The sequence below is a fragment of the Streptomyces sp. NPDC033165 genome (assembly GCF_055577965.1).
The window spans coordinates 111296-222104 of the sequence record NZ_JBVIPK010000002.1 but is presented as its reverse complement, the minus strand read 5'-3'; the positions used below and the strand labels follow the sequence as shown (position 1 = coordinate 222104).

Genomic DNA, 110809 nt, shown 5'->3' with positions numbered 1-110809 from the left:
TCGGGTACGGGCGGCCGCCGTGGATCTCGCTGGTGCTGGCGTTCTCCTTCGCCACGTACGGGCTGGTCAAGAAGAAGGTGAACATGGGCGGCCTGGAGTCCCTGGCCGCCGAGACCGCCGTGCTGTTCCTGCCCGCGCTCGGCTTCCTGCTCTGGCTCACCGCCACCGGCGCGTCGACGTTCACGGCCGGGGGCGCGGGGCACGGGGCGCTGCTCGCGGCAACGGGCATCGTCACCGCGGTACCGCTGATCTGCTTCGGCGCGTCGGCGGTCCGGGTGCCGCTGTCCACGCTGGGGCTGCTCCAGTATCTGGCCCCGGTCTTCCAGTTCACGCTGGGCGTCCTCTACTTCCACGAGGCGATGCCTCCCGAGCGGTGGGCCGGGTTCGCCCTCGTCTGGCTGGCCCTGTCACTCCTGACCTGGGACGCGTTGCGCACGGCGCGGCGCAATCGGGCGCGGGCGGTGAAGCTGCTGGCCAAGGCGGCCGCCGCACCCGCACCCGCACCTACGACTCCGGGCAGCGCTCCGGCGGCCGTGAGCCCGGACTCCGCACCACAAAAGATTACCTAGTTGCTTTTCTTACTCGGTTACGTTTCCCTGGTCCCCGGATGGACGGAAGCGCGACCGAAGGAGAGGCATGGGCATGACTGACGTACTCATCGTGGGCGCGGGACCCACCGGGCTGGTTCTGGCCTGCGATCTGGCCCGGCGCGGCGCGGCCGTGCGGATCGTGGACCGGTCACCCACCCCGCCCCGCACCTCGCGCGCGAAGGGTCCCAACCCTCGGTCGCTGGAGGTCCTGGACGACCTCGGGGTGGTCGACGCGGTACTCGCGGCCGGTTCAGCGCCACTGCCGATGCTCAAGTACCGCGACCGCCTGCCGGTCACGGAGACCGATCCGTGGGCGGACTCGGCGCCGACGCCGGACGTGCCCTACGACCGGGGGTGGCTGATCGCCCAGTGGCGCCTGGAGGAGATCCTGCGCGAACGGCTGGCCGGGTACGGCGTCCGGGTCGAGCTGGGCCGCGAGGTGGTGGGGCTGGCGCAGGCCAGCGGGGGCTCGGCGGCAGAGGGGGGCGGGGGCTCGGTGTCACCGGGGGACGGTGACACGATCGGGGGCCATGTCACCGTCACGCTCAGGGACGGAACCGAGCGAACGGTCGAACGCGCGCGGTACGTCGTCGGCTGCGACGGCGCCCACAGCTCCGTACGGAAGATGCTCGGGATCGGCTTCGAGGGAACGACCGCCGAGGACCAGGTGATGGTCTGCGGCGATGTATACCTGGGCGACCTGGGCGACCTGGGCGACCTGGCTGAGGGTGCCCCGGACCGCGGCCGCTGGCACCAGTGGTTCGACGAGGACGGCGCGGTCATGCTCTGCCCGATCCCCGGTACGCGCACGGGCTGGTGGTTCCAGGCCGGTCCGGAACGGGACGGGCGGGGTCAGCCGCTCGCGCCCTCCGCCGACGGGTTCCGGCGACTGCTCACCCGCCACACCGGGCTCCCCGGCCACCACCTCACACGGGCCGGTCTGCTGTCGACGTACCGGGTCAATGTGCGGCTGGCGGACCGTTTCCGCGAGGGGCGGGTCTTCCTCGCGGGCGACGCGGCGCATGTGCACCCCATCGCGGGCGGCCTCGGGATGAACACCGGTATCCAGGACGCGTTCAACCTGGGGTGGAAGCTCGGGCTGGTACTCAGTGGCGACGCGGGCGCGGAGTTGCTGGACACCTACGAGAAGGAGCGGCTTCCGGTGGCCGCTCACACCCTGGACCTCGCCTCCGAGCGACTGCGCGCCACCCTTGAGGCGATCCGCACGCCCGGCGGCGGCCTGGACACGGCGATCACCGCCGACACCACCGGTCTGGGCATCGGCTACCGGTGGAGCTCCCTGGCAGCCGGCGCCCCCGAGGGGCACCGCGCGTCCGCCGCCCCGCGCCCCGGGGACCGGGCGCCGGACGCGCCCTGCCGGGACGCCGCGACCGGATCCCGTACGCGGCTGCACCGCGTCTTCGCGGGCCCCCGCACCACGGTCCTCGGCTTCGGCCCCGGGAGCGCGGCGGTCCTGCGCGAGGCGGCCGCCGCGTACGGGGCTGCCGGGGTGCGGACCTGCCGGGTGTACGCGGCGCACGAGGACCATGCCGGGGCGGAGCCGGGAGCGGTGATCGACGAGGCGGGCCACGCTGCGGCCGCGTACGGAACGGCGTATGAAAGGGCTTACGGAGCGGGGTACGGCGCGGCGTACGGAATGGATGCCTCCGGCGGTACGGACGCGGGGACGGTCGTCGTCATCCGGCCCGACCACCACGTGGGCGTGCTCGCTTCGGCGGACGACGCCCGTTCCGTACGGGAGTACCTGCGTCGGCTGCACGAAGCGGGTGGGCGGCGCACCAGCATGGTGGACGCCGTGAGGTAAAGGCTGATTGAGTGCCCGGATGGGGACTGTGCTGGGGGCCATGAGGAACGTGCGGTGGCACGAGCTACAGCACGCGTACGGCTCCGCGTCCCAGGTTCCCGGTGTGCTGTCGCGGATAGCCTGGGGAGACGCGCCGGACTCGGACGAGGCCCTGAGCGATCTGGAACGGTGGATCGGCGCGCCGCCCGTCTTCGACTCGACCGTGGCGACGGTGCCGTTCCTGTGGGAGCTGGCGGCGACGGACACGGTCAGGAACCGGGCGGGCGTGCTGGACCTGCTCGCCACCATTCTGGCCGCCGGGAACGCGGAGCACCCCACGTGGGCCCGCGCCGCCCACGATGCGGTGGTGGCAGGTCGCGCCACGGCCACCCGGCTGGCCGCCGCACCCGAGGAGACACAGCCGACACGGTCGGTACGGGCCGCCGCCGAACGGCTGCTGGCCTCGATCGACGGGCACTCCTGCCCCACGTGCCCCGCCAACCCCGCGCGCGAGGCCTGAGTACCGGGCGCGGCCTGGGTTGGGCGCGACCTGGGCCTTGGGCGGTCAGGTCAGCTCGGCCTCCACCCGGTCCATCGCGTTCTTCCAGTACGTACGCCGCTCCTCGCGCTCCTCGGCGCTCGCCAGACGCTCCTGGTGGAAGCTCAGCACGGTCCGGTCGGCGGAGCTGCCGGGCGTCACGGCGACCTGGACGGTGGAGGTGCCGTACGTGAGCCGCACCCGGTCGCCCGGGCGGTAACTGCGCAGCTCCCCGCCGAGCCCGTCGGCCGTACGGTACGGAGCGCCCTTCTCGGTGGGCAGGGGGCCGTCGATGCCCAGCCAGAGGGCGATGCCCTCGGGCCCGACGATGAACTCCCATACGGCGGTCAGCGGTCGGCGGATGGTCCGGGAGACGCCGATCTCCCAGCCCGCGTCCTGAGTGAGTCCGGTCGGCATGATGAAAGTCCCTTCACTCGTCGGCGGTCACTGGTCGGCGGTCAGTGGTCGGTGGTCGGTGGTCGGCGGTCACTGGCTACTCGTCCGTGGTGGTGAGCCGGGCGCGGTGGGCCCGGACCTTGTGCCGGTTGCCGCAGCGCTCCATCGAGCACCAGCGGCGCTTGCCGGGCCGGGAGGTGTCGACGAACAACAGGCGGCAGTCGTGCGCGGAGCAGGTGCGGACCCGGTGGGCGTACGCCCCGGTGAACAGGTCGATCGCGTCGCGGGCGACGGTGGACAGCAGCCCGGTGCCGGTACTCCCTGGCACCCACTCCCGGCCGCCGGTCCCGTTCAGCCGGGCCGTCAGGGGGAGGTGCGCCGCCGCCTCGTTGACGACTGCGAGGTCCTCCGGCCCGGGCGGCAGCGCGTGCACATGCCCCTCCCCCAGCCGCCAGAGCGCGTCGCGCAGCACCCGCGCGGCAGCCACCTCGTCCTCGCCGACGGCGAGGCCCAGCCCATCGGGAAGCCGGCATTCCGCCGCCCAGCGCACCAGGTCGGCGGGCGCGCGCAGCATCTCGAAGTACGCGAGTGGGCCGGGGCCGCCGGTCGTCAGCAACTCCAGACACAGCGCGCCCGGATCGAACCGGAATGAGCTGCCGTCCGGGTGCCGCAGAAGCAGCCCGGCAGACCCAGCAGCCCCGGAGGTACCGCCAAGCACGCCAGGCCCGGGAGGCATGCCAGAGCCAGCAGGCCCAGCAGCCCCCTGTCGCGCCACCAGCTCGGCTCGCTCCGGCGGCGTCTTCCTCGGTTCCGGCGCGTCATTTGCCCTGCCACTCATGTAACCACTATAAACGGTTTCCATGACGAAGACCCTGTCCTGGAAGCTCGTGATCGACAGCGCCGACCCGCACGCCCAGGCCGGCTTCTGGGCCGCGGCCCTGGGCTACCTCGTCGAGGACAACAGCCCCCTGGTCGAGCAGCTGCTCGCGGCCGGAGCGGTGCCCGAGGCCATCACCACCCACGCCCACGGCCGCCGCGCCTGGCTCGACCTCGCGGCGGCCCGGCACCCGGACGACCCGTACGAGGAGAACAGCGGTACGGGGCTGGGGCGGCGGCTGCTCTTCCAGCGGGTACCGGAGCCGAAGACGGTGAAGAACCGCCTCCACATCGATGTCCACTCCGAGCCGGGGCAGCGCGATGCGGAGGCCGCGCGGCTGGTGGAGCTGGGCGCGCGGGTGCTGCGCACGGTCGACGAGCAGGGCGGGAGCTGGCTCGTACTGGCAGATCCTGAGGGCAACGAGTTCTGCCTGCACTGACGGGAGGCTGGACGTGCGCGGGAGCGCAGGGCCCGAATCCGTACGGGAGCCCTCTACGGGTCTTCCGCGCAGGTGACGGCCGTGCGACGCGGATGCCGTCGCCAGCCCCCGCCCCCATCCCTGCCCCCCCCTCCCTTCATTCCTGGTCCCGTCCGTCCCGCTCGCGCAGCACCTCCTGCCGGACCCGCTCCGCCATCAGGTCCGCGAGCGGGTCCGTCACATCCCAGGAGTGCGCGGCCGGATGCCGGTCGAACAGCACGCACGCATCCCCCTCCGTGACGGACAGCCGACGGATCACGGCGGGGCACGGCAGCAGTTCGGCGAACCGGAACTTCCGGCGCGTACCGGTGTCCGTCCAGAACATCCATAAGTCCCGCACGGCAGGCCTGTCGGCCGACCAGAGCTGGGCCGCGTGCTCGGTCTCCTCGCCGTGCTCGCCGAGTTCACAGAGCAGGAAGTCGTCCAGGAGGGGGACAGGCTTCACGCCCGCCTCCTGACCGGGTCCGCCCTCCAGGGCCATGAGCGCGACCCGCGCGCCCATCTCGGGGAGTTCGGTGACAGCGGTGCACTGCAACATGTCGCGCATCCTTATGGGCAGGGGGAGGGAAGAGGGGTACGGGCGGGAGCCAGGGGGCGCATGACGAGCCCGTACCAGGACGTGTCGTCCCGGGCCACGAACTCGTACGGCAGTCCGTCCGCGAGCCTCAGCAGCGCGTAGTCATGCTCCCGGAAACTGCTTGCCCAGGAACGGAGTTCGGCCGGTACATCAGGCCTGGCCCCGGAGACCGGGTACAGTGCGCGGGCCGGAACCCAGGGGGCGTACGGGTCCGGGTCGAGCGCGTCCGCGAGGCGCCGGGCCTGCCGCCGCAGCCAGCGGAGGGCCAGTCGCCGCGTCGGCGCGACGATGCCGCCGAGCCGGAAGGACCGCGCCGCGTCACCCCCGTGGCTCTCGGCCAGGTACCAATCGGCACGCCCTCGCGCCACGTTCACAGCACCTCACCCCGGCTGCGCGCGTTGAGCCACGCGGTCCTCGCGCGCAGCTGCTCCATGGGGAGCGCGAGGCGGACCAGGCGGGGCTCCGCCTCCCACTCAGCGCCGCCGCCGACGGGCCGGAGCGACCAGTAGGGGCCGGCGACCCCTCGGAACTCCCCCACGCGGCCACCCCGACCGGTGTCGACCACGAGCGTGCCGGGGACCGGGGGGCCGGGAGGCTCCTGTGCATTCGGGCAAGCGTTCTCGCCGTACACCTATCGCTCCTCTCTGTAGCCGTATGACTACCGGGGCGATTCAGCGTGGCCTACCGTTGGAAACCATTCAACTTGCCTATTCGGCATGGAAGATCGGGGGCGAGGTCCGTGAACGTCAAGGAGTTAAACCCGGAGAGCTCCGCGCAGGCGGCCTACGGCGCACGTCTGCGCGGCTTGCGGGAGCAGCGGAGCTGGACACAGGAGGAGCTGGGGGACCGGAACGGCTACTCCAGCACACACATCTCCTCGGTGGAAACTGGTCGCAAACTCGCGACCTTGCGCTTTTCGCGTAGTACGGACCGGGCGCTGGGGCTCACCGGGACCGAGGCGTCCTTCGAGCGCGAGCTGGGCCAGATCAAGCACGGCAGCCTGCTGGAGGGCTTCCCCGAGTTCCTCGGCTACGAGCGCCGGGCGGCGGAGATCCGGCTGTACGAGGTCGGCGTCATCCCGGGCCTGCTCCAGACCCCGGAGTACGCCACGGTCCTGGCGGACAGCGCGGTCAGGCGGCAGGCGATCACCGCGGACCAGGCACAGGAGCGCGTCGCACTGGTCGCGGAACGTCAGGCGGCCCTGGTCCGGGAGAAGCCGCCGCTGGTCTTCGCGTTGCTGGACGAGAGCTGCATCCGCAGGCCGGTCGGCGGACCGGAGGTCATGAAGGCGCAGATGGACCGTCTGATCGAGTTCGCCGAGCAGCCCAACACGGTGTTGCAGGTGGTGCCGTTCACCATGGGTGAGCACCGCCCGTTCAGCCTGCCGATCTACATCCTGACCATGCCCGACCGTTCGCTCATGTCATACGCGGAGTCCGCGCAACAGGGCTACCTGGAGCGCGAAAGTGGCTCGGTGGTGCCGCATCTGACGGCCTACCATCAGATGCAGGCGGTAGCGCCCTCCCAGGCCGCGTCCGTAGACATGTTCAGGCAGTTGCGAAAGGGCACCCCGTGACAACCGAGACCCCCCGTTGGTTCACGTCCTCGTACAGCGAAAACGGCGGCGCGTGCGTCGAGGTCGCCACCAACCTCGCCGCCCCGCACGGCATCGTCCCCGTCCGCGACTCCAAGAACACGAGCGGCCCCGCGCTGACCTTGCAGGCCGACGCGTTCACCACGTTCGTGGCGGGTATCAAGTCCGGAGAGTTGCAGTACCCGTAGCCGCTCCGCCGAAGGGACACCCCGTGACAACCGAGACCCCCCGTTGGTTCACGTCCTCGTACAGCAACAACGGCGGCGCGTGCGTCGAGGTCGCCACCAACCTCGCCACCCCGCACGGCATCGTCCCCGTCCGCGACTCCAAGAACACGAGCGGCCCGGTCCTCAACGTCCCCGCCACCGCGTTCACCAGCTTCGTGGCAGGCGTCCGGGCCGGAGACTTCGGCACCGTCTGAGCCGTCCCAGCAACCGCCCCACCGTGCACGACCGCTACCGAGAGGCCGTGACCGCGTTCCCGGCCCGGTTCGCCTCCGCGCAGGATCGGGACGGGGCGAGGCTGGCGCTGCTCGTCAGGGCAGCGGTCGAGCGGCTCGCGGAGGGCGGGGACGTGTCGCTCGGCCACTACCTGAAGGGCACTGTCTTCCGCTCCCTCGCCCTGGTGACCTGTTCCCCGAACCGCCCCGCCCCCGATCTGCCCTGCCCCGCCCGGCAGGCCCCCTCATGACAGCGGGCCGCTTACCCGGCCCACCCCCTGGCGCGCAAGCGGCCGTCCGGGGCCTTCTAGGCTGGGGCCCATGCCCACGCCCCCCGCCTACGCCCTCGTCGCCACCGACCTGGACGGCACCCTGCTGCGTCCGGACAACACCGTGAGCGCCCGCTCCCGCGCCGCGCTCGGCCTTGCCGCCGCCGCAGGCGCCCGGCATCTGATCGCCACCGGGCGGCCCGTTCCCGGCATACGGACGCTGCTCGCGGACCTGGCGTACACCGGGCCCGTCGTCTGCGGGCAGGGCACCCAGCTGTACGACGCCGACAGCGCGCGCCTGCTGCGGTCCGTCACCCTGGACCGCGAGTCCGCCGACACCGCGCTGGGCAAGATCGAGGCGGAGGTCGGGGCGGTGTTCGCCGCCGTGGACCAGGACGGGGTGGACGGCGTGACCCTGGTCGAGGCCGGGTACCGGATGCCGAACCCGGCGCTTCCCGCCGTACGCGTCGACTCCCGCGACGCCCTGTGGGAGCGGCCGGTCATCAAGGTGCTCGTCCGCCACCCGGAGCTCGGCGACGACGCGCTGGCGGCCGCCGCGCGCGGGGCCGTGGGCGAGCTGGCGACGGTCACCATGGCGGGGCCCGGCACGGTGGAGCTGGCGCCGCGCGGGGTGGACAAGGGCACCGGGCTCGCGCTGGCCGCCGAGCTGCTGGGGGTCGGGGCCAAGGGCACGGTCGCGTTCGGGGACATGCCCAACGACCTCCCGATGTTCGGCGGCTCGGGCCTCCGGGTGGCGATGGGCAACGCCCACCCGCAACTGCGCGCGGCGGCCGACGAGGTCACGCTGTCCAACGCGGAGGACGGCGTCGCTGTGGTCCTGGAGCGGCTGTTCGGCTGAGCGCACCGCCGCGCCCCCGCGTTCGGCGGTGGGCTCAACCGCTCAACCGCGCGTCTCGCCACCCGCCAGTTCCTGTTCGGTCCAGAGCGCCTTGCCGCCCGGACCGTGCCGAGTTCCCACCCGTACGGGCCAGAAGCAGCGCCGCGCCCGGCGGAGCGGATGTGGTCCGGAAGCCCGTAGACGGTCTCGTCGCTCAGGTGCTGGAGGTCCCGGCCGCGCTGCTCGGCCAGGAGGTGCGTGATGCGGCGCCCGGCGGGCTCGTCGGGCAGCAGTTCGGCGGTGCGGAACGCCAGGATGTCGCCTTCGTCGAGGGTGACGGTGCCGGGCGCGAAGGGGGCGGTGTCGTCGGAGAAGAGGCTCGGCCCTTCCGGTACGTCGAGGGGGAGCGCCGTTCCGTCGGGGCCGACGACCAGCGGCGCGGGGTGCCCGGCCCGGGCGACGGTGCAGGTGCGCGGGAACGGGTCGTAGGCCCCGTACACGCGGCTGGCGGTCAGGGGATCGCTGTGGAGGGCGTCGCCGACGGGGCTGACCTCGGGCAACAGCGGAAGCCCGGGTATCAGGGGGTCGGTACCCCGGGCCCACCGACCTCGGCCGTGACCAGCATCGGCGTACGGTCGTCCGCCTCGGCGAGGAGTTCGCCGCCCGGGGCCCAGATCGCGGCCCGGCCGCAGCCGGTCCACGGGCCGGAAGGGCCCACGTGGTTGGCGAGGGCGACGAAGAGGCCGGTCCCCTCGGCCGTGCGGGGGTAGATGGTCGCCCGCTGCGCGACGCCGCCCCCTGTCCCGTACAGCGCGGAGGCCAGATAGACCTGGCAGCCGTCCGCAGCCGCCCGCGCGGACAGCTCGGGGAAGTGGCTGTCGTGTATCTGGCGCGCTCGCGCGGTGGGCGGGCGGTGGCCGTGAAGGTGGCGCGTCAGGAGCTCGCGAGCGACCCGCACTTCCGGGAGCGGTTCCGTGCCGAGGTCGACGCCGCGCGCAGCGTGGGCGGCTTCCACACCGCCCCGGTCGTCGACGCCGGCCCGACGGCGGCCGTGCCCTGGCTGGCTACGGCCTACGTGGACGACGCGTCGGCCGAAGCGGACCTCGCCTTCGTGGCCGTCGGTCGGGACAGCTCGCTCCTCGTCGACGCCGCAGGCGTCACACTCGGCCCGGCAGGCGCGGAGACGCAGTACGGCTGGGCCGAGATCAGCACGGTCACCTACGCGGCCCAGGGCCCCAAGCACCTCGGGGTCACCGTGCACCTGCGCAACGGCACCGCCCACTCGTGCCTGCTCACCGCCCACCGACGGGCCCGGCTCCAGGAGTGGCTGGACGGGCCCGGCTCCAGGAGTGGCTGGCGGACCTGCCGCTGATCCTGGAGTGCTTTCCGTAGGGCCCGAGGGGGCCACCCCCGCCCCGCCCCTCCCCGCTCCGCCCCGCTCCGGGGCCAGGGGCGGGGGCCGGGAGCCGGGGGCCGGTCTCAGTACCCCGGCGCCCCCAGCGCCCGCAGCACGTGGGCCACGAGGGCGGCGATCGTCTCCTCGTCCTGGGCCGGCTTGCGCAGCACATGGCGGTAGTAGAGGGGGCCGTACAGCATCTCCACGGCCAGCGGCAGATCCGCGCCGGGCGGGATCTGGCCCGCCTCCTGGGCGCTGCGCAGTCGGCCCACCGCCTCCTCGACGCGCGGGTCGACCAGCTGTTCCCGCAGGGTCCGCGCGAGGACGTCGTCGTGGTGCAGCTCCGAGAGGATGCCCGCGTAGGCGGGGCCGAACGGCGGGACGGAGAGCAGGTTCACCGCACCCGCCATATGCGTACGCAGATCGGCTCCGATGTCGCCGGTGTCCACGAACGGCGTGGCGTCGACCAGGGCGTCGGTGAACGCCTCCAGCAGGACGGCTCCCTTCGACGGCCACCAGCGGTAGATCGTCTTCTTGCTGACCCCGGCACGGGCCGCGATGGCCTCTATCGTGACGTGCCCGTACCCCCGCTCGGTACAGAGGTCGAGGGCGGCTTGCAGGATCGCGCGACGTGACCGTTCGCTGCGGCGCACACTGCTCGGCGATGTGATCATTCGGTGAGCATAGGGGGGATTCAGCCAATCTCTTGTTGACAGCTCGTCGCCAAGGACCGAACATAACCCAAGCGGAAACGGAACGTACCGTGTCGTGTTGTTCCCTTTCTTAGCACCGTTCGTGCCGTTCGTGCCGCGACGAGCCGATCGGGGGACGGCTCGCCCGGCCGACGGCACGGACGACTCGCCACCGATCCGATCCGGCCAGGGAACCCCGCTCAAGCCCCACCGTTCAGGCAAGCCCTGCCGTTCAGGCCGTGATGTCCTTGGCCGTGAAGCGGGCCCAGGCGGCCGAACCGAACACCGCCACGTACAGCCCCTGCAACTGGAAGTTCTTGACCAGGTCGTCCCAGTGGACCGGTTCGCGCAGGACGTCGGCGAAGGACATCCAGTAGTGCGGGAACAGATAGGCGTGGACCCCGCTCAGCTGCGGGATGCTGTCCAGGATCTGCACCGTGATCAGCAGCCCCACCGTGGCCGCCATCGCCCCGATCCCGCTGCCCGTCAGCGTCGAGACGAACAGCCCGAGCGCCGCGAACCCGGTCAGCGAGAGCGCGACGACGGCCGCTGTCAGCCCGGCCCGCACCAGTCCCTCGCCGAAGCTGATTCTCGTCCCGGAGATCGTGGTCACCTCCCCCACCGGGAACAACAGCGCCCCCACCGCCAGCGCCGAAGCGGCCACGACCAGGGTCGCCACCAGGCAGAACGTCAGGACGGAGGCGTACTTGGCGAGGAGCAGCCGGGTCCGGCCCGCCGGGGCGACCAGCAGGTAGCGCAGGGTGCCGCTGCTCGCCTCGCCCGCGATCGCATCGCCCGCCACGACGCCGACGGCCATCGGGAGGAACACCGGCAGGGTCGCGGCGAGGGAGGCGAAGACCAGGAAGAGGCCGTTGTTGGTGACCTGGGCGAGGAACGCCGGACCCGCCCCTCCCTCCGTTCCGCCCGCCCCTCCACCGCCGCCGCCCGTCTCGATACGGACCGCGATCCCGATGAGGGCGGGGACGGCGGCAAGAACACCCAGCAGGGCGAACGTCCGGTGGCGGCGGAACAGGGTGGTGAGCTCGGACCGGAGGAGGCCCAGGGCCCACAGCGGGTTACGGGGGCGGGTCGGGGTCCACAACGGGTTACGGGGGCGGGTCGGGGCCTCCGGTCGGCCCGCGCTTCCTGTAGCCGTGACCTGCTCAGCCTGCGACATCGAATCCCTCTCCCGTGAGCGCGACGAAGGCGTCCTCCAGCGAGCCCCGCTCGACGCCGAAGAACCGCACCCGCACCCCGCCGCTCACCAGCGCCGCGTTGAGGTCGGCGAGGTCCACGGCAGGGGGCGGCGCGTCGGCGGTCAGGCGATCGCCGTCGGCGCTCAGGCCCGTGAGTCCGTGCGCCTTCAGGATGCGGGCGGCGGCGGCCAGGTCCGGGGTCACGACGGTGAGCCGGCCCCGGGCGGTCGCGGCAAGGTCGGCGACCGGGCCCTGGACGATCAACCGGCCCCGGGCCATCACCGCGGCATGCGTACAGACCTGCTCGATCTCGTCCAGCAGGTGGGAAGAGAGGAAGACCGTGGTGCCCTCGGCCGCCAGCTCCCGTACGAGGGAACGGATCTCGCGCATGCCCTGCGGGTCGAGGCCGTTGGTCGGTTCGTCCAGGACGAGCAGCCTGCGCGGCCGGAGCAGGGCCGCGGCCAGCCCGAGGCGCTGCTTCATGCCGAGGGAGTACACCTTGGCCTTCTTGCCGGAGGCGGCGGCGAGCCCGACCCGTTCCAGGGCGTGGTCGACGCGGGCCCGGCGGGTGCGCGGGTCGGCGGTGGGGTCGGCCCGGTCGTACCGCAGGAGGTTGTCCCGGCCGCTCAGGAACCCGTACAGCGCGGGCCCCTCGATCAACGCGCCGACCTGCGGCAGCACTGTACGGGCGGCCCCCGGCATGGGGCTGCCGAGCACCTCGGCGGTGCCGGACGTCGGGTCGATGAGACCCATCAGCATCCGGATCGTCGTGGTCTTCCCGGAGCCGTTGGGGCCGAGGAAGCCGAAGACGCTGCCGCCGGGCACGGTGAGGTCGAGGCCGTCCACGGCCGGCTGACCGCCGCGATAGCGCTTGGTCAGGCCCCGGGTCCGGATGACGGCGTCGGGGGCGGGAGCGGGGGCGGTGCTGCCGTTCGGGGCCGCCTCGCGCGAGGCGGCTGTCCCTGTCGACGTCATCCGGTCACACCTCTCCCGTCTCCCGCTCTCCGTACGCGGCGCGCCTCCGAGGTCCTGACCGCCTGGCCGTCAGAACCGTCGTGGCCGTCAGGACCTCGGAAGGTCGGCAGGACCCGGAAGGTCGGCAGGCCCTCAGACCCTCCGGTCCTCCCGGCCCTCAGACCCTCCGGCCCTCCGGTCCTCCCGGCGTTCCTACTTCCCGGCGGCGGCCTTACTTCGCGGCGTCGGCGGCGCGCACCAGCGCGTCCTTCGTCACCGCTCCGACATATACCCTGCCGTCGTCCGTCAGCAGGGCGTTGACGAGGCGCGTCTTGAAGACCGTGCCCGAACCGAACTTTCCGGTGACCTTGTCGCCGAGCGCGTCGAGGATGCCCTGCGCCTCGGCCGGGACGTCGCCCGAGCCCGCTGCGGGGAGGCCCTTGCCGCCGGGAACCTTGATCTCGGCGATCGAGGTCCAGCCCTTGCCGATGACGTTGACGCCCTCGAAGCCGTCCAGTTCGGCGAGCTGTCCGGGGAGCGGCTTCTGCGCCAGGCCCCGCTCGTCCTTGCCGGTCTCCAGTTCGTCGGCCTCGGTGACCTTGGCGCCCTTCGGCGGGGTGAAGTCGAACGTGGACGCGGCGGGCCTGGAGAAGTCGACCTTGGTGAACCCGGCGTCGACCACGGCCTTGCCGCCGCTCGCCGCGGACAGGGTGAACTTCAGCGGTACGCCGTTCTCGGCGTCCACGGCGATACGGACCGAGCCGATCGTCGAACCGGACTGCTTCGGCTTGATCAGCAGCTGGTACGCGTCCCGCCCGGCGACCTGCGCCGTGCCGTCGACGGTGACCGAGGTGGTGTCCCCGGCCGCCTTGAGCGCCTGCTCGGCGAAGTCCTTCGGGGTGGCCGGTGCGCCCTTGGGAGCCTCAGGGGCCTCCTTGCCGCCGCCCCGGCCCTCGGGGGCCTCGGCGTGGTAGACCTCGTCGGACTTGCTGTCGTACGCCCAGACCTCACCCTGATTGTGGATGACGCTGTATTCGGACGCGTTTCCGAGGATGGACAGCTTCTGCTTCTCCGGGCCGTCGGCGGCGACCCGCAGCGTGTGCGTGCCGGACGTCAGCTCCATGAGCTTGTCCTGCGGCGCGGCAGCCCCGCCGTCCTTGCCTTCGCCGGAGCCGTCGGCCCCGCCCGGTACGAGCGAGCCCGCGAGGCCGTCGAGGGGCAGGCCCAGGTCGGTGCTGATCTTGAACGTGCCGGAGAGCCGCTCCTCGTCGGAAGCGGCGATCTTCTCGATGAGCTCCTGCGCGGTGATCTTCGGCAGATCGGGGTCGCCGGAGTTCGCGAGGGCCGGGACGAGTCCGATGGTCGCGGCCGCCACCCCCGCGACCGCGACGGGGACGATGTAGCGCGCCGCCTTCCGGCGGCCCACGACAGTGCCCGTGGCCCCGCCGGTGGTCTCTGCGCCGGTGGTCTCTGCGCTGTCGTTCGGTGCCATGTGTGCCCTACCTCCGTGGTCGGCGGCTTCCGTTGGTATCCATCTGACCAAAACGGACGGGCCGAAGCGTCAGCCCGCGGGATCAACTCCGCCTACTGCTCCGGTATGACAACCGGACGGGTCGCCTAAGTCATCCAGTAGGGGTAGGCCGCCGGGTGACACCACGTCAGCCTGCGTCGGTGGTGCACAGCGCGGCCTCAGCCTGCGCCGATGTCGCACAGCACCGGACTCAGCCCGCGCCGACGTCACACAGCACCGGACTCAGCCCGCGCCGACGTCACACAGCACCGGACTCAGCCCGCCCGGTGGACCACCGCGTCGCACAGCTCCTCCAGCGCGGACTTCGCGTACCCCTCGGGCAGCGGCGCCAGCGTGGCGCGCGCCTCCTGGGCGTAACGCACGGTGTCCTTGCGGGCCTGGTCCAGCGCCGGGTGGGCGCGCAGTCGGCGCAGCGCCTCGGCGAGGACGGCGTCGTCGCTCAGGTCGCCGTCGAGCAGCTGGACGAGCTCCAGGTCGTCGGGCTTGCCGTCCTCGGCGGCCTGAGCGCGCAGCCGCAGGACCGGGAGGGTCGGGATGCCCTCGCGCAGGTCGGTTCCGGGGGTCTTGCCGGACTCGTGGGAGTCCGATGCGATGTCGAGGACGTCGTCGGCGAGCTGGAAGGCGATGCCGAGCCGCTCCCCGTACTGCGTGAGGATGTCCACGGTCCGCTCGTCCGCCCCGGACATCATCGCGCCGAACCGGCCGGAGACGGCGACCAGCGAACCGGTCTTGCCGCTGAGGACGTCCAGGTAGTGGTCGACCGGGTCGCGGCCGTCGCGCGGGCCCGCGGTCTCCAGGATCTGGCCGGTGACGAGCCGCTCGAAGGCCTCCGCCTGGATGCGGACCGCCTCGGGGCCGAGGTCGGCCAGGATGTGGGAGGCGCGGGCGAACAGGAAGTCGCCGGTGAGGACGGCCACCGAGTTGCCCCAGCGGGTGTTGGCGCTGGGCACCCCGCGCCGCACGTCCGCCTCGTCCATCACGTCGTCGTGGTACAGCGTGGCCAGGTGCGTCAGCTCGACGACGACGGCCGAGGGCACGACGCCCGGGGCGTCCGGGTCACCGAACTGTGACGCGAGCATGACCAGCAACGGGCGGAAGCGCTTACCCCCCGCCCGCACCAGGTGCTGGGCGGCCTCCGTAATGAAGGGCACATCACTCTTGGTGGCTTCGAGCAGCCCCGCCTCGACAGCGGCCAGGCCCGACTGGACATCGGCCTCAAGAGCCTGGTCCCGCACGTGCAGTCCGAACGGCCCGACGACGGTCACGAGGGCATCTCCTGTCTGCTGACGATCACACGCAATGTCGATGTGTCGCTGTCTTCATTCAACTCAGCGTATCCGGTCCCCTTTGGATCACCGTGGGCGGCTTCCCGCGACCGCCGGTATGTTCGTGATCAGCTCATACGATCGGGAGTGTCCGCCTTGTCCCACACCGCCGCCGGCACCGAGCAGGCCAAGCCGCCACCCGAAGACGATCATGCCTTCTTCGGGCAGCCGCGGGGCCTGATGACGTTGTCCGGCCTGGAGGTCTGGGAGCGGTTCTCGTTCCTCGGCATGCAGGCGATCCTGGTGCTGTTCTTCGCCGACTCGGTGGCGAACGGCGGCATGGACATGAACCCCGGCACCGCCGCCTCCGTGTCGGCCGCGTACGGGACCCTGGTCTATCTGGTCTCGGTCGCGGGCGGCTGGCTGGCCGACCGGATTCTCGGCTCGTACCGGGCCGTCCTGTACGGCGGCGTCCTCATCGCCTGCGGCCACTACTCGATGGCCGTGCCCACCGACGCGATGACCTGGGTGGGCCTCGGCCTGATCAGCGCCGGAACGGGCCTGCTCAAGCCCAATGTCGCCTCCATGGTCGGCAAGCTCTACCGCACCGAGGACGAGCGGCGCGACGCCGGCTTCGCCCTCTACTACATGGGCATCAACGTCGGCGCCTTCGCCGGACCGCTGATCACCGGCTGGCTCGGCGAGAACTGGAGCTGGCACTGGGGCTTCTCGGCCGCCGCGATCGGGATGACCTTCGGCCTGATCCAGTACGTCGCGGGCCGCCGTCACCTGGCCGGGCGTAAGCACGCCGCCGAATTCGCGCTGGCCCCCGACGCGATGCGCCGCGCGGTGCGGATGATCATCGGCGGGGCTGTGGTGGCCGCCGTCCTGGCCACCGCGCTGGCCCTGGCCGGCTGGCTCACGATGGACCGGTTCGTCGACGTCCTCACCGCCATCTCGGTGATCGCGCCGGTCGTCTACTTCGTGGTGATGTTCCGCTCCCCCCGGGTCACCGCCGAGGAGCGCGGCAGACTCCGCCCGTACGTCGTCCTCTTCCTCGGGTCCGTCGTCTTCAACTTCATCCTCTTCCAGGCGTACTCGACGATGATGCTGCTCGCGTCCGCCAACGCCCGGACCGAGATCTTCGGCTTCCACTTCCCCGCCAGCTGGTACGCCTCCGCGCTCGGCGCCTTCGAGGTGGCACTCGCTCCGGTGGTCGCCGCCGTCTGGGTCAGGATGGGCCCCCGCCAGCCGCACGCCTCCAACAAGATCGCGTTCGGCGTGATCCTCGGCGGGCTCTCCTTCCTGCTGATGGTCCTGCCCACCTCCGGCCACGCGGACGACGTGTACCGGATGGCGGCCTGGTGGATCGTCGGCTCGTATCTGCTGCTCGGCCTCGGCGACATCCTGCTGGAGACCTCCGGCATGTCCGCCACCACCAAGCTCGCCCCGAAGGCGTTCGCCAGCCAGACGATGGCGCTGTGGTTCCTCTCCCTCGCCCTGGCCAACGGCATCCAGGCCCAGATCGTGAAGTTGTACGGCCAGGTCTCCAACCCCGCGTACTTCGGCGTCAACGGGGCGATCGCGGTGGCGGCCGGGGTCGCGATGATCGTCGCCGCGCCCTGGCTGAAGCGCACGATGCACCCCGTCCACTGACCCGTACGCCGTCCGAGCACCCGGCCACCGACCCGTACACCGTCCGAGCACCCTCCCACCGACCCGTACACCGTCCGAGCACCCGCCCACCGACCCGTACATCGTCCGAGCACCCCGCCCCACCGACCAGCCCACCGACCGCCCCTCGGCCACTCCTCCGCCCCGCGTCGTCGTACATCGAGGTGACCCATGAACATCACGACCGAGTTCCCGTACGAGACGACCCACGAGGACGTGTACATCCCGCTGTCCGACGGCACCCGGCTCTACGCCCGGATCTGGCGCCCGCTGACCGACGAACCGGTCCCCGCCCTGCTGGAGTACCTGCCCTACCGGCTCAGCGACTGGACCGCCCCCCGCGACTGGCAGCGTCACCCCTGGTACGCGGGCCACGGCTACGCCTCCGTACGGGTCGACGTACGCGGTCACGGCAACAGCGAGGGGCTGCCGGGCGACGAGTACGACGCCCAGGAGCTGGAGGACGGAGTCGCCGTCGTCCACTGGCTGGCCCAGCAGGAGTGGTGCTCCGGCCGGGTCGGGATGTTCGGGATCTCCTGGGGCGGCTTCAACTCGCTCCAGATCGCGGCCCTCGCCCCGGAGCCGCTGAAGGCGATCGTCACCGTCTGCTCGGCCGACGACCGCTACGACAACGACGTCCACTACATGGGCGGCTCCGTCCTGGCCGTGGACATGCACGCCTGGGCCGCCACCATGCTCGCCTTCGTCTGCCGCCCGCCGGACCCGGCGCAGGTCGGAGACGGCTGGAAGGAGATGTGGCTGAAGCGGCTGGAGGCCGTCGACCCCTTCATCCACACCTGGCTGGCCCACCAGAGCCGCGACGACTACTGGAAGCACGGCAGCGTCTGCGAGGACTACGGGGCGATCAAGGCGAAGGTCCTCGCGGTCGGCGGCTGGCACGACCCGTACCGCGACACCGTCCTGCGCCTCGTCCAGCACCTCGCCCCGGAGCGGGTGCGCGGAATCATCGGGCCGTGGTCGCACCAGTACCCCGACCGGGGGCTGCCGCCGGGGCCGGGGATCGGCTTTCTCCAGGAGACCCTGCGCTGGTGGGACCAGCACCTCAAGGGCAAGGAGACCGGGGTGATGGCGGAGCCGCTGCTGCGGTCCTGGATCAGCGGCTCGCACCCGCCCGCCACCGTGTACGAGTCGCTGCCGGGCCGCTGGGTCGGTGACGCCTCCTGGCCGTCGGAGAACGTGACCCCGGTGGCGTACGCCCTCCAGGGCGGCGAGCGGATCGTCGCCTCGCCGCAGCAGACCGGCCTTGACGCGGGCCGCTTCTTCCCGTTCGGCAACGACGCGGACCTGCCACCGGACCAGCGCGACGAGGACGCGAAGTCGGTGTCGTTCGAGTTCCCGGTCGCCGACGCGCCGATCGAGATCCTCGGCCGCCCCCGGGTGAAGCTCCGCATCCGGATGGACGTGCCGCGCGGCCAGGCCATCGCCCGCCTCTGCGACGTGGCCCCCGACGGCTCCTCCACACTCGTCACCCGGGGCGCCCTCAACCTCGCCGCCCGGCACGGCCGCGACCGCGCCGACGACTGGCCGCCGGGAGAGACCGAGGACGTGGTCTTCGACCTCAACGGCATCGGGCACACCTTCCCGCCCGGCCACCGCATCCGGCTCGCGATCTCCTCCTCGTACTGGCCCTGGATCTGGCCGCAGGCCGGCTCGGCGGGGTTCACCCTCGACGCGGACGGCAGCTTCGTCGAACTGCCGGTGCGCCGTCACACCGAGGACCCGGCCATCAGCTTCGGCGAACCGGAACAGTCCGAACCGCTCGGCGTGGTCCACCCCGACACCCTGGAGGAGCCGCGCCCCGAACGCCTCGTCGTCCGCGATGTCGCCAAGGGCGAATGGCGGCTGGAGGTCGACCCCCGCTACGGCGGTACGCGGGTCTACCCCGACGGCCTCGAATTCACCGAGGACGCTCTGGAGGTGTACACGGTCCAGCAGGACGACCCGCTGTCCCCTCGGACCCGGTCCGACTGGACGATCCGGCTGCACCGGCCGGAGACGGCCTGGGACGTGAAGATCGAGACGCGCTCGGAGATCACCGCCGACGACCACGACTTCATCACCTCCAGCGAGGCGGTCTGCAAGGACGGCGACGAGATCGTCTTCCACCGCACCTGGGAGAAGCGGATTCCGCGCACGGCGGGCTGAGCGGGGCCGTGTTTCGTTCCCGGGTCCCCCGGATTTCCGGGGGACCCGGGAACGAAACCCCGGGAACCCTACGAACTTTCCGGGCAATGCACGCAGTTGGGGATAGTCAGGGCACTGCCGCTGGGTAGGAGCACCGACGTAACGTGTCCTCAACGCGACCTGGAAAGCGAGGCAGCACCACATGCCCGAGCAGAGCAGCCCGCTCGATCTGGCCGAGGGCGACCCCTTCGGCCCGCACAACCTTCCGTACGGTGTGTTCTCCACCCCCGACCACCCCGAGGACCGCCGGGTCGGCGTCCGCATCGGCAACCACGTCCTGGACGCCGGGGCCGCCGCCCACGCGCTGGGCTCCCCGTACGCGGGGCTGCTCGCCCAGCCGAGCCTGACACCGCTGCTCGCGGCGGGCCGCACCGCCTGGCGGGACGTACGCCGCGCGCTCACCGCCTGGCTGACGGTCCCCGCCCACCGCGCGGACATCGAACCGCTGCTGCACCCGGTGGACGCGGTGACCCTGCACCTGCCGTACGAGGTCGCGGACTACGTCGACTTCTACGCCAGCGAGCACCACGCCACCAACGTCGGAAAGATCTTCCGGCCGGACGGCGACGCACTCACCCCCAACTGGAAGCACCTGCCGATCGGTTACCACGGCCGCTCCGGCACCGTCGTGGTCTCCGGCACGGACGTGGCGCGCCCCAGCGGCCAGCGCAAGGCCCCCACCGACCCGGCGCCCGTCTTCGGGCCCTCGGTGAAGCTGGACATCGAGGCCGAGGTCGGCTTCGTCGTCGGTGTCCCCTCCGCCCACGGCACTCCCGTCCCGCTCGCCGACTTCCGCGAGCACGTCTTCGGGCTCTTCCTCCTCAACGACTGGTCCGCGCGCGACCTCCAGGCCTGGGAGTACGTGCCGCTCGGCCCGTTCCTCGGCAAGTCCTTCGCCACCTCCGTCTCCGCCTGGGTCACCCCGCTGGAGGCCCTGGACGCGGCCCGCACCGCGCCCCCGGCCCGGGACTTCCCCCTCCTCCCCTACCTCGACGACTCCGCGGACGAGGAGCCGGGCGGCTTCGACATCCGGATCTCCGTGGAGATCAATGGCCAGGTCGTCGCCGAGCCGCCGTTCGCCTCGATGTACTGGACGGCCGCCCAGCAGCTCGCCCATATGACGGTCAACGGCGCGTCGCTGCGCACCGGCGACCTGTACGGCTCCGGCACGGTCAGCGGCCCCGAGCCCACCCAGCGCGGCTCGCTGCTGGAGCTCACCTGGAACGGCCGCGACGCCCTGGAACTCCCCGAGGGCAAGCGGACGTTCCTGGAGGACGGCGACACGGTCACCCTGACGGCCTGGGCTCCCGGCCCGCACGGCACCCGCGTGGGCCTCGGCGACGTGACCGGAAGGATCGTCACCGCGCCATGAGCTCCCCCGCCCCCTCCCCCGCCCTGACACTGCCCGAGGAGATGCTGCTGCTCGCGCTGGACCCCCAGCGCGGCAAGCCGCTCTGCGCCCGCGACTACCTGCGTTACGCCACGGCCGGCGCGGTCTTGGCCGAGCTGGAGCTCCAGGGGCGGATACGCGAGGAGCGCGGCCGGGTCCAGGTGGTCAACCCCCTGGACCCGGCCGACCCGCTGCTCGCCTCCCTGCTGCGCACGCTGGACCCGCCGAGCAAGAGCCGCTTCCGCTCCGGGACCAACGCCAAGCGCTGGGTACGGCAGCACGCGCAGTACGCGGAGGAGAACCACCTGGACGCCCTGGTCCAGCGCGGCCTCCTGAGCCGGGAGACCCACCGCTTCCTCGGCCTGTTCCCCTACCAGCGCTACTTCCCGGTCCACCCGGACCTGCGCGCGGCAACCCTCCGGCGCTTCCAGCACGCCGAGGCCTACGGCTTCCCTGACCAGCGCAGCCGCATCCTGGCAGCGCTGGCCGCCGCGACCGGCCTCGCCACCACCCTGAGCGCCCAGGGCCACGGAAGCCGGGCCACGATGAAGCTCCTGCTCCGCGCCCAGTGGACCGCCCTGGCGGTCTACCGCAACGTCAAGCAGGACCGCTCCAACAGCGGAAGCGGTGACGGCGGGGGCTGGAGCGACGGCGGGGGCGGCGGCGGGTGTGGCGGAGGCGGGGACTGAGGGACCATGCCCGAACCCACGCCGACGGACTCGGCCCACCTGGCCCACCAGGCCTGCCCGGCCTGCCCGGACTGCCCGGCCTGCGGCAACCGCCCGGTGCAGGCCCTGCCCGCGAACCGTCGCCGCCGGTACGAGCTGTGGTGGGAGTGCGCCTCCTGTCCCTGGGTGGGCGTGCGGAACGCCGACGGCGGACCGCTGCGGACCATGCGGCGGCTCCGGGACGACTGGGCGGACTGCGTGTTCTGCGGCGAGGAGGCGGCCAACGTGGTGGGCGAACCGTTCGAGCGGGACGGCGAACGGCTGGACTGGCTGGTGTGCCTGGCCTGCGGCCGCAGCAACACCCGTCGGCTGGGCCCCTCTCAGGGCTGAGGCCGCCGGGGGCACGCCCCTGACCAGCCCGTCACCCGCGCGAGGCCCGCTCGCACGTTCGCGGCACCGGTATCCGGTTCCCGCCGGATACCCTGGTCGGGCCCGCGAGACTCCTCCCCCTGGGAGCAATGATGAGCATCGAGCCCGAGGCCTCCGAGCCGCGGTGGGCGGTCCGGCCCGAGGGCGGCTGGACCGCCGATGACCTGGACCTGACCGCCGTCACGGCCCGCCGCCGGGCGGCGAACCCGGAGTAGGACCCGCCGCCCCCGCCGCCCGGTACGCGACTCACTCGTACTCGGGCGGTTCCTCGTCCCAGGCGAACTCGGGGTCGCTGTACTGCGGGGCCGCGGGCGCCTTCGCACGGACCGGGGTCGCCGGGGTCGCCGGGGTCACCGCCGGACGGGCTGCCGGAGCAGGAGGCGTCGCCGGTCGTGGCGCGGAAGTTCCGACGGCTGCCGAAGCCTCCGCGACCGGCCCCGGAGACGTCTCCGCCAGGACCTCCAGCACTCCCTCCCCGTACGTCGCGAGCTTCTTCTCGCCCAGGCCGCTGATGCCCCCCAGCTCCCCGATCGTCGTGGGGTGGACGGTCGCGATCTCCCGCAGCGTCGCGTCGTGGAAGATCACGTACGCCGGGACGCCCTGCTCCTTCGCCGTCGCCCCGCGCCAGGCGCGCAGCGCCTCGAAGACCGGGACGGCGGACGGCGGGAGGTCGGCGGCCGCCGCCTTGCCCTTGGCCCCCTTGGCCCCACCGGCCGAGGACGACGAACGGGACGTCGGCTTCTTCGGCTCCTTGCGGAGCAGTACTTCCCGCTCCCGGCCCAGGACGCTCGCGCTCTCCTCGGTGAGGACCAGCGTGCCGTACTCCCCCTCGACCGCGAGCAGCCCCTGTGCCAGCAACTGGCGGACCACACCGCGCCACTCCGCCTCGGCCAGCTCCTCGCCGATGCCGAAGACGGAGAGCTGGTCGTGGTCGAACTGGATGACCTTGGCCGTCTTGCGGCCCAGCAGGATGTCGATGATCTGGCCCGCGCCGAACTTCTGGTTCCGTTCGCGCTTCAGCCGGACCACCGTGGAGAGCAGCTTCTGCGAGACGACCGTGCCGTCCCAGGTCTCCGGCGGGCTGAGGCAGGTGTCGCAGTTGCCGCAGGCGGCGGCCGTGGGCTCCTGGCCGAAGTAGGTGAGCAGCTGGACCCGGCGGCACTGGACCGTCTCGCACAGGGCCAGCATCGAGTCCAGGTGCGAGGACGCCCGGCGGCGGAACGCCTCGTCGCCCTCCCCGCCCTGGATCAGCTTGCGCTGCTGGACGACGTCCTGGAGTCCGTACGCCATCCAGGCCGTCGACGGCTCCCCGTCGCGGCCCGCGCGGCCGGTCTCCTGGTAATAGCCCTCGACGGACTTGGGGAGGTCGAGGTGGGCGACGAAACGGACGTCCGGCTTGTCGATCCCCATGCCGAAGGCGATCGTCGCGACGACGACGAGGCCCTCCTCCCGGAGGAACCGCGCCTGGTGGGTCGCGCGCGTCCCGGCGTCCAGGCCCGCGTGATACGGCACGGCCTGGATGCCGTTGCGGCAGAGATACTCCGCGATCTTCTCGGTGGAGTTGCGCGAGAGGCAGTAGACGATGCCCGCGTCCCCGGCGTGCTCCTCCTTGAGGAAGGTGAGCAGCTGCTTCTTCGGGTCGGACTTCGGCACGATCCGGTACTGGATGTTCGGCCGGTCGAAGCTGGCGACGAAGTGCTTCGCGTCCGGCATGCCGAGGCGGCGGGTGATCTCCTCGTGCGTGGCGTTGGTCGCGGTCGCCGTCAGGGCGATGCGCGGGACGTCCGGCCAGCGCTCGCCGAGCACGGACAGGGCCAGGTAGTCGGGGCGGAAGTCGTGGCCCCACTGGGCGACGCAGTGCGCCTCGTCGATCGCGAAGACGGAGATCTCGCCCCGGGCCAGCAGGGAGAGGGTGGCGTCCAGACGCAGCCGCTCGGGCGCCAGGTAGAGCACGTCCAGCTCGCCCGCGAGGAACTGGGCCTCCATCGAGCGGCGCTCGTCGAAGTCCTGCGTGGAGTTCATGAACCCGGCCCGGACGCCGAGCGCCCTCAGGGCATCGACCTGGTCCTGCATGAGCGCGATCAGCGGGGAGACCACGACGCCCGTGCCGCGGCGGACCAGGGACGGGATCTGGTAGCAGAGCGACTTTCCGCCACCGGTCGGCATGAGCACGACGGCATCGCCGCCCGCCACCACATGCTCGATGACCGCACCCTGCTCGCCGCGGAACGACTCGTACCCGAAGACGCGGTGCAGTGTCCGCAGTGCCTCGCTCTCGTCGCCCGCAGGGGTCTCGGTCACCGTCCCGGTCACATCCATGCTCACGCCCAATGCTCTGTCCCCCCGGGGAGCCGCGCATCCGGCCCCGCCCGTCCTGCTCTCGTCCCCGTCCACGATAGGCGGCTCCTACGACAACGCCGGACGGTCTGTGGAAAACGGACCGTCCGGCGTTGTCGTCGTACCTGCTGTGCGTGCCGTGCGCGGGCTACCGCACGAAGACCCCCGCCTGGCTCGCCAGGTCCAGGAAATACTGCGGGGCCAGGCCCAGCACCAGGGTGACGGCGACACCGACCGCGATCGTCGTCATGGTCAGCGGCGACGGGACGGCGACCGTGGGGCCGTCCGCCTTCGGTTCGCTGAAGAACATCAGGACGATCACGCGGATGTAGAAGAACGCCGCGACCGCCGACGAGAGCACACCGACGACGACCAGTCCGCCCGCGCCACCCTCGGCAGCCGCCTTGAACACCGCGAACTTCCCCGAGAACCCGGAGGTCAGCGGAATCCCGGCGAAGGCCAGCAGGAACACCGCGAAGACCGCCGCGACCAGCGGTGAACGGCGTCCGAGCCCGGCCCACTTCGACAGGTGCGTGGCCTCTCCGCCCGCGTCCCGGACCAGCGTGACCACGGCGAACGCGCCCACCGTCACGAAGGAGTACGCCGCGAGGTAGAAGAGCACCGAGGAGATGCCCTCCGGGCTGGCCGCGATGACACCCGCGAGGATGAACCCCGCGTGCGCGATCGAGGAGTAGGCCAGCAGCCGCTTGATGTCGGTCTGAGTGATCGCGACGATCGCGCCGCCCAGCATCGTGACGATCGCCACCGCCCACAGGACGGGACGCAGGTCCCAGGTGAGGCCCGGCAGCGCCACGTACAGCAGGCGCAGCAGGGCGCCGAACGCGGCGACCTTCGTGGCGGCGGCCATGAACCCGGTGACCGGGGTCGGGGCGCCCTGGTAGACGTCGGGGGTCCACATGTGGAACGGGACCGCGCCGACCTTGAAGAGCAGGCCGGTCAGGATCATCGCGCCGCCGATGAGCAGCAGCGCGTCGTTGCCCATGGTGTCGGCGAGGGCCGGGTCGATCTCCAGGACCGAGCCGTCGACGACGTTGGCGATGGTGGCGTACGAGAGGGAGCCCGCGTAGCCGTAGAGGAGGGCGATCCCGAAGAGCAGGAACGCCGAGGAGAACGCGCCGAGCAGGAAGTACTTCACGGCCGCCTCCTGCGACATCAGCCGCTTGCGGCGGGCGACGGCGCACAGGAGGTAGAGCGGGAGCGAGAAGACTTCGAGCGCGATGAACAGCGTCAGCAGGTCGTTGGCGGCCGGGAAGACCAGCAGACCCGCCACCGAGAAGAGGAGGAGCGGGAAGACCTCGGTGGTGGCGAACCCGGCCCGTACGGCGGCCTTCTCGCTGTCGCTGCCCGGCACGGCTCCGGGCTGGGCAGCGAAGGAGTCCACCCGGTTGCCGTGGGTGGTGGGGTCGAGCCGCCGTTCGGCGAAGGTGAAGACCGCCACCATGGCGACCAGGAGAATGGTGCCCTGGAGGAACAGGGTGGGACCGTCGATCGCGATGGCGCCCATGGCTGAGATCTGGGCCTTCGTGGTGCCGTAGCCCCCGGCCGCGAGGCCGACGATCGCGGCGAACGAGGCGGCGATCGCCGTCACCGTCAGGAAGAGCTGGGTGTGGTAGCGGGCCCGGCGCGGCACGAAGGCCTCCACCAGGATGCCGACGACGGCGACGCCCACGATGATCAGGACGGGCATCAGCTGGGTGTACTCGATCTTCGGCGCCGCGAACGAGTCGCCGGGCGCCGCCGAGGTCACCCCGCTCGCCGTCGTCCACAGACTGTGGACAGCTGTTGCGCTCACTTGGCGGCCTCCACCTCGGGCTGGGGGTCCTTCTTCTGTACGTCGGACATGGTGTGCTCCACTGCCGGGTTGACGACCTCGGTGAGCGGCTTCGGGAAGACGCCCAGGAAGATCAGCACGGCGATCAGCGGAACCGCCACCACCAGCTCCCGGGCCTTGAGGTCCGGCATGCCCCGGACCGGTTCCTGCACCGGCCCGGTCATCGTGCGCTGGTAGAGGACCAGGACGTAGAGCGCGGCGAGCACGATGCCGGAGGTGGCGATGATGCCGGCCACCGGATACACGCTGAACGTGCCGACCAGGACCAGGAACTCACTGACGAACGGGGCGAGTCCGGGCAGTGACAGGGTGGCGAGCCCACCGATGAGGAACGTCCCGGCCAGCACGGGGGCGACCTTCTGCACTCCGCCGTAGTCCGCGATGAGCCGCGATCCGCGCCGGGTGATGAGGAATCCGGCGACCAGCAGCAGGGCGGCCGTCGAGATCCCGTGGTTGACCATGTAGAGGGTGGCGCCCGACTGGCCCTGGCTGGTCATCGCGAAGATGCCCATGATGATGAAGCCGAAGTGCGAGATCGAGGCGTAGGCGATGAGCCGCTTGATGTCGCGCTGGCCGACCGCGAGCAGCGCTCCGTACACGATGGAGACCAGCGCCAGGGCGATGATCACCGGCGTCGCCCACTTGCTGGCCTCCGGGAAGAGCCCGAGGCAGAAGCGGAGCATCGCGAAGGTGCCGACCTTGTCGACGATCGCGGTGATCAGCACGGCGACCGGGGCGGTGGCCTCGCCCATCGCGTTGGGCAGCCAGGTGTGCAGCGGCCACAGCGGGGCCTTCACCGCGAACGCGAAGAAGAAGCCGAGGAACAGCCACCGCTCGGTGCTGGTCGCCATCTCCAGGGAGCCGTTGGCGCGGGCCTCGGCGATCTCGGAGAGCGAGAAGCTGCCCGCGACCACATACAGGCCGATGACCGCGGCCAGCATGATCAGACCGCCGGCCAGGTTGTAGAGGAGGAACTTCACCGCCGCGTACGAGCGCTGCGCCGCGGCGTTCTCGTCGGTGCCCGCGTGGGCCCGGTCGCCGAAGCCGCCGATGAGGAAGTACATCGGGATGAGCATGGCTTCGAACAGGATGTAGAAGAGGAAGACGTCGGTAGCGAGGAACGACAGGATCACCATGGCCTCGACCATGAGGATCAGGGCGAAGAAGCCCTGCGTCGGACGCCAGCGCGAGGACTTCGTCTCCAGGGGGTCGGCGTCGTGCCAGCCCGCGGCGATGACGAACGGGATCAGCAGTGCGGTGAGACCGAGGAGGGCCACCCCGATGCCGTCGACGCCCAGTTCGTAGCGGACGCCGAAGTCGGCGATCCAGGCACGGGATTCGGTCAGCTGGTAGCGGTCGCCGCCCGGTTCGAAGCGGGCGAAGACGACGCCCGCCAGGACGAGCGTGCCGAGCGAGAAGAGCAGCGCGAGCCATTTGGCCACGGTGCGCCGCGCGGCGGGGACGGCGGCGGTGGCGATCGCGCCGATCGCCGGGAGCGCCGCCGTCGCGGTCAGGAGGGGAAAGGACATGTGATCAGACCGCCCTCATCAGCAGGGTCGCGGCGATGACGACCGCCGCACCGCCGAACATCGAGACCGCGTAGGTGCGGGCGAAGCCGTTCTGGAGCTTGCGCAGCCGTCCGGAGAGCCCGCCGACCGATGCGGCCGTGCCGTTGACGACGCCGTCGACCAGGGAGTGGTCCACGTACACCAGCGAGCGGGTGAGATGCTCGCCGCCGCGGACCAGGACCACGTGGTTGAAGTCGTCCTGGAGGAGATCGCGCCGGGCGGCCCGGGTGAGGACCGAGCCGCGCGGAGCGACCACCGGGACCGGCTTGCGCCCGTACATCGTCCAGGCGATGGAGACACCGACGACGAGGGCCACCACGGTGGCTCCGGTGACCGTGGCCGCGCTGAGCGGGGAGTGCCCGTGGTCGTAACCGGTCACCGGCTCCAGCCAGTTGACGAACCGGTCACCGATGGCGAAGAACCCGCCGGCGAACACCGAGCCGAAGGCCAGCACGATCATCGGGATCGTCATCGACTTCGGGGACTCGTGCGGATGCGGCTCGCGGCCCTCCGCGTCGGGCTGCCAGCGCTTCTCGCCGAAGAACGTCATCAGCATCACGCGCGTCATGTAGAACGCGGTGATCGCGGCGCCCAGCAGGGCCACCGAGCCGAGGATCCAGCCCTCGGTACCGCCCTTGGCGAAGGCCGCCTCGATGATCTTGTCCTTGGAGAAGAAGCCGGACAGGCCCGGGAAGCCGATGATGGCGAGATAGCCGAGGCCGAAGGTGACGAAGGTGACCGGCATGTACTTCCGCAGGCCGCCGTACTTGCGCATGTCGACCTCGTCGTTCATGCCGTGCATCACGGAGCCCGCGCCGAGGAACAGCCCGGCCTTGAAGAAGCCGTGCGTCACCAGGTGCATGATCGCGAAGATGTAGCCGACGGGGCCGAGGCCCGCGGCCAGGATCATGTACCCGATCTGCGACATCGTGGACCCCGCCAGGGCCTTCTTGATGTCGTCCTTCGCGCAACCGACGATCGCACCGAAGATCAGCGTGACCGCGCCGACGATGACCACGACCAGCTGGGCGTCCGGGGCGGCGTTGAAGATCGCGCCGGAGCGGACGATCAGATAGACACCGGCCGTGACCATGGTCGCGGCGTGGATGAGGGCCGAGACCGGGGTCGGGCCCTCCATCGCGTCACCCAGCCAGGACTGCAACGGCACCTGGGCCGACTTGCCGCAGGCGGCCAGCAGCAGCATCAGGCCGATGGCGGTCAGCTTGCCCTGGCTCGTCTCGCCCGCCGACTCCAGCACCGGCCCGAAGGCGAAGGTGCCGAAGGTGGTGAACATCAGCATGATGGCGATCGACAGGCCCATGTCGCCGACCCGGTTGACCAGGAAGGCCTTCTTGGCGGCGGTGGCCGCGGTGGGCTTGTGCTGCCAGAAGCCGATGAGCAGGAACGACGCCAGACCGACGCCCTCCCACCCGACGTACAGCAGCAGGTAGTTGTCGGCGATGACCAGGATCAGCATCGCCGCGAGGAACAGGTTGAGATAGCCGAAGAAGCGGCGCCTGCGCTCGTCGTGCTCCATGTAGCCGATGGAGTAGATGTGGATCAGCGTGCCCACACCGGTGATGAGCAGGACGAACGTCATCGACAGCTGGTCGAGCTGGAAGGCGATGTCGGCCTGGAAGCCTTCCACCGGAATCCAGCTGAACAGGTGCTGGTGCAGGGCCCGGTCCTCGGCGCCCTTCCCCAGCATGTCGGTGAACAGCACGAGGCCGATGACGAACGAGGCGGCGGCGAGCACCGTACCGAGCCAGTGGCCGGTGCGGTCCAGTCGACGTCCGCCGCAGAGCAGGACCGCCGCTCCGAGCAGGGGCGCCGCGACGAGCAGCGCGATCAGGTTCTCCACGTTTCCGGACCCCTTACAGCTTCATCAGGCTGGCGTCGTCGACCGAGGCCGAGTGGCGGGAACGGAACAACGACACGATGATCGCGAGCCCGACGACGACTTCCGCGGCGGCGACGACCATCGTGAAGAAGGCGACGATCTGCCCGTCGAGGTTGCCGTGCATCCGGGAGAACGCGACGAGCGTCAGGTTGCACGCGTTGAGCATCAGCTCGACGCACATGAACACCACGATCGCGTTCCGCCGGATCAGCACCCCGGAGGCGCCGATCGCGAACAGCATGGCCGCGAGGTAGAGGTAGTTGACCGGGTTCACTTGGCGGCCTCCGAGTTCTCCGCCGCGGAAGCGGGACCGGCCCCGCGCGCCGTGGCGTCCGCGTCGTCGCGTCCGAGCCGCTCGCCGGAGCGCTGCTCCAGAGCCTTGAGATCGGCGAGGGACTCCTGCGAGACGTCACGGATCTGGCCGCGTCGGCGCAGGGTCTGCATGACGGTGAGCTCGGACGGCGTGCCGTCGGGGAGCAGTCCGGCGATGTCCACCGCGTTGTGCCGGGCGTAGACGCCGGGGGCGGGCAGCGGCGGCAGGTGCTTGCCGCGTACGCGCTCCTCGGACATCTCCCGCTGGGTCTTGGCCCGTTCGGTGCGCTCGCGGTGCGTGAGCAACATCGCTCCGACGGACGCGGTGATCAGCAGGGCGCCGGTGATCTCGAAGGCGAAGACGTACTCGGTGAAGATGAGATTGGCGAGCCCCTCGACGTTGCCGCCGTACCGGGCGTTGGCGTCGCCGAGCCCGTTGAACGTGCTCAGCGACGCGTGGCCGATGCCCGCGATCAGCAGGATGGCGAAGCCGAGGGCGCAGCCCAGCGCCAGCCAGCGCTGGCCCTTGAGGGTCTCCTTCAGGGAGTCCGCCGCGGTGACACCGACGAGCATGACGACGAAGAGGAACAGCATCATGATCGCGCCGGTGTAGACGACGACCTGGACGATGCCGAGGAAATACGCCCCGTTGGCGAGGTAGAACACGGCCAGGATGACCATCGTCCCCGCGAGCGACAGGGCACTGTGCACGGCCTTCTTCATCAGGACCGTGGCGAGCGCGCCGATCACGGCGACGGTGCCCAGGATCCAGAACTGGACGGCCTCGCCGGTGGAGGTGGTGGCGGCTGCGGCCAGCGCGTTCACGCGTCCACCTCCTTGTCCTGCCGGGCGTCGGCGGCCCGGGTCGACTCGATCGGGTCCTCGTCCGACTTGCCGTTCTCGCCCTTGGACACGGCCGTCTGCCGGACCGTGCCGGGCGCGGCCTCGGTGACCAGGCCCCGGTAGTAGTCCTGTTCGTCCATGCCGGGGAAGATCGCGTGCGGGCTGTCGACCATGCCTTCGTCCAGGCCCGCGAGCAGCTCGTCCTTGGTGTAGATGAGGCTTTCGCGGGTGGTGTTGGCGAGCTCGAACTCGTTCGTCATCGTCAGCGCCCGGGTGGGGCAGGCCTCGATGCAGAGTCCGCAGAGGATGCAGCGCGCGTAGTTGATCTGGTAGACGCGGCCGTAGCGCTCTCCCGGGGAGTAGCGCTCCTCCTCGGTGTTGTCCGCGCCCTCCACGTAGATGGCGTCCGCCGGACACGCCCAGGCGCACAGCTCGCAGCCGACGCATTTCTCCAGGCCGTCCGGGTGGCGGTTGAGCTGGTGGCGGCCGTGGAAGCGGGGCGCCGTGACCTTCGGCGTCTCCGGATACTGCTCGGTGAGCCGCTTCTTGAACATGGCCTTGAAGGTCACGCCGAAGCCGGCCACGGGGTTCTGGAACTTCTCCCCCGCTCCCTGTTCGCCCGAGGACCCAGCGGATCCCGATGAGCCCGTGAGCTCTGGTTTCTCAGACACCGCCGGCCTCCTTTCCGTCACTCGCGTTTCCGTCACTCTGAGTATCGGGCCCACCACTGACAACGAGCTCCCGCTCCCGCCGTGGCCTGCGCCTGGGCACCGGTGGCAGGGTCTGTCCGGGCAGTGGTGGCACCGGATACCCGCCCGCCATCGGGTCGAATGCGGGCTCCGGACCGGCCGCTTCCGCCTCGGCCCTGGACCTGCGGTCGCGGAACATGTCGACAACGAAGGAGATCAGCAGGATCGCGATCACGCCCGCGGCGACATACAGCACGATCCGGGAGAAGTCGTATCCCTCGTTCCGCAGGGCGCGGACGGTGGCCACGAGCATCAGCCAGACCACTGAGACCGGGATGAGGACCTTCCAGCCGAGCTTCATCAGCTGGTCGTAGCGGACCCGTGGCAGGGTGCCGCGCAGCCAGATGAAGAAGAAGATCAGCGCCTGGAGCTTGAGGAAGAACCAGAGCATCGGCCACCAGCCCTGGTTCGCCCCCTCCCAGAACGCGGACACGGGGTACGGGGCCCGCCAGCCGCCGAGGAACAGCGTCACCGCGATCATCGACACGGTCACCATGTGGATGTACTCGGCGAGCATGAACATCGCGAACTTGATGGAGCTGTACTCGGTGTTGAAGCCGCCGACGAGGTCGCCCTCGGACTCCGGCATGTCGAACGGTGCCCGGCTGGCCTCACCGACCATGGTCACCATGTAGATGAGGAAGGAGACCGGGAGCAGGATGATGTACCAGCGGTCCGCCTGCGCCTCCACGATCGTCGAGGTCGACATCGACCCGGAGTAGAGGAAGACCGAGGCGAAGGCGGCGCCCATCGCGATCTCGTAGCTGATCATCTGGGCACAGCTGCGGATCCCGCCGAGCAGCGGGTACGTCGAGCCCGACGACCAGCCGCCGAGGACGAATCCGTACACGCCGACCGCGCCGACCGCGAGGATGTACAGGGCGGCGATCGGCAGGTCGGTCAGCTGCATCGTGGTGCGCGTGCCGAAGATCGAGACCTCGTTGCCCGCCGGGCCGAAGGGGATCACCGCGATCGCCATGAAGGCGGGGATCGCCGCGAGGATCGGCGCGAGGACGTAGACCGCCTTGTCCGCGCCCTTGACGACCACGTCCTCCTTCAGCATCAGCTTGACGCCGTCGGCGAGGGACTGGAGCAGCCCCCAGGGGCCGTGCCGGTTGGGGCCGATGCGCAGCTGCATCCAGGCCACGACCTTGCGCTCCCACACGATCGAGAAGAGCACGACCAGCATCAGGAACGCGAAGCAGAAGACCGCCTTGAGGAGCACCAGCCACCAGGGGTCGGTGCCGAACATCGAGAGATCCTCGGCGGCGAGGACGGCACGCTCGGGCGCCGTCGTGAGTGCGGTGAGGCCAGTCACGCTCGTACCTCCGATGGTTCGACGGGTGCACCTGGCGCGGCGGCGGGGCCGATCCGCACCAGGCCGCCGGGGTTCGCACCGGTGTCGGCGGGGATGCCGCCTCCCACCGAGTTCAGCGGCACCCAGACCACCCGGTCCGGCATGTCGGTGACGGCCAGGGGCAGTTCGACGGTGCCGGCGGGTCCGGTGACGGCGAGCAGGTCGCCGTCCTTGACGCCGGTCTCGGCCGCGGTGGTGGCCGAGAGGCGGGCGACGGCCGCATGCCGGGTCCCGGCGAGCGCGGTGTCGCCCTCCTGGAGCCGGCCGAGGTCGAGCAGCATCCGGTGGCCCGCGAGGACCGCCTCACCGTCGCCGGGCCGGGGAAGCGGCTGCGCCGACTCGTGCGGGTCGTCCGCGTGGCCGCCCTCCCAGCCGCCGAGCCGGTCGAGCTCGCGGCGGGCGGCGGCCAGGTCCGGCAGCGCGAAGTGCACGTCCATGGCGTCGGCCAGCATGTGCAGCACGCGCGAGTCTGTCGGCGAGAGCGTCCGGGACATCTGCTCGGGCTTCAGTGCGGCCTGGAACATCCGGACCCGGCCCTCCCAGTTGAGGAAGGTGCCGGACTTCTCCGCGACGGCGGCGACCGGGAAGACCACGTCGGCCCGGTCGGTGACCGCGCTCGGCCGCAGCTCCAGGGAGACCAGGAAGCCGACCCCGTCCAGTGCCTCGATCGCGCGGGCCGGGTCGGGCAGGTCCTCGACGCCGACGCCGGCGACGAGGAGCGCGCCCAGTTCGCCGGTGGCCGCGGCCTCGACGATCTGGCCGGTGTCGCGCCCGTAGCGGGAGGGCAGTTCGGCGACGCGCCACAGGGACGCCACCTCGTCCCGGGCCCGCGGGTCGGTGGCCGGGCGGCCGCCGGGCAGCAGCGAGGGGAGTGCGCCCGCCTCGACCGCGCCCCGGTCGCCCGCCCGGCGCGGAATCCACACCAGGCGTGCGCCGGTGGCCGTTGCGATGCGCACGGCGGCGGACAGTGCGCCGGATACCCCGGCGAGCCTCTCGCCGACGATGATCAGGGAGTTCTCCGCGCGCAACGCCTCCGCGGCCGCGGCCCCTTCGCCCTCCAGGCCGACGCCGCCCGCGAGCGCGTCCAGCCACTCGGTCTCGGTGCCGGGGGCGGCGGGCAGCAGCGTGCCGCCCGCCTTCACCAGGCCTCGCGTGGCGTGCGAGGCGAGCGCGAAGGTCCGCTGGCCGCTCTTGCGGTGGGCCTTGCGCAGCCTGAGGAAGACGCCGGGGGCCTCCTCCTCGGACTCGAACCCGGCGAGCAGGACCGCGGGGGCCTTCTCCAGCGCGGTGTACGTGACCCCCTCGCCGTCCAGGTCCCGGCCGCGTCCGGCGACCCGGGCGGCCAGGAAGTCGGCCTCCTCGCTGCTGTGGACCCGGGAGCGGAAGTCGATGTCGTTGGTGTCGAGGGCGACCCGGGCGAACTTGCTGTACGCGTAGGCGTCCTCCACGGTCAGCCTGCCGCCGGTCAGTACGCCGGTACGGCCGCGGGCGGCGAGCAGACCGGTGGCCGCGGCCTCCAGCGCCTCGGGCCAGCTCGCCGGTTCCAGGACGCCTTCGGCGTTGCGGACCAGCGGGGTGGTGAGCCGGTCACGCTGCTGGGCGTAACGGAAGCCGAACCTCCCCTTGTCGCAGATCCACTCCTCGTTGACCTCGGGCTCGTTGGCCGCGAGGCGCCGCATGACCTTGCCGCGCCGGTGGTCGGTCCGCGTGGAACAGCCGCCGGAGCACTGCTCGCACACCGAGGGGGTGGAGACCAGGTCGAAGGGGCGGGAGCGGAATCGGTACGCCGCCGAGGTCAGCGCGCCGACCGGGCAGATCTGGATGGTGTTGCCGGAGAAGTACGACTCGAAGGGGTCGCCCTCGCCGGTGCCGACCTGCTGGAGGGCGCCGCGCTCGATCAGCTCGATCATCGGGTCGCCCGCCACCTGGTTGGAGAACCGGGTGCAGCGCGCGCAGAGCACGCACCGCTCGCGGTCCAGCAGCACCTGGGTGGAGATCGGGACGGGCTTCTCGAAGGTCCGCTTCCTGCCCTCGAAGCGGGAGTCGGCTCCGCCGTGCGACATCGCCTGGTTCTGGAGGGGGCACTCGCCGCCCTTGTCGCAGACGGGGCAGTCCAGCGGATGGTTGATCAGCAGCAGCTCCATCACGCCCTTCTGCGCCTTCTCGGCCACAGGAGAGGTGATCTGCGACTTGACGACCATGCCGTCGGTGCAGGTGATGGTGCAGGAGGCCATCGGCTTGCGCTGGCCCTCGACCTCGACGATGCACTGACGGCAGGCGCCTGCCGGGTCGAGGAGCGGGTGGTCGCAGAACCGCGGGATCTCGATGCCGAGGAGTTCCGCGGCCCGGATGACCAGGGTCCCCTTGGGGACGCTGATCTCGATGCCGTCGATGGTCAGCGTGACCAGGTCCTCGGGCGGTACGGCCGCCTCGCCGCCCCCGGAGGGCGCACTCGTGGTGACTGTCATGCGTTCACCCCCCGGTGAGCGTTCTTGCCTTCGGCGTTCTTGTCGTCGGCCCATGCCGTGGACCGGGCGGGATCGAAGGGGCAGCCCTTGCCCGTGATGTGCTGCTCGTACTCCTCGCGGAAGTACTTGAGGGAGGAGAAGATCGGCGAGGCCGCGCCGTCGCCCAGCGCGCAGAACGACTTGCCGTTGATGTTGTCGGCGATGTCGTTCAGCTTGTCGAGGTCCGACATCTGGCCCTTGCCCGCCTCGATGTCGCGGAGCAACTGGACCAGCCAGTAGGTCCCTTCGCGGCAGGGCGTGCACTTGCCGCAGGACTCGTGGGCGTAGAACTCGGTCCAGCGGGTGACCGCCCGCACGACGCAGGTCGTCTCGTCGAAGCACTGGAGCGCCTTGGTGCCGAGCATGGACCCGGCGGCGCCGACGCCCTCGTAGTCGAGGGGCACGTCGAGGTGTTCGTCGGTGAACATCGGGGTGGAGGAGCCGCCCGGGGTCCAGAACTTCAGCCGGTGGCCCGCCCGCATGCCGCCGCTCATGTCGAGGAGTTGACGCAGCGTGATGCCGAGCGGTGCCTCGTACTGGCCGGGGCTGGTGACATGGCCACTGAGCGAGTAGAGCGTGAAGCCCGGGGACTTCTCGCTGCCCATCGACTTGAACCAGTCTTTGCCCTTGTTCAGGATCGCGGGAACCGAGGCGATGGACTCGACGTTGTTCACCACAGTGGGGCAGGCGTACAGACCGGCGACCGCAGGGAAGGGGGGTCGCAGCCGGGGCTGGCCACGCCGTCCTTCGAGAGAGTCGAGCAGCGCGGTTTCCTCACCACAGATGTACGCACCCGCACCCGCGTGCACCGTGAGTTCCAGATCGAGTCCTGAACCCAGGATGTTCGTCCCCAGATATCCCGCCTCGTACGCCTCTCGTACGGCCTCGTGCAGTCGTCGCAGCACGGGTACGACCTCACCGCGCAGATAGATGAACGCGTGCGACGAACGGATCGCGTAACAGGCGATCACGATGCCCTCGATGAGGCTGTGCGGGTTCGCGAAGAGGAGCGGGATGTCCTTGCAGGTCCCCGGCTCCGACTCGTCGGCGTTGACAACTAGATAGTGCGGTTTGCCGTCCCCCTGCGGGATGAACTGCCACTTCATCCCGGTGGGGAAGCCCGCGCCGCCGCGTCCGCGCAGACCGGAGTCCTTGACGTACGCGATGAGGTCGTCGGGCGACATGGCGAGCGCCTTGCGCAGGCCCTCGTAGCCCTCGTGGCGGCGGTAGGTGTCCAGGGTCCAGGAATCGGGCTGGTCCCAGAAGGAGGAGAGGACGGGCGCGAGCAGCTTCTCGGGGCTCGTCCCGTTGCGGTCGATCTCGGCGGCCAAGGTCATCACTCCCCCTCCTCGGCTGCGGGCCCGGCCGGGTGCTCCGGGTCGGAGGCCGAGGTCTGCTGCGGTGCGTCGTGCGAGCTGAGGTGCTCGGACGGCGAAGGGTCGTGCGGCTGCGCGCCGTGCGGGCGCTCACCGCGCGGGGAGACGACGCGTGCCTGGGGCAGCGCCTCGCCCTTGGCCAGCTTCAGCCCCACGAGGGAGGCGGGGCCCGCCCCGCCGGTGGCCTCGACGGCACCGGGGCGCTCGTCGGGGAACCCGGCCAGGATGCGGGCGGTCTCCTTGTACGAGCAGAGCGGTGCGCCCCGGGTGGGCTCGACGGTCCGCCCCGCGATCAGGTCGTCGACGAGCCGCGTGGCGCTCTCGGGCGTCTGGTTGTCGAAGAACTCCCAGTTGACCATCACGACGGGCGCGAAGTCGCAGGCGGCGTTGCACTCGATGTGTTCGAGGGTGACCTTGCCGTCGTCGGTGGTCTCGTTGTTGCCGACCCCGAGGTGCTCCTTGAGCGTGTCGAAGATGGCGTCGCCGCCCATGACCGCGCACAGGGTGTTGGTGCAGACGCCGACCTGGTAGTCACCGCCCGCCCTGCGCCGGTACATGGAGTAGAAGGTGGCGACGGCGGTGACCTCGGCGGTGGTGAGGTCGAGCGTCTCGGCGCAGAAGGCGATGCCCGTACGGGAGACGTATCCCTCCTCCGACTGCACGAGGTGCAGCAGCGGCAGGAGGGCGGAGCGGCTGCTGGGATAGCGGGCGACCACCTCCTTCGCGTCCGCGTCGAGCCGGGCGCGTACCTCGGCCGGGTAGGGGGTGGCGGGGAGCTGCGGCATCCCCAGACTGACGTCTTGGCGTGATGCGGTCACCGGTCGACGCCTCCCATCACGGGGTCGATGGACGCGACGGCGACGATGACGTCGGCGACCTGGCCGCCTTCGCACATCGCCGCCATGGCCTGCAGGTTGGTGAAGGACGGGTCGCGGAAGTGGACCCGGTAGGGGCGGGTGCCGCCGTCGGAGACGACGTGCACGCCGAGTTCGCCCTTGGGGGACTCGACGGCGGTGTACACCTGCCCGACCGGGACCCGGAAGCCCTCGGTCACCAGCTTGAAGTGGTGGATCAGGGCCTCCATGGAGGTGCCCATGATGTTCCTGATGTGGTCGAGCGAGTTGCCGAGGCCGTCGGCGCCCAGGGCGAGCTGGGCGGGCCAGGCGATCTTCTTGTCGGCGACCATGACCGGCCCCGGCTCCAGGCGGTCGATGCACTGCTCGATGATGCGCAGCGACTGGCGCATCTCCTCCAGCCGCACGAGGAAGCGGCCGTAGGAGTCACAGGTGTCGGCGGTGGGGACCTCGAAGTCGTAGGTCTCGTAGCCGCAGTACGGGTCGCTCTTGCGCAGGTCGTGCGGGAGTCCGGCGGAGCGCAGCACCGGGCCGGTGGCGCCGAGCGCCATGCAGCCGGTGAGGTCGAGGTAGCCGATGTCCTGCATGCGGGCCTTGAAGATGGGGTTGCCGGTGGCGAGCTTGTCGTATTCCGGCAGGTTCTTCTTCATGGTCTTGATGAACTCGCGCAGCTGGTCGACCGTGCCCGGGGGCAGGTCCTGGGCGAGGCCGCCGGGGCGGACGAACGCGTGGTTCATCCGCAGGCCGGTGATCAGCTCGAAGAGGTCGAGAACGAGTTCCCGATCGCGGAAGCCGTAGATCATGATCGTGGTCGCGCCGAGCTCCATGCCGCCGGTGGCGATGCACACGAGGTGCGAGGAGAGCCGGTTGAGCTCCATCAGGAGCACGCGCAGGACGGTGGCCCGGTCGGGGATCTGGTCCTCGATGCCGAGGAGCTTCTCGACGCCCAGGCAGTACGCCGTCTCGTTGAAGAACGGCGTCAGGTAGTCCATCCGCGTGACGAAGGTGGTGCCCTGGGTCCAGTTGCGGAATTCGAGGTTCTTCTCGATGCCGGTGTGGAGGTAGCCGATGCCGCAGCGGGCCTCGGTGACGGTCTCGCCGTCGATCTCCAGGATCAGCCGCAGCACGCCGTGCGTGGACGGGTGCTGGGGGCCCATGTTGACGATGATGCGTTCGTCGTCGGACTTGGCGGCGGATTCGACGACCTCGTCCCAGTCGCCGCCGGTGACTGTATATACAGTCCCCTCGGTCGTGGCACGGGATGTTGCGTGGGGAGTGGTCATCAGGAGTACGACCTCCGCTGGTCCGGAGCCGGGATCTGGGCGCCCTTGTACTCGACGGCGATGCCGCCGAGCGGGTAGTCCTTGCGCTGCGGGAAGCCCTGCCAGTCGTCCGGCATCATGATCCGGGTCAGGGCCGGGTGCCCGTCGAAGACGAGCCCGAAGAAGTCGTATGCCTCGCGCTCGTGCCAGTCGTTGGTCGGGTAGACCTCGACGAGCGAGGGGATGTGCGGGTCGCTGTCCGGGGCGGAGACCTCCAGCCGGATGAGCCGGCCGTGGGTGAGGGACCGCAGGTGGTAGACAGCGTGCAGCTCGCGGCCCTTGTCGCCGAGGAAGTGGACGCCGCTGACGCCCGTACAGAGCTCGAAGCGCAGGGCGGGGTCGTCGCGCAGGGTGCGGGCGACCTGGACCAGGTGTTCGCGGGCGATGTGGAAGGTCAGCTCGTCGCGGTCGACGACCGTCTTCTCGATGGCGTTCTCGGGAAGCAGGTCCTGTTCTTCCAGGGCCCCTTCGAGCTCGTCGGCCACCTCGTCGAACCAGCCGCCGTAGGGCCGGGAGGAGGCTCCCGGCAGGGTGATCGTCCGGACGAGACCGCCGTAGCCGGAGGTGTCGCCGCCGTTGTTGGCGCCGAACATGCCCTTGCGGACGCGGATGACCTCGCCACCGGTGTCGCGCGGGGCGGGTACGCCGTTGCCGTTCTGCTCGTCGCCGTGGGTGTGCTCGCTCACCGCAGCAGCCCCTTCATCTCGATCAGGGGCAGCGCGTTGAGGGCCGCCTCCTCCGCCTCGCGGGCGGCCTCCTCGGCGTTGACCCCGAGTTTGCCGCCCTGGATCTTCTGGTGGAGCTTGAGGATGGCGTCCAGCAGCATCTCGGGACGTGGCGGACAACCCGGCAAATAGATATCGACCGGGACAATGTGATCAACACCCTGCACAATGGCGTAATTGTTGAACATTCCACCCGATGATGCACAAACTCCCATGGAAATGACCCACTTGGGGTTGGGCATCTGGTCATAGACCTGCCGCAGGACGGGGGCCATCTTCTGGCTCACCCGTCCCGCGACGATCATCAGGTCGGCCTGGCGCGGCGATCCGCGGAAGACCTCCATCCCGAACCGGGCGAGGTCGTAGCGGCCCGCGCCAGTCGTCATCATCTCGATGGCGCAGCAGGCGAGTCCGAACGTGGCCGGGAAGACGGAGGCCTTCCGCACCCAGCCCGCGGCCTGCTCGACCGTGGTCAGAACGAAGCCGCTCGGCAGTTTCTCTTCGAGTCCCATGGTGTGCCCCTCAGCCCCTCAGTCCCATTCCAGGCCGCCGCGACGCCAGACATACGCATAGGCGACGAAGACGGTGAGCACGAAGAGCAGCATCTCCACGAGCCCGAAGATCCCCAGGGCGTCGAAGGAGACCGCCCAGGGATAGAGGAAGACGATCTCGATGTCGAAGACGATGAAAAGCATCGCCGTCAGGTAGTACTTGATGGGAAAGCGGCCGCCTCCGGCCGGCGTCGGCGTGGGTTCGATGCCGCACTCGTACGCTTCGAGCTTTGCCCGGTTGTATCGCCTGGGGCCGATAAGCGTGGCCATGACCACGGAGAAGATCGCAAACCCTGCCCCGAGGGCGCCGAGCACGAGGATGGGCGCGTAGGCATTCACGCTCCTCGCTCCTTCCAGTCGTCCTTGACCGTTGGACCGCATCGGGCGACCGGCTCGCCACCTCACCAAGATCGTGCACATGTGAGGCAGTTCACAAGCCCGACTGCCCCGCATCCTATGCCCGTCCCCCTGTGATCTGCGACACGGGGTGCGACAACGTCTTTGTGATCTCCACCACCTGACGAAGGATCATGAAGTCGTATGAGCGGTGATCTTCGTACGCGAAGCGGCCGAGTGATCACGAGACGTGACATTCGGCGGCGTTACTGCTGGTCAAAGAAGTGTCGCGCTATCAATGGACAGCCACTACAAGCAAATTGGCGATGGACTGCGGCGGGGCGATAAGGGCACCCGCATCCTCGCCATCCCTCACCCGGACGAGGGGCGGCGAGGACCGAAGGGGACATGTGCACGCATTCACGAACTTCCGGAAGGGGTGACGGAGTGCCCGCCGCGGAACCGGGGCGGACCGCGGTCGCGGGCGCGAGGGTTGCCTGCCGCCGGATACTCATGCCGTGACCTGCGTCACTCGGCCCGCGCCGCGGGAAAACCGGGCTTGGCCATCGGTGTGAACGGATGGTAAGCGACGGGCAATTCGGGCGTATTACCGAAAGCCAGTGATCACGGGCCTGATCCTGCCTGACCGTTTTGCCCGTTACGGCGTCAATAAAGGCACCCAGAAAGCGGATTCACAGATTCCGAACGTAACTGTGTCGCAACACACGTTTCTTGATGGGACCCCTACAGCCCTGATAGCGCTAGTACCCATGTCCCACACCGCTCACATACCCAGCCACCGGAAGCCCCGCCAGCGCGCCTCGAAGTCGGCACTGCGGGCCGGAGTTGCCGGTGGCGTCCTCAGCACCATCGCGGTCGCGGGTGCCGCGGGTCCGGCCCAGGCCGAACCGGTGACCCAGACGATCGAGATGCCCACCATCACCTCCGGGCTCTCCACCGTGGTCGCCGCCTCCGCCCAGGCCACCCAGCAGGTCGCCCTCGACCTGGAGACGCAGGCCGACGAGGCTGCCGCGGCCGAGAGCGCCGCGAAGAAGGCCAAGAAGGCGCACGCCGAGGCCGTCCGCAAGGCCGAGGCCAAGAAGAAGGCCGAAGCAGCCGCCAAGGCCGAGGCGGAGGCCAAGGAGCGGGCCGAGCGCGCCTCCCGCTCCGCCGAGCGGACGACGCTCAGCGCCTCCTCCGGCTCCACGGGCTCCTCGGACAGCTCCGCGTCCGCCTCCGCCCCCTCGTCCTCCTCGTCGAACGTCAGCGGCTCCGCCGCGTCCATCGTGGCGTTCGCCAAGGCCCAGGTCGGCGACGCGTACGTGTCCGGTGGCACCGGCCCCAACGCCTGGGACTGCTCCGGCCTGGTCCAGGCCGCGTACCGCACGGCGGGCATCGACCTCCCGCGCGTCTCGCAGGCCCAGTCGACCGCCGGCACCCAGGTCTCCCTGAACAGCCTCCAGCCCGGCGACATCCTGTACTGGGGCAGCGCCGGCAGCGCGTACCACGTCGCGATCTACGTGGGCGGCGGCCAGTTCGTCGGTGCGCAGAACTCCAGCACCGGCACCGTGCAGCGTTCCATGGACTACGACCGGCCGACCGGCGCGGTCCGCGTTCTCTGATTCACAAGCGCCCTCGGGCGCTCCGGTGCACGGCTGAGAGCCGCCGCTCCCCCGCTCGGGGGCGGCGGCTCCCGGTCGTTGTCGCGGCGACGAGCAGCCCCGCGCCCATCAGCAGGGCGCTCACCCAGGCGGGCGCCCGGTAGCCGGACCCGGCGTCCAGGGCCAGGCCGCCCGCCCATGGCCCCACCGTCGCGCCCAGGTTGAACGCGGTCGTGGAGAACGCCCCGGCGAGCGTCGGGGCGCCGGGGGCGAGGCTCAGGACCCGGGTGATCAGCGCGGTGCCGGTACCGAAGGCGAGCATCCCCAGGAGCGGGATCAGGGCCAGGGCGAGGACAGGGCTGCCCGCCGTGAGGGCGAGCGCGGCCCAGCCGAGGGCGAGGGCGACCATGCCGGTGGCGATGACGGCGACCGGGCGCGCGTCGGCGAACCGGCCCGCCACCGTGACCCCGGCGAACGCCCCCGCCCCGAACAACGCCAGGGACACCGGCACCCAGACCGCGCCCAGGCCCGTCTCCCGGGTGAGGAGCGGCTCCAGATAGGAGAAGGTGCAGAAGGTCGCCCCCTGCACCAGGGCCATCGTGACCAGCGTCGGCCGCAGCCGGGGCCCGGCGAGCGCGCGCAGTTCGTCCCGTACGGATACGGAATCGGTGCCCTTGTCCGTAGGTACGGATGCAACGGATGCAGAAGCCGCGCCCGTGTCCGTACCCCGGCCGCCCGAAATCGTGCCCTGGCCGCCCGTGTCCGTACCCCGGCCGCCCGGGACCGAGCGCAGGATCGCGAGGACGGCGGGCAGGGAGACGAGGGCGACCGCCCAGAACGCCGACCGCCACCCCCACCACTCCCCCAGCACCGCGCCCGCCGGTACGCCCACCACGCAGGCGACCGTGACCCCGCCGACGACCACGGCAGTGGCCCGGCCCTTCAGCCCGTCGGGGACCAGCGCGACCGCGGTCGTCAGAGCCACCGCCCAGAAACCCGCGTTGGCCAGGGCCCCGACGAAGCGGGTCGCAAGGAGTACCCCGTAGCTCGGGGTGAGCGCACCGGCGACATGGACGGCGACGAACACCGCGAGGAAGAACAGCAACGCGCGGCGGCGGGGCCAGGTGCGGCTGGACAGCGCCATCAGGGGTGCGCCGACGACCATTCCGACAGCGAAGGAGGAGGTGAGGAGTCCGGCGGCGGACAGGGAGACGTCCAGGTCGGCGGCGATGCCCGAGACGAGCCCGGACAGCATGAACTCGGAGGTGCCCTGGGCGAAGACCGCGAGCCCGAGGACGTAGACGGCGAATGGCATGGGTGGAAAGCCCCTTGGACGGAACCGTCGGTGGACAGACAGACCGGGTGCGGGGGATGCGGGCCGCGCGGACGCACCGCCCGGAAGGAGGCGAGGTGCGGCGCGGAGGAGTGCCCGGCCGGGATCGACCGGGTCACGAACCCCGCGTACGGCGGTACTTGCGTCGGTACCTCAGCGCGTACGCGGGTGGGAACGGCCCGTGCCCGCGGTGATCCGGCGGGCGTGGAACCGTACGAGAAGGGGCCGATGGGCCCCGAGGGGTCGGTCGGCGACGCTCAGCACGAACACGGCCACCGGCGCACCGGTGGCCGGAGTCTGTCGGACTCGGGGCTGGTCATGGGGCAAGGGTACGCGCGGGGCGGCGGGGCATCCAGCGGATTTCCGGCGGGCTTCCGGCGGGCTTCCGGCCGACTCCGGGCGGGCTTCCGGAGCTGTCCAGGCCCGACGGCACACGCATCAGCGCCTGCCCTGCCGGAGGGCGCGTGGCGGGTGGTCAGCGGCGGCGGGGGCGGCGGTTCGTCCGCTCGGGCTCCCGCGCCGACGTGGTGGGGGCGGGCAGGGCGTCATACGGGGAGTCCAGGTCCTCGTCGTCGTCCGTCGCGGTCGGGTCGACGGCGAAGTGGGGCTCCAGGAAGAGGCCGTGGTGCTGGGGCGCGGCGGTGTCCGTGGCGGCCGGTTCCGGGCGTGCGGAGTTCCGGGGCAGGGATGCGGTGGTCATGGCTGTCTGTCCTTGGGGTCGAGCAGCGCTGTATCGGCTTGTTCCGTACCCCGCTGGCCTGCGATCGATGTGAGCGTGCGTCATGAAGCGTCGTACGCACCGCGCGCCGCTACGGGCGGGGCGGGCGCCGACCGGCCCGGGGGCTGCCCGACGACCGGGGGAGGCGCGCAAATCATCGCACAGGATCACCGGGGAAGCTGCGGAATATGCGTGGCGGGGTGGGTGGAGGGAGTCAGAGCACGGCGCGGAAGTGGGTGGTCAGGCGCCTGCCCTCGTCCAGGACGTGGAAGGCGAGCCCGGGGGGCTGGTCGCGGTCGGCCGGGCGGTCGCCCTCCCAGGGCATGCGCAGCGTCCAGGTGACGGCGGGCCCGACGATCAGCGGGCGGCCCGCGAAGGTGGAGGCGGCCGCCGTGTGGGCATGGCCGGTGAGGACGGCGACGACCCGCGGGTGGGCGGCCAGGAGTTCGGCGAGCCGCTCGGGCTCTTCGAGCATCCCGGCGTCGGGCAGCGGGTGGTGCAGCTCGACGGGCGGCTGGTGGAAGGCGATCAGCGCGGGGACGCCGTCCGGCAGCGCGGTGAGCGTGGCGTCGATCCAGGCCAGCGTCTCCGTGTCGAGGCGGCCCGCGTCGCGGCCCGGGATGGTGGCGTCACACATCAGGATGGCGGTTCCGGCGATGTGGTGGACGCGGTTGACGGGCGCGGTGCCGGGGGCCTCCCCGAGGAAGGCCTTGCGGTAGGCCGGGCGGGCGTCGTGGTTGCCGGGGCAGGCGAGCACGGGGAACGGCGCGTCCAGGAGACGGACGGCCTCTTCGTACTCGGCCTCGGTCGCGTGGTCGGCGATGTCTCCGGTGACGAGCAGTGCGTCGACCGGGCGGGGCAGGGCCCGCACGTGGTCCATGACGCGGGCGGTGCGCCGGGACGCACGTTCCGTGCCGTCCAGGTGCAGATCACTGATCTGGGCAAGCAGCATGTCGACCCGTCCCCCGCCTAACGCTAATTTTCATTTTCCCGTTAGGACTCTAGAGTGAGGCCGCGCGGGTGCACAAGGGACGGCGACGGCCGGGTGCACGGGAGGCCGCGAGGCGAAGGGAGCGACCGGTGGCACAGCGTCTCGTCATGGAGCTGGTGAGCACCATCCGCCACGACGGCGACGGCGGGGTCCTCGACGACCTGGACACGGTCCGGGGGACGACCCGCTGGCTCCGGCAGCAGCCCGGCCTGCTGAGGCCCGCCTCCCCCGCCGCCTCCCCCGCCGCCGGGTACCTGTTCGCCGACGAGGAGCTGCGGGAGGCGATCGTCGGTGTACGGCGGGCGGTCCGGGCCCTGTTCGCGCGGGCGGTCAGCCCCGACCCGCCCAGCCCGGCCGACGCCCACCGGCTGCTCCCCGTCGACCAGGCCCTGGCCCACCTCAACGCGGCCGCCGCCCGCGAGCTCGTCGCCCCGCAACTGGACTGGCCGGCCGAAGAAGCCCCCGTGACCCGGCTGCTGTCGGCGGAGGACGACCCGCGGGTACAAGTGATCGCGGCCCTGGCACGCGACGCCGTCGACTTCCTGAGCGGCCCGCACCGAGAGCGGCTACGGGCCTGCCACGCGCCGCGCTGCGTGCGCTACTTCACCAAGAGCCACGGCCGCCAGGAGTGGTGCAAACCGTCCTGCGGCAACCGGGCCCGCGTCGCCCGCCACTACGAGCGCACGCGCGCGGCGGAGGCCGGCCCCGGCCGCGGTGCGTCGGACCACAGCCGGTCGGCCTCCACGAACCCGGCCGACTCGTAGAGCCGGTCGGCCGCCGTACGGTCGGTCGCGCATCCCAGCGCTGTGCAAGGCCGCCGAGGAGCTTCCCGGCTCACCGAAGGTGAAGACCGTCAACGTTCGACGGCCAAACGCCACGAGCCGGGCGGCTCGACTGCCCAACGAGCGGCCCGGCCTCGCATGGTCAAGCTCGGGGGGCCACCTTCGAGAGGCCGTTGATGATGCGGTCCATGGCGTCGCCGCCCTGGGGGTCGGTCAGGTTGGCGAGCATCTTGAGGGTGAACTTCATCAGGACCGGGTGGGTCAGGCCGCGTTGGGTGGCGACCTTCATGACCTTCGGATTGCCGATGAGCTTCACGAAGGCGCGGCCCATCGTGTAATAGCCGCCGTAGGTCTCCTTGAGGACCTTCGGGTAGTTGTTCAGGGCCAGTTCGCGCTGGGCGGGGGTGGCGCGGGCGTGGGCCTGGACGATGACGTCGGCCGCGATCTGGCCGGACTCCATGGCGTACGCGATGCCCTCGCCGTTGAACGGGTTGACCATGCCGCCCGCGTCGCCGACGAGCAGGAGGCCCTTGGTGTAGTGCGGCTGGCGGTTGAAGGCCATCGGGAGGGCCGCGCCCCGGATCGGCATCGTCATGTTCTCCGGGGTGTAGCCCCAGTCCTCCGGCATCGAGGCGCACCAGGCCTTGAGGACCTCTCGCCAGTCCAGCTCCTTGAACGCGGAGGAGGAGTTGAGGATGCCGAGGCCGACGTTGGAGGTGCCGTCGCCCATGCCGAAGATCCAGCCGTAGCCGGGCAGCAGCCGGTCCTCCGCGCCGCGCCGGTCCCACAGCTCCAGCCAGGACTCCAGGTAGTCGTCGTCGTGGCGGGGGGAGGTGAAGTACGTACGGACGGCGACGCCCATGGGACGGTCGTCGCGCCGGTGCAGGCCCATCGCGAGGGAGAGCCGGGTGGAGTTGCCGTCGGCGGCCACCACGAGCGGGGCGTGGAAGGTGACCGGGGTCTTCTCCTCGCCGAGCTTCGCCTCGACGCCGGTGATGCGGCCGGTGCGCTCGTCGCGGATGGGCGCGCCCACGTTGCAGCGCTCGTACAGCCGGGCGCCCGCCTTCTGCGCCTGCTGGGCCAGCTGTTCGTCGAAGTCGTCGCGCTTGCGGACCAGTCCGTAGTCCGGGTAGGAGGCGAGTTCCGGCCAGTCCAGCTGGAGCCGGACGCCGCCGCCGATGATGCGCAGGCCCTTGTTGCGCAGCCAGCCCGCCTCCTCGGAGATGTCGATCCCCATGGAGACGAGCTGTTTCGTGGCGCGGGGCGTCAGCCCGTCGCCGCAGACCTTCTCCCGGGGGAAGGCGGTCTTTTCCAGGAGCAGGACGTCGAGTCCGGCCTTGGCGAGGTAGTACGCGGTCGTGGAGCCGGCTGGGCCCGCTCCGACGACGATCACGTCCGCGCTGTGCTCGGAGAGGGGCTCGGTCACGGTCGGATCTCCCGAAGACTCGAATTCGCGTGCCGCGCGGCACATGTCCCGTGCAGTCTATGGGGGCCTGCAGATCCACCCTCCGAAGGGCTCCCCCATGTCGATCGCGCCTGCTTCGCCCCCTGCTTCGGCCCCCGTCGTACGCCTCCGTGTTCCCACCGACGAAGACGCCCTGACCTGGTACCGGGTATTCGACGACCCCGAGGTCATGGAGTACTTCGGGGGGCGCAGAGCGGACTTCTCCGTGTACGAGGAACTCACCGCCCGCCAGCGCCGCCACGACGCGGAGCTCGGCTACTGCCTGTGGACCGTCACCGACGAGGACGACACCGTGCTCGGCTTCACCGGGGCGCAGCCGTGGCCGCACACCCACTACGGGCCGGTCGGCGCGACCGAGATCGGCTGGCGGCTGGGGCGCGCGGCGTGGGGGCGCGGGTACGCCACCGTCGCCGCCCGCGCCACGCTGGAGCGGGTGCGCGCGGCCGGGGTGAGCGAGGTGGTCGCGATGATCCACTCCCGTAACGCCCGGTCGACGGCGGTGGCGGAACGGCTCGGGATGCGGCGGGCCGAGTCGTACGCCACCCCGCGCGGCCAGGAGGCCCACTGCTTCCGGCTGGAGCTCTGAGCCCCGGGCGGTTACGGGAACGTCAGGCGCGGGTGGCCCGGTGCAGGGCCACCACGCCGCCGGTCAGATTGCGCCAGGCGACCTTGGACCAGCCCGCCTTCTGAAGAAGTGCGGCGAGAGCGGGCTGGTCGGGCCAGTCGCGGATCGACTCGGCGAGATAGACGTACGCGTCCGGGTTGGAGGACACCGCGCGTGCGGCCGGCGGGATCGCGCGCATCAGGTACTCCGTGTAGACCGTGCGGAACGGGGTCCAGGTCGGCTGCGAGAACTCGCAGATCACGACCCGCCCGCCGGGCTTCGTCACCCGGTACAGCTCACGCAGCGCGACATCGGTGTCCTGGATGTTGCGCAGCCCGAAGGAGATCGTGACGGTGTCGAACGTCTCGTCCTTGAACGGCAGCTTCATGCCGTCGCCCGCGGTGAACGGCATCCACGGGTGGCGTTCCTTGCCGACCTTGAGCATGCCGAGCGAGAAGTCGCACGGTACGACGTAGGCGCCCGCCTTCACGAAGGGCTGCGAGGAGGTCGCCGTACCGGCCGCCAGGTCGAGGATCTTCTGCGCGGGGCGGGCGTCGACCGCCGCCGCGACCGCCTTGCGCCACAGCCGGGCCTGGCCGAGCGAGATCACGTCGTTGGTCAGGTCGTAGTTGGCCGCCACACCGTCGAACATCGAGGCGACTTCGTGCGGCTGCTTTTCCAGGGAGGCTCGGGTCACCCATCCATTCAAGCAGCCCCGCCGTACGGATCGGCGAGGGCGGTCTCGGCGACGTCGTACGGGATGTTCGGCGCGCCCCCACCGCAGGCCGTCGCCGCCAGCAGGCCTCCGAGGCGCTACGGCGAACCGGTGCATGACCGGTGCGTGATCGATGCGTGACCGGCGCGTGACCGGTGTGGTGAGCCGGTCCGCACATCTCTCGAACTGATCTTCACTACTCTTCAACCTTTTCGGCACATGCCCGCTCTGTAAGGGGTGGGAGAGCAGAAACGCAGGAGAAGGAGAGGGGAAGGCGGATGCCGGCAGGGTCGGAGCCCGCCGTGGCGGACGGCGACAGTGCCGCGTTCGAGGCGTACGCACGGAACGGGCAACGGCGGCTGTACCGGACGGCCTACCTGCTGTGCGGGGATGTCGAGGGCGCCCAGGACCTGACGCAGACCACGCTCGCCAAGCTCTTCCAGCACTGGCGCCGGGCGAGCCGGGCGGACAACCTCGACGCCTACGCCAAGACCGTCCTCGTCCGCACCTTCGTGGCCGAACGACGCCGCTCCGTACGGGATCTCCTCGCCCACAACCGCAACGCGCCCCGCCCGCAGCCCAATCCGGCTCCGGGCGCGGACCTCCGGGTGACGCTGCTCGCCCTGCTCGCCGAACTCCCGCCCCGCGCACGGGCGATGGTCGTCCTGCGGTACTGGGACGACCTGAGCGTGGAGACCGTCGCCACGCTGCTGCGGTGCAGTGAGTCCACGGTGAAGAGCCAGTGCTCGCGTTCCCTCGTCCGACTGCGCGCCCGGATGGGCGACGTCCAGCTCTACACCACAGGAAGCTGAGGGCCGGTCGTGAAACCTGAACCGTACGAGCAGCGCCCGCCGTCCTCCGCGCACGACGAACAGCTCCTCCGGGACGCCCTGCACCGCACCGCCGACACCCTGTCCCCGCTGCCCGACCTGGTCCCCGAGGCCGTACGGGAGGGCCACCGGCGGCGGGCCAGGAGCCGGGCGGCCGCGGTCGCGGGCACGTTCGTCGCGGTCACGGCCCTGACGCTGGGCCTCTCCGTGCTGGGCCCCTGGCTGCTGTCGCGGCCGGGCACCGTACCCGCCACTCCCGCCGGACCGTCCCTCTCCCTGCCCCCGCCCAGCCCCTCGCCCCAACAGACGGAGCCCCGCCCCGACATGACGCCCCCCACGTCCACCCCCGTGCCGACGCACTCCTCGGACGGGCCGACGACTCCGCCCGCCGCGCCCCCGTCCCGCTCCGCCCCGCCGCCCCTCACCCCCGAGGAGGCCCAGCGCCTGGAGGAGTTCCGGCGGCGTGCGGCCGGGGCGCTGGACGCCCTGCTGCCCTCGTCGATCGGGACCGTCCGCCCCGTCGGCGACGGCGCGCAGAACTACCAGGGGCGGCGCGGCGGCGTCGTGCACTCCGTCCGCCTGTCGGTGCACCCGGTTGCGGGGAGCGCGGCGCCGGCCTGCCGCGACCTCCCGGAGAAAGGGCTGACCTGCGACAGGATCGCCCTGGCCGACGGCACGCCCGCCCAGGTGTTCCAACAGCCCGCCGAGGGGCGGACGGGGACGGTGGTCTCCCTCCGCTACCAGGCCGGCCGCAGCACGGTGGCGCTGTCCGTCTCACCCGCGCCGTCCGGGTGGAGCGGCACGCCCCTCACCACCGGGGCCCTGATCCGGGTGGCGGAGAGCCCGCGGTTCCGGGAGCTGGTCGCGTACGCCGACGCCCAGCCGGTGCCGCGGAGCGGGGGCGCCTCGTGACGCGCCGCCGCACCACGGGCACCCTGCCGCCCGCGTACGGGGACCGCGACGCGGACGCCTTCCTCGTGCCGCCGGACCCGGCTCCCGGACCCGCGCACGGCCGTACGCGGTCGACGGGCCACGCCCGATCGCAGGAACGGTCACAGGAAGGGTCCCGGTCGCGGTCCCGATCGCGGTCGCGGTCCCGATCGCAGGCGCGGTCGCAGGAGCGTCGGCAGGAACGGTCACAGGAACGCTCCCCGTCCCGGTCCCGGTCGCAGTCCCGATCACACTCCCGGTCGCTGGTCCGGCGCAGGCGGCGGAACCGGCGCCGGGTGACCGGTCTCGCCGTGCTGGCGCTCGCGGTCCTGGCGGGCGCGGCACTCCTCGTCGGCCGCCCCTGGCAGGGCGCGGGCGACCCGGCGGAGGCGGCGGGCCCCGCCGGGACCCCTACGGCCGCGCCCGGCGGACCGGACGACGCGGCGGAGCCCGTACGGCCGAAGCCCACGCCCCCGTCCCCCTCCCCCACCGCGGAGGAGCCGGCCGACGAGCCCGCAGCGGATGAGCCCGCAGCCGACGGGCCGGCGCCCGGGGACGTCCCCGCCTCGGGGCCCGGCACGTTCACCGTCGCCCGCGCGGGAGTCACGGCGTCCGGCGAGGGCAGCGCGTACCGGGTCGAGGTGGAGGACGGCATCGGCGTCGACCCCGACCGGGCCGCCGAGGACGTCGCCGCCGTCCTGGCCGACCCGCGCGGCTGGAACCAGGGCGGCGAGCGCTCGTTCCGCCAGGTCGCCGACGGGTCGGCGGGGCTGGTGATCCGGATCGCGACTCCGGCGACCACGGACCGGCTGTGCGGTGAGTTCGGCCTGGACACCCGTGGTGAGGTCAACTGCCGGGGCGGCGAGAAGGTGATGGTCAACCTGAAGCGCTGGCTGCTCGGTTCACCGCAGTTCGACGGGCCCGTCTCCGAGTACCGGGCACTGATCATCAACCACGAAGTGGGCCACTGGCTGGGGCGCGGCCACGAGACCTGTCCCGGCGAGGGCCGCCCCGCGCCCGCGATGATGCAGCAGATCAAGGGGCTGAAGGGCTGCGTCGCCAACGCCTGGCCGTACGACGCGAAGGGACGCTATCTGGGAGGCCCGAAGGTGCCCTGACCTCCTCCCCGGAGGATGCGGAGACGGCCTCAGCGGGCGCGGTGCACCAGCCGGCCCGCGAGCACCGTCGCCACGCAGCGCCCGGCCCCGCCCTCGCGCAGCGCCGCCTCGTCGGGCACGTCGAAGACGGCGAGGTCCGCGCGGCCGCCGACGGTCAGCGGGCCGTGCGCGGTGGAGGCCAGGTCGCCGCCCGCCGCGAAAGGGTCCAGGTCCGCGGGGCCCGAGGCCTCCCGCGGGTACGGGGGGCCCACCTGGATCAGCCCCGACCGGGAGACAGCCGTCCGCAGCGCGGGCTCGTCCGCGCCGAACGGGCCCACCACGTGCGTGGTCCCGTGCCGCAGCATCCGCTGGAGCCCGCGCCGGACGCTGCCCGCCCGCCGGGGTGCGTCCATCGTCGCCGCGAGCCGCTCGAACGCCTCGCCCCACAGCGGAAGTTCACCCAGCTCGTCGGCCTCGCGCGGGTCCGGGTGGTAGCAGCGGGTGAGCAGCTCCCGGGCGTGGTCCTGGCGGAGGCCGGGCGTCAGGAGGCCGGGCCAGCGGCGGACCCTGGCCGCCGGGTACGCGGCGGAGACCTCCTCGTACGGACCGACGGCGGCGATCCGGTCGCCGTCCACCGCCACGGCGCCACCGGCCCCACCCCCCACTGCCGCCGCGCCGACCGGAAGGACCAGGCGCGCGGCGTGAATCGTCAGCACAGGAGCATCAGTTGGCGTTGAGGAGCTTCAGCTCCGGGTGGGCCGTGCCGCCCTCGATCGCGGTGGACGAGATGTGCGAGACCACGCGCTCGTCGACCGGGTCCATCGCCGGGTCGTCGTGCACGACGAGGTGCTCGTACGTCGTGGCGCGCTGGGCCGGGACCCGGTCCGCCTTGCGGATCAGGTCGATGATCTCCAGCCGGTTGGAGCGGTGCTTGGCCCCGGCCGAGGAGACGACGTTCTCCTCCAGCATGATCGAACCGAGGTCGTCGGCGCCGTAGTGCAGCGACAGCTGGCCGACCTCCTTGCCGGTGGTCAGCCAGGAGCCCTGGATGTGGGCGACGTTGTCGAGGAAGAGCCGGGCGATGGCGATCATCCGCAGGTACTCGAAGAGCGTGGCCTGCGTCTGCCCCTTCAGCTTGTTGTTCTCCGGCTGGTAGGTGTACGGGATGAAGGCGCGGAAGCCGCCCGTGCGGTCCTGCACGTCCCGGATCATCCGCAGGTGCTCGATGCGCTCGGCGTTGGTCTCGCCGGTGCCCATCAGCATGGTGGAGGTGGACTCCACGCCCAGGCCGTGCGCGATCTCCATGATCTCCAGCCACCGCTCGCCGGACTCCTTGAGGGGGGCGATGGCGGTACGCGGCCGGGCGGGCAGCAGCTCCGCGCCCGCACCGGCGAAGGAGTCGAGCCCGGCGGCGTGGATACGGCTGATGGCCTCCTCGGCGGAGACCTTGGAGATCCGGGCCATGTGCTCGATCTCGGAGGCGCCCAGGGAGTGGATGACCAGCTGCGGGAACGCCTTCTTGATCGCGGAGAAGTGCTCCTCGTAGTACTCGACGCCGTAGTCCGGGTGGTGGCCGCCCTGGAACATGATCTGGGTGCCGCCCAGCTCCACGGTCTCCGCGCAGCGGCGCAGGATGTCGTCGAGATCGCGGGTCCAGCCCTTGTCGGTGGCCTTGGGCGGGGCGTAGAAGGCGCAGAACTTGCAGGCCGTCACGCACACGTTGGTGTAGTTGATGTTGCGCTCGATGATGTACGTCGCGATGTGCTCCGTGCCGGCGTAGCGGCGGCGGCGTACGGCGTCGGCGGCAGCACCCAGCGCGTGCAGCGGCGCGGACCGGTAGAGGTCGAGCGCCTCCTCCGGGGTGATCCGACCGCCCTCGGCGGCTCGGTCGAGGACGGGCTGAAGGTCGGCCTTCTCGGTCACCGGGCTGTCACCTTTCGGCGGTTTTTTGAGGATCCACGGACCGATCCAGCGTACGCCAGCCCCTTGCGCCGTCAGCCGCCGGACCGGGTGAGCTTCCCGTACGGAAGACCCGCTGCACGCTCCTTCGAGCGGTACTCCAGCGTGTCGTCGTCGGTGAGGCGGAAGACGAGGTCCGCCTCGGTGGTGGTGCAGAGCCCCGGGGTGCTGGGGCGGTCCGGGTCGGTGCGCTCGCGGACGTTCAGCTCGTCGGCGGTGCCGGAGGTGAGGGTGCCGACGCTGTTGCAGGTGACCGTGATGCCGAGCTGGGAGACGGTGTTGGACATCCGGACGACCTGGGTGCCCTTCCTGCCCTCGGTGAAGACCGCGGTGAGGGTGCCGTGGGGCTGTCCGCTCGTCTTCTCGGTGAGCGGACCCTCCCAGGTGCCGATGTACGCCTTCGGCAACGCGCTCACCGGGGTGTCGCCCGCGTCGGTGGGGTCGCCCGGCCCGGAGGGGGAGGGTCCGGAGGGGGTGGGTTCCGCCGACGCGGAGGCGGAGGGCGGGCCGGAGGCGGTGGCGGACGGCGGGGTGGCCGCGGCGTCGTTGCCCTCGCCCCGGTCGGCGCCGCCGCCCGGGAAGACGCCGTCGAGCAGCCCCGTGCCGAGGGTGACGACGGCGAGCGCGCCTGCCACGGCCAGGGCGACCGTGCAGCTCACTCGGCGGCTGCGGCGCTCTCCGGGAGTCCGCCGGTTCTCGGCGCTGACGGTCATGGAGACGTGGGGGTCGCCGTTGCGCTGCCCGGGGAGCGGACCCGTGCCCGGCCCGCCCGTGCCGGGCGGTGTGCCGAAGGGGGCGTCCGGCGGGGGCGGGACGGGCGGCCCGAATGCCCCGAGGCCGCCGGGGCGGCCCCCGTTGCCGTTCCCGCCGTCCGGAGCGGCCGCCCCTGCTGCCGCCCCTGCGCCCGCTCCCCCTCCGGCTCCCGCTCCCCCTCCCAGCGATGCGCTGCTGAACGGCACCGGACCCGACTGCACGGGCGCGTCCTGCGGCTCCAGGTCGAGCAGCGCCACCGCGGACCGGCTGACCTCGCGTACCAGCCGGCCCGGGAGCCAGCCGCCCGCGACCATCGCCGCCGCACCGCCGGGAGCGAGCGTCCGGGCGAGGTCGGCCGGGGCGGGACGGGCGTCCGGGTCCTTGGCCAGACAGCCCGCGACCACCTCGCGCAGCTCGCCCTCCAGATCGCCCAGCTCGGGTTCCTCGTGGACCACCTTGTAGAGGAGTACGGCGGAGGAGTCGCCCGGGAAGGGGGCCTCGCCCGTCGCCGCGTACACCAGGACCGCGCCCAGCGAGAAGACGTCCGCGGCGCCCGAGACGTCCCGGCCCCGGATCTGCTCGGGCGCCATGTAGCCGGGCGAGCCGACGGAGACCCCGGTGGAGGTGAGCGAGACGGTCGCGCCGAGCGCCCGGGCGATGCCGAAGTCGATGAGGCGGGGGCCGTCGAGGGCGAGCAGCACGTTGGACGGCTTCACGTCGCGGTGGACGATGCCCTGCCCGTGGACGGCCGCGAGGGCCTCGGCGAGACCCGCGCCCAGGGTGCGTACCGCGTGCTCGGGCAGCGGGCCGTGCTCGGTGACCGCCTGGGAGAGCGGTGGCCCGGCCACGTAGCCGGTCGCCACCCACGGCACGGGCGCGTCCGGGTCGGCGTCCAGGACCGGGGCCGTCCACTGCGCACCGATGCGGCGGGCGGACTCCACCTCGCGCCGGAACCGGGCGCGGAACTGCTCGTCGAGGGCGAAGTGGGGGTGGACGACCTTGACCGCGACCGTACGGCCTCCGGCGCTGCGTCCGAGGTACACCCGGCCCATACCGCCCGCGCCGAGCCTGCCGAGCAGCCGGTAGGCACCGATGGTGTGCGGTTCGCCCGCTTCCAGCGGCTGCATATGGACTCCCCTGTGAACCCTGTGGACAGCTGAACCCTGTGTACGGTCCGGACTCGGACCGAAGCCTAGGGGGCGCCACCGGCGCGGTCACCGGGAAACGGTCGGACCATTCCCCCTTCTCGGGGCAGGAGGGGATCTTTTCGCCACGAGGAAAGGCGCGATTGTGTTGTTCCGCCGCGTTGTCCCGCTGTGTTGTTCCGCCGTGGAGTTCAGCAGAATTCCGTAAGAGGGAAAGGGAATTCGCGCGTCAGTCGCCGAGCAGTTCCACCTGGACATCCGCCGGGTAGCCGGTGTCCCGGCCCGTGCGGCGGGCGAACTCGCGGACGCCGGCCAGCTGGTCCGGGCCGAAGCGGAAGTCGAGCGTCGTGAAGTACTGCTCCAGCACCTTCGCGTCGAAGGCCTCCCAGCGGGCGGCCTGCTCCGCGACCTTGGCGACCTCTTCCAGGGAGAGGTCCCGGGAGGCGAGGAACGCCTCGTGGACCTGCGCCGTCTGCTCGGGCCGCGCGGCCAGGAAGTCCTTGCGCGCCGCCCAGACGGCGAAGACGAACGGCAGCCCCGTCCACTCCTTCCACATCTGGCCCAGGTCGTGGACCTGGAGCCCGAGCCGGGGGGCGTCGTGCAGGTTGGCGCGGAGCGCGGCGTCGCCGATCAGCACCGCGGCGTCGGCCTCCTGCATCATCAGCCCCAGGTCGGGCGGGCAGGTGTAGTAGTCGGGCCGGACCCCGTAACGCTCGGCCAGCAGCAGCTGTGCCAGGCGCACGGATGTGCGGGAGGTCGAGCCGAGCGCCACCCGGGCCCGGTCGAGCTGCTCCAGCGGGAGCTGCGAGACGATCACGCAGGACATGACGGGACCGTCGCAGCCGACCGCGATGTCGGGGAAGGCGACCAGGTCATCGGCGTTGCGCAGGTACTCCACGAGGGTGACCGGGCCGATGTCCAGATCCCCCCGCACCAGCTGCTCGCTGAGCCGCTCCGGGGTGTCCTTGGAGAGCTCCAGGTCGAGCAGCGTCCCCGTCCGCGCCAGGCCCCAGTAGAGCGGAAGGCAGTTCAGGAACTGGATGTGGCCGACGCGGGGCCGGGTGCGGCGGTCGTCGTCGCCTTGGCGGGGGGAGACAGTTGAATTGTCCACATCGCGAGGCTAGACCCGCGCCGGGACCCCGGCATCACCGGGGCCCGGCGGGCGTCCGGGCGACCACTCGGCGAACGTCCGGGCAACCGCTCGGCGAACGCCAGGTCGACGGTTCGGCGAACGCCGGGGGGAGGCAATCAAACTTTCGAGTGGGGTGATCTTTCCCTCTACCGCTCTCCAGAGACTGCGTGCTAGGCTCGCCCGCAAGTTGCAGTTTGGTTTCCCTTGCAGTACAGAGCCTGCGGAGCATGTAACCCGCAGGCTTTTGTAGTTTTCAGACTTGTTTGCAGGTTCTGGAGCAGGGCAACCCTTTGGCCCAAGGAGGGCTTATGGCTACCGGAACCGTCAAGTGGTTCAACGCTGAAAAGGGCTTCGGCTTCATCGCCCAGGACGGCGGCGGCCCGGATGTCTTCGTTCACTACTCCGCGATCAACGCGTCCGGGTTCCGCTCCCTTGAGGAGAACCAGGTCGTGAACTTCGACGTCACTCAGGGACCCAAGGGTCCGCAGGCTGAGAACGTCACCCCGGCCTAGTTGCCCGGGTCGGCCGATCGCGGCCGCACATAGCAGTACCCAAGGAGCCCCGCTCCCCCGCTTCGGCGGAGGAACGGGGCTCCTGCCTGTATACGGTCCCGCGTAAGCCGTCACGAGGACCCCGGCGGCGCTTGACCTTCACACCGTGTGAAGCCGTGCAGTGGGAGCCATCATGTTCACCATCGGAGACTTCGCCAGGTACGGGCGGGTGTCGGCCCGGATGCTGCGCCACTACGACGCCATCGGGCTGCTGCGCCCGGACCGGACCGACCTCGCCACGGGCTACCGCCACTACGGCGCGGCACAGCTCGCCCGGCTCAACCGGATCATCGCACTCAAGGACCTGGGCTTCACGCTCCAGCAGGTGCGGGCCGTCCTGGACGAGCAGCTGGGCCCGGAGGAACTGCGCGGGATGCTGCGGCTGCGCCGGGCCGAGCTGGCGGAGGCCGTGACGGCCGCGTCGGAGCGGCTGGCCCGGGTCGAGGCGAGGCTCCGGTCGATCGAGAGCGAGGGGCGCATGCCTGCCGACGACGTTGTGATCAAGACCGTTCCCGGGGTCCGGGTGGCCGAGCTGACCGGCACGGCGGCGAGCTATCAGCCGCAGGACATCGGACCGGTGATCGGCCCGCTGCACGAGGAGCTCTTCCCACTCCTGGAGGGCGCCGGAGTCCGGCCCACCGGTCCCGGGATCGCCCGCTACGAGGACGCCCCCGAGGGCGGCGGCGCGATGGTGGTGCACGCGGGAGTGACGGTGTCGGCCCCGGTGGGCCCGGTCGGCGGCACCGGGGTGCGCGTGGTGGAGCTGCCCTTCGAGGCGGCGACGATCGTGCACCGGGGCGCGATGGACGACGTGATGCCGACGGTCCAGACCCTGGCCCGCTGGCTGGACGCCAACGGCTACCGCTCCGTCGGCTACTCCCGTGAGGTCAGCCTGGAGTGCCCGCCGGACCGGAACCTGTGGGTCACGGAGCTCCAGGAGCCGGTGGAGCCGGTGAGCAAGGCCTGACCCGGCCCGTGTACGTGGGGCGGGCGCCCCGCCCCACGTACACGGGTACTTCTACGCCCCCGCCCAGAGCCCGTCTTCCGTGAGCCCCAGCAGGTCGATCGCGTTTCCGCGGACGATCCGGTCGACGACGTCCGGGGCCAGGTGGCCCATCTGCTCCTCGCCGACCTCGCGGGAGCGGGGCCAGGTGGAGTCGGAGTGCGGGTAGTCCGTCTCGTACAGGACGTTTCCGACGCCGATCGCGTCGAGGTTCCTCAGCCCGAAGGCGTCGTCGAAGAAGCAGCCGTAGACGTGGTCCGCGAACAGCTCGGACGGCGGACGGTGGACCTTGTCGGCGACGCCGCCCCAGGCCCGGTTCTCCTCCCAGACCACGTCGGCGCGCTCCAGAATGTACGGAATCCAGCCGATCTGGCCCTCCGCGTACATGATCCTCAGGCCCGGGAAGCGTTCGAACTTGCCGCTCATCAGCCAGTCGACCATCGAGAAGCAGCAGTTGGCGAAGGTGATGGTGGAGCCGACGGCGGGCGGGGCGTCGGCGGAGGTGGACGGCATCCTGGACGAGGAGCCGATGTGCATGGCGATGACGGTGCCGGTCTCGTCACAGGCCGCGAGGAACGGATCCCAGTCGTCCGTATGGATCGACGGAAGTCCGAGGTGGGGAGGTATCTCGGAGAACGCGACCGCGCGCACCCCCCGGGCCGCGTTGCGCCGGACCTCGGCGGCGGCCAGTTCGGCGTCCCACAGGGGGACGAGGGTGAGCGGGATGAGGCGGCCCCGCGCCTCGGGACCGCACCACTCCTCCACCATCCAGTCGTTGTACGCGCGCACCCCGAGCAGCCCCAGCTCGCGGTCCTTCGCTTCGGTGAACGTCTGCCCGCAGAAGCGCGGGAAGGTGGGGAAGCAGAGCGCGGACTGGACGTGGTTGACGTCCATGTCGGCGAGCCGGTCCGGGACCGAGAAGGAGCCCGGCCGCATCTGCTCGTAGGTGATGATCTCCAGCTTGATCTCGTCCCTGTCGTAGCCGACGGCGGTGTCCAGGCGAGTGAGGGGGCGGTGCAGGTCCTCGTACACCCACCAGTCGCCGACCGGCCCTTCGTCGCCCTTCGCACCCATCACGGGCGCGAACTTGCCGCCCATGAAGGTCATTTCCTTCAGCGGTGCGCGGACGATGCGGGGCCCGGAGTCCGCATACCGGGACGGGAGCCGGTCCCGCCAGACATGAGCGGGCTCCACCGTGTGGTCGTCCACCGAGATGATCTTCGGGAAGGTCTCCATGCGTTCCACGGTAGCGCCGATCTGACGAACCGTCAGCTAACGTGCGCGCATCGGCGCCGGGGACCGCACGGGGAGCGGCACCCGAATCGTTGTCGAGGGCTTGTGCAGAGCGTCACCCACTGCTGACGAGTTCGCCCGCGACAAGGCAGACTGTTGAGCGCGATACCAGCGGTACCGAGCAATCCGAACGCATCCCGCACCTGCGCCGCACGGGCAGACAGGGGCGAGCATTCGGGCGCAGGCGGCACCACCCGGCATGTCCCGCAGACGAGCGGGGCCGGCAGGCGAGCAGGACAGGGGGCATCAATGGACCGTGACAGCGGGCCACGCGTGCGCGTACCGGAGCAGCGCGCTCCGGAGAAACCGGGTACGGCCGACGCCCTCAGGTTCACCGTGCTCGGCCCGGTACGGGCCTGGCGGGGCTCGGACCCCCTCTCTTCCGGCTCCCCCCAGCAGCGCGCCCTGCTGGCCGCGTTGCTGCTGCGCGGGGGCAGGACGGCCACGGCCGGCGAGCTCATCGACGCGTTCTGGGGCGAGGACCCGCCCTCGCAGGCCCTGGCCACGATCCGGACGTACGCCTCCCGGCTCCGCAAGATCCTGGGCCAGGACACGCTGGTGAGCGAGTCGGGCGGGTACGCGATACGGATCGACCGGAGTGCGCTCGACCTGACCCTGGCGCAGGACCTGGCGGCCGAGGCGGAGAAGGCCCGCGCGACCGGTGACCGCTGCCAGGCGCGCACCCTGATCAACAAGGTGCTGGGCCTGTGGGACGGCGAGGCGCTGGCCTCGGTGCCGGGGCCGTACGCGGAGAACCAGCGCACCCGGCTGGAGGAGTGGCGACTCCAGCTCACCGAGACCCGGCTCGACCTGGACCTGGAGGTCGGCTGCCACGCGGAGGCGATCTCCGAACTGACCGCGCTCACCGCGGCGCACCCGCTGCGCGAGCGGCTGCGCGAGCTGCTGATGGTGGCGCTGTACCGGAGCGGCCGGCAGGCCGAGGCACTGGCGGTGTACGCGGACACGCGGCGGCTCCTCGCGGAGGAGCTGGGCGTCGATCCGCGCCCCGAACTGGCCCAGCTCCAGCAGCGGATCCTGCGGGCCGACGAGGAGCTGGCCCGCCCGGCGGACGAACCGGCGCCCGCGCCCGCGCCGCTGCGGCCCGCGCAACTTCCCGCGTCGGTGCCGGACTTCACCGGCCGGTCCGCCTTCGTGGCCGAGCTGGGCAGCCGACTGGCCACGGCGGAGAATTCGGTGATGGCGGTCTCCGCGGTGGCGGGGATCGGCGGGGTCGGCAAGACGACGCTGGCCGTGCACGTCGCCCACCAGGCCCGCCGGCACTTCCCGGACGGCCAGCTCTACGTCGACCTCCAGGGCGCTGGGGCCAGGGCCGCCGAGCCGGAGACCGTCCTCGGCTCGTTCCTGCGCGCGCTCGGCACGGCGGACTCGGCGATCCCGGACACGCTGGACGAGCGGGCCGCGCTGTACCGCTCGACGCTGGACGGGCGCCGCATCCTCATCCTCCTGGACAACGCCCACGACGCCGCCCAGATCCGCCCGCTGCTGCCCGGTACGCCGGGGTGCGCGGCGCTGGTGACGAGCCGGGTGCGGATGGTGGACCTGGCGGGGGCGCATCTGGTGGACCTGGACGTGATGTCGCCCGAGGAGGCGCTGCGGCTCTTCACCCGGATCGTGGGCGCGGAGCGGGTCGGCGCGGAACGCGAGGCGGCACTCGACGTGGTGGCCGCGTGCGGCTTCCTCCCCCTCGCCATCCGCATCGCCGCGTCCCGGCTGGCCGCCCGCCGTACCTGGACGGTGTCGGTCCTCGCCGCGAAACTGGCCGACGAGCGCCGCCGCCTGGATGAGCTCCAGGCGGGCGACCTCGCGGTGAAGGCCACGTTCGAACTCGGCTACGGCCAGCTGGAACCGGCGCAGGCCCGCGCCTTCCGCCTCCTGGGCCTCGCGGACGGCCCGGACATCTCCCTCGCCGCGGCCGCCGCCCTGCTGAACCTGGAACCGCACGCGGCGGAGGACCTCCTGGAGGCCCTGGTCGACACGAGCCTGGTGGAGTCCGCCGCCCCGGGCCGCTACCGGTACCACGACCTGGTGCGCCTCTACGCGCGTGCGTGCGCGGAGCGGGACGAACAGCCGCCGGTGGAGCGGGAGCTGGCGCTGTCGCGGCTGCTGGACTTCTATCTGGCCACGGCCGCGGGGGTGTACGCGCTGGAGCGGCCGGGGGACCGGCTGGCCGATCACCGGGAGCCCACGCAGTACAGCGGGCTGACATTCGCCGACCGGCACACCGCGCAGGACTGGCTCTACACGGAGGCCAACTCCCTGCTCGCGTGTGTGCGTCAGGCGTCGGAAGCCGGAGGGGTACGCCGAGCGGTCGACCTGCTCTGGGCCACCAAGGACCTCGCGGAGTCGGGCGCGAACTCCAAACAATACGAGGCGGCGGCCATCACCATGCGCGATCTGGCCCGGTCCGGTGACGACGCGCGGGCGGAGGGGCGGGCGCTGATCACCCTCACCAACGCCCGTCTGGTCGCGGGCCGGTTCGACCAGGCGGAGCGGGACGCGCAGCGTGCCATGAGGCTCGCCCGCGCGGTGGGCGACCCCCTGCCGAGCTGCTGGGCCCCCAACGACCTCGGTATCATCGCGCTCTACCAGAACCGCCACGCGGAGGGCGAGGCCTACCTCGGACAGGCCATCGCCAACTTCCGGGCCGACGGCAACCGTCCGGGCGAGGCGAGCGCCCTGTGCAACCTCTCCCGCATCCACCTCGCGATGGGGAACACGACGAGCGCGGTGGCCCTGGCCCAGCAGGGCATCGACATATACGACGAACTGGGCCACGCGCTGCGCGGCGCGAACGGCCGGTACGCCCTGGGCCTCGCCCTCACCCAGAGCGGGCGGCTCGCCGAAGCGACGGAGCAGCTCCACGAGGCGCTGGCCGTGTTCCGGGACAGCCGACAGCGCCTCTGGGAGGGGATGGCGACCTTCCGCCTGGCGGAGGTGGATCTGGCCGCCGGGCTCCCGGCACAGGCTGCCACGAAGGCCGAGCAGGCACTCGCGGTACTGCGCGGCATCGGCGGGCAGTGGCGGCGCGGCAATGTCCTCACCGTCCTGGGCCAGGCACTGAACGACATCGGCCAGCCGGGCCGGGCCCAGGTGTGCTGGCGTGAGGCGCTGGACATATACGAGACGCTCGGTTCGGCGGAGGCCGAAGCCGTACGGAAGTTGCTGGCGCCGACGCTGCCCGCGTGAACCCGCGAGGCGTTCATCATTCGTTTATCGCGCCCCGACATGGTGGTTCCAGTCGTTCCGTCGCGTCGGGGGGCAGACGGGCCGGCCTCGGCCGCAGGGGTAGGTTGAGCGGCCGAACGACACCTGCCCGGCAACCCGACGGGGGAGTTGCCGGGCAGGCTCGTCGAGTCCGAGCACAGCCATTCAGGGAGCTGGAGAACACCATGAGCGATGCGCAGAAGAAGCCGGTCGTGAAGCCGCTCGACAACCACGCCACCGGCGGGGAAGCCACGACTCAGGACAATCACGCGACGGGTGGCGTGCTGAAGCCGCTGGACAACCACGCCACCGGCGGCACGGTCAAGCCGCTCGACAACCACGCGACGGGCGAGCCTGCCAACTAGACCTTCCCGACGGGGATACGGGGGAGCGGCCGCGGTGGCACCGAGGGGGAGCCACCGCGGCCGCGGCATGTCCGGGCACGACCTGCTCACGCCTTGGCCGTCGGGGCTGAGGCCATCCGGCGAACCCGGCCGAAGGAGCCCCTACCCCCGCCCCCGCAGCTCCCCCTTCACCACCTTGCCGCTCGCGTTGCGCGGGAGCTCCGGGACGAACTCCACCGTCCTCGGGACCTTGAAGTTCGCCATCTCGCGGCGGGACCAGGCGATCAGGTCGTCCGCGGTGAGCGTCGCGCCCCGGCGGCGGACCGCGTAGGCCTTGCCGACCTCGCCGAGGCGGGGGTCCGGGACGCCGATGACCGCCACGTCGGCGATGTCCGGGTGGAGGCCGAGGAGCTGTTCGATCTCGGCCGGGTAGGCGTTGAAGCCGCCCACGATGAACATGTCCTTGATCCGGTCCGTGATCCGCAGGTTGCCCGCCTCGTCCAGGACGCCCACGTCGCCGGTGCGGAGCCAGCCGTCCGGGGTGAACGCGCGGGCCGTGGTGTCCGGGTCCTCGAAGTAGCCGCTCATCACGTTGAAGCCGCGGACCTGGACCTCGCCCGGGGCGCCCGGGGCCGCCAGGACGCGGACCTCGGTGCCGGGGATCGCGCGGCCCGAGGTCGTGGCCACGACCTCCGGGGCGTCGCCGCGGCGGCACATGGTGACGATGCCGCTCGCCTCGGAGAGTCCGTACGCCGTGAGGACCGTGCCGATGCGGAGCTCGTTGCGCAGGCGTTCCACCAGCTGGAGGGGGACCACCGCCGCGCCGGTGACGACCAGGCGGAGCGCCGAGAGGTCGTGGGCCGCGCGCGCCGGGTGGTCCAGGAGGGACTGGTGGAGGGTGGGCGGGCCGGGCAGGACCGAGATCCGTTCCGCCGCGATGTTCGCCAGCACCGTGTCCACGCTGAACACCGGCTGCGGCACCATCGTGGCCCCCCGCATCAGACAGGCGATGATCCCCGCCTTGTAGCCGAAGGTGTGGAAGAAGGGGTTCACGATCAGGTAGCGGTCCCCCTCGCGCAGGCCCGCCAGTTCGCTCCAGATCTCGTACGCGCGCAGCGTCTGGGCATGGGTGATCACCGCGCCCTTGGGCGCGCCCGTCGTGCCGGAGGTGTAGGTCAGGTCGGAGGGGGCCGAGGGGGCGATGGCCGCCGCCCGGTCCCGTACCGAAGAGGACGGCACTCCTTCGCCCGCCGCCAGGAACTCCGGCCAGCTCGTGTAGTCCTCGGGGGCCGTGTCCGCCAGCACCACCACCCGCTCCAGGTCCGGCAGCTTCACCTCCGCCCGCCGCAGTGAGGCCACGTACGACGTCCCCAGGAACGTCCCCGTGACGAACAGCAGCCTCGCCCGGCTGCGCCGCAGGATGTACGCCGCCTCCGTCCCCTTGAAGCGGGTGTTCAGCGGGACCAGCACCGCACCCGCCGTCACCGCCCCGAGCGCGGAGACGATCCAGTCCAGCGTGTTCGGGGCCCAGATCGCGACCCGGTCCCCCGGCTCGACCCCGGTGGCGATGCACGCGGCGGCGGCGCGGTCCACGCGGTCGCCGAGTTCGGCGTACGAGAGGCGGGTGCGGCCGTCGGCCACCGCCTCGGCCGGGCCGTACCGTTCCGCCGCCGCCCGTACCAGCCCCGGGATGCTGCCCCACTTCTCGTCTCCCCGCATCACGCGCCCGCCCTCCTGCCGCCGCCGCACTAGCTGACTATCCGTCAGATTAGCGGTAGCCTCTGCCGCTGTCAGCAGGCGCGACAGTGCGGGAGGTCAGCGGATGGCGACGCTCAAGGACGCGACAGCGATAGCCGGGATCGGGCAGACGGCGTTCGCGAAACGGCTCCCGGAGTCCGAGAAGACACTCGCCTGCCGGGCGATCCTGGCCGCCCTCGACGACGCGGGCATCGCCCCCTCGGAGGTCGACGGCTTCGCCTCGTACACCATGGAGGAGACCGACGAGGTCGAGGTCGCCAAGGCGATCGGGGCCGGGGACGTCACCTTCTTCAGCAAGGTGGGGTACGGGGGCGGGGGTTCCTGCGCCACCCTCGCCCATCTCGCCGCCGCCGTCGCCACCGGGCAGGCGAGCGTCGGCGTCGCCTGGCGGTCACGCAAACGCGGGTCAGGTCCCCGGCCGTGGAAGAACACCGCCGTCCAACTCCCCGCGCCCGCCCAGTGGACCCGGCCCTACGGGCTGCTACGGCCCGCCGACGAGATCGGCATGCTGGCCCGGCGCTACATGCACGAGTACGGGGCCACCCGCGACCACCTCTTCAACGTCGCCCTCGCCTGCCGCAACCGGGCCAACCAGAACCCGGACGCGATCATGTACGACCGCCCGCTGACCCGCGAGATGTACATGACCGCCCGCTGGATCAGCGAACCCCTCTGCCTCTTCGACAACTGCCTGGAGACGGACGGGGCGTTGGCCTGCGTCATCGTCTCCGCCGAGCGCGCCCGCGACTGCCGCCGGAAGCCGGTCTACCTCCACTCCGTCGCCCAGGGGCTGCCCGCCCAGCACCACGGGATGGTCAACTACTGGAACGAGGACCCGCTCACCGGACCCGCCTGGACGGCCGCCCGACAGCTGTGGAAACAGGCCGACTTCGGGCCCGACGACGTGGATGTGGCCCAGATCTACGACGCGTTCACCCCACTCGTCCCGCTCTCCCTTGAGGGGTACGGCTTCTGCGGGCGCGGCGAGGGCGGCGCGTTCACCGAGGGCGGGGCGCTGGAGAGCGGCGGGCGGCTGCCGATCAACACCGGGGGCGGCGGGCTGAGCGAGGCGTACGTCCACGGCTTCAACCTCATCACCGAGGGCGTCAAGCAACTGCGCGGCACCTCCACCGCCCAGGTACCCGACGCCGCCACCTGCCTGGTCACCGCCGGTGAGGGCGTGCCGACCTCCGCCGTCCTGTTGCGGAACTGAGGAGTCGAGGAGACCGCCATGTCCGATGCACTGCTGCTGCCCGTCCCCGACGAGGACGGCGCGCCCTACTGGGAGTACGCCGCCCGTGGCGAACTCCGCGTCCAGGCCTGCGCCGCCCCCGCCTGCGGCGAGCTCCGCTTCCCGCCCCGGCCCTGCTGTCCGCACTGCGGGTCGTTCGAGAGCGAGTGGCGGGAGATGAGCGGCCGCGGCCGCCTCTGGTCGTACGTGATCCCGCATCCGCCGCTGCTCCCCGCGTACGCCGAACAGGCCCCGTACAACGCGGTGGTGGTGGAGCTGGCGGACGCCCCGCACATCCGGTTGGCCGGCAACGTCGTCGCCTCCCCCGACGCCCCGCTGAACTCCGTCGACCCGGCCCGGCTGCGGATCGGGGCACCGGTACGGGCGCTCTTCTGCCCGGTGGGGCCCAGCGGCTCCGTCACGCTTGTGCGTTGGCTGCTGGAGCGGTGAGCCATGCCCCTGCGCATCGAACGGGAGGCGGCCGCCGGGGTCGCCCTCGTCACCCTGGACCGGCCGGAGAAGCTCAACGCGATCGACCTGGAGACGGCTGACGAACTCGGTGCGCTCTGGCGGGAGTTGCGGTTCGACGAGAGCGTACGGGCCACCGTCCTCACCGGGGCAGGCACCCGCGCCTTCTGCACCGGCGTCGACCGGGGGGTGACCGTCCCGCAGCCCCCGTCCCCGTACGCCGTCGACGACCCGCTCCTGCGGATCGGGCCCAAGGCGAACGACCTGTGGAAGCCGGTGATCGCCGCGGTGGAGGGGATGGCCTGCGGCGGGGCATTCTATCTGCTGGGCGAGGCGGAGTTCGTCGTCGCGTCCCGGGAGGCGACGTTCTTCGACCCGCACACGACCTACGGGATGGTCTCGGCGTACGAGGCCATCGCGATGGCCCAGCGCATGCCGTTCGGGGAGGTCGCCCGGATGTCCCTGATGGGCACCGCGGAACGGGTGAGCGCCGAGCGGGCGTACGCGGTCGGGCTCGTCAGCGAGGTGACGGAGCCCGGCGGCGCGGTGGCGGCGGCGCTGCGGTCGGCGGCGGTGATCGCCGCGTACCCGACGGAGGCGGTCCAGGGCACGGTCAGGGCGGTCTGGTCGGCGAAGGAGGCGGCCCGGACCCAGGCGATGGCCCAGGCTCCCGCGCTCATCGCACTGGGGAACCTGTCACCGGAACGTCAGGCGAAGCTGTTCGAGGGGCGGGCGGGCGGCGGGAACGGAGGCGCGGGCGGGGCGCCTCGGGTGCGATGAGGCGGCCCCGGGGCGCCTCGGGTCCCGGGGGCCCGGGGTGCCGTGTCAGGTGCGGCGGACCGTCGCCTCGCAGCGCTCGACCTGGGACACCTTGCCGACGTCGCCCATCGGCAAGGTCAGCCTGCGGGACTTGCCGCCCTCTACGAACGTCGTGGTCTCGGCCGTGTCCACGATCTTGCCCAGGGCGTCGAGGAACCGCACGCTGACCTTGTACTCCCGCAGGCCCTGCTCCTTCGCCCGCACCTCGACCAATGACGAGGCGTCCGCCTTGCGGGCGCCCTCACCCGGCTGGGCGCAGCGGACCACCGAGACGGTCGGGACCTTGGAGGCGGTGCGGGCCGGAGGCCGGTTACGGGAGCCGGACGAGCCCGAGGAGTAGCCGTTGTTGCTCTTCTTCGAGCTGGAGCAACCGCCGCCGGAGCTGCTGCTCTTGCCACTCCTGCTCTTGCCGCTCTTGCCTCCGCTGGTGGACGTCGAGAATCCGGTGAGCGCGAGCACCACCACGACCAGGACCGCCGCGAGCTTCATCTGTCGCCGCATCATCGATACAGCCCCCCTCGGGTGTCGTTGCGCTGTCGCCCTCAGCATGCCGTGCGGAGCTCCCTGTGCAGGTCATGACCCTGTCACGGTACGGTCATGGTCCGCGTGGCAGGGGTGGCCGGCCGGGCGTAGCGTCGGGGACGGGAGGGGATGTCCGCGTACGCGCGCTGGGCAACACGCTGGACGACGCCGCCGGAGGCTGACGATGATCCGCAACATCCTCGGCTCCCTCGTCGCGCTCGCCGGGGCGGCCTCCGCCGTGCTGAGCCCGTTCCGCGAGTGGTACGACGGGCGGCTGGGGCGTGAGTACCGGGTGCGGGACCTCTTCGAGGGGATCACCGGTACGGAGTCGGGCGTGCTGGTCTCGATCCTGCTGCCGTTCCTGTTCGCGGCCCTGCTGGTGCTCGCGGGCGTGGTGCTCCGCTCGCGGATCGTGGTCGCCCTCGCGGGGCTGGTGGTGCTCGGCTTCACCATCCTGTGGATGGTGCGCCAGGGGCAGGCGGAGGGCTCGCTGGTGGTGGGCGGGGACGGGGCGGGGTTGCAGGTGGGCGTGGCCAACGCGCTGGCGGGCGGGGCGCTGATGCTGATCGGGGCATTGCTGATGAGGGGCCGGCGGAGTCGGCGGGAGGGGCGGCGGGAGCGGGAGCCGGTGGAGCCGTATGCCGCGCCGGCGGCGGACCAGGTGGACACGTGGCCGCCCACGCAGGAGCCGGGGATGTCCGTACAGACCTCGCCGTGGCCGGAGCCGGAGGTGGACCCGTACACGGGGCCCGATCCCCGTGACCCCCGTACGCGGTCGTATCCGCAGGCGGAGGCCGACCCCCGCGATCCCGCGCACCCGCCGCACCGGCCCCCGCCGCCCGCGCCCCCGCGGGAGTGACGGCCGCCCCCGTCGGGGGTCCCGCCCCCAGCCGTCAGGCCCTCGCCCTGTTCCCCGTGCCCGTGCCCTTCAGCGCGTCCAGCGCGTACACGCACCGGTCCTTGCTGCACGCGTAGACCACGCCCGCCTGCGCCACCGGTGAGCCCGTGATCTCGCCGCCCGTCGCCAGCTTCCAGCGCAGCTGGCCGCCTGCCGCGTCCAGCGTGTAGAGGACGTGGTCGGCCGAGCCGAAGTGGACGCGGCCGTCCGCGACCACCGGGGCGCCCACCACGTCGCCGCCCGCCGCGAAGCGCCACTTCGGGGTGCCGGTGACCGCGTCCAGGGTGTACAGCGCACTGCCGCTGCCGACGTGCACGTTGCCCACCGCGACCAGCACCGGCTCGATCGAGGACCGGGCCTCCGTGGCGATCCGCCAGCGGTCCTTGCCGGTCGTCGCGTCCAGCGCGTACACCGTGCCGAGGTAGTCCGCGAGGTACACCCCGCCGCCGGTCACCGCCGGGCCCGGCGCGAACGCGGGCGGCGAGAGGAAGACCGCCGGGGCCTCGAAGTGCCAGCGCACCCGGCCGGAGTCGGTCTCCACCGCCAGCACCCGGGTGCCCGCCGCGAGGTAGACGTAGCCGTCGGGGGCGGGGGTGACCCGGACCGGGACGCCGCCGCAGGAGGCCGCGTCGCCGATGGGGTACGACCAGCGCTCGATGCCCGTACGGGCGTCCAGCGCGCGGAGCCGGGCGTCCTGCCAGACGTACGCCGTGCCGTCGTGGATGACCGGGCCGGCCTCCGCCGTCTCGAAGTCGGTCTGGGCGCCGGTGATCTCCCACAGCTTCTCGCCGTTGGACGCCTCCCAGCCCTGGACGCCGCCGCCCCGGGTCGCGGTCAGGACCGTGCCCCGGTCGGCCTTGAGTGCGTACACCCAGGCGTCCGTCCGGAGCCGCCACTGCTCGGCGCCGGACGTGGCGTCCAGCGCGTACAGGGACGGGCCGTCCGAGGCGTGGATACGGCCGCCCTCGACGGCCATCGCCCAGGCCACGTCGCGGGTCTTGAACTGGCGTCGCCCGTTGCCCACGTCCAGCGCGTGGACCTCGAAGGACGTCACGTACAGCAGGTCACCGGAGACGACCGGCGTACCCCACACGTCGTTGGACATGCGGAAGCGCCAGGGCCGCCAGCGGTCGGGCGCCGCGGGTGAGGTGTCCGGGGAGGGCCCCGGAGACGGTACGGGGGCGGTGGGGGCCGTGGGCGCCGGGCCCGAGGCGCTCAGCCCGGCGGGCGGCCGGACCCAGCCCGTCGCGGCGGCCGGATGCGCGGCGGCCGCGCCGCGTACCTCCCCGGCCCGCAGACCGGGGCCGATCGGGACCTTGGCGCCGGCCAGCTGCACGGGCCCGCTGTCGGGGGCGGCGGAAGCACCCGGGGGCGCCGAGGCCGGAGCGGAACCGCCCGGCATCGGCGAGGACGGGGCGAGCGGGGATACCAGCGGGGAGGGCGAGCGCAGATCGGCCCCGCTGCGCCAGGCGGTGTCCTGGTCCCTGCCCCGGTCCTGCGGCGGCCGGGGCGGCTCCTGCGGGGGCGGCGGCACGACCGGCGCGGGCGGTGTCGCACGGCCGCCGCCCCTGCGCTGCTCGATCATCGCCGTGGCCCGGGACGGCAACCAGGCGGAGGCCGTGCCGCTGTCGTCGCTGCCGGAGGCGAAGAGGTGCGGGGCGAGCTGGGCCTGGAGGTCGGCGGGGGTGGGGCGCTGGGTGGCGTCCATCTGCATGCACGACTCGATCAGCGGCCGCAGGTCGCCCGGCAGCCCCTCCAGGTCGGGCCCCTCGCGCAGCAGCATGAACACCGTCTCGACCGGGTTGGCCCCGTGGAAGGGGGCGTGGCCGGTGGCGGCGAAGACGAGGGTGGAGCCCAGCGAGAAGATGTCGCTGGCCCCGGTGACGCTGCGGGAGTCCCGGGCCTGCTCCGGCGACATGTACGCGGGCGTGCCGACGGCGACGTTCGTCATGGTCAGCCGGGTGTTGGAGACGCCGGACGCGATACCGAAGTCGATCACCCGGGGACCGTCCTCGACGACGAGGACGTTGGACGGCTTCAGGTCGCGGTGGACGAGGCCCGCGCCGTGGATGGACTGGAGGGCCTCGGCGATGCCCGCGGCCAGCCAGCGAACGGCCTGGGTCGGCATGGGGCCGCACTCGTTCACTATCTCTTCGAGCGAGGGCGCGGGGACGTAGGCGGTGGCCAGCCAGGGCACGGCGGCGCGCGGATCGGCGTCGACCACGGCGGCGGTGTAGAAGCCGCTGACGGCACGGGCCGCCTCGACCTCGCGCGTGAAGCGGACCCGGAACAGCTGGTCCTCGGCGAGCTCGGTCCGTACCGTCTTGATCGCCACTCGCCGGCCGGACGCCGAGCGGGCGAGATAGACCAGCCCCATGCCGCCGGCCCCGAGCCGTCCCAGCACCTCGAACGGGCCGATCCGTCTCGGGTCGTGCTGCGTCAGCTGCTCCACCACTTGCCTGCCACCTCCCCGTACGGACCTCGGCGACGAAGTCCGCGAATTACCGCCCGGTCGAATCCCGCCCTGCGCGCACCCCGATTGTTGCTGGCTCGGGCGTCGGTTGCGAACCCGGGGGCGGATGTGGGTGTCTCATGTCACTTCGGCCGGTATCGGCCCACAACGGGTCCGCCACGGGTTACGGAAGCAGTTCGCTGGGCTGTAGGACGGCGAAGGCGGCGCCCTGGTCGTCGTGCAAGACCGCCATCCGGCCGTAGGGGATGTCGAAGGGCGGCTGGGCGACCCGGCCGCCCAGCCGGACGGCGAGTTCGGCGGCCGCGTCGCAGTCGGCGACGGCGAAGTAGATGAGGAAGTAGCTCGGCATCTCGGCCGGGAACGCGTCCGTGATGACGCTGCGGCCGCCGACGGCGGTGCCCGGGCCCGGTTCGGCGCCCTCGGGGGACCACATCCGGAAGTCGACGAACGCCTCCGTGTCGCCGGAGACGTCGTGGCCCGCCTCGTCCGGATCGGCGGCGCGGAAGCCGAAGACCTTCTCGTAGAAGGGGTCCACGCGCTCCGGCTGCCGGGTGTAGACCTCGGTCCAGCAGAAGGAACCGGGGTCGTTCTGCTTCTCGAAGGCCTCGCGCTCCCCGGGCTGCCAGAGGCCGAAGACCGCTCCCCCCGGGTCGGCCGCCTGCGCGAGGACTCCGGCCTGCCCGGCCCGTACGGGGTCGGTGATGATCTGGCCGCCGTGCTCGCGGATCGCGGCGACGGTGGCCCGGATGTCGTCGGTGGCGAAGTAGACGCCCCACGCGGTGGGCATCCGGCCGTCCTTCTTGGCGGCCAGCGCGGCGACCAGGCGGCCCTCGCTCAGCGCGTCCGCGAAGGGCATACCGTCGCCCGCCCGGAAGGTCCAGCCGAAGAGGCCGCCGTAGAAGCGCTTGCCCGCTTCGAGGTCGGGTAGCTGCACGTCCGCCCAGCACGGCGCGGAATGCGCGAATGCGGCCATGGGCCCGGATCCTTCCGTAGCAGTGACGCCCGTCACAGTCAACGTAACGTCGGGTCCGGTCCGGCGCGCCCCGAGGCACGCGGTTGCCCGCCTGCGCCTGGCCGCACGCATGCCGGACAGACCCAAAGGGAACATCCGGGGAACATTTGCCCGAACAGTGAAGGGCGGCTCACCATGTGGACGAAAGTTGTCCACCGAAGTTGTCCACAGGCTGTTGATAACACTTTCGCCGCACGCCGCCACCGGTGCCGCCCCGGACTTCCGGCTCCCTCGCGCACCGCGGCCGAAAAGCATCGCCCCCGCCGCCGCGCACCCCGCGAGTCCTGCGGCGTTCCCCATTTGCAGTCGGCCGAATCGCGCTCCCATCACCCCTCGGTAAGCTGACGGCATGACAGGACAAGTACGCACCGTCGACGGCCGCGTGGCCGGTCGACGCGGTCAGGCGACGCGGCAGAAGCTGCTCGACTGCCTCAGCGAGATGCTCAGCTCCTCGCCGTACCGGGACGTCAAAGTCATCGACGTCGCCCGGAAGGCCGGGACTTCACCCGCGACTTTCTACCAGTACTTCCCCGATGTGGAGGGCGCCGTCCTCGAAATCGCCGAGGAAGTCGCCAAGGAGGGTGCAGGGCTGACCGAACTGGTCGCCGGGCGCCCCTGGGTCGGCAAGGCCGGCTGGCAGACCTCCGAGCAACTCGTCGAGGGATTCCTCGACTTCTGGCGGCACAACGACGCGATCCTCCGGGTGATCGACCTCGGCGCGGCCGAGGGGGACAAACGGTTCTACAAGATCCGCATGAAGATCCTGAACTCGGTCACCAACTCCCTCACCGATTCGGTGAAGGAGCTCCAGTCCAAGGGCAAGGTCGACAAGGACGTCAGCCCGGCGGCGATGGCGGGCTCCCTGGTCGCGATGCTGGCCGCGGTCGCCTCGCACCAGAAGGGTTTCACCACGTGGGGCGTGAAGCAGGCCGAACTGCGCCCGAACCTCGCACTGTTGGTCCACCTGGGCATCACGGGCAAGAAGCCCACGAAGTAGACCCGAACCCCCCAGCCGCACGTCCTGTCTCACCGACGGCGGACCACCACGCACCTTCGCCTGTGGTCCGCCGTCGGCGTTCCCGGACGTTTCCCGCAGGGCATACCCCTGCCTCCCTACCGTCCTACCGCCTCTCCAGCCGGAACAGCCGGATCTCCCGCTCCACGCGCTTCTGATACGCCGCGTAGGGCGGCCAGAAGGCGAGAGCGGTCTCCCACACCCGGGCCCGCTCCTCACCCTCCAGCAGGGCCGCGCGTACCGGGATGTCCCGGCCGCGCCAGTTGATGACGGCCTCGTCCGGGCGGGCCAGCAGGTTCGCGGTCCAGGCCGGGTGCCCCGTACGGCCGAAGTTGCTGCCGACCAGAATCCAGCGGCCCTCCGCCTCGTCCTCCGGCATGCAGGCCAGCGGGGTGGTCCTCGGCCGGCCCGTGCGCGCCCCCGGCACCCTGAGGACGAGCCCCGGCAGCATCCGGGCGCTGAGCAGCACCTTGCCCCGGGTGAGCCGGTGCACGGTCCGGTCGAGGGCGGGCACCACGTGCGGGGCGACCCGTGCGAAGGCGCGGGTGGCGGAGACCTTCTGGACGAGGCGTACGCCGCGGGCCATCAGACGCCCGCCCCGTGCGGAGCGGTGGCGGCCGGCCGGCCGGTCCCGAAGAGTCCGGCGCGCTGTGCCGCGTGGTCGCGCAGCCGGTGGACCGGGCCGAAGAGCAGCTCGTCGCCCGCCGCCCGCTTGAGGTACAGATGCGCCTCGTGCTCCCAGGTGAAGCCGATGCCGCCGTGCAGCTGGACGGCCTCCCCGGCGGTGATCCGGGCCGCCTCCAGGGCCTGGGCGAGCGCGAGGGGCCCGGCGTCCGGGTCCCAGGCCGCGTAGCAGGCGGCGGAGCGGGCCGCCTCGACCCGTACGTACAGGTCGGCGAGGCGGTGTTTGACCGCCTGGAACGACCCGACGGCCCGGCCGAACTGTTCGCGTGTCTTCACGTAGTCCACGGTCCGCTCCAGTGCGCCCGCCGCCGTGCCGACCGCCTCGGCGGCCAGGACCGCGGCGGCCGTGCGCCCGGCGGCGGCCAGAGCGTCGGCCGCGTCGGCGGATTCGGCCGCCCCGAGCAGCTCGGCCCGGGTGTCGCGCAGCTCGACGCGGGCGAGGGGGCGGGTCTCGTCCACGGCGGTGAGCCTGGTCCGCGCCAGCCCGGCCGCCTCCTCCGGGCGCACCAGGAACAGGAGCGTACGGCTGCGGGGGTAGCCGCCCGCGTGGGCCGCGACCAGGAGCAGCCCGGCACTGTGCCCGTCCAGGACCCGGCCGGCCTCGCCGTAGAGGCGCCAGCCGTCGCCCGCCTGCTCCCTGCGGGCCTGGACGCCGCCCGCGCGGCCGCCGCCGGCCCAGGACCCGTCGCGGTTGTCGCCGGTGAGAGCGAGGCCGGTGGCGAGGGAGCCGCCGGGGACGGCGAGCGCGGCGGTCAGGGTCCCGTCCGCGATCCTGGGCAGCAGGGCGGCGCGCTGGTCCGGGGTGCCGAGGGCGGTGATCAGGGGGGCGGCGAGCGCGGCGGTGGCGAGCAGCGGGGAGGGCAGCAGCGTGCGGCCCGTCTCCTCGCAGGCGAGGGCCAGCTCGGTGACCGTGCAGCCCGCCCCGCCGTACTCCTCCGGGAGCGCGAGCCCCGGCAGCCCGAGGTCCCGGGAGAGCCTGCGCCACAGGGCCGGGTCGTAGCCCTCGGCGGTGCGCACGGCGGCCCGGTTCGCGTCCGGCCCCGCGTGCTGGGCGAGCAGGTCGCGCAGGGTGCGGCGGATCTCGTCCTGCTCCGCGGTGAAGGCGGCGTCCATCTGCGGGCTCCTTCCCCTCAGGGGCCGGTGGCCCCTCAACTGACGGTGCGTCATATTAGGGGTGAGGGACGGGGAATCCCAGAGTCCCGCACACGCCGGACCGAGGGAAGCCGCCCCGCGCACGCGACCGGACAAACGGACGCGGGTGCGGGTGCGGTTACAGGTGGACTCATCTGATGTACCGTCAGATTCATGTCTGCCGCCCCGGCTTCACCCCGCCGCCCCCGCAAGGTCGCCGTCGCCGGTATATCGCTCGCGGACTGCGGGCGCGTCGACGACGCCACCCCGTACGCCCTGCACGCCCAGGCCGCCCGCCGCGCCCTGGCCGACTCGGGCCTGGACCGCTCGGTCGTCGACGGCTTCGCCTCCGCCGGGCTCGGGACCCTCGCCCCGGTGGAGGTGGCCGAGTACCTGGGGCTGCGGCCGACCTGGGTGGACTCCACGGCGGTGGGCGGCGCGACCTGGGAGGTGATGGCCGCCCACGCGGCGGACGCCATCGCGGCGGGCCGGGCCCGGGCCGTGCTCCTCGTCTACGGGTCGACGGCCCGCGCGGACATCAGGGCGGGCCGCCGCACGTCGAACCTGTCGTTCGGGGCGAGGGGGCCGTTGCAGTTCGAGGTGCCGTACGGGCACAGCCTGATCGCCAAGTACGCGATGGCCGCCCGCCGCCACATGCACGAGTACGGCACGACGCTGGAGCAGCTCGCCGAGGTGGCGGTGACGGCACGGGCGAACGCGGCGGCGAACCCGGAGGCGATGTTCCGGGACCCGATCACCGTGGACGACGTCCTGTCGGGCCCGATGATCGCGGACCCCTTCACCAAGCTGCACTGCTGCATCCGCAGCGACGGGGGCTGCGCGGTGCTGCTGGCCGCCGAGGAGTACGTGGCCGACACGGCGAAGGCCCCCGTCTGGGTGCTGGGGACCGGTGAGCACGTCTCGCACTCCACGATGTCCGAGTGGGAGGACTTCACGGTCTCCCCCGCCGCCGTATCGGGCCGCCTCGCCTTCGAGCGGGCCGGGGTGACGCCCGCGGACATCGACCTGGCCGAGATCTACGACGCGTTCACGTACATGACGCTGGTGACGCTGGAGGACCTGGGTTTCTGCGCGAAGGGCGAGGGCGGCGCGTTCGTCGAGAAGGGCCGCACGGGCCTGCGCGGAGAGCTCCCGGTCAACACGGACGGCGGCGGCCTCTCCGCCTGCCACCCCGGGATGCGCGGACTGTTCCTGCTGGTGGAGGCGGTACGGCAACTGCGCGGCGAGGCCGGGGAGCGCCAGGTCCGCCGCCCGGGCGGGGATCTGCCGGAGCTCGCGGTGGCCTCGGGCACGGGCGGCTGGTTCTGCTCGTCGGGGACGGTGGTGCTGGGGCGGGGGTGAGGAGGCGGAAACGCGGGGGCGGGGGCCTCCTCACAGCCGTACGGTCCAATAGCCCCATGACCGACGCCACCGCGACCCCGCACCCCTCCCCCGCCTTCCGCGAGCTTCTGCACACCCAGCGCGTCTGGGACACCGAGCTGCCGTCCTTCGACCCGGCGACCGCCCCGCCCGCCCCGCTCCCCCTCTTCCACCACTGGTTCGCCGCCGCCGTGGCGGCCGGGCAGCCTGAGCCGCACACCATGAGCCTCGCGACCGCCGACGCCGAGGGGCTGCCCGACGTGCGGACGCTGATGCTGCACGACGCCGACGAGCGGGGCTGGCACTTCGCCACGCACGCCACCAGCGCCAAGGGCCACCAGCTCGCCGTCCGCCCGTACGCCGCGCTCGGCTTCTACTGGCCCGCGCAGGGACGGCAGGTACGGGTCCGGGGCCCGGTCCACCGCTGCACCCCGGCCGAGAGCCACGCCGACCTGCACGCCCGGTCCACCGGGGCGCTGGCCGCCGCCCTGACCGGGTCGCAGAGCGAGGTCGTGGAGTCGGTGGCCGCCCTCCACCGGGCGGCGGACGCGGCCTGGGAGCGGGCGCGGGAGGAACCGGACGCCGAGGCCCCGACCTGGACGCGGTACGTGGTCGAGCCGGCCGAGGTCGAGTTCTTCCAGGGCGACGCCCGGCGGCGGCACGTCCGGCTCCGCTACCGCCGTTCAGACGGCGCCGCATGGACGCGCGAGCTGCTCTGGCCCTGAGGCCCCGCACAGCGGATTCGACCCGGTTTCAACAGGAAAGGGGCACTATGGAGACAGGTGAGAGGTGAGCTGTTGGGAGGCACCGATGCCACGAGCCCGTTCCCGTTACGCCCCGGACCGGGGTCTGACCGGTCGCATGGTCACGACCATGTTCCTGATCGGCCTGCTGTACGTGGTCTTCGTGGGCGTGCTCCTCGCGGCCCTGCGCGGCTCCTGGCCGATCATCCTGATCATCACGGGCGGCCTGTTCATCGCCCAGTTCTGGTTCAGCGACCGCATCGCCGCGTTCGGCATGGGCGCCCGCGAGGTCACCCCCGAACAGGCCCCCGAGCTGCACGGCACCATCGACCGGATCTGCGCGCTGGCGGACATGCCGAAGCCCAGGGTGGCCATCGCCGAGAGCGACGTACCGAACGCGTTCGCCACCGGCCGCAGCGAGAAGACGGCCCTGGTCTGCGCGACGACGGGCCTGCTGCGCCGCCTGGAACCGGAGGAGCTGGAGGGCGTCCTCGCCCACGAGATGTCGCACGTCGCGCACCGGGACGTCGCCGTCATGACGATCGCCTCGTTCCTCGGCGTACTGGCGGGCATCATCACCCGCATCGCCCTGTGGGGCGGGTTCGCGCGCAGCCGTCCGGGCAACGACCCGGCGGGCATCCTGCTCCTGCTCATCCCGCTGATCAGCGCCGTCGTGTACGCGATCAGCTTCCTGCTGACCCGGCTGCTCTCCCGCTACCGGGAACTGTCCGCCGACCGCGCCGCCGCCCTCCTCACCGGCCGCCCCTCCGCCCTCGCCTCCGCCCTGACGAAGGTCAGCGGGCAGATGGCCCGCATCCCGACCGAGGACCTGCGCAAGGCGGAGCCGTACAACGCCTTCTACTTCGTCCCGGCGTTCTCCGCGAAGGAGAGCCTGGGCCGGCTGTTCTCCTCCCACCCGACCCTGGAACAGCGCCTGGACCAGCTGTCCCGCATCTCCACCGACCTGTCCCGCTGAGCGCCGGGTCGACGACTGAAGGAGTCACGCCCGTGGGCCTGCTCGACGCGATCCTCGGCCGCAGCAAACCCGTCCGCCCCGACCTGGACCAGCTCTTCGCCGTCCCCTCCGCCGCCCTCACCCTCCAGGCCGCCACCGGCTTCTCCCCGACCGGCCGGGGCTCGGTCTGCTTCGCGGGCGTGGAGGGCGGCGGTTTCGCCCGGCTCCAGGAGGACGTACGGGAGCTGCTGGACGCGGATACGCAGCGCGGGGGCATCCCGGTGGAGTTCAGCCGGGACCCGTACGGCTACACCTGGCTGCTCGCCGAACACCCGGCCGACGACACCGCCGCCCTGGTCAACGACCTGCACGCGGTGAACACCCTGCTCCAGGACGGGGGCTTCGGCCCGCACCTGCTCTGCTCGCTGATCGGCTTCCGGGACGCGGAGGGCGCCGGGGGCCGGTCGCTGGCGCTCGTGTACCTCTACAAGCGCGGCACGTTCTATCCGTTCGCCCCGCTCCCCGGCGGTGCCGAGAAGCGGGACAACCAACTGGAACTCCAGGTGCGGGGAGCCCTCGGCGACGACCTCCGGGTGGAGAAGGACCTGTCGCGGTGGTTCCCGGTGTGGGGTGCGCCGGGGCTGTGAGGCCCGCGCCGGGTCATGAGGCCCGCGTCGGCACTCCGGCACCTCACCACCGGACCGGAACCTTCCGTTCTCCGCGAACGAGCAGCCCCGACATCCGGTCCCCCGGAGCCCCGTCCGGGGCGAGCGCCGGGCAGCGGCCGAGCAGGGTGCGGAAGACGATGCGCCCTTCGAGGCGGGCCAGCGGTGCGCCCAGGCAGTGGTGGACGCCGTGGCCGAACGCCAGATGCCCCCGGTCCCCGGCTGCCGTACGGCGGATGTCGAAGCGGGCCGGGGAAGCGACGCGGGCCGGGTCCCGGCCCGCGTCGGCCAGCGCGATCAGGACCACGGCGCCCGCGGGGACGACCCGGCCGCCGATCTCCACCGGCTCGACGGCCACCCGGGGCGGTGCGGTCTCCACCGGGGCGTCGTAGCGCAGCATCTCCTCCACCGCCCCCGCCACGAGGCCGTCCAAGTCGCCGCGGAGCAGAGCGAACTGCTCGGGGTGGGCGAAGAGCGCGCGGACGCCCTTGCAGATGAAGTTCACCGTGGACTCGTGCCCCGCCAGGAGCAGCAGGAGAGCCATCGAGAGCAGTTCGTCCTCGCTCATCCGGTCCCCGCCCTCGTCGACCGTGTGGATCAGGTCGCTGAGCAGGTCGTCGCCCGGCGCCTCCCGCTTGGCGGCGATCAGCCCGTCGAGATACGGCACCGCCGCCGCCTGCGCGGCCCGCGACGCCTCGGCACCGGTGGGCGCGGTGATCTCGTCGGACCACTGCCGGAAGGCACCCCGGTCCAGATCCGGAATGCCGAGCAGCTCACAGATGACGGTGATCCTGAGCGGGTAGGCGAGCGCGTCCACCAGATCGGCCCGGCGGTCCTCGGCGGCGAGCATGTCGCTCACCAGCCCGTCGGTGACTTCCTGGATGCGCGGGGCGAGAGCGGCGACGCGGCGCGGGGTGAACGCGCGGGCGGCCAGCCGCCGCAGCCGGGTGTGGTCCGGCGGGTCGCTCAGCAGCATGTGGGCGTTGCCGGGGCCGTCCGTGGCGGGCGGCGCGTCGAGAGCGGTGGCCAGATGGCCGTTGCGCCGCCAGTCCCGGCTGAGCCGGGGGTCGGTGAGCGCTTCCCGGCAGGCGTCATGGCCGACGACGAGCCAGAACCGCTCCTCGCCGCCCCCGCGGATCTCGTGGACGGGCCCGCGGGCCCGCAGCACGGCGTAGGCGGGGTAGGGATCGGACCCGAAGGCGGGATCGATGTCGAGGAGATCGACCGCGGCCGGGTCCGTCACAACAGCTCCCCTGATGAGTCGAGTGAGTCATGTGAGTCGTTGAGTCGAGTGAGTCGTTGAGTCGAGTGAGTCGTGGCGGTGGTCCGGCCCGTGAGCCCAGCGGTTCGTCCGGCCACACTAGCCCGCCGAACTTCCTGCCGTAACAGTGAGTTGCCGAAATTTTTCCTGCAACTCTGTTTATACGACGCCACATTGGGTCATGTTTCCTACCGCTGACGACGGTGGTCACACCGTCGATGTTCCCCATGTATGAGGAGGTGTCTGATGGCTAAGCGCATTCTTTACAAGGCTGCGAGCAAGTTCGGCTTCACGACCAAGGGAGCCGCCGGGGCCTACCCCTGGATCCCGTAGCCTCAGTCCCGACGACGGCCTGGCCCCGCCTGTCGGGGCCGGGCCGTTCTCCGACCCAGGGGTGTCCCGTTGACCGAACAGACCATGCCCCGCCCTCCGGTCCGTACGGGCACGACGCAGGCCGGGCTGATGGAGCAGTACGAGAAGGACCGCCTCGGCCATCTCCTGGCCTCGGTCGAGCGGCACGGCCCGGTGGTGGAACTGACCGAGGGCACCGTCCTCGTCAACGACCCGGCCGCCGTCCACGACGTACTCCGGCGCACGAACACCGACTTCCTCGTCACCGGCAACATCCGGCGCGACGAGGTCAGCGGTGTGCGCGGCGACCCGGCCACCGAAGCGTGGATGCGGGGTCGGCGCGCCACCCAGAAGGGCATGTCTCCCCCGGCGCTGGAGGCCCACCGGGGCTGGCTGGCGGAAGAGACCGGCCGACTGTGCGACCGTTGGCAGGCCCGCTCCTCGGTCACCGACCCCGTCGCGGAGCTGGAGCAGCTTTCCGCCCGCTCCTTCGCCCGGTTCTGCTTCGGCACCCGCGACGCCGGGGCCGCCGCCGCACGCACCGGCGACCTGCTGAACTCGCTCACCCCGCTGATCAGCAGCCCCTTCCACTTCCCGCCCGCCGTACGCCGCTTCCTGCCCCGCTACCGCCGGTCGGTCAGCGCGCAGAAGAAGCTTGAGGAGGAGCTGCGCCGGGCGCTCGACGGGCCGGGCGAGGGCGGACTCGTCGCGTCGCTGGCCGCCGCCGGCCTGGACGGCGAGGCGACGGTCCGCATGCTCGTCTCCAACGGCCTCGCCTCCTACCGGGTCCCGGCGGCCGCCGTCACCTGGGCTCTGGTGGCGCTGGCCCGCGAGCCGGACGTGGCCGAGGAGTGCGCGGCCGCCGTGGACCCGGGCGGCGGCGCCACCACCCCGGACATCCTGCGCTGGACGATCGCCGAGTCGCTGCGCCTGTGGCCGCCCAACTGGCTGATCCTGCGCACGGCCAACGGCCCGCAGACCTGCGGCGACTGGAGCCTTCCGGCCGACGCGGCGGTCATGATCTCGCCGTACGTCGTGCACCGCACCGCACCGGTCTTCACCGACCCCTCGGCGTTCCGCCCGCACCGCTGGGCGTCGCTCCAGCCGGCCGCCGGGGAGTACCTCCCGTACGGGATCGGCAGCCGCTGGTGCGTCGGCAAGGCGCTGGCGGACCTGGAGCTGGCGACCGTCCTGTCCACCCTCGTGGCCCGGTTCCGCTTCACCGTGGAGCGCATGGACCCCCTCCCGGATGTACGGACGACGCTGCTCCCGGCCGGCCTCACCCTGGGGCTGCGGCCCCGCTGAGGCGTATCGACCCCGGCTCGGCCGTCGAGCTCGGCCGTTGAGGCTCAGCCGTTGACGGTGGCGTGCTCCAGGAACGCGTTCCAGGCGGCCGGGGCGACGGCGAAGGTGGGGCCGTCGGTGACCTTGGAGTCGCGGACGTGGACGGTGTGGGGGCAGGTGGCGACCTCCACGCAGGCTTCGCCCTCGTTGTTGCTGTAGCTGGACTTGTGCCAGTCGTAGGCGACTTCGATGCAGGCTTCGCCCGTATTGCCGCTGTAGCTGGACTTGAACCAGGTCAGTCCGGGTCCGTGGCTCACAGTTGTCTCACCTTCGTCTCGATGATCTCCGCCGACTTCCAGGGGTTGAGCGCCTGGGCCCGCAGGATGCCGAAGAGGTCGAGCTGATCGCTCACCTGCTCCGGCTTCGAGATCAACCTACCGCCGCCCTGCGCCTCCGCGAACAGCAGATTGCGCCCTTCCGCAGTGGACATCAGCTGCATGGGCCCGTTCAACCCGGCGTGCGTGTGCTGGTCCGACGGCATCACCTGGACCGTCAGGTGGTTGAACCGCTCGATGCAGTCCAGCACATGCCGCAACTGCTCCTTCAGCACCTCCGGCCCGCCCAGCGTCCGCTCCAGGACCGACTCCTCGATGACGTACCCGATACGCGGCGGTGGCTTCCGGGTCAGCACCGCCTGCCGTTCCAGCCGCGCTTCGACGTGCCGGACGATCTCGGCCTCGGAGTACGCCGGTACGCGTGACCGGTACAGCGCGTACGCGTACGCCTCGGTCTGGAGCAGGCCCGGGATCAGCATCGTCTCGTACGCGCTGATGACCCGCGCGAGCCGTTCCAGTCTCGCCCAGTCCAGGAACTTCGGCGGGTACTTCTCCTCGTCCACCAGCTCGCAGCACGCCTCCAGCGCCCCGCCCGCCCCGAACGCCCGCTCGGCGTCCATCAGCAGGCCCCGTGAGGGAATGCGTTCCGCCCGCTCGACCGCTCCCATCAGGGATTCCGAGATCAGCAGCACATCCGCCGCCGTCTTCTGCGTATGTCCGGCCCGCACCCGGTGGATACGGACCAGCTCTCCCACCAGCCGCCGTCCGTGCGTCAGCTCACCACTCGTCCCCACAGCCGTCACCACCCTCCCCACATCACGTCGATGTGGACCGTGTCCTGCTGGTCACGCTACGCAGTCGGCGGAATGCTCGTAGCCATGACGAGCAAGAAACTCCCCGAATGGGTACCCGTCGCCGGGCATCAACTGCACCTCTCCGGTATCTACTTCGACGCCATCCGGCTCCGGGGCGTCCGGGGCGAGGCCGTGCTCCAGCATCTGGCCACCCTGACGGAGGGCGAGCCGGGCCCGGTGGTGCGGGAGATGGCGGGGGCGCGGTGGACGTACTTCCTGATCCCGCCGGGGTCGAGCGACGGGTACGACTGGCCGCCGGGCGCGACGTGCTTCGGGCCGGCCGCGCGCGACCAGTGGGTGGGCATCCCCGCCCCGGACGGCAACACGTACCCGCTGAGCTGGCGGTGGGGGGCGCCGGAGGAGGACGAGTTCGTGGACGCGGAACTGCTGCACGGGCTGGTGCTGGCCCAGTTGGCCCCGGCGGCGGAGGAGGAGCACGGGTGAGCGCGGGTGGGCGGCGGCGTGCAGGCGGGCGGGTGGAGAGGGTTCAAGGGCTCAGCGTGATGCCGTGGGACGCGGGCCCCAGGCGGGCCCGGTAGCGGCGGATGCCCCAGCTGCGGTGCTCCAGCTCGGCGGCGACCAGCACCTCGGCCGTGTTCACCGCACCGGGGACGAGCTCCACCAGGGCGGCCACCGGGTGATCGCCGACCAGCGGCACGCGGCGCAGGCGTCGGAACTCCCACTGCGGGTCCGGCTGGGACGCCCCGTGGCCGCGCACGATCCACTCCTCCCGGCCGGGGCCCGCCTCCGGCTGCCGCTCGACGCCCACGTCCACGATGCCGGTACTGACCGTGAAGCTGAGTCCGGTGCCGGGTCCGGCCTCCGCCGGGCGGGTGCGTACGCCCGGGTCGATGAGCCGGGCGACGGGCCGTACGGCGGGGTCGGGGGTGGCGAGGGCGACCGCCAGGGAGGCGTGCCGGAACGCGCCCGGCGCCTGCGGGGTCTCCGGGCGGAAGGAGCACACCAGCAGCAGGTGACGGTACTCCCGTTCGGGCGTGCCACGGACCTGGGCGAGCCAGTCGGCGGGGGCGCTCCCGTGGCCGGCGGGCAGCAGGTCCCAGCCGAAGGTGAGCCGGCCGCGCAGCGCTCCGTCGCCGGCCGGGGCGCCGAGCGTGCGCTCCGGCACGAGGGCGACGTCGTGCAGCTGGACCTCGGTCATGCTTCGGCTCCCTTGCTCCGGCCCAGAAGATAGGTGAACGCTCCCCAGTCACGGTATGCGGGGTACCGGGCCCGGGTGGCGATCTGTGCTTCGCGGAACGCCTGCTCGGGGTCGTCGGCCGGCCCGGCCCGCAGGTGCAGTCGATGGTAGAAGTACGCGGCCGGTTCGGGGCGGACGGCCCACAGGCAGCCGACGACGGCCTGCACACCGGCGGTGATCAGCGCCGCCGGGACGCCGCGCACGTTGTCCGCCCGGTCGAAGCGGCCCAGCGCCGACTCGCAGGCGGCGAGCGTGACCAGGCGGACGCCGCTCAGGTCGAGTTCGAGGAAGTCGTGGGCGAAGAGCCGGCCGTCGTCGTCATCGTCCGGCGTGAGGTAGAGGCAGTGCAGCCACGGTGCGTCCTGGTCCATCGTGCCGTGGACGGCGAGGTGGACCACGTCGGCCGTGGCGAGTTCGGCGAGCAGTCCGGCGCGGGTGGCGGCCGGACCTGTCAGCGCGTTCGCACCGACCGCGGCGGCGACCGTCCGGGCGTGCTCCTCCAGCGCGGGCTCGGCGGACAGACCGTAGGGGACGCCACCGGCCGCGGAGGCGAGCACCGCTGTGCGGCGGGGGCGTGCGGGGCCGGCGGCGGGCAGGAGTGCTTCGAGGCCGGCGACGGTGATGACCGTCCAGTCGTCGGCGACCATGCGGTCACCGGCGGCGCACAGCGCGACCGGCAGGTAGTGCAGTGCGCCGTGCGGCCAGAGCAGGAGACGGTCCTTGCCCCGGGCGCGCCACGCGGCCCACTGGTCACCGTCGGCGAGCGGCAGTTCGTGCCCCGTCAGCAGCCTGCGGCCCTCCGGTGTCACATCGCCGAAGAGCGGGTCGCGTTCGACCTCCGTCCGGACCGCCTCGACGAGGTCGGCGACGGGATGCCGGTCGGCGTACGCTTCGGCGCCCTCCGGTCCGCCGTCGTCGTCGGGGTCGCCGAGCTGCACGGTGATCGCGCTGCCCTCGCGGGTGACGGCGAGCAGGACGGCCGCGCCGTTCACCGCGGTGGGCAGGAACCAGGTGAGCAGGACCGTGCGGTCGTCGAGCAGTTCTCCGGTGCGCGCCCACAGGCGCTCGTCGTCCACGAACGCCGCCGAGCGTGCGCGCAGTTCGTCGTCGATGAACGAGGAGATGCGCCGGCGCAGGTTACGGGCGAACTCCTCGCGGTCGTCGCCGGCTTCACCGGGGTGGTGGTCCGCGTCCAGCACGTCGAGCAGGTTCGCCGTCGCACCGCCGACGGCGGTAGGGCTCTCCAGGGCACGGAGTTTCCCGACGTAGTTCTCGATATGCGCGGGCCGGGAGACCGGGCCGTCGATCCGGCGCCACGCGCCCGCCTCCGGCCCCTTGCCCGCCTGGTGGAGGCCGAGCATCAGCTCCACCGGCATCGTCTCGATCTCGACGGTGAGTTGCCACAGGGCGGCGTGGACGAGGTCGCGCAGCACCTCGCCGAGCGCGGGGGCACCGCTGGTGTCGAAGTTCGGGACGTCCACGATGATCGCGTGCACGGCGTTCCTGAGGTCGTCGCCACGCAGCCGCGGTAGGTCGTGGAGGACGGGCAGCAGGCAGGCCTGGGCCAGTTCCTGCTGGTTCAGCGAGGCGTAGGAGAGCGCGGCGTACGTGGAGTGCCCCCACGGGAACGGGACCCGCCCGGCCACCGGCTCGCCCCGCTCCACGGCCAGCCGGTAGAGGTCCGCCGTCAGCAGCCTCACCCCCGCGCCGTCTCCCGGTTCCGCCTGCCGCAGGAGGGCGACGCCCAGCGCGGGCTGCCGCCGGTCGCGGGCGTGGGCGGCCGTGTGCAGCAGTGCGGCGGAGCGCTGCGCCGCGGGCCAGTCCGCCGGAAAGGACTCCGGGAGCGGGCCGGGGCCGGGGCAGTCGGTGGGGTCGCCGGGCAGTGCGTGCAGCCGCGCCTCCGTCAGCTGCCGGCGGTGCGCCGGACCCCGGACGGAGGAGAAGCTGTCGGCCCAGTCCAGTGCGGCACGCAGCAGCGGCCGGTCGGCGCGTTCCCGGGCGAGATTGACGCCCTGGTCGACGGTGCGGGCGGCGGCGGCACCGCCGTGTGCGGCGAGGAAGGCGGGCACGTCCGAGCCGAACACGTTCTCGCGTACGACGTCGACGAGCGCGCCGGGCGCGTCGGGCAGCGACCGGAGCAGGAAGAGCAGCAGGTCCGGCGGAGCGGTCCCGGGCGCCTCGTACAGCGCGGCGAACGCGGCCCGCGCGGTCTCCTGGTCCACGCCGCCGTCCTCCGCGAGCACCTGGGCCAGCGCGGCCAGGATCACCGGACGCAACGCACTGCCCGGACCGCTCTCCCGGCCGTCCGACTCGGCCGCCCGTAACAGCAGTTGGCCTGCCTCCACACGCAGCCGCGCGTCGAACCACAACGGCCGCCCCTCGCCGGACCACGGCCGGTGCGGCGGAGAGCGGTACAGGTCCGCGGCGAGCTGGGCGGCCCGTACGGTCCGCTCCTCACCGGCGTACAGGTCGCCGCCCCGGTCCTCCGGCCCCAGTACCGCCAGACGCAGCCTGGCCGCGGCCAGGAGGGCAGCGGCCAGGCCCGGGGATCCCCCCAGCTCCGCGATCAGGCGGCCCGCCACCGCGTCGGTCTCCTCGAACACCGAGCGGTCGCTCCGCTCCGCGAGAACCGGCGCCGCACTCTCGACCGTACGCAGCGCCACCTCCCGCCAGGTGGACTCCGCCCCGCATTCCTCGGCGACCTCGGCCACCAGCCGCCAGTAGAGGTGCAGGACATCGGCGGGCGCTTCCTGACTCCGGGACGCCTCCGCGGTCAGCGCGTGCAGCATCGCTTCGGCGGTCAGCCCGTGCGCTTCCTCCAGCTCCCGCTCCAGTCCGCCCCGCGTCCGTTCCATTTCACGGGCCCGCAGCTTGGCCGTGCCGAGCGACAGCACCCGGTCCTTGACATGGAGCGCCAGCTCCAGCAGGACGGACACCGGGTCGAGGACGTAGGTGACGGTGGGCGGACCGGCCGCCGCGTGGCCGGGCGGGCCGAACCGCACCCGGCCCGCGCAGACCATGCCCCGCCGCGTCTCGTCGGTCAGCACGGCGACCATGTCGCCCGCGGCCGGCAGCACGTGGGACACCACCAGGACGAGCGATCCGGCACCGGCAGCCGTTTCCAGCCAGCCGGGCGGCAGGTCCAGGCCGAGGTCGTACGCGAGCTCCAGGCCGCCGGGGCCGAAGACGGCGACGTCGCCGGCCGCGTCCCGGTGGACGCACCACCGTGCGTCGACGGGGGCCGCGAAAGGCAGTTCGTCCAGCGAGGTGAGCGCGGCCAGCCCTCGCGCATACGCCCGGGTGAACAGGCTTCCGCCGGCACCGGCCCCGGTGAACGGGCTGAGCCCCGCCTGCCCCACCGCCAGCCCGGCGTGCCGGGCTCCGTCCAGTTCCGCCAGGAACGCCCAGCCCGTGACATCCCCCGACCGTCGCACGCCGCCCCCTCGTACCCGCGGATCATGGCCCCGGCACCACCCTTCCACAGGTGGCGAACGCGGACAGGCCGTTTCCGGGCGGGAATCAGGCCACCCCGGCCCCTCCCGGACGCCCCGGCCCCTCCCGGACGTCGCGGGCCTGTCAGCCGCAGGGCCGGAAGACCGCCACGGCCTCCCCGCCGCCCTCCCCCGCACCACGGAACGTGACCGTCACCCGCATCCCGATGCGGAGGCCGGCGGGCTCGCACTCCACGATCTCCGTCATCATCCGGGGCCCCTCTGCGAGGTCGACGACGGCGGCGACGTACGGCACGCGCCCGCCGAACGGCGGCAGGTCGTTGCGGTGGACCACGGACCACGTGTAGAGGCTCGCGTCCCCGCTCGCGCGCTCCCACGTCACGTCCTCGCTCCAGCAGTACGGGCAGAACTCACGCGGGTAGTGATGCGCCCGGCCGCACGCGCCGCAGCGCCGCAGGAGCAGGTGTCCTTTCGCCGCCGCGTCCCAGTAGGGGCGGGTGAAGACGTCAGGCTCCGGGAGGTCGAAGCGGGGGGCCGCCGCGCGCCCCGGGGGCGTCCCCGGGCTCACAGGAACAGCCCGAACGCCGCGTCCAGCGACCACGTCTGCCAGGCCATCGCGAACAGGGCCACCAGCGAGATCAGCGCCATCATCGCGTTCTGCCCCTGCTCGGCCCAGTCGTGGATCATCAGGACCAGGTAGAGGAGGTTGAGGAGGAGCCCGGCAATCAGGGCGACCGGGGTCAGGAACCCGGTCACCAGGCCCAGCCCGATGGCCAGTTCGGCGTAGACGACGACGTACGCCATGAGCTTCGGGTGCGGCGCGACGATCCGCCGGAAGCCCGTGCGCACGACGCCCCAGCGGTGCTTGCCCGCGACGTCCGCCGCCCAGGCGATGCCCGTACCGCGTTCGAACCAGCCCTTCTTGTCCTTGTGCCGCCAGCTCTCCAGCCACCACAGGCCGAGGCCTATGCGCAGGACGGCGAGCCATTCCGCACCGCTGAGCCAGATCGTCCGCATCGGGCCTCCGGTCGCTAGTTCCTGACGGTACGTCAGTTCAACGGATGCGGGGCGCCCGGCGCAAGGGGTGCGTACTCACGGACACTCGCCGCACCTCTTCCGCGAACAGTCGCGATTCGTCGCCGAAGCCGCCTGCCGTTCGCGCGCGCCCCTCCACCCACCCGTGATCAATTCGCAATCGATTTCCCTCTTGACCGAGACCCATCAACAGAGCAGGCGATTACGCTCCGAACCATGCCCAACAGCCCGTCCATCGCAGGCAGCCACGACGCCGTCGCCCTCACCGACCGTACGGACGACCGGCCGGTCTACGTCATCGGCGGTGGCCCCGGAGGCCTCGCCGTCGCCGCGGCGCTCCGCGCACGGGGCGTACGGGCGGTGATCCTGGAGAAATCGGACCGGGTGGGCGCGGCCTGGCGGGGCCACTACGACCGGCTGCACCTGCACACCACCCGCCGCTGGTCGGCGCTGCCGGGTCTGCGGATACCGCGCGGGTTCGGGCGGTGGGTCGGCCGGGACGACCTGGTGCGGTACCTGGAGAAGTACGCCGAACACCACGAGCTGGAGGTGGTGACGGGCGTCGAGGTGACCCGTGTCGACCGGGCCCCCGGCGGCTCCGGCGACTGGCAGCTCACCGCGACCGGCGGCCGGGTCCTGCGGGGCCGCGCGGTCGTCGTGGCCACCGGCTACAACCACACCCCGCGCATCCCCGACTGGCCGGGCCGCGACACGTTCACGGGCGAGCTGCTGCACGCGGCGCGGTACCGGAACCCCGCCCCGTACGCGGACCGGGACGTCCTGGTCGTCGGCATCGGCAACACGGGCGCGGAGATAGCGGCGGACCTGGCGGAGGGCGGTGCGTCCCGGGTGCGCATCGCGGTCCGCACGCCCCCGCACATCGTGCGCCGCTCCACCGCGGGCTGGCCCGCCCAGGCCACCGGCGTCCTGGTCCGTCGGCTGCCGGTGTGGCTCGTCGACCGGGCGGGGGCCGTACTGGCCCGGATCACCGTGCCCGACCTGACCGCCCACGGCCTCCCGCGCCCCGAGACGGGTCTGTACTCCCGGGCCCGGCAAGGCGCGATCCCGGTCCAGGACGTGGGCCTGATCGACGCGGTGAGGACCGGTGCGGTGGCACCCGTCGCCACGGTCGACTCGTTCGACAAGGACACGGTGGTCCTGGCCGACGGCACCCGCCTCACCCCGGACACCGTCATCGCCGCGACCGGCTACGACCGCGCCCTGGAGCCCCTACTCGGCCACCTGGACGTCCTGGACGCCCGGGGCCGCCCGCTCACCCACGGCGCCCGCTCCCCGAAGCAGACCCCGGGCCTCTACTTCACCGGCTTCACCAACCCGATCAGCGGGACGCTCCGCGAACTGGCCCTGGACGCCGAGAAGATCGCCAAGAGGGTGGCGCGGGCGTCGCGCTGAGGAGTGAGTGGACCGCCCGGAGCCTGCGAGCACGGTGCGCCGCGTGAGCGATGTCGGTGAAGTGACCGTGGACGAGGTCGGCGTACCGCTCCGCTGACTCGCTGAACGCATCCACGACACCCCGGCAGCGGGCGAACGGTACGGTCCGGACCGGGTACTACCGTGCGTACGAGGAGCCGACGCCGATCGCGCTCGAAGTCATCGGCGGTCAGGCCGACCTGGTGCAGGCCCTTCTTCCGAGGAGTCGATGATGTCCGTCCGCCGTGTCGTGCCCAACATCCGGATCCGTCAGGAGGCCGTGCAGGAGAGCCGGGAGTTCTACGGACTGCTCGGCTTCGAGGAGGTCATGAATCTCGGCTGGATCACGACCGTCGCGGCGGCATCCCGTCCGCAGGAGCAGGTCAGCTTCATGACCCACGACCTGACCGCGCCGGTCGTCCCCGACCTGAGCGTCGAGGTGGACGATGTGGACGCGGCCTACGCCCTCGTGCGGGAGAGCGGCGCGGAGATCCTCCACCCGCTCCAGGACGAGCAGTGGGGCGTACGGCGGTTCTTCGTCCGGGACCCGAACGGCCGGGTGGTCAATGTGCTGAGTCACCGCTGACAGAGGTGCCGCACGGCGGCGTCCCTCCGGGAAGCGCCCGGCCTTCGCCGGTGTTCTGCCTATCGTGAGCGCCATGGACGTGTTCGACGAGCTGTTGCAGGGTGTGCGGGGCAAGGGGGCGGTGTTCGGCCGGTCGATGCTGTGGCCGCCGTGGTCGCTGCGGTTCACCGACGGGGCCTATCTGACCATGTGCATGCCGCTGCGGGGGGCGGGGTGGATCGTGCCCGAGGGCGGCGAGCCGCTGCGGGTGGAGGCCGGTGACGCCGCGATCGTACGGGGGCCGGCACCGTTCGTCTTCACCGATGAGCCGGCGAACGGTACGGGGCCGGGGCGCGGTTCCGGGCCCGGTTCCGGATCGGGCGAGCGCGTGCGGGAGGTGCACTGGAGGCGGGGGCAGGACATGGCCGACGCTCCGGGCGGTGACCCCGAACTCGACTCCCCCACCGTCCTGCTGGTCGCCACCTACGACGTACGGACGGAAGTCCCGCAGCGGCTCCTGCGAGCGCTCCCGCCCGCCCTCGTCGTCTCCGACGACGAGGACTGCTCACCCCTGCGCGACTACTTGGGGGCGCGGATGGGCGGCAGGCGGCCGGGGGACCAGATCGTCCTCGACCGGCTCCTGGACTGGATGCTCGTGTGTACGCTGCGGGACTGGTTCGACCGGCCCGAGGCCGATCCGCCGGGCTGGTACGGCGCACTCGGCGACGAGGTGGCGGGCCCGGCCCTGCGGGCGATGCACGAGGACCCGGCGCACCCCTGGACGACGGCGGAGCTGGCGAGCCGGGCGGGGGTCTCGCGGACGACCCTGGCCAAGCGGTTCACGGAGCTCGTCGGGGACGGGCCGGTGGCGTATCTGACCGAGTGGCGGATGACCCTCGCCGCCGACCTGCTGACCCGGCCCGAGCTGACCGTCGCGGCGGTCGCCCGGCGGGTCGGCTACGCAGACGCCTTCGGCTTCAGCGCGGCGTTCAAACGGCTGCGCGGCGAGAGCCCGAGCGCGTACCGGCGGGAGGCGGTGGCGTCCGAGGCGGTGGGGTGAGGCCGGGGGTCCCACGCCCGGGTGGGGCTGGATGAGGCCGGGCCCCGCGCCCAGGCGGGACAGAGCGAAGCGGGACGGGGCGAAGCAGGACGGGGCGAAGCAGGACGGGGCGAAGCAGGACGGGGCGAAGCAGGACGGGGCGAAGCAGGACGGGGCGAAGCAGGATGGGCCCGGGTGGGCCTCGTGTCAGGCCCACCCGAGCCCCCGGGCCGCCCCGATGCCAGGCCGTCCCGATGTCAGGCCGTCCCGATGCCAGGCCGTCCCGATGTCAGGCCGTCCCAGGGCTCAGGCCCACGACCCCTTCGCCGCCGCGTCCCGGACGAAGTCGGTGAAGTCGCGCGGCTCCCGGCCCAGCGCCCGTCGTACGCCGTCCAGGACCGGGGCCTCCCGGCTCGCGGCGATCGGCCTCAGCACGACGGTCCAGAGCTCGGCCTCGACCTCCGGCACGCCCTGGGACAGCAACCCGTCCCGGAAGGTGGACTCGTCGATGGTGACGTGGGTGGCGCGCACCCCGGTCTCCTTGGCGATCTCGTCCAGGGCCTCCGCGATGCTGAGCGCCCGTCGGCCGGACAGCTCGTACACCTCGCCCGTGTGGCCGTCCTCGGTGAGCGCGGCCACGGCCACGTCCGCGATGTCGTCAGCGTCGACGAACGCCGCCCGGCCGTCCCCGGTGGGCAGGGCCAGCGTCCCGCCGCGTACGCCGCCGAGGAAGGCACCCTCGTTGAAGTTCTGGGCGAACCATCCCGGCCGCAGGATCGTCCAGGGCACTCCGGAGGCCCGGACCGCCCGCTCGCCCTCGCCGTGCGGGCCGCCGTCGTCATGACCGGGGCCGAAGTAGCCGGGCGTGCCGGTACCCCGGGCCGAGAGCAGGACGATGCGCCGCACCCCGCTCGCGACGGCCTGTTCGACGAAGGCCGGTGTCGGGGAGGGGGAGGCGTCCTGCGGGACGATGTAGACGGCGGCGGCCCCGGCTAGGGCCGCCTGCCAGGTGGCGCGGTCCTGCCAGTCGAAGGGGGTGTCGCCGGACCGCGAGGCCGCCCTGGTCTCCACACCCCGCTCGCGGAGGCGGGCCACGACCCTGCGGCCGGTCTTGCCGGTACCGCCGACCACGAGCACGGGGCCCTGCGTCTCGGATGTTTCGGGTGTCTGGGGCGTCTGGGATGTCATGGATCAAGCGTGCGCCGGGCGCGGCCGACCGCCCATGGGCCAGCGTCCGCGAAGGATGTCCGAGCGTCCGGCAGGGCCGGGGGCACCGGGAAGGGAGCGGGCACGACCGAGGCCCGGATCCTGGGGATCCGGGCCTCGGTCGTCTTCATCAGTAGCGGGGACAGGATTTGAACCTGCGACCTCTGGGTTATGAGCCCAGCGAGCTACCGAGCTGCTCCACCCCGCGTCGGTGAACACCACCTTACGCCACGGATTACCCCTCCGTGACCACGAGCCTTCGCCCGCACGGACCACGTGAACCTTTTACCCGCACGGACCATGCGAGCCGTCGCCCGCACACGCCGTGTGAGCCTTTGCCTGCACACCCATTCCTGACGAAGCGTCAGTTCAGTAACCTGACAGAGTGTCAGCTAACCGGCCGGCCCCGCCCCTCCCCCGGCGGGCCATCGAGCAGGAGTGGGCGGAACGATGCTTGGATCGACTCACGGCACCCTCACCACCGACTTCCGCGCCCGGGTGGTGGCCTGCGGCGAGGAGCCGCACGCCTCGGTCGTCAGTCTGCCGACGGCCACGCGGCAGGGCGGGCTCGATGTCAGCGGGCGGCCGCTGCACCTGGCCGTACCCGACCTGGACCGCTTCTTCCGGCCCCGCTCGGTGGCCGTCGTCGGGGCCTCGGACGCCGAAGGGCGCCCCAACACCGGCATCACCCGGCAGCTCATCGCCTGGGCCGAACGCGTCGGGGCGCGGCTGCACCCGGTGCACCCGGCCCGGAAAGCCGTCTTCGGCACCGCCTGCTTCCCCTCCGTCGCCGAGCTGCCCGAACCCGTCGACCTGGCGGTCCTGCTGGTCGCGGACCCGCTCCCGGTGATCGACGAGCTGGCCGAGGCCAAGGTGCCTTTCGCGATCGCCTTCGCCTCCGGGTTCGCGGAGACCGGGGAGGCGGGCGCGGTGGCCCAGGCCCGGCTGGCAGCGGCCGTGGAGCGGTCCGGGCTGCGGCTGCTCGGGCCGAACACCAACCTCAACGCCTTCGAGAGGTTCCGGGACGACCTGGAGGGCCCGGCCATCGCCCTGATCACCCAGTCCGGACACCAGGGCCGCCCGCTGTACGCCCTCCAGGAGCTGGGCATCCGGCTCTCGCACTGGGCCCCTACGGGCAACGAGGCCGATCTGGAGGCCGCCGACTTCCTCGCGTACTTCGCCCAGCTCCCCGAGGTGGGGGCCATCGCCTGTTACGTCGAGGGGCTCAAGGACGGCCGGTCCTTTCTGCTCGCCGCCGACCGGGCCGCCCGCGCCAAGGTCCCGGTCGTCGCGGTGAAGGTGGGCCGTACGGAGACCGGGGCCGAGGCCGCCGCCTCGCACACCGGGAAGCTGACCGGGGCGGACCAGGTGGTGGACGCGGCGATGCGGCAGTTCGGGGTGATCCGGGTGGACGGGCTCGACGAGCTCCAGGACACCGCGGCCCTGCTGGCCCGCGCCCGGCCGCCGCGAGCCGAGGGCGTCGCGGTGTACTCGATCTCCGGCGGCACCGGCGCCCACTTCGCGGACCTGGCGACGGCGGCAGGGCTCTCGCTGCCCGCCCTCTCCCGGGCCAAGCAGGACGAGCTGCGCACCTGGATACCGGGCTACCTGAACGTCGCCAACCCCATCGACAACGGCGGCCACCCGGTCGGCGACTGGCGCGGCCGGAAGATCATCGACGCGATTCTCGCCGAACCGTCCGTCGGGGTGCTGATCTGTCCGATCACCGGCCCCTTCCCCCCGATGAGCGACCGGCTCGCCCAGGACCTGGCGGACGCGGCGGAAGCCACCGACAAGCTGATCTGCGTGATCTGGGGCTCGCCCGTCGGCACCGAGGACGCCTACCGCACCACGCTGCTGGGCTCCTCCCGGCTCGCCACCTTCCGTACGTCGCGCAACTGCGTGACCGCTGTGAAGGCCTACCTCGACCACCACCGCTTCGCCGCCCGCTACGACTCCCCCTTCGAGGACGCCCCGCGCACCCCGTCGCCCTCCTTCCGCAAGGCGCAGGGCCTGCTGCGCCCGGGGCAGCAGCTCAGCGAGCACGCGGCGAAGCAGCTGCTGCGCGCGTACGGGATCCGTGTGCCGCGCGAGCAGCTGGTGACCAGCGCCGCGGCCGCCGTACGGGCCGCCGGGCCGGTCGGCTACCCGGTGGTGATGAAGGCCTCCGGGCCCCGGCTCGCCCACAAGACGGAACTGGGCCTGCTGAAGGTCGGCCTCACCTCCGCCAGCCAGGTCCGGGACGCCTACCGGGAACTGACCGACATCGCCCGGTACGAATCGGTGGACCTGGACGGCATCCTGGTCTGCCAGATGATCGACCGGGGCGTCGAGATGATGGTCGGCGTCACGCACGACGCCCTCTTCGGCCCGACGGTCACCGTGGGGCTCGGCGGGGTCCTGGTGGAGGTGCTTCACGACGCGGCGGTCCGGGTGCCGCCGTTCGGCGAGCGGGACGCCCGGGACATGCTGGGCGAGCTGCGCGGCCGGGCGCTCCTGGAGGGGGTGCGCGGCGGGGCCCCGGTGGACGTGGACGCGCTCGTCGAGGTGGTGCTGCGGGTCCAGCGGATGGCCCTGGAGCTGGGCGACGACCTGACCGAGCTGGACATCAATCCGCTGGTGGTACTGGGCCGCGGCCAGGGCGCGGTGGCCCTGGACGCGCTGGCGGTGTGCCGGTGAGCGGGGGCACGGAGGCGGACGCGACCGTCCTCCACGCCCTCGACGGCGGCGTCTCCTGGATCACGCTCAACCGGCCCGAGGCCATGAACGCCGTCACCTGGGATCAGCGCGAACGCGTCATCGCCCTGCTCGCCGACGCCTCCGCCGACCCCGCCGTGCGGGCCGTCGTCCTCACCGGCACCGGGCGCGGCTTCTGCGCGGGCGCCGACCTGCGGGGCGCGCCGGCCACCAGCCGGGAGCGCGTCCCGGGCGACGTCGCCCGGACCATCCGGCTCGGCGCGCAGCGGCTCATCGCCGCCGTACTGGACTGCGAGAAGCCGGTGATCGCCGCAGTCAACGGGACGGCGGCCGGGATCGGCGCGCATCTGGCATTCGCCTGCGATCTGGTCCTGGCGGCCGACACGGCGAAGTTCATCGAGGTCTTCGTACGCCGGGGGCTCGTCCCGGACGGCGGCGGCACGTATCTGCTGCCCCGGCTGGTGGGGCCGCAGCGGGCGAAGGAGCTGATGTTCTTCGGGGACGCGCTCGGCGCGGCGGACGCCGAGCGGATGGGGTTGGTCAACCGGACCGTACCGGCAGGGGAGCTGGAGGCCCTGGCCAAGGAGTGGGCGGGGCGGCTGGCCGAGGGGCCCACCCGGGCCCTCGCCCTGGCCAAGCAGCTGGTGAACGCCTCCCTGGACAGCGACCGGGCCACCGCGTTCGCGGCCGAGGCCGCGGCCCAGGAGATCAACATGACCACGCGCGACGCCAACGAGGGCGTGGCCTCCTTCGTCGAGCGGCGGGCGCCGGAGTACCGGGGGTACTGAGGGCGGGCCGCCGTGACGCCCGGCAGGACGTGAACCGAACGAGCCCGTCAACCATGCCCGCCCGGGTCGAGACGGGTCGAGACGGGTTCACACGGGTTCACACGGGTTCACATCTGACGATCCGTCAGTTCTAATGGGCGGTGTGATGGGACACGCAGGCATGGCCGCCACCGCCGTCCGGTACCTCAGGTCCGTCGGCGCCGCCACGACAGCAGGACCGCCGCACCCTCCCCTGGAGGCGCTGCCCCGGCCCGACCTGAGAGCCGTCCGGGACGACGAACGGCTCCCCGTCGACCCGGCCGAATTCCGGCGTGTACTGGGCCACTTCGCCAGTGGCGTCGCCGTGGTCACCGCCCGCGACGCGGACGGGCCGACGGGCTTCGCCTGCCAGTCCTTCGCCTCGCTCTCGCTCGACCCGCCGCTGGTCGCTTTCATGGTCGCCCGTACGTCGACGACCTGGCCGCGCATCGCCCGCGCGGGGGAGTTCTGCGTCAACATCCTGGGAGCCGGGCAGGACGCGTTGTGCCGGGGGTTCGCGGTGAGCGGGGCGGACAAGTTCGCGGGGGTGGCGTACGGGGACGCCCCGGCGACCGGGTCGCCGCTGCTGGACTCCGTGCCCGCCTGGGTCGACTGCCGCATCCATGCCGTCCACACCGGCGGCGACCACCTCATCGTGGTGGGCAGGGTGGAGGCACTGGGGGCCACGGCCGAGGGGGACCCCCTGCTGTTCCACCAAGGGGCGTTCGGCCGCCTCAGCCGCTGGCCCCGGCCCCGGACCCGGCCCTGACCCCGGCATCCGGCTTCGGGACCCGGCGGATCACCAGCGCCATCAGGGCCGCCGTCGCACACAGCGCCCCCGACGCGTACCAGACCACGTCGTAGCTGCCGAACACGTCCCGGGCCACCCCGCCGAGGAACGCCACCACTGCCGCGCCCACCTGGTGCGAGGCCAGCACCCAGCCGAAGACGATCGCGCTGTCGTCGCCGTACTGTTCCCGGCACAGCGCCAGCGTCGGCGGGACGGTGGCCACCCAGTCGAGACCGTAGAACACGATGAAGAAGACCATCGACGGCCGCACCTCGGGCGCCATCAGCATCGGCAGGAACAGCAGCGAGATCCCGCGCAGCGCGTAGTAGACGGCCAGCAGCCGGCGCGCGTCGAAGCGGTCGGTCAGCCAGCCCGAGAAGATGGTGCCGATGACGTCGAAGACCCCGATCACCGCGAGCAGCGAGGCGGCCGCCGTGACCGGCATGCCGTGGTCGTGGGCGGACGGGACGAAGTGGGTGCGGACCAGGCCGTTGGTGGTGGCCCCGCAGATCGCGAAGGTTCCGGCCAGCAGCCAGAACGGTCCGGTGCGCGCCGCGTCGAACAGGACCTTCACCGTGCGGCGCGCGGCGCCCCGGGCGGGCGCGGGCTTGTCCACGTACTCCCCGCCGTACGGGGCGAGGCCCGCGTCGGCCGGGTGGTCGCGCATCAGGAGCCAGACGAACGGGACGACGACCAGGGCCGCGAGGGCGACGGTGACCGAGGCGGGCCGCCAGCCGTGCTCGACGACGATCCAGGCGCAGAGCGGGAGGAAGACCAGCTGCCCGGAGGCGCCCGCCGCGGTGAGGATGCCGGTGACCAGGCCCCGGCGGGCCACGAACCAGCGGTTGGTGACGGTCGCGGCGAACGCCATCGCCATGGAACCGGTACCGAGGCCGACGAGCAGCCCCCAGTAAATCATCAGCTGCCAGGAGGCCGTCATCCAGACGCTCGCCAGCGCCCCGGCCGCCACCATGGTCAGCGCGGTCGCCACGACCCGCCGGATGCCGAACCGGTCCATCAGCGCGGCGGCGAACGGGGCCGTCAGCCCGTACAGCGCCATGTCGAGGGAGACCGCGAGCCCGATCTCGCCCCGCGACCAGCCGAACTCCGTGTGGAGCGGGTCGATGAGCAGGCCGGGCAGGGAGTTGAAGGCCGCGCCACCGATGATCGTCACGAAGGTGACGGCGGCGACGATCCACGCCCGGTGGAGGCGGGGGCGGCGGGTCGCACGGGACGGCCGCCGCTCGTCGTCCCGGGGGGTGCTCTCGGTTGTCTGGGTCACGCGGACCAGCTTCCTGGCCTGCACCTTTCCGTACGAGTGGCCGGGAGGACATGGTTCGCAGGGATCGGGCCACATCGTGGCCCGGGGCGCCGGAAGAAGTTCAGGAGAAGCGGCTCACCCAGGGCCTCCGGTCACGCTCTCGGCGCCTCCGGGCCCCCGCGTGGACGGCCCAGGCCGCCGCCGCGCCCACCGCGTACCAGAACAGGTCCGGGGCGTTGAACGTCGAGCCGAGGACCAGCCGGGCGGCCGTGCTCCGCGCCGAGAGGTCGGCGGGCACCCCGATGAGCTGGAGGAACTCGACCGCCCAGCTCAGGGCGAGTGCGGCGCCCGCCACCGCGACCGGCCGCGCGCGGGGCGCGCAGAAGGCGGCCAGCGCGCAGAGCAGCACCGTGTAGAGCGCGCTCCCCGCGTACTTGGCGAAGGCGCCGTCGGCCCCGGCGCGTACGGCGAGGCCCGCGGCCACGGTGAGGACGGCTGCGGCCGCCGCCACCGCGCGGGCCCGGAGCGCGGAGGGCGAGCGGCGGCGGTCGTGTGCCGCGTCGGGAATGGACGCGGTCCCTGTCAGCTTGTCCATCACGTCAGTAATCTGTATCAGCTCATGGTCTGTACCAGCCACCGGGTCTCCCGTGGTCGCCGAGGAGGCCGTCATGCCGCACCGCGTCGTCGTTCTGGCCCTCGACGGACTACTGCCCTTCGAACTGGGTATTCCGCAGCGGATCTTCGGCCGCTCCGTCAGCATGGAGCCGGGCGGACCGAGCGAACCGCTGTACAGCGTCGAGACCTGCTCGGTCCGCCCGCCGGGGCCGGTCCGTACGGACGCGGACTTCTCCGTCCTCGTGGAGCACGGCCCGGAGCTGCTGGCCACCGCCGACACGGTCGTCGTCCCCGCCTCCTACGAGCTGGGCCCGGTCTTCGAGGAGGGCAGGCTCACCGAGGACCTGGCGGCCGCGTTCGCCCGGGTCCGGCCCGGCACCCGGATGGTGTCCATCTGCACCGGCAGCTACGTCCTGGCCGCGGCCGGATATCTCGACGGCCGCCCCGCCACCACGCACTGGGCCTCCGCCGACCATTTCCAGCGGACGTTCCCGCAGGTCCGCGTCGACCCGGACGTCCTGTTCATCGACGACGGGGACGTTCTCACCTCCGCCGGGGTCGCCGCCGGTATCGACCTGTGCCTGCACCTCGTGCGCCGCGACCACGGGGCGGCCGTCGCGAACGAGGTCGCCCGCCGCACGGTGGTCCCCCCGCACCGGGACGGCGGCCAGGCCCAGTTCATCCACCGGCCCCTCCCCGAACCGCAGTTCGCGACCACCACCGCCGCCCGGGCCTGGGCGCTCGCCCGGCTGGAGCGGCCGATCCTGCTGCGGGACATGGCGGAGCAGGAGGCGATGAGCGTACGGACGTTCACCCGCCGCTTCCGCGAGGAGGTCGGGATCAGCCCCGGCCAGTGGCTCACCCAGCAGCGCGTGGAGCGGGCCCGCCATCTGCTGGAGTCGACGGACCTGTCGATCGACCAGGTCGCCCGGGACGCGGGCTTCGGCACGGCGACCTCCCTGCGCCAGCACCTCCAGGCGGCCCTGGGCGTGCCGCCGACGGTCTACCGGCGTACGTTCCGGGCGTCGGCGGGCACCTAGCACTCCGGTACGACTTCGTTCTTGCGGCAGGGTGACGGCTCCCGGACCGCGTGTTCAGCCTGGCAACGGGGCCGGGCAGCTCAAACGTTTGCCTGCTGGCAGGATGATTCGGTGAACACGGCACACCACGAAGACGTCCCTGTCGTACGTCCCATCACCGACGCCGACATCCCCACCTCGGTCGACACGCTTGCCCGAGCGTTCGCCGATTACCCCTTCACCCGGCACGCGATCGCCGCAGAAAGCCATGAGGAACGGGTCCGGCGCTTCCAGGAAGCCTGTCTCACCCGCATCGGCATGGTGTACGGCCGCGTGTGGGTCGCCGACGAAGGGCGCGCTGTCGCCGTGTGGGCCACTCCCGACGAGGATTCCTCGCCCGCTTTCGCCGAGGTCGGCCCGGTGCTCGGCGAACTGACCGGCGACCGGCAGGCCGCCTACGAATCCGCAGAGCAGGCTGTTGCTCCATACCGGCCGCAGGAGCCGGCGTGGTTCCTCAACACGGTGGCCGTCGCTCCCGAAGCGCAGGGGAAGGGCCTTGGCAGCGCGGTGCTGGTTCCCGGCATCGAGGAGGCAGGGCACGCCGGGTATCCGGCGTTCCTGGAGACTTCCAGTGAGAGGAACGTGCGGTTCTACGAGCGGCTCGGCTTCCGGGTCACGGCTGCTGTCACCGTCCCCGACGGCGGCCCCCGCACATGGTGCATGCGCAAGGACCCGCGCTGAGGTCTGGCAGCCCTGCTGTCCGGTCACCGCCCCGGGCCGAACCGGTGGGTCAGAAGACCAGGACCCCCCGCGCCACCCTCCCGTGGTGCGCGTCGTCGGCCGCCTTGGCGAAGTCCTCCACCGGGTACGTCTCGGTCACCAGCTCGTCCAGCAGCAGTCGGCCCTCCCGGTACAGGTCCGCGTACAGGGCGATGTCGCGCTGCGGCCGCGAGGAGCCGTATCGGCAGCCGAGGATCGACTTGTCCAGGTACATCGAGGAGACGACGAACGACGCCTCGGCACTCGCCGCCGGTACGCCCAGCAGCACCGCCTGTCCGTGCCGGTCGAGCAGGTCGATCGCCTGCCGGATCAGCTCGGTGCGGCCGACGCACTCGAAGGCGTGGTCGGCGCCGTCGGGGAGGATGTCGCGTACGCCGTCGGCGCTCGTCAGGAAGTGTGTGGCGCCGAACTGCCGGGCCACCGCCTCCTTCGCCGGGTTGCTGTCGACGGCGACGACGGTGAGGGCACCCGCCAGCCGGGCCCCCTGGAGCACGTTGAGGCCGATGCCGCCGGTGCCGATGACCACGACGCTGTCACCCCGGTCGACCTTCGCCCGGTTGAGTACGGCCCCGACTCCGGTGAGCACCCCGCAGCCGATCAGGGCGGCGGAGGTGAGGGGCAGGTCGGCCGGGATCTTCACGGCTTGCACGGCACGCACCAACGTACGTTCCGCGAAAGCCGAGTTGGAGGCGAACTGGAAGAGTGCCTCGCCGGCGCGCGAGAACGGTCGTCCCGGGCGGCCGATCGCTCTCCTGCACATGGTCGGCCTGCCCCGGTCGCACTGGGCGCAGGCCCCGCAGTTGGCGAGGGTGGACAACGCGACGTGATCACCGGGCCGTACGTGGCTGACGCCGGGGCCCACCGCCTCCACCACGCCCGCGCCCTCGTGGCCGAGCACGACGGGGACCGGAAAGGGGATCGTGCCGTCGATCACCGACAGGTCGCTGTGGCAGAGACCGGCGGCGGCCACCGCCACCAGGACCTCCCCCGGACCCGGTTCGCGTATCTCCAGGTCGTCCACGACCTCGGTCCGTGTGCCGTCGAAGACGACGCCTCTCATCGCGGCTCCCTCGGTAGGCCGAGCACCCGCTCGGCGATGATGTTCCGCTGGATCTCGTCGGAGCCGCCGTAGATGGTGTCGGCCCGGGTGAAGAGGAACAGGTGCTGTGCGTCGGTGAGTTCGTAGGGGTGCGCCGGTGACCAGGGCCGCTGCCCGACGGCCCCCGCCTCGCCGCTCACCTCCACCGCCAGCTCGCCGAGCCGCTGGTGCCAGCCGCCCCACAGCAGCTTCGCCACACTGGGCGCGCCCGGGTCGCCGGTGGCGCCCAGAGTGCGCAGGGCGTGCCGGCGCATGGTGATCAGCTCGGCCCACTGGCGTACGAGCCGGGCTCTGATGACCGGGTCCTCGGCGGCCCCGCTCGCCTCGGCGGCGCGCACGACGCCCTCCAGCTCGGCGGCGAACCCGATCTGCTGGGCCAGGGTGGAGACCCCCCGCTCCAGGGCGAGGAGGCCCATGGCGACCTGCCAGCCGTTGCCCTCCCCGCCGACCGCCTCGGCGGCCCGGGCCCCGTCGAAGAACACCTCGTTGAACTCGCTGGTCCCCGTCATCTGGCGGATCGGCCGTACGTCGATCCTGCCCGGCTGGTCCATGTCGACCAGGAGGAAGGAGAGGCCGTGGTGACGGCTGGAACCGGGTTCGGTGCGGGCGAGGACGAAGCACCAGTCGGCGTCCTGGGCGAGCGAGGTCCAGATCTTCTGCCCGGTCACGGCGTACCCGCCGGTCCCGTCCGGGGCGGCGACGGTCCGCACACCCGCGAGGTCGGACCCGGCGCCCGGTTCGCTGTACCCCTGGCACCACAGGGCCTCGCCCCGGGCGACGGGGGGCAGATGGCGGTGCTTCTGCTCCTCGGTGCCGTACGTGATGAGGGTCGGGGCGAGGAGGTTCTCCCCGATGTGGCCGATGCGGGCGGGGGCGGTGGAGCGGGCGTACTCCTCGGCCCAGACGACCTGTTGAGTGAGGGTGGCGCGGCGGTTGCCGTAGCTCTCGCCGTCCTTGCCGGGCCAGCCGAGCCCGATCCAGCCCGCCCGGCCCAGCTCGCGTTCCCACGCGCGGGGGGCGGGGGCGGGGGTTCGGGCGAGATGGGATTCCAGCCAGGTGCGGGCTCGGGTGCGGAAGTCGTCGTCCTCGGACGTGAAGCGAAAGTCCATGCGTTCCTCCTGCTCGTCCCTGAGAGCTCCGTCTGCTCGTCCCTGAGAACTCCGTCTGCTCGTCCCTGAAGCTCCGTCCCCGGACCCCGCTCCTCCATCGCCGGAGTGGCCGCTGCTTCCGGCCCCGCTCCTCCATCGGGCGGAGCCCCGAGGGCGGTCACTGGTTCGGCCGGGCCCCCGACCTCGCCGCCGCCGCCATCTCCTCCAGCCGCGCCAGCATGGGCATCGGGTCGGTGCCCACCGTCCCCGGGAGGAAGTCCGCGATCCGCTCCGGGGTCCAGGGGCCCTCCGCGTAACCGGCCCGCAGCTCGCTCGGCTGGGCCCAGACCGCGATCTTGGGGCCAGCGATCGTGTACACCTGGCCGGTGATCCGCTCCTCCCGCGCCCGCTCGCTGAGCAGGTAGACCACCAGCGCCGCCACGTCCTCCGGCTCGCCGATCTCCTTCAGCTCCATCGGGACCCCGGCGGACATCCGGGTCCGGGCGACCGGGGCGACCGCGTTCGCCGTCACGCCGTACTTGTGCAGGCCGAGCGCCGCGCTGCGGACCAGCGAGATGACGCCGCCCTTGGCCGCGCTGTAGTTGGCCTGGGAGACGCTGCCCTGGTGGTTGCCGCTGGTGAAGCCGATCAGCGTGCCGCCGCCCTCCTGCTTGCGCATCACCGCCGAGGCCGCCCGGAAGACCGTGAACGTGCCCTTGAGGTGGGTGGCCAGGACCGGGTCCCACTCCTCCTCGGACATGTTGAACAGCATCCGCTCGCGCAGAATCCCGGCCACGCAGACCACCCCGTCGAGCCGGCCGTACTCCGCCAGCGCGGTGTCCACGATCCGCTGCCCGCCCGCCATCGTGGAGATGTCGTCGGCCACCGCGACCGCCTCGCCGCCCGCCGCCCCGATCTCCTTGACGACGGACCGGGCTATCTCGCTGGTCGGCTCGGAGCCCTCGACGGAGACGCCGTAGTCGTTGACGACGACCCGCGCCCCCTCCGCCGCCGCGGCGAGCGCGACCGCCCGCCCGATGCCCCGGCCGGCCCCCGTCACGGCGACCACCCTGCCTGCCAAGAAGTTCCCCATGCCCGGCCCCTTCCCGCGGTTTCTGACGGACCGTTAGATTTTATGGGCAGTCGGATACCCCGGCACAAGCCCCAGGAGGCCCCCATGTCCCTGCCCGCCGCGTTCCACGAGATCGCCGAGCGCGTGAACAACTGGGGCCGCTGGGGGGAGGAGGACGAGCGCGGGACGCTCAACCTGATCACCGACACCGTCGTACGGGAGGCCGTCGCCACCGTCCGCACCGGCCGCCGGATACCGCTCGCCCTGCCGCTCCAGCAGGACGGGGTGCAGAGCGGGCTGATCCCGGGCCGGGTCAATCCGCTGCACACGATGGTCCAGATCAACCAGGAGATCTTCGGCCCCGGCACGGTCGCCACCAGCGACGACGCCGTCACGATGGGGCTCCAGGCCGCGACCCACTGGGACGCCCTCACCCACACCTCGCACAGCGGGAAGATCTACAACGGCCGCCCGGCGGACACGATCACGGCGCACGCCGGAGCGCGGTTCTCGTCCATCGCCGCCGTGGGCCACCTCGTCTCGCGCGGCGTACTTCTCGATGTCGCGCGCGCCCGGGGCGTGGACCGGCTGCCGGGCGACCACGCCGTCACGCCGGAGGACCTGTCGGCGGCGGAGGAGTTCGGGGGCGTACGGGTACGGGCCGGGGACATCGTGCTCGTACGGACCGGGCAGGCGCAGGTGGCGCTGGCCGGGGACCGGCACGCGTACGGCTATCCGTCCCCGGGGCTCTCCGTGCGCACGCCCGAGTGGTTCCACGCGCGGGACGTGGCCGCCGTCGCCAACGACACCCTGACCTTCGAGATCTTTCCGCCGGAGATCGAGGACCTGTGGATGCCGGTGCACGCCCTGCACCTGGTGGAGATGGGCATGCTCCAGGGCCAGAACTGGAACCTGGAGGCGCTGTCCACCGCCTGTGCGGAGGAGGGGCGGCGCGCGTTCCTGCTCACGGCCACGCCGGAGCCGTTCACCGGGGCCACCGGCTCTCCGGTCGCCCCGGTCGCGGTCCTGTGAGCGGCTCGGCGCGGAACGGACTCCGGCGGACGCGGTCCCGGCGGGAAAGCCGCAGGCCTCAGGCCAGGTTGGTGAAGACGCACGCGGGCGCCTCGCACGTCTCGCCGCCCTGGATGACCACCGTGGGCGCCCCCTGGGGTCGCACCGGCGCGCTGCGGTCGACCTCGCACCAGATCTGCTTCCCGGCGCCCTCAGGCTGCCAGCCCCAGCGGTCCGCGAGGCCGTCCACCAGCTCCAGGCCCCGGCCGTTGGTGTCGTCGCCCTCCGCGTGACGCTGGAGCGGCGGGCGGTTACTGGCGTCCGCGACCTCCACCCGGACCGTGCCGCCCGCCCCGGAGGCTTCGGCCCCGCCGAACAGCATCCGCAGCACCGCCGGGCAGCCCGTGTGGACGACCGCGTTGGTGACCAGCTCCGAGATCAGCAGGATGAGCGTCTCGGCGAGCGGCTCGTCATCGCCTATCCCGGAACCGACCAGGCGCGACCGCGCCCACTTGCGGGCCCGCCCCACCTCTGCGGGATCCGGACCGACCTCCAGCTGAACCTGAAGCACCTGCACCGCTCACACCATCCGAACCGGCGGACACATCGCCTCGCGCCTCCTCAGGGTCACGGAACGTGATTCCCTTACGCGACAGCATGGTTGACGTACAGTCACCGCAACAAGCGCTTCGGGCATATTCCAGCGCGAAGGAGTACGCGTGGTGCATACTGTGCGACGCACGCTGCGGGGAGTCGAACAGGAGCGCGCAGAGACCGCGAGAATCGCTTCCCGGGCAGGCCCGGCACATCTCCGGCAAGAGCCCTCGCCCCGGACCGGAGCCGCCGCACAGGCCGCCCCCGGATCGCCCGGTTCCAGAACCACTCGCATCCCACGGAGCGTACCCGAGCCGGGCCCCGACTCCACCCGGTGACGAATCACGCAAAGGACACAAGCCGGTATCGACGCCGACCGGCTGCACTGAGTCACCCTCCGCCCCCGGCTTCCGCGCCTGCGCGACCGTACGCCGCCGAGCTGCCGGGAAGCGGCCCCGCGGCCCCCAGATCGGCGGCGAGCAGTTCCTCGGCCGCCGCCGCGCCGAGCCAGCACGCGGACCGCAGCCAGGCCCGTTTGAGGTGGAGGTGAACATCTGCCTCCCAGGTGAAGCCCATTCCGCCATGGACCTGGAGGCAGTCGCGGGCGTTGCGGACGGCCGCCTCGTCGGCGAGCAGCTTGGCCGCCGCGATCTCCACCGGATCGCCGGTGACCGCTGCCGCGTACACGGCGGCGCGGGCCGGTTCGGTGCGGGCGAGCATGTCGGCGCAGAGATGCTTGACCGCCTGGAACGATCCGATGGGCGTTCCGAACTGCTCGCGCTCCCCGGCGTGTTGAACGGCCGCCTCGGTGGTCCGGGCGGCGCTGCCGAGCTGTTCGGCGGCGGTCAGCAGCGCGGCCTCGCACCGGAACCGCTCCGAGTGCGCCGAATGCGCCGTGGTGCGCCCCGCCGTCGGCGTCCGGTGCAGCGGCGTGAGCGGGTCCATCGACCGTACGGGCCGGGCGGCGGCCGCACAGGCGCGCAGCGCCTCCCCGGTGAGCGCCCCCGCGCCCGCCAGCAGCGCGTCCGCCTCCCCCAGGTGCGCCACCGGCAGGCCCCCGTCCGCCGCCGTCACCACCGCCTCGCCCGCCGCGGCCCCCTTCACCTGGCCCGCCGCGAGGTGGGTGGCGACCAGCGGGCCCGGCAGCAGCGCCCGGCCCGCCTCCTCGAAGAGCAGCACGGCTTCCGGGAGTCCGAGCCCCACCCCGCCCTCCGCCTCCGGGAGCCGCAGCGCGAAGAACCCGGCCGCGCCCAGCTCCCGCCACAGGCCCCGGTCCACCACCCCGCCCCGCTCCACCGCCGCCCGCAGCCGGTCCCGGTCGAACACCGCCCCGAGCAGGTCGCGCATCCCGGACCGCAGGGCCCGCTGGTCGTCCGAGAGCTGGAAGTCCACGGTGGTCAGCGCCCCTTCGGCAGGCCGAGGATGCGCTCGGCGACGATGTTCCGCTGGATCTGCGAGGTGCCAGCCGCGATCGTGTACGAGAGGGAGGACAGCCGGTCCAGGACCCATTCCCGGTCCATGTCGAACGCGTCAGCGCCCAGCACCTCCGCCGCCGCCTCGTACAGCTCCTGGCGGACCCCGGAGTAGCGCAGCTTGAAGACCGAGCCGCCGGTACCCGGGACCCCGCCCGTGCGCTGGGACTCGCTGACGTTCCACTGGGTGAGCCGCCACAGGGACCGCAGCTCGGCGTTCAGCCGGCCCAGCCTCCGCCGCAGCACCGGGTCGTCCCAGCGACCGTTGGACCGCGCCTCGGCCGCCAGGGCCTCCAGGGTGCGGCGGCAGGCCACGACCTCGCCGACGAAGGCCGTGCCGCGTTCGAAGGAGAGGGTGACCATGGTGACCCGCCAGCCGTCGTTCTCGGCCCCGACCCGGTTGCGTACCGGCACCCTGACCTCGTCGAGGAACATCTCCGCGAACTCCGTGGACCCCGCCAGGGTCCGCAGCGGGCGGACCGTGATGCCGGGCGCGTCCATCGGCATCGCGAGCCAGCTGATCCCCCGGTGCTTCGGCGCCTTCGGGTCCGTACGCACGAGCAGTTCGCACCAGTCGGCGACCTCCGCGTGCGAGGTCCAGATCTTGCTGCCGCTGATCACGTAGTCGTCGCCGTCGCGCACCGCCCGCGTCCGCAGTGCGGCCAGGTCGGACCCCGCGTCCGGCTCGCTGAACCCCTGGCACCAGATCTCGTCGCCGCGCAGCACCGGGGGCAGCCAGCGGGCCCGCTGCCCGGCCGTGCCCTCGGCGGCGACGGTCGGTCCGGCGTGCAGCAGCCCGACGAAGTTCGCCCCGACATAGGGCGCTCCGGCCTTCTCCGTCTCCTCCAGGAAGATCAGATGCTGGGTCGGGGTCGCGCCCCGCCCGCCCGCGTCGACCGGCCAGTGCAGGCCCGCGTACCCGGCGTCGTACAGCATCCGCTGCCAGGTCGTGTCGTACGCCCGGCGCGCGGGCCAGTCGTCGGGCGAGGGCTTGGCGGGCAGGCCGGGGAGCACGGCGGCCAGCCACTCCCGCAGCCGCACCCGGAACTCGTCCTCGGCCTTCGTGTACGCGAGATCCACGGGTCCGCCGCCTACTTGTCCAGGTCCAGCCCGAGCATCCGGATGGCGTTTCCGCGCATCAGTTTGTAGACGGTCTCCTCGTCCAGTCCCTTGACGTGGTCGAGCGCGACCTCCTTGGTGTGCGGGAAGGTCGAGTCCACGTGCGGGTAGTCGGTCTCGAAGGTGGCGTTGTCCCGGCCGACGACGTCGAGTGCGGAGATGCCGTGCTTGTCGCGGAAGAAGCAGCAGAACATCTGCCGGTAGTAGTACGTGGACGGCGGCTCGGGGATCAGATCGCGCACCCCGCCCCAGGCCCGGTGCTCCTCCCACACGTCGTCGGCGCGCTCCAGGGCGTACGGGATCCACCCCATCTGGCCTTCGCTGTAGGCCAGTTTCAGCGTCGGGAACTTCACCAGCACCCCGCTGAAGAGGAAGTCCATCATCGAGGCCATCGCGTTGTTGAAGGAGAGCGAGGCCTGCACGGCCGGGGGCGCGTCCGGGGAGGCCGCGGGCATCTGGGAGCTGGACCCGATGTGCATGTTGACGACGGTGCCGGTCTCCTGGCAGACCGCGAAGAACGGGTCCCAGTAGCCGGTGTGGATGGACGGGAGTCCCAGGTGGGTGGGGATCTCGGAGAAGGTGACCGCGCGGACGCCCCGGGCCGCGTTCCGCTTGATCTCCGCGACCGCGAGGCCGATGTCCCAGAGCGGGATGATGCAGAGCGGGATGAGGCGGCCGCCACTGTCGCCGCACCACTCCTCGACCATCCAGTCGTTGTAGGCGCGTACGCAGGCGAGGGCGACCTCCTTGTCGTGCGCCTCGGCGAAGGTCTGCCCGCAGAAGCGCGGGAAGGTCGGGAAGCAGAGGGAGGCCTCGACGTGGTTGAGGTCCATGTCCTTGAGCCGTTCGGCCGGGTCCCAGCAGCCGGGGCGCATCTCGGCCCGGGTGATTCCCTCCAGGGTCATGTCGTCGCGGTCGAAGCCGACGGCGGCGATGTTCCGCTTGTACGGGAACTTCAGGTCCTCGTAGATCCACCAGTCGGCCGGCGGCCCGTCCGGGTCCATCGTGATGACGTACTTCCCGCCCGTGTACGCCAGCTCTCCGATGCCCGCCGTCAGCGGCTGCGGCCCCCGCTCGCGGTACTTCGCGGGGAGCCAGTCGGTGAAGAGGTGCGCGGGTTCGATCACATGGTCGTCGACGCTGACGATCCGAGGCAGTTCCGTGTCCGTCATGGTGTGCCGTCCCCTCCGCGCACCCGGCGCACCCGTCGGGTCCCGGGCGCGGGCACTGTTTCTGATGGTCCGTCAGATCTGGTGTGGCCATCAGGCTAGCCCCGCACCCCTGGACCGACAAGGCACGGGGCCCTACGCTCTCCGCATTATCTGACTACTCGTCAGCTCGGAGGGACCCCTGTGACCGCCGTGAACGACGTGACCGCGACCGCCCACGCGCTGAGCGCGTCCCGCACCTTCTGGGAGCTGATCGAGGCGCGCGCCGCCCTCACCCCCGACCGCCCGGTCCTGCTCCAGGAGGGCCGGTCCCTGACCTTCGGCGAGCTGCGGGACCGCGCCGAACGCGTGGCCGCCGGGCTGTACGGGATGGGCGTGCGGGCGGGCAGCGTGGTCGCCTGGCAGCTGCCGACCCGGCTGGAAACCGCCCTGCTCTCCTTCGCCCTGACCCGGCTCGGGGCCGTGCAGACCCCGGTCATCCCGTTCTACCGGGACCGCGAAGTGCGGTTCGCCCTGCGGGAGTCGGGGGCCGCCTTCTTCGCCGTGCCGGGCGTCCTGCGGGGCTTCGACCACACCGCGATGGCCGAGCGGATCGCCGGGGAACTCTCCGGCCCGCCACGCGTCTTCGAGGCGTACGACGCCCTCCCCGACGGCGATCCGGCCGTGCTGCCGCCCCCGCCGGAACCGTCGACGGGCGAGGAGGTCCGCTGGATCTACTGGACCTCGGGCACCACCTCCGACCCCAAGGGCGTCCTGCACACCGACCGTTCCCTGATCGCGGGCGGCTCCTGCCTCGCCCACGCGCTGAAGCTCTCGGCGGACGACGTGGGCTCGATGGCGTTCCCGTACGCGCATGTCGCCGGGCCCGACTACACGGTGATGCTGCTGCTGTACGGGTTCCCGGCGGTGATGTTCGAGCAGTTCGCGCTGCCGGACGCGCTGGCGGAGTACCGGCGCCACGGGGTGACCGTTGCGGGCGGGTCGACCGCGTTCTACGCGATGTTCCTGGCCGAGCAGCGCAAGGCGCCGGACCGGCCGCTCATCCCGTCGCTGCGGCTGCTCGCGGGCGGCGGAGCGCCGAAGCCGCCGGAGGTGTACCACGCGGTGGTACGGGAGATGGGCGTCCAGCTCACCCACGGGTACGGCATGACCGAGGTCCCGATGATCACCATGGGCGCACCGGACGACACCCCGGAGAACCTGGCCCTGACCGAGGGCCGGCCGCCGGAGGGGATGGAGGTCCGGATCACCGACGAGCACGGCAAGCCGCTCCCGTACGGAAGCGAGGGCGAGGTGCGGCTGCGCGGGGAGGCGGTCTGCCGGGGGTACCTCGACGCCGCCGCCTCCGCCGCGGCCTTCGACGCCGAGGGGTTCCTGATCACCGGGGATCTGGGCCGGCTCCAGGAGAGCGGGCACCTCACGCTCACCGGGCGGCTCAAGGACATCATCATCCGCAAGGGCGAGAACATCTCCGCCAAGGAGATCGAGGACCTGCTGCACACCCACCCGGGCGTGGCCGACGCGGCGGTCGTCGGGCTCCCGGACGCGGAGCGCGGCGAACGGGTCTGCGCGGTGGTCGAACAGCCGCCCGG

At 72.2% G+C, this 110809-nt stretch carries 104 protein-coding genes, 1 tRNA gene and 3 pseudogenes (2 of these 108 cut by a window edge); 47 read left to right on the top strand and 61 right to left on the bottom strand.

Translation table 11 applies throughout. The annotated features are described in order from the left end of the window. The 3 genes from rarD to ACZ5WC_RS05320 all read left to right on the top strand — a co-directional run. Positions 1 to 569: the 3' portion of an EamA family transporter RarD gene (gene rarD / locus ACZ5WC_RS05330; protein WP_468539587.1), read on the top strand. 436 nt of this gene lie to the left of the window's left edge; only the last 569 of its 1005 coding nucleotides appear in the window; its start codon lies off the left edge, out of view; it ends in the stop codon at positions 567 to 569. 67 nt (positions 570 to 636) lie between these two features. After that, on the top strand, positions 637 to 2415 hold the full coding sequence (locus ACZ5WC_RS05325; RefSeq protein ID WP_468539586.1) for an FAD-dependent monooxygenase: 1779 nt from the start codon (positions 637 to 639) through the stop codon (positions 2413 to 2415). Positions 2416 to 2434: 19 nt separating this feature from the next. Then, positions 2435 to 2914, top strand: a complete 480-nt coding sequence (locus ACZ5WC_RS05320; RefSeq protein ID WP_468539585.1) for a hypothetical protein — start codon at positions 2435 to 2437, stop codon at positions 2912 to 2914. A 45-nt stretch (positions 2915 to 2959) separates the two neighbouring features. On the opposite strand, the gene ACZ5WC_RS05315 is transcribed toward ACZ5WC_RS05320, so the two are convergent. Both ACZ5WC_RS05315 and ACZ5WC_RS05310 read right to left on the bottom strand, forming a co-directional pair. Further along, positions 2960 to 3349: an SRPBCC family protein gene (locus ACZ5WC_RS05315; RefSeq protein WP_468539584.1), complete on the bottom strand. Its 390-nt coding sequence runs from the start codon at positions 3347 to 3349 to the stop codon at positions 2960 to 2962. Between the two features lie 76 nt (positions 3350 to 3425). Beyond that, positions 3426 to 4046 (bottom strand): CGNR zinc finger domain-containing protein, encoded by a 621-nt coding sequence (locus ACZ5WC_RS05310; RefSeq protein ID WP_468539583.1) that lies wholly within the window; start codon positions 4044 to 4046, stop codon positions 3426 to 3428. A 142-nt stretch (positions 4047 to 4188) separates the two neighbouring features. Here ACZ5WC_RS05310 and ACZ5WC_RS05305 point away from each other — a divergent pair, with 142 nt between their 5' ends. Beyond that, positions 4189 to 4644 (top strand): VOC family protein, encoded by a 456-nt coding sequence (locus ACZ5WC_RS05305; RefSeq protein WP_468539582.1) that lies wholly within the window; start codon positions 4189 to 4191, stop codon positions 4642 to 4644. 136 nt (positions 4645 to 4780) lie between these two features. Here the strand turns inward: ACZ5WC_RS05305 and ACZ5WC_RS05300 are convergent, their stop codons facing one another. From ACZ5WC_RS05300 to ACZ5WC_RS05290, 3 genes are read right to left on the bottom strand one after another with little or no spacing between them, the layout of a single operon-like run. Further along, positions 4781 to 5221, bottom strand: a complete 441-nt coding sequence (locus ACZ5WC_RS05300) for a hypothetical protein (RefSeq protein WP_468539581.1) — start codon at positions 5219 to 5221, stop codon at positions 4781 to 4783. A gap of 11 nt (positions 5222 to 5232) precedes the next feature. After that, on the bottom strand, positions 5233 to 5634 hold the full coding sequence (locus ACZ5WC_RS05295; RefSeq protein ID WP_468539580.1) for a hypothetical protein: 402 nt from the start codon (positions 5632 to 5634) through the stop codon (positions 5233 to 5235). Then, positions 5631 to 5891, bottom strand: a complete 261-nt coding sequence (locus tag ACZ5WC_RS05290; protein ID WP_468539579.1) for a hypothetical protein — start codon at positions 5889 to 5891, stop codon at positions 5631 to 5633. The genes ACZ5WC_RS05295 and ACZ5WC_RS05290 overlap by 4 nt, the downstream gene beginning before the upstream one ends. 108 nt (positions 5892 to 5999) lie before the next feature. On the opposite strand from ACZ5WC_RS05290, the gene ACZ5WC_RS05285 reads away from it, so the two are divergent. From ACZ5WC_RS05285 to ACZ5WC_RS05265, 5 genes are all read left to right on the top strand, one after another. Continuing rightward, complete coding sequence (locus ACZ5WC_RS05285) at positions 6000 to 6836, top strand: helix-turn-helix domain-containing protein (protein ID WP_468539578.1); 837 nt, start codon at positions 6000 to 6002, stop codon at positions 6834 to 6836. Beyond that, entirely contained in the window at positions 6833 to 7042 is a 210-nt protein-coding gene (locus ACZ5WC_RS05280; RefSeq protein ID WP_468539577.1) for a DUF397 domain-containing protein, read from the top strand. The genes ACZ5WC_RS05285 and ACZ5WC_RS05280 overlap by 4 nt, the downstream gene beginning before the upstream one ends. Before the next feature lie 23 nt (positions 7043 to 7065). Next, positions 7066 to 7275 carry a DUF397 domain-containing protein gene (locus ACZ5WC_RS05275; RefSeq protein ID WP_468539576.1) on the top strand — a complete coding sequence of 70 codons (210 nt, stop codon included), beginning with the start codon at positions 7066 to 7068 and terminating at the stop codon, positions 7273 to 7275. Between the two features lie 47 nt (positions 7276 to 7322). After that, positions 7323 to 7544, top strand: coding sequence for a hypothetical protein (locus tag ACZ5WC_RS05270; protein WP_468539575.1), 222 nt, complete (start codon positions 7323 to 7325; stop codon positions 7542 to 7544). Positions 7545 to 7614: 70 nt separating this feature from the next. After that, a complete protein-coding gene (locus ACZ5WC_RS05265) occupies positions 7615 to 8421 on the top strand; it encodes an HAD family hydrolase (RefSeq protein ID WP_468539574.1) in 807 nt (268 codons plus the stop codon). Between the two features lie 118 nt (positions 8422 to 8539). On the opposite strand, the pseudogene ACZ5WC_RS05260 reads toward ACZ5WC_RS05265, so the two are convergent. Next, a pseudogene (locus ACZ5WC_RS05260) lies at positions 8540 to 8945 on the bottom strand (SpoIIE family protein phosphatase); the annotation flags it as partial. A 32-nt stretch (positions 8946 to 8977) separates the two neighbouring features. Next, positions 8978 to 9283 (bottom strand): annotated as a pseudogene (locus tag ACZ5WC_RS05255) (nitrilase-related carbon-nitrogen hydrolase); the annotation flags it as partial. Positions 9284 to 9325: 42 nt separating this feature from the next. On the opposite strand from ACZ5WC_RS05255, the gene ACZ5WC_RS05250 reads away from it, so the two are divergent. Further along, positions 9326 to 9772: a hypothetical protein gene (locus ACZ5WC_RS05250; protein ID WP_468539573.1), complete on the top strand. Its 447-nt coding sequence runs from the start codon at positions 9326 to 9328 to the stop codon at positions 9770 to 9772. A 107-nt stretch (positions 9773 to 9879) separates the two neighbouring features. Here the strand turns inward: ACZ5WC_RS05250 and ACZ5WC_RS05245 are convergent, their stop codons facing one another. The 5 genes from ACZ5WC_RS05245 to ACZ5WC_RS05225 form a co-directional block, all read right to left on the bottom strand. Further along, positions 9880 to 10470: a TetR/AcrR family transcriptional regulator gene (locus tag ACZ5WC_RS05245; protein ID WP_468539572.1), complete on the bottom strand. Its 591-nt coding sequence runs from the start codon at positions 10468 to 10470 to the stop codon at positions 9880 to 9882. Positions 10471 to 10720: 250 nt separating this feature from the next. Then, on the bottom strand, positions 10721 to 11665 hold the full coding sequence (locus ACZ5WC_RS05240) for an ABC transporter permease (protein ID WP_468539571.1): 945 nt from the start codon (positions 11663 to 11665) through the stop codon (positions 10721 to 10723). Then, complete coding sequence (locus tag ACZ5WC_RS05235; protein WP_468539570.1) at positions 11652 to 12659, bottom strand: ABC transporter ATP-binding protein; 1008 nt, start codon at positions 12657 to 12659, stop codon at positions 11652 to 11654. The genes ACZ5WC_RS05240 and ACZ5WC_RS05235 overlap by 14 nt, the downstream gene beginning before the upstream one ends. Positions 12660 to 12870: 211 nt before the next feature. Beyond that, positions 12871 to 14130: a LolA family protein gene (locus ACZ5WC_RS05230; protein WP_468539569.1), complete on the bottom strand. Its 1260-nt coding sequence runs from the start codon at positions 14128 to 14130 to the stop codon at positions 12871 to 12873. A gap of 293 nt (positions 14131 to 14423) precedes the next feature. Further along, positions 14424 to 15434 carry a polyprenyl synthetase family protein gene (locus tag ACZ5WC_RS05225; RefSeq protein WP_468539568.1) on the bottom strand — a complete coding sequence of 337 codons (1011 nt, stop codon included), beginning with the start codon at positions 15432 to 15434 and terminating at the stop codon, positions 14424 to 14426. A gap of 156 nt (positions 15435 to 15590) precedes the next feature. Between ACZ5WC_RS05225 and ACZ5WC_RS05220 the strand changes: the two genes are divergently transcribed. From ACZ5WC_RS05220 to ACZ5WC_RS05195, 6 genes and pseudogenes are all read left to right on the top strand, one after another. Next, positions 15591 to 17090: a peptide MFS transporter gene (locus ACZ5WC_RS05220; RefSeq protein WP_468539951.1), complete on the top strand. Its 1500-nt coding sequence runs from the start codon at positions 15591 to 15593 to the stop codon at positions 17088 to 17090. A gap of 189 nt (positions 17091 to 17279) precedes the next feature. Next, positions 17280 to 19274 (top strand): CocE/NonD family hydrolase, encoded by a 1995-nt coding sequence (locus tag ACZ5WC_RS05215; protein ID WP_468539567.1) that lies wholly within the window; start codon positions 17280 to 17282, stop codon positions 19272 to 19274. Positions 19275 to 19455: 181 nt separating this feature from the next. Next, positions 19456 to 20685, top strand: a complete 1230-nt coding sequence (gene fahA, locus ACZ5WC_RS05210) for a fumarylacetoacetase (protein ID WP_468539566.1) — start codon at positions 19456 to 19458, stop codon at positions 20683 to 20685. Beyond that, a complete protein-coding gene (locus tag ACZ5WC_RS05205) occupies positions 20682 to 21392 on the top strand; it encodes a GOLPH3/VPS74 family protein (protein ID WP_468539565.1) in 711 nt (236 codons plus the stop codon). The genes fahA and ACZ5WC_RS05205 overlap by 4 nt, the downstream gene beginning before the upstream one ends. A gap of 6 nt (positions 21393 to 21398) precedes the next feature. Further along, on the top strand, positions 21399 to 21761 hold the full coding sequence (locus ACZ5WC_RS05200; RefSeq protein WP_468539564.1) for a hypothetical protein: 363 nt from the start codon (positions 21399 to 21401) through the stop codon (positions 21759 to 21761). A 131-nt stretch (positions 21762 to 21892) separates the two neighbouring features. Next, positions 21893 to 21970, top strand: a pseudogene (locus ACZ5WC_RS05195) (Uma2 family endonuclease); the annotation flags it as partial. A 76-nt stretch (positions 21971 to 22046) separates the two neighbouring features. Here the strand turns inward: ACZ5WC_RS05195 and recQ are convergent. The 15 genes from recQ to ACZ5WC_RS05120 all read right to left on the bottom strand — a co-directional run bounded on the left by recQ (position 22047) and on the right by ACZ5WC_RS05120 (position 40392). Next, positions 22047 to 24119: a DNA helicase RecQ gene (recQ, locus tag ACZ5WC_RS05190; RefSeq protein WP_468539950.1), complete on the bottom strand. Its 2073-nt coding sequence runs from the start codon at positions 24117 to 24119 to the stop codon at positions 22047 to 22049. A 166-nt stretch (positions 24120 to 24285) separates the two neighbouring features. Then, positions 24286 to 25950: an NADH-quinone oxidoreductase subunit NuoN gene (nuoN, locus tag ACZ5WC_RS05185; RefSeq protein WP_468539563.1), complete on the bottom strand. Its 1665-nt coding sequence runs from the start codon at positions 25948 to 25950 to the stop codon at positions 24286 to 24288. Continuing rightward, positions 25947 to 27518, bottom strand: a complete 1572-nt coding sequence (locus ACZ5WC_RS05180) for an NADH-quinone oxidoreductase subunit M (RefSeq protein ID WP_468539562.1) — start codon at positions 27516 to 27518, stop codon at positions 25947 to 25949. The genes nuoN and ACZ5WC_RS05180 overlap by 4 nt, the downstream gene beginning before the upstream one ends. A gap of 4 nt (positions 27519 to 27522) precedes the next feature. After that, entirely contained in the window at positions 27523 to 29418 is a 1896-nt protein-coding gene (gene nuoL / locus ACZ5WC_RS05175; protein ID WP_468539561.1) for an NADH-quinone oxidoreductase subunit L, read from the bottom strand. Positions 29419 to 29431: 13 nt separating this feature from the next. Beyond that, the gene (gene nuoK / locus ACZ5WC_RS05170; RefSeq protein ID WP_468539560.1) at positions 29432 to 29731 is read right to left on the bottom strand and encodes an NADH-quinone oxidoreductase subunit NuoK; all 300 of its coding nucleotides are present in this window, start codon (positions 29729 to 29731) and stop codon (positions 29432 to 29434) included. Beyond that, positions 29728 to 30594 (bottom strand): NADH-quinone oxidoreductase subunit J, encoded by an 867-nt coding sequence (locus ACZ5WC_RS05165; protein ID WP_468539559.1) that lies wholly within the window; start codon positions 30592 to 30594, stop codon positions 29728 to 29730. The genes nuoK and ACZ5WC_RS05165 overlap by 4 nt, the downstream gene beginning before the upstream one ends. Further along, the gene (nuoI, locus tag ACZ5WC_RS05160) at positions 30591 to 31283 is read right to left on the bottom strand and encodes an NADH-quinone oxidoreductase subunit NuoI (RefSeq protein WP_468539558.1); all 693 of its coding nucleotides are present in this window, start codon (positions 31281 to 31283) and stop codon (positions 30591 to 30593) included. Before nuoI ends, ACZ5WC_RS05165 begins: the two co-directional genes overlap by 4 nt. Then, positions 31276 to 32679: an NADH-quinone oxidoreductase subunit NuoH gene (nuoH, locus tag ACZ5WC_RS05155; RefSeq protein WP_468539557.1), complete on the bottom strand. Its 1404-nt coding sequence runs from the start codon at positions 32677 to 32679 to the stop codon at positions 31276 to 31278. Before nuoH ends, nuoI begins: the two co-directional genes overlap by 8 nt. Continuing rightward, on the bottom strand, positions 32676 to 35186 hold the full coding sequence (locus tag ACZ5WC_RS05150; protein ID WP_468539556.1) for an NADH-quinone oxidoreductase subunit G: 2511 nt from the start codon (positions 35184 to 35186) through the stop codon (positions 32676 to 32678). The genes nuoH and ACZ5WC_RS05150 overlap by 4 nt, the downstream gene beginning before the upstream one ends. Then, positions 35183 to 36565 (bottom strand): NADH-quinone oxidoreductase subunit NuoF, encoded by a 1383-nt coding sequence (gene nuoF / locus ACZ5WC_RS05145; RefSeq protein WP_179500000.1) that lies wholly within the window; start codon positions 36563 to 36565, stop codon positions 35183 to 35185. The genes ACZ5WC_RS05150 and nuoF overlap by 4 nt, the downstream gene beginning before the upstream one ends. Next, positions 36562 to 37386, bottom strand: a complete 825-nt coding sequence (gene nuoE / locus ACZ5WC_RS05140) for an NADH-quinone oxidoreductase subunit NuoE (RefSeq protein WP_468539555.1) — start codon at positions 37384 to 37386, stop codon at positions 36562 to 36564. Before nuoE ends, nuoF begins: the two co-directional genes overlap by 4 nt. Before the next feature lie 29 nt (positions 37387 to 37415). Next, the gene (locus tag ACZ5WC_RS05135) at positions 37416 to 38738 is read right to left on the bottom strand and encodes an NADH-quinone oxidoreductase subunit D (protein WP_468539554.1); all 1323 of its coding nucleotides are present in this window, start codon (positions 38736 to 38738) and stop codon (positions 37416 to 37418) included. Continuing rightward, on the bottom strand, positions 38738 to 39463 hold the full coding sequence (locus ACZ5WC_RS05130) for an NADH-quinone oxidoreductase subunit C (protein ID WP_468539553.1): 726 nt from the start codon (positions 39461 to 39463) through the stop codon (positions 38738 to 38740). Before ACZ5WC_RS05130 ends, ACZ5WC_RS05135 begins: the two co-directional genes overlap by 1 nt. Beyond that, the gene (locus ACZ5WC_RS05125) at positions 39460 to 40014 is read right to left on the bottom strand and encodes a NuoB/complex I 20 kDa subunit family protein (protein ID WP_096624888.1); all 555 of its coding nucleotides are present in this window, start codon (positions 40012 to 40014) and stop codon (positions 39460 to 39462) included. The genes ACZ5WC_RS05130 and ACZ5WC_RS05125 overlap by 4 nt, the downstream gene beginning before the upstream one ends. 18 nt (positions 40015 to 40032) lie before the next feature. Next, a complete protein-coding gene (locus ACZ5WC_RS05120) occupies positions 40033 to 40392 on the bottom strand; it encodes an NADH-quinone oxidoreductase subunit A (RefSeq protein ID WP_018490714.1) in 360 nt (119 codons plus the stop codon). Positions 40393 to 41159: 767 nt separating this feature from the next. Here ACZ5WC_RS05120 and ACZ5WC_RS05115 point away from each other — a divergent pair. Beyond that, positions 41160 to 42011 carry a C40 family peptidase gene (locus tag ACZ5WC_RS05115; protein ID WP_468539552.1) on the top strand — a complete coding sequence of 284 codons (852 nt, stop codon included), beginning with the start codon at positions 41160 to 41162 and terminating at the stop codon, positions 42009 to 42011. 1 nt (position 42012) lies between these two features. Here ACZ5WC_RS05115 and ACZ5WC_RS05110 read toward each other — a convergent pair whose 3' ends face one another. The 3 genes from ACZ5WC_RS05110 to ACZ5WC_RS05100 form a co-directional block, all read right to left on the bottom strand. Then, positions 42013 to 43305 (bottom strand): MFS transporter, encoded by a 1293-nt coding sequence (locus tag ACZ5WC_RS05110; RefSeq protein WP_468539551.1) that lies wholly within the window; start codon positions 43303 to 43305, stop codon positions 42013 to 42015. 493 nt (positions 43306 to 43798) lie between these two features. Further along, positions 43799 to 44023: a hypothetical protein gene (locus ACZ5WC_RS05105; RefSeq protein WP_468539550.1), complete on the bottom strand. Its 225-nt coding sequence runs from the start codon at positions 44021 to 44023 to the stop codon at positions 43799 to 43801. A 232-nt stretch (positions 44024 to 44255) separates the two neighbouring features. Then, positions 44256 to 44993, bottom strand: a complete 738-nt coding sequence (locus tag ACZ5WC_RS05100) for a metallophosphoesterase (protein ID WP_468539549.1) — start codon at positions 44991 to 44993, stop codon at positions 44256 to 44258. A gap of 146 nt (positions 44994 to 45139) precedes the next feature. On the opposite strand from ACZ5WC_RS05100, the gene ACZ5WC_RS05095 reads away from it, so the two are divergent. Then, the gene (locus tag ACZ5WC_RS05095; RefSeq protein ID WP_468539949.1) at positions 45140 to 45796 is read left to right on the top strand and encodes a CGNR zinc finger domain-containing protein; all 657 of its coding nucleotides are present in this window, start codon (positions 45140 to 45142) and stop codon (positions 45794 to 45796) included. Between the two features lie 160 nt (positions 45797 to 45956). Here ACZ5WC_RS05095 and ACZ5WC_RS05090 read toward each other — a convergent pair whose 3' ends face one another. Further along, positions 45957 to 47240, bottom strand: coding sequence for a geranylgeranyl reductase family protein (locus ACZ5WC_RS05090; protein WP_468539548.1), 1284 nt, complete (start codon positions 47238 to 47240; stop codon positions 45957 to 45959). A 97-nt stretch (positions 47241 to 47337) separates the two neighbouring features. On the opposite strand from ACZ5WC_RS05090, the gene ACZ5WC_RS05085 reads away from it, so the two are divergent. Continuing rightward, the gene (locus ACZ5WC_RS05085) at positions 47338 to 47865 is read left to right on the top strand and encodes a GNAT family N-acetyltransferase (protein WP_468539547.1); all 528 of its coding nucleotides are present in this window, start codon (positions 47338 to 47340) and stop codon (positions 47863 to 47865) included. Positions 47866 to 47887: 22 nt separating this feature from the next. Here ACZ5WC_RS05085 and ACZ5WC_RS05080 read toward each other — a convergent pair whose 3' ends face one another. Continuing rightward, a complete protein-coding gene (locus ACZ5WC_RS05080) occupies positions 47888 to 48580 on the bottom strand; it encodes a demethylmenaquinone methyltransferase (protein WP_096624874.1) in 693 nt (230 codons plus the stop codon). A gap of 296 nt (positions 48581 to 48876) precedes the next feature. Here ACZ5WC_RS05080 and ACZ5WC_RS05075 point away from each other — a divergent pair, with 296 nt between their 5' ends. From ACZ5WC_RS05075 to ACZ5WC_RS05065, 3 genes are read left to right on the top strand one after another with little or no spacing between them, the layout of a single operon-like run. Beyond that, positions 48877 to 49410 carry a SigE family RNA polymerase sigma factor gene (locus ACZ5WC_RS05075; protein ID WP_311120984.1) on the top strand — a complete coding sequence of 178 codons (534 nt, stop codon included), beginning with the start codon at positions 48877 to 48879 and terminating at the stop codon, positions 49408 to 49410. A 9-nt stretch (positions 49411 to 49419) separates the two neighbouring features. Then, on the top strand, positions 49420 to 50340 hold the full coding sequence (locus tag ACZ5WC_RS05070; RefSeq protein ID WP_468539546.1) for a hypothetical protein: 921 nt from the start codon (positions 49420 to 49422) through the stop codon (positions 50338 to 50340). Continuing rightward, complete coding sequence (locus ACZ5WC_RS05065; RefSeq protein WP_468539545.1) at positions 50337 to 51476, top strand: DUF3152 domain-containing protein; 1140 nt, start codon at positions 50337 to 50339, stop codon at positions 51474 to 51476. The genes ACZ5WC_RS05070 and ACZ5WC_RS05065 overlap by 4 nt, the downstream gene beginning before the upstream one ends. A gap of 29 nt (positions 51477 to 51505) precedes the next feature. Here ACZ5WC_RS05065 and ACZ5WC_RS05060 read toward each other — a convergent pair whose 3' ends face one another. The 4 genes from ACZ5WC_RS05060 to ACZ5WC_RS05045 form a co-directional block, all read right to left on the bottom strand. Continuing rightward, positions 51506 to 52171, bottom strand: a complete 666-nt coding sequence (locus tag ACZ5WC_RS05060; RefSeq protein WP_468539544.1) for an imidazolonepropionase-like domain-containing protein — start codon at positions 52169 to 52171, stop codon at positions 51506 to 51508. 7 nt (positions 52172 to 52178) lie between these two features. Next, positions 52179 to 53378 (bottom strand): cyclic dehypoxanthinyl futalosine synthase, encoded by a 1200-nt coding sequence (gene mqnC / locus ACZ5WC_RS05055; protein WP_096624866.1) that lies wholly within the window; start codon positions 53376 to 53378, stop codon positions 52179 to 52181. Positions 53379 to 53449: 71 nt separating this feature from the next. Next, positions 53450 to 55294, bottom strand: a complete 1845-nt coding sequence (locus ACZ5WC_RS05050) for a serine/threonine-protein kinase (RefSeq protein ID WP_468539543.1) — start codon at positions 55292 to 55294, stop codon at positions 53450 to 53452. A gap of 247 nt (positions 55295 to 55541) precedes the next feature. Beyond that, positions 55542 to 56423 carry a menaquinone biosynthetic enzyme MqnA/MqnD family protein gene (locus ACZ5WC_RS05045; protein ID WP_096624862.1) on the bottom strand — a complete coding sequence of 294 codons (882 nt, stop codon included), beginning with the start codon at positions 56421 to 56423 and terminating at the stop codon, positions 55542 to 55544. Between the two features lie 329 nt (positions 56424 to 56752). Between ACZ5WC_RS05045 and ACZ5WC_RS05040 the strand changes: the two genes are divergently transcribed. Continuing rightward, positions 56753 to 56956, top strand: coding sequence for a cold-shock protein (locus ACZ5WC_RS05040; protein WP_003967102.1), 204 nt, complete (start codon positions 56753 to 56755; stop codon positions 56954 to 56956). A gap of 172 nt (positions 56957 to 57128) precedes the next feature. Next, entirely contained in the window at positions 57129 to 57962 is an 834-nt protein-coding gene (locus tag ACZ5WC_RS05035) for a MerR family transcriptional regulator (protein ID WP_468539542.1), read from the top strand. A 51-nt stretch (positions 57963 to 58013) separates the two neighbouring features. On the opposite strand, the gene ACZ5WC_RS05030 is transcribed toward ACZ5WC_RS05035, so the two are convergent. After that, positions 58014 to 59234, bottom strand: a complete 1221-nt coding sequence (locus ACZ5WC_RS05030) for an amidohydrolase family protein (protein ID WP_468539541.1) — start codon at positions 59232 to 59234, stop codon at positions 58014 to 58016. A 306-nt stretch (positions 59235 to 59540) separates the two neighbouring features. On the opposite strand from ACZ5WC_RS05030, the gene afsR reads away from it, so the two are divergent. Next, positions 59541 to 62498 carry an SARP-family global regulator AfsR gene (afsR, locus tag ACZ5WC_RS05025; protein WP_468539540.1) on the top strand — a complete coding sequence of 986 codons (2958 nt, stop codon included), beginning with the start codon at positions 59541 to 59543 and terminating at the stop codon, positions 62496 to 62498. Positions 62499 to 62701: 203 nt separating this feature from the next. Further along, the gene (locus ACZ5WC_RS05020) at positions 62702 to 62881 is read left to right on the top strand and encodes a hypothetical protein (RefSeq protein WP_468539539.1); all 180 of its coding nucleotides are present in this window, start codon (positions 62702 to 62704) and stop codon (positions 62879 to 62881) included. Between the two features lie 141 nt (positions 62882 to 63022). Here the strand turns inward: ACZ5WC_RS05020 and ACZ5WC_RS05015 are convergent, their stop codons facing one another. Next, the gene (locus tag ACZ5WC_RS05015; protein WP_468539948.1) at positions 63023 to 64579 is read right to left on the bottom strand and encodes a FadD3 family acyl-CoA ligase; all 1557 of its coding nucleotides are present in this window, start codon (positions 64577 to 64579) and stop codon (positions 63023 to 63025) included. 103 nt (positions 64580 to 64682) lie between these two features. Between ACZ5WC_RS05015 and ACZ5WC_RS05010 the strand changes: the two genes are divergently transcribed. Genes ACZ5WC_RS05010 through ACZ5WC_RS05000 form a run of 3 tightly spaced genes read left to right on the top strand, consistent with a single transcriptional unit; the run spans position 64683 to position 67097 of the window. Further along, positions 64683 to 65831 carry a lipid-transfer protein gene (locus ACZ5WC_RS05010; protein WP_468539538.1) on the top strand — a complete coding sequence of 383 codons (1149 nt, stop codon included), beginning with the start codon at positions 64683 to 64685 and terminating at the stop codon, positions 65829 to 65831. Positions 65832 to 65849: 18 nt separating this feature from the next. Further along, positions 65850 to 66299: a Zn-ribbon domain-containing OB-fold protein gene (locus ACZ5WC_RS05005; protein WP_468539537.1), complete on the top strand. Its 450-nt coding sequence runs from the start codon at positions 65850 to 65852 to the stop codon at positions 66297 to 66299. A gap of 3 nt (positions 66300 to 66302) precedes the next feature. Beyond that, entirely contained in the window at positions 66303 to 67097 is a 795-nt protein-coding gene (locus ACZ5WC_RS05000; RefSeq protein ID WP_468539536.1) for an enoyl-CoA hydratase/isomerase family protein, read from the top strand. 45 nt (positions 67098 to 67142) lie between these two features. Here ACZ5WC_RS05000 and ACZ5WC_RS04995 read toward each other — a convergent pair whose 3' ends face one another. Next, positions 67143 to 67640, bottom strand: coding sequence for a hypothetical protein (locus ACZ5WC_RS04995; protein ID WP_468539535.1), 498 nt, complete (start codon positions 67638 to 67640; stop codon positions 67143 to 67145). Between the two features lie 202 nt (positions 67641 to 67842). Here ACZ5WC_RS04995 and ACZ5WC_RS04990 point away from each other — a divergent pair, with 202 nt between their 5' ends. Next, the gene (locus tag ACZ5WC_RS04990) at positions 67843 to 68517 is read left to right on the top strand and encodes a hypothetical protein (RefSeq protein WP_468539534.1); all 675 of its coding nucleotides are present in this window, start codon (positions 67843 to 67845) and stop codon (positions 68515 to 68517) included. 34 nt (positions 68518 to 68551) lie between these two features. Here ACZ5WC_RS04990 and afsK read toward each other — a convergent pair whose 3' ends face one another. Together afsK and ACZ5WC_RS04980 are read right to left on the bottom strand one after the other, a co-directional pair. Further along, on the bottom strand, positions 68552 to 71011 hold the full coding sequence (gene afsK / locus ACZ5WC_RS04985; protein ID WP_468539533.1) for a protein serine/threonine kinase AfsK: 2460 nt from the start codon (positions 71009 to 71011) through the stop codon (positions 68552 to 68554). 181 nt (positions 71012 to 71192) lie between these two features. Further along, positions 71193 to 72002, bottom strand: a complete 810-nt coding sequence (locus tag ACZ5WC_RS04980) for a VOC family protein (protein WP_468539532.1) — start codon at positions 72000 to 72002, stop codon at positions 71193 to 71195. 388 nt (positions 72003 to 72390) lie between these two features. Between ACZ5WC_RS04980 and ACZ5WC_RS04975 the strand changes: the two genes are divergently transcribed. Beyond that, positions 72391 to 73038 (top strand): TetR family transcriptional regulator, encoded by a 648-nt coding sequence (locus tag ACZ5WC_RS04975; RefSeq protein WP_311120969.1) that lies wholly within the window; start codon positions 72391 to 72393, stop codon positions 73036 to 73038. Positions 73039 to 73162: 124 nt separating this feature from the next. On the opposite strand, the gene ACZ5WC_RS04970 is transcribed toward ACZ5WC_RS04975, so the two are convergent. Together ACZ5WC_RS04970 and ACZ5WC_RS04965 are read right to left on the bottom strand one after the other, a co-directional pair. After that, the gene (locus ACZ5WC_RS04970) at positions 73163 to 73642 is read right to left on the bottom strand and encodes a nitroreductase/quinone reductase family protein (RefSeq protein ID WP_096627653.1); all 480 of its coding nucleotides are present in this window, start codon (positions 73640 to 73642) and stop codon (positions 73163 to 73165) included. Continuing rightward, entirely contained in the window at positions 73642 to 74853 is a 1212-nt protein-coding gene (locus ACZ5WC_RS04965) for an acyl-CoA dehydrogenase family protein (protein ID WP_468539531.1), read from the bottom strand. The genes ACZ5WC_RS04970 and ACZ5WC_RS04965 overlap by 1 nt, the downstream gene beginning before the upstream one ends. Before the next feature lie 192 nt (positions 74854 to 75045). On the opposite strand from ACZ5WC_RS04965, the gene ACZ5WC_RS04960 reads away from it, so the two are divergent. From ACZ5WC_RS04960 to pspAB, 4 genes are all read left to right on the top strand, one after another. Next, the gene (locus ACZ5WC_RS04960) at positions 75046 to 76233 is read left to right on the top strand and encodes a thiolase C-terminal domain-containing protein (protein ID WP_468539530.1); all 1188 of its coding nucleotides are present in this window, start codon (positions 75046 to 75048) and stop codon (positions 76231 to 76233) included. A gap of 56 nt (positions 76234 to 76289) precedes the next feature. Next, positions 76290 to 76976 (top strand): pyridoxine/pyridoxamine 5'-phosphate oxidase, encoded by a 687-nt coding sequence (locus tag ACZ5WC_RS04955; protein ID WP_468539529.1) that lies wholly within the window; start codon positions 76290 to 76292, stop codon positions 76974 to 76976. Positions 76977 to 77061: 85 nt separating this feature from the next. Next, positions 77062 to 77970: a zinc metalloprotease HtpX gene (gene htpX, locus ACZ5WC_RS04950; protein ID WP_468539528.1), complete on the top strand. Its 909-nt coding sequence runs from the start codon at positions 77062 to 77064 to the stop codon at positions 77968 to 77970. A 32-nt stretch (positions 77971 to 78002) separates the two neighbouring features. After that, positions 78003 to 78596, top strand: a complete 594-nt coding sequence (gene pspAB, locus ACZ5WC_RS04945) for a PspA-associated protein PspAB (RefSeq protein WP_468539527.1) — start codon at positions 78003 to 78005, stop codon at positions 78594 to 78596. Positions 78597 to 78639: 43 nt separating this feature from the next. Here pspAB and ACZ5WC_RS04940 read toward each other — a convergent pair whose 3' ends face one another. After that, positions 78640 to 79857: a cytochrome P450 family protein gene (locus ACZ5WC_RS04940; protein WP_468539526.1), complete on the bottom strand. Its 1218-nt coding sequence runs from the start codon at positions 79855 to 79857 to the stop codon at positions 78640 to 78642. A 420-nt stretch (positions 79858 to 80277) separates the two neighbouring features. On the opposite strand from ACZ5WC_RS04940, the gene ACZ5WC_RS04935 reads away from it, so the two are divergent. Then, positions 80278 to 81531, top strand: coding sequence for a cytochrome P450 (locus ACZ5WC_RS04935; RefSeq protein WP_468539525.1), 1254 nt, complete (start codon positions 80278 to 80280; stop codon positions 81529 to 81531). Between the two features lie 44 nt (positions 81532 to 81575). Here the strand turns inward: ACZ5WC_RS04935 and ACZ5WC_RS04930 are convergent, their stop codons facing one another. Next, positions 81576 to 81827, bottom strand: coding sequence for a DUF397 domain-containing protein (locus ACZ5WC_RS04930; protein WP_468539524.1), 252 nt, complete (start codon positions 81825 to 81827; stop codon positions 81576 to 81578). Next, the gene (locus tag ACZ5WC_RS04925) at positions 81824 to 82639 is read right to left on the bottom strand and encodes a Scr1 family TA system antitoxin-like transcriptional regulator (protein WP_468539523.1); all 816 of its coding nucleotides are present in this window, start codon (positions 82637 to 82639) and stop codon (positions 81824 to 81826) included. Before ACZ5WC_RS04925 ends, ACZ5WC_RS04930 begins: the two co-directional genes overlap by 4 nt. Positions 82640 to 82723: 84 nt before the next feature. Between ACZ5WC_RS04925 and ACZ5WC_RS04920 the strand changes: the two genes are divergently transcribed. Then, on the top strand, positions 82724 to 83143 hold the full coding sequence (locus tag ACZ5WC_RS04920) for a hypothetical protein (protein WP_468539522.1): 420 nt from the start codon (positions 82724 to 82726) through the stop codon (positions 83141 to 83143). Positions 83144 to 83186: 43 nt separating this feature from the next. Here the strand turns inward: ACZ5WC_RS04920 and ACZ5WC_RS04915 are convergent, their stop codons facing one another. From ACZ5WC_RS04915 to ACZ5WC_RS04900, 4 genes are all read right to left on the bottom strand, one after another. Further along, positions 83187 to 83858: a hypothetical protein gene (locus ACZ5WC_RS04915; RefSeq protein ID WP_468539521.1), complete on the bottom strand. Its 672-nt coding sequence runs from the start codon at positions 83856 to 83858 to the stop codon at positions 83187 to 83189. Continuing rightward, the gene (locus tag ACZ5WC_RS04910; RefSeq protein WP_468539520.1) at positions 83855 to 87331 is read right to left on the bottom strand and encodes a CHAT domain-containing protein; all 3477 of its coding nucleotides are present in this window, start codon (positions 87329 to 87331) and stop codon (positions 83855 to 83857) included. Before ACZ5WC_RS04910 ends, ACZ5WC_RS04915 begins: the two co-directional genes overlap by 4 nt. Positions 87332 to 87473: 142 nt before the next feature. Further along, entirely contained in the window at positions 87474 to 87917 is a 444-nt protein-coding gene (locus ACZ5WC_RS04905; RefSeq protein WP_468539519.1) for a Zn-ribbon domain-containing OB-fold protein, read from the bottom strand. Then, a complete protein-coding gene (locus ACZ5WC_RS04900; RefSeq protein WP_468539518.1) occupies positions 87914 to 88366 on the bottom strand; it encodes a DoxX family protein in 453 nt (150 codons plus the stop codon). The genes ACZ5WC_RS04905 and ACZ5WC_RS04900 overlap by 4 nt, the downstream gene beginning before the upstream one ends. A gap of 234 nt (positions 88367 to 88600) precedes the next feature. Here ACZ5WC_RS04900 and ACZ5WC_RS04895 point away from each other — a divergent pair, with 234 nt between their 5' ends. The 3 genes from ACZ5WC_RS04895 (at position 88601) to ACZ5WC_RS04885 (ending at position 91440) form a co-directional block, all read left to right on the top strand. Next, positions 88601 to 89797 (top strand): flavin-containing monooxygenase, encoded by a 1197-nt coding sequence (locus tag ACZ5WC_RS04895; RefSeq protein ID WP_468539517.1) that lies wholly within the window; start codon positions 88601 to 88603, stop codon positions 89795 to 89797. 250 nt (positions 89798 to 90047) lie between these two features. After that, positions 90048 to 90401: a VOC family protein gene (locus ACZ5WC_RS04890; RefSeq protein WP_468539516.1), complete on the top strand. Its 354-nt coding sequence runs from the start codon at positions 90048 to 90050 to the stop codon at positions 90399 to 90401. A 73-nt stretch (positions 90402 to 90474) separates the two neighbouring features. After that, positions 90475 to 91440 carry an AraC family transcriptional regulator gene (locus ACZ5WC_RS04885; RefSeq protein WP_468539515.1) on the top strand — a complete coding sequence of 322 codons (966 nt, stop codon included), beginning with the start codon at positions 90475 to 90477 and terminating at the stop codon, positions 91438 to 91440. A 285-nt stretch (positions 91441 to 91725) separates the two neighbouring features. Here the strand turns inward: ACZ5WC_RS04885 and ACZ5WC_RS04880 are convergent, their stop codons facing one another. Both ACZ5WC_RS04880 and ACZ5WC_RS04875 read right to left on the bottom strand, forming a co-directional pair. After that, positions 91726 to 92607 (bottom strand): NAD(P)H-binding protein, encoded by an 882-nt coding sequence (locus ACZ5WC_RS04880; RefSeq protein WP_468539514.1) that lies wholly within the window; start codon positions 92605 to 92607, stop codon positions 91726 to 91728. Positions 92608 to 92759: 152 nt separating this feature from the next. Then, positions 92760 to 92833, bottom strand: a tRNA-Met gene (locus tag ACZ5WC_RS04875). A 242-nt stretch (positions 92834 to 93075) separates the two neighbouring features. Between ACZ5WC_RS04875 and ACZ5WC_RS04870 the strand changes: the two genes are divergently transcribed. The 3 genes from ACZ5WC_RS04870 (at position 93076) to ACZ5WC_RS04860 (ending at position 96897) form a co-directional block, all read left to right on the top strand. Further along, entirely contained in the window at positions 93076 to 95304 is a 2229-nt protein-coding gene (locus ACZ5WC_RS04870; RefSeq protein WP_468539513.1) for an acetate--CoA ligase family protein, read from the top strand. After that, a complete protein-coding gene (locus ACZ5WC_RS04865) occupies positions 95301 to 96110 on the top strand; it encodes an enoyl-CoA hydratase/isomerase family protein (RefSeq protein ID WP_468539512.1) in 810 nt (269 codons plus the stop codon). The genes ACZ5WC_RS04870 and ACZ5WC_RS04865 overlap by 4 nt, the downstream gene beginning before the upstream one ends. A gap of 160 nt (positions 96111 to 96270) precedes the next feature. After that, the gene (locus tag ACZ5WC_RS04860) at positions 96271 to 96897 is read left to right on the top strand and encodes a flavin reductase family protein (RefSeq protein WP_468539947.1); all 627 of its coding nucleotides are present in this window, start codon (positions 96271 to 96273) and stop codon (positions 96895 to 96897) included. Here ACZ5WC_RS04860 and ACZ5WC_RS04855 read toward each other — a convergent pair. Together ACZ5WC_RS04855 and ACZ5WC_RS04850 are read right to left on the bottom strand one after the other, a co-directional pair. Then, complete coding sequence (locus ACZ5WC_RS04855; protein ID WP_468539511.1) at positions 96863 to 98200, bottom strand: MFS transporter; 1338 nt, start codon at positions 98198 to 98200, stop codon at positions 96863 to 96865. The genes ACZ5WC_RS04860 and ACZ5WC_RS04855 overlap by 35 nt on opposite strands. Positions 98201 to 98300: 100 nt before the next feature. Next, positions 98301 to 98774 carry a ribosomal maturation YjgA family protein gene (locus tag ACZ5WC_RS04850; RefSeq protein ID WP_468539510.1) on the bottom strand — a complete coding sequence of 158 codons (474 nt, stop codon included), beginning with the start codon at positions 98772 to 98774 and terminating at the stop codon, positions 98301 to 98303. A 73-nt stretch (positions 98775 to 98847) separates the two neighbouring features. Between ACZ5WC_RS04850 and ACZ5WC_RS04845 the strand changes: the two genes are divergently transcribed. Both ACZ5WC_RS04845 and ACZ5WC_RS04840 read left to right on the top strand, forming a co-directional pair. After that, positions 98848 to 99834, top strand: a complete 987-nt coding sequence (locus ACZ5WC_RS04845) for a GlxA family transcriptional regulator (protein WP_468539509.1) — start codon at positions 98848 to 98850, stop codon at positions 99832 to 99834. A 111-nt stretch (positions 99835 to 99945) separates the two neighbouring features. Next, entirely contained in the window at positions 99946 to 100554 is a 609-nt protein-coding gene (locus ACZ5WC_RS04840) for a GNAT family N-acetyltransferase (RefSeq protein WP_468539946.1), read from the top strand. Between the two features lie 49 nt (positions 100555 to 100603). On the opposite strand, the gene ACZ5WC_RS04835 is transcribed toward ACZ5WC_RS04840, so the two are convergent. The 3 genes from ACZ5WC_RS04835 to ACZ5WC_RS04825 form a co-directional block, all read right to left on the bottom strand. Further along, a complete protein-coding gene (locus tag ACZ5WC_RS04835) occupies positions 100604 to 101653 on the bottom strand; it encodes a Zn-dependent alcohol dehydrogenase (protein WP_468539508.1) in 1050 nt (349 codons plus the stop codon). Then, positions 101650 to 102801, bottom strand: coding sequence for an acyl-CoA dehydrogenase family protein (locus tag ACZ5WC_RS04830; protein WP_468539507.1), 1152 nt, complete (start codon positions 102799 to 102801; stop codon positions 101650 to 101652). The genes ACZ5WC_RS04835 and ACZ5WC_RS04830 overlap by 4 nt, the downstream gene beginning before the upstream one ends. A 157-nt stretch (positions 102802 to 102958) precedes the next feature. Beyond that, entirely contained in the window at positions 102959 to 103873 is a 915-nt protein-coding gene (locus ACZ5WC_RS04825) for an SDR family oxidoreductase (RefSeq protein WP_468539506.1), read from the bottom strand. An 84-nt stretch (positions 103874 to 103957) separates the two neighbouring features. Here ACZ5WC_RS04825 and ACZ5WC_RS04820 point away from each other — a divergent pair, with 84 nt between their 5' ends. Continuing rightward, on the top strand, positions 103958 to 104884 hold the full coding sequence (locus tag ACZ5WC_RS04820) for a cyclase family protein (protein WP_468539505.1): 927 nt from the start codon (positions 103958 to 103960) through the stop codon (positions 104882 to 104884). 58 nt (positions 104885 to 104942) lie between these two features. Here the strand turns inward: ACZ5WC_RS04820 and ACZ5WC_RS04815 are convergent, their stop codons facing one another. The 4 genes from ACZ5WC_RS04815 to ACZ5WC_RS04800 form a co-directional block, all read right to left on the bottom strand. Beyond that, the gene (locus ACZ5WC_RS04815; protein ID WP_468539504.1) at positions 104943 to 105440 is read right to left on the bottom strand and encodes an ATP-binding protein; all 498 of its coding nucleotides are present in this window, start codon (positions 105438 to 105440) and stop codon (positions 104943 to 104945) included. Positions 105441 to 105847: 407 nt separating this feature from the next. After that, positions 105848 to 106849, bottom strand: coding sequence for an acyl-CoA dehydrogenase family protein (locus ACZ5WC_RS04810; protein WP_468539503.1), 1002 nt, complete (start codon positions 106847 to 106849; stop codon positions 105848 to 105850). 5 nt (positions 106850 to 106854) lie between these two features. Further along, positions 106855 to 108009 (bottom strand): acyl-CoA dehydrogenase, encoded by a 1155-nt coding sequence (locus ACZ5WC_RS04805; protein WP_468539502.1) that lies wholly within the window; start codon positions 108007 to 108009, stop codon positions 106855 to 106857. 11 nt (positions 108010 to 108020) lie between these two features. Then, positions 108021 to 109220, bottom strand: a complete 1200-nt coding sequence (locus tag ACZ5WC_RS04800; RefSeq protein ID WP_468539501.1) for an amidohydrolase family protein — start codon at positions 109218 to 109220, stop codon at positions 108021 to 108023. A gap of 180 nt (positions 109221 to 109400) precedes the next feature. On the opposite strand from ACZ5WC_RS04800, the gene ACZ5WC_RS04795 reads away from it, so the two are divergent. Then, positions 109401 to 110809, top strand: the 5' portion of a protein-coding gene (locus tag ACZ5WC_RS04795) for a class I adenylate-forming enzyme family protein (protein ID WP_468539500.1). Its footprint extends 163 nt past the window's final position; only the first 1409 of its 1572 coding nucleotides appear in the window; the start codon lies at positions 109401 to 109403; the stop codon falls past the right edge of the window.

Excerpts from the sequence above, each read along its gene's own strand:
- ACZ5WC_RS04850 (WP_468539510.1), bottom strand. The coding sequence starts at position 98,774 with ATGGACAAGCTGACAGGGACCGCGTCCATTCCCGACGCGGCACACGAC.
- ACZ5WC_RS05230 (WP_468539569.1), bottom strand. The coding sequence starts at position 14,130 with ATGGCACCGAACGACAGCGCAGAGACCACCGGCGCAGAGACCACCGGC.
- ACZ5WC_RS04970 (WP_096627653.1), bottom strand. The coding sequence starts at position 73,642 with ATGGCCCGCGGCGTACGCCTCGTCCAGAAGGTCTCCGCCACCCGCGCC.
- ACZ5WC_RS05020 (WP_468539539.1), top strand. The coding sequence starts at position 62,702 with ATGAGCGATGCGCAGAAGAAGCCGGTCGTGAAGCCGCTCGACAACCAC.
- ACZ5WC_RS04965 (WP_468539531.1), bottom strand. The coding sequence starts at position 74,853 with ATGGACGCCGCCTTCACCGCGGAGCAGGACGAGATCCGCCGCACCCTG.
- ACZ5WC_RS04825 (WP_468539506.1), bottom strand. The coding sequence starts at position 103,873 with ATGGGGAACTTCTTGGCAGGCAGGGTGGTCGCCGTGACGGGGGCCGGC.
- ACZ5WC_RS04845 (WP_468539509.1), top strand. The coding sequence starts at position 98,848 with ATGCCGCACCGCGTCGTCGTTCTGGCCCTCGACGGACTACTGCCCTTC.
- nuoE (WP_468539555.1), bottom strand. The coding sequence starts at position 37,386 with ATGCCGCAGCTCCCCGCCACCCCCTACCCGGCCGAGGTACGCGCCCGG.
- ACZ5WC_RS05095 (WP_468539949.1), top strand. The coding sequence starts at position 45,140 with ATGGAGCTGGTGAGCACCATCCGCCACGACGGCGACGGCGGGGTCCTC.
- ACZ5WC_RS05150 (WP_468539556.1), bottom strand. The coding sequence starts at position 35,186 with ATGACAGTCACCACGAGTGCGCCCTCCGGGGGCGGCGAGGCGGCCGTA.
- ACZ5WC_RS04860 (WP_468539947.1), top strand. The coding sequence starts at position 96,271 with ATGGCCGCCACCGCCGTCCGGTACCTCAGGTCCGTCGGCGCCGCCACG.
- ACZ5WC_RS05215 (WP_468539567.1), top strand. The coding sequence starts at position 17,280 with ATGAACATCACGACCGAGTTCCCGTACGAGACGACCCACGAGGACGTG.
- ACZ5WC_RS05110 (WP_468539551.1), bottom strand. The coding sequence starts at position 43,305 with ATGCCATTCGCCGTCTACGTCCTCGGGCTCGCGGTCTTCGCCCAGGGC.
- ACZ5WC_RS04975 (WP_311120969.1), top strand. The coding sequence starts at position 72,391 with ATGACAGGACAAGTACGCACCGTCGACGGCCGCGTGGCCGGTCGACGC.
- ACZ5WC_RS04955 (WP_468539529.1), top strand. The coding sequence starts at position 76,290 with ATGACCGACGCCACCGCGACCCCGCACCCCTCCCCCGCCTTCCGCGAG.
- ACZ5WC_RS04885 (WP_468539515.1), top strand. The coding sequence starts at position 90,475 with ATGGACGTGTTCGACGAGCTGTTGCAGGGTGTGCGGGGCAAGGGGGCG.
- ACZ5WC_RS04980 (WP_468539532.1), bottom strand. The coding sequence starts at position 72,002 with ATGGCCGCATTCGCGCATTCCGCGCCGTGCTGGGCGGACGTGCAGCTA.
- ACZ5WC_RS04895 (WP_468539517.1), top strand. The coding sequence starts at position 88,601 with ATGCCCAACAGCCCGTCCATCGCAGGCAGCCACGACGCCGTCGCCCTC.
- ACZ5WC_RS04820 (WP_468539505.1), top strand. The coding sequence starts at position 103,958 with ATGTCCCTGCCCGCCGCGTTCCACGAGATCGCCGAGCGCGTGAACAAC.
- ACZ5WC_RS05245 (WP_468539572.1), bottom strand. The coding sequence starts at position 10,470 with ATGATCACATCGCCGAGCAGTGTGCGCCGCAGCGAACGGTCACGTCGC.
- ACZ5WC_RS04835 (WP_468539508.1), bottom strand. The coding sequence starts at position 101,653 with ATGAGAGGCGTCGTCTTCGACGGCACACGGACCGAGGTCGTGGACGAC.
- ACZ5WC_RS05315 (WP_468539584.1), bottom strand. The coding sequence starts at position 3,349 with ATGCCGACCGGACTCACTCAGGACGCGGGCTGGGAGATCGGCGTCTCC.
- ACZ5WC_RS05005 (WP_468539537.1), top strand. The coding sequence starts at position 65,850 with ATGTCCGATGCACTGCTGCTGCCCGTCCCCGACGAGGACGGCGCGCCC.
- ACZ5WC_RS04995 (WP_468539535.1), bottom strand. The coding sequence starts at position 67,640 with ATGATGCGGCGACAGATGAAGCTCGCGGCGGTCCTGGTCGTGGTGGTG.
- ACZ5WC_RS05010 (WP_468539538.1), top strand. The coding sequence starts at position 64,683 with ATGGCGACGCTCAAGGACGCGACAGCGATAGCCGGGATCGGGCAGACG.
- ACZ5WC_RS05200 (WP_468539564.1), top strand. The coding sequence starts at position 21,399 with ATGCCCGAACCCACGCCGACGGACTCGGCCCACCTGGCCCACCAGGCC.
- ACZ5WC_RS05125 (WP_096624888.1), bottom strand. The coding sequence starts at position 40,014 with ATGGGACTCGAAGAGAAACTGCCGAGCGGCTTCGTTCTGACCACGGTC.
- ACZ5WC_RS05085 (WP_468539547.1), top strand. The coding sequence starts at position 47,338 with ATGTCGATCGCGCCTGCTTCGCCCCCTGCTTCGGCCCCCGTCGTACGC.
- ACZ5WC_RS05300 (WP_468539581.1), bottom strand. The coding sequence starts at position 5,221 with ATGTTGCAGTGCACCGCTGTCACCGAACTCCCCGAGATGGGCGCGCGG.
- ACZ5WC_RS05265 (WP_468539574.1), top strand. The coding sequence starts at position 7,615 with ATGCCCACGCCCCCCGCCTACGCCCTCGTCGCCACCGACCTGGACGGC.
- ACZ5WC_RS05000 (WP_468539536.1), top strand. The coding sequence starts at position 66,303 with ATGCCCCTGCGCATCGAACGGGAGGCGGCCGCCGGGGTCGCCCTCGTC.
- ACZ5WC_RS05035 (WP_468539542.1), top strand. The coding sequence starts at position 57,129 with ATGTTCACCATCGGAGACTTCGCCAGGTACGGGCGGGTGTCGGCCCGG.
- ACZ5WC_RS05325 (WP_468539586.1), top strand. The coding sequence starts at position 637 with ATGGGCATGACTGACGTACTCATCGTGGGCGCGGGACCCACCGGGCTG.
- ACZ5WC_RS05235 (WP_468539570.1), bottom strand. The coding sequence starts at position 12,659 with ATGACGTCGACAGGGACAGCCGCCTCGCGCGAGGCGGCCCCGAACGGC.
- ACZ5WC_RS04915 (WP_468539521.1), bottom strand. The coding sequence starts at position 83,858 with ATGACCGAGGTCCAGCTGCACGACGTCGCCCTCGTGCCGGAGCGCACG.
- ACZ5WC_RS04890 (WP_468539516.1), top strand. The coding sequence starts at position 90,048 with ATGTCCGTCCGCCGTGTCGTGCCCAACATCCGGATCCGTCAGGAGGCC.
- ACZ5WC_RS05105 (WP_468539550.1), bottom strand. The coding sequence starts at position 44,023 with ATGACCACCGCATCCCTGCCCCGGAACTCCGCACGCCCGGAACCGGCC.
- ACZ5WC_RS04830 (WP_468539507.1), bottom strand. The coding sequence starts at position 102,801 with ATGGACTTTCGCTTCACGTCCGAGGACGACGACTTCCGCACCCGAGCC.
- ACZ5WC_RS05305 (WP_468539582.1), top strand. The coding sequence starts at position 4,189 with ATGACGAAGACCCTGTCCTGGAAGCTCGTGATCGACAGCGCCGACCCG.
- afsR (WP_468539540.1), top strand. The coding sequence starts at position 59,541 with ATGGACCGTGACAGCGGGCCACGCGTGCGCGTACCGGAGCAGCGCGCT.
- ACZ5WC_RS04900 (WP_468539518.1), bottom strand. The coding sequence starts at position 88,366 with ATGCGGACGATCTGGCTCAGCGGTGCGGAATGGCTCGCCGTCCTGCGC.
- ACZ5WC_RS04960 (WP_468539530.1), top strand. The coding sequence starts at position 75,046 with ATGTCTGCCGCCCCGGCTTCACCCCGCCGCCCCCGCAAGGTCGCCGTC.
- ACZ5WC_RS05100 (WP_468539549.1), bottom strand. The coding sequence starts at position 44,993 with ATGCTGCTTGCCCAGATCAGTGATCTGCACCTGGACGGCACGGAACGT.
- ACZ5WC_RS04880 (WP_468539514.1), bottom strand. The coding sequence starts at position 92,607 with ATGACATCCCAGACGCCCCAGACACCCGAAACATCCGAGACGCAGGGC.
- ACZ5WC_RS05180 (WP_468539562.1), bottom strand. The coding sequence starts at position 27,518 with ATGTCCTTTCCCCTCCTGACCGCGACGGCGGCGCTCCCGGCGATCGGC.
- ACZ5WC_RS04800 (WP_468539501.1), bottom strand. The coding sequence starts at position 109,220 with ATGACGGACACGGAACTGCCTCGGATCGTCAGCGTCGACGACCATGTG.
- htpX (WP_468539528.1), top strand. The coding sequence starts at position 77,062 with ATGCCACGAGCCCGTTCCCGTTACGCCCCGGACCGGGGTCTGACCGGT.
- ACZ5WC_RS05030 (WP_468539541.1), bottom strand. The coding sequence starts at position 59,234 with ATGGAGACCTTCCCGAAGATCATCTCGGTGGACGACCACACGGTGGAG.
- fahA (WP_468539566.1), top strand. The coding sequence starts at position 19,456 with ATGCCCGAGCAGAGCAGCCCGCTCGATCTGGCCGAGGGCGACCCCTTC.
- ACZ5WC_RS05205 (WP_468539565.1), top strand. The coding sequence starts at position 20,682 with ATGAGCTCCCCCGCCCCCTCCCCCGCCCTGACACTGCCCGAGGAGATG.
- ACZ5WC_RS05320 (WP_468539585.1), top strand. The coding sequence starts at position 2,435 with ATGGGGACTGTGCTGGGGGCCATGAGGAACGTGCGGTGGCACGAGCTA.
- ACZ5WC_RS05040 (WP_003967102.1), top strand. The coding sequence starts at position 56,753 with ATGGCTACCGGAACCGTCAAGTGGTTCAACGCTGAAAAGGGCTTCGGC.
- ACZ5WC_RS05240 (WP_468539571.1), bottom strand. The coding sequence starts at position 11,665 with ATGTCGCAGGCTGAGCAGGTCACGGCTACAGGAAGCGCGGGCCGACCG.
- recQ (WP_468539950.1), bottom strand. The coding sequence starts at position 24,119 with ATGGATGTGACCGGGACGGTGACCGAGACCCCTGCGGGCGACGAGAGC.
- ACZ5WC_RS05115 (WP_468539552.1), top strand. The coding sequence starts at position 41,160 with ATGTCCCACACCGCTCACATACCCAGCCACCGGAAGCCCCGCCAGCGC.
- ACZ5WC_RS05135 (WP_468539554.1), bottom strand. The coding sequence starts at position 38,738 with ATGACCACTCCCCACGCAACATCCCGTGCCACGACCGAGGGGACTGTA.
- ACZ5WC_RS04990 (WP_468539534.1), top strand. The coding sequence starts at position 67,843 with ATGATCCGCAACATCCTCGGCTCCCTCGTCGCGCTCGCCGGGGCGGCC.
- ACZ5WC_RS05015 (WP_468539948.1), bottom strand. The coding sequence starts at position 64,579 with ATGCGGGGAGACGAGAAGTGGGGCAGCATCCCGGGGCTGGTACGGGCG.
- ACZ5WC_RS05050 (WP_468539543.1), bottom strand. The coding sequence starts at position 55,294 with ATGCAGCCGCTGGAAGCGGGCGAACCGCACACCATCGGTGCCTACCGG.
- ACZ5WC_RS05075 (WP_311120984.1), top strand. The coding sequence starts at position 48,877 with ATGCCGGCAGGGTCGGAGCCCGCCGTGGCGGACGGCGACAGTGCCGCG.
- ACZ5WC_RS04870 (WP_468539513.1), top strand. The coding sequence starts at position 93,076 with ATGCTTGGATCGACTCACGGCACCCTCACCACCGACTTCCGCGCCCGG.
- ACZ5WC_RS04920 (WP_468539522.1), top strand. The coding sequence starts at position 82,724 with ATGACGAGCAAGAAACTCCCCGAATGGGTACCCGTCGCCGGGCATCAA.